Source organism: Paenibacillus sp. FSL H8-0317 (genome assembly GCF_045040685.1).
Classification (GTDB): Bacteria; Bacillota; Bacilli; order Paenibacillales; family Paenibacillaceae; genus Paenibacillus.
This window is the reverse complement of the sequence record NZ_CP150294.1, coordinates 2,076,174-2,191,516: the sequence shown is the minus strand read 5'-3', so window position 1 is coordinate 2,191,516 and position 115,343 is coordinate 2,076,174. Positions and strand designations below refer to the sequence as shown.

At 45.7% G+C, this 115,343-nt stretch carries 132 protein-coding genes (2 of these 132 cut by a window edge); 26 read left to right on the top strand and 106 right to left on the bottom strand.

The features are described 5' to 3' along the window. The 44 genes from MHB43_RS10355 to MHB43_RS10140 all read right to left on the bottom strand — a co-directional run. On the bottom strand, positions 1-49 hold the 5' portion of the coding sequence (locus MHB43_RS10355; protein ID WP_193723776.1) for a phage structural protein. It extends 347 nt beyond the left edge of the window; only the first 49 of its 396 coding nucleotides appear in the window; its start codon is at positions 47-49; its stop codon lies off the left edge, out of view. A gap of 16 nt (positions 50-65) precedes the next feature. Continuing rightward, positions 66-1,070, bottom strand: a complete 1,005-nt coding sequence (locus tag MHB43_RS10350; RefSeq protein WP_405131898.1) for a DUF3383 family protein — start codon at positions 1,068-1,070, stop codon at positions 66-68. Further along, complete coding sequence (locus MHB43_RS10345) at positions 1,063-1,551, bottom strand: LIC_12616 family protein (RefSeq protein WP_405131897.1); 489 nt, start codon at positions 1,549-1,551, stop codon at positions 1,063-1,065. The genes MHB43_RS10350 and MHB43_RS10345 overlap by 8 nt, the downstream gene beginning before the upstream one ends. Continuing rightward, entirely contained in the window at positions 1,538-1,885 is a 348-nt protein-coding gene (locus MHB43_RS10340; protein WP_405131896.1) for a hypothetical protein, read from the bottom strand. The genes MHB43_RS10345 and MHB43_RS10340 overlap by 14 nt, the downstream gene beginning before the upstream one ends. Before the next feature lie 2 nt (positions 1,886-1,887). Further along, complete coding sequence (locus tag MHB43_RS10335; RefSeq protein WP_405131895.1) at positions 1,888-2,361, bottom strand: hypothetical protein; 474 nt, start codon at positions 2,359-2,361, stop codon at positions 1,888-1,890. Then, the gene (locus tag MHB43_RS10330) at positions 2,361-2,882 is read right to left on the bottom strand and encodes a phage gp6-like head-tail connector protein (RefSeq protein WP_405131894.1); all 522 of its coding nucleotides are present in this window, start codon (positions 2,880-2,882) and stop codon (positions 2,361-2,363) included. The genes MHB43_RS10335 and MHB43_RS10330 overlap by 1 nt, the downstream gene beginning before the upstream one ends. Before the next feature lie 34 nt (positions 2,883-2,916). Next, entirely contained in the window at positions 2,917-4,098 is a 1,182-nt protein-coding gene (locus MHB43_RS10325; RefSeq protein ID WP_405131893.1) for a phage major capsid protein, read from the bottom strand. Positions 4,099-4,140: 42 nt separating this feature from the next. Beyond that, a complete protein-coding gene (locus MHB43_RS10320; RefSeq protein ID WP_405131892.1) occupies positions 4,141-4,758 on the bottom strand; it encodes an HK97 family phage prohead protease in 618 nt (205 codons plus the stop codon). A gap of 4 nt (positions 4,759-4,762) precedes the next feature. Next, positions 4,763-6,046, bottom strand: a complete 1,284-nt coding sequence (locus MHB43_RS10315) for a phage portal protein (RefSeq protein ID WP_405131891.1) — start codon at positions 6,044-6,046, stop codon at positions 4,763-4,765. 14 nt (positions 6,047-6,060) lie between these two features. Then, complete coding sequence (locus MHB43_RS10310) at positions 6,061-7,845, bottom strand: terminase large subunit (protein WP_405131890.1); 1,785 nt, start codon at positions 7,843-7,845, stop codon at positions 6,061-6,063. Further along, positions 7,826-8,308 (bottom strand): phage terminase small subunit P27 family, encoded by a 483-nt coding sequence (locus tag MHB43_RS10305; RefSeq protein ID WP_405131889.1) that lies wholly within the window; start codon positions 8,306-8,308, stop codon positions 7,826-7,828. Before MHB43_RS10305 ends, MHB43_RS10310 begins: the two co-directional genes overlap by 20 nt. Before the next feature lie 88 nt (positions 8,309-8,396). Continuing rightward, a complete protein-coding gene (locus MHB43_RS10300) occupies positions 8,397-8,594 on the bottom strand; it encodes a hypothetical protein (RefSeq protein WP_405131888.1) in 198 nt (65 codons plus the stop codon). Next, complete coding sequence (locus MHB43_RS10295; protein WP_405131887.1) at positions 8,572-8,946, bottom strand: HNH endonuclease signature motif containing protein; 375 nt, start codon at positions 8,944-8,946, stop codon at positions 8,572-8,574. Before MHB43_RS10295 ends, MHB43_RS10300 begins: the two co-directional genes overlap by 23 nt. 144 nt (positions 8,947-9,090) lie before the next feature. Further along, positions 9,091-9,636, bottom strand: coding sequence for a site-specific integrase (locus MHB43_RS10290; RefSeq protein WP_124115493.1), 546 nt, complete (start codon positions 9,634-9,636; stop codon positions 9,091-9,093). A gap of 378 nt (positions 9,637-10,014) precedes the next feature. Next, positions 10,015-10,416 (bottom strand): hypothetical protein, encoded by a 402-nt coding sequence (locus MHB43_RS10285; RefSeq protein WP_405131886.1) that lies wholly within the window; start codon positions 10,414-10,416, stop codon positions 10,015-10,017. Positions 10,417-10,430: 14 nt separating this feature from the next. Beyond that, positions 10,431-10,634, bottom strand: a complete 204-nt coding sequence (locus tag MHB43_RS10280; RefSeq protein ID WP_405131885.1) for a hypothetical protein — start codon at positions 10,632-10,634, stop codon at positions 10,431-10,433. Then, positions 10,631-10,864 carry a hypothetical protein gene (locus tag MHB43_RS10275; RefSeq protein ID WP_405131884.1) on the bottom strand — a complete coding sequence of 78 codons (234 nt, stop codon included), beginning with the start codon at positions 10,862-10,864 and terminating at the stop codon, positions 10,631-10,633. Before MHB43_RS10275 ends, MHB43_RS10280 begins: the two co-directional genes overlap by 4 nt. Further along, positions 10,861-11,100, bottom strand: a complete 240-nt coding sequence (locus MHB43_RS10270; RefSeq protein WP_405131883.1) for a hypothetical protein — start codon at positions 11,098-11,100, stop codon at positions 10,861-10,863. Before MHB43_RS10270 ends, MHB43_RS10275 begins: the two co-directional genes overlap by 4 nt. Next, positions 11,097-11,291: a hypothetical protein gene (locus MHB43_RS10265; RefSeq protein WP_405131882.1), complete on the bottom strand. Its 195-nt coding sequence runs from the start codon at positions 11,289-11,291 to the stop codon at positions 11,097-11,099. The genes MHB43_RS10270 and MHB43_RS10265 overlap by 4 nt, the downstream gene beginning before the upstream one ends. Next, positions 11,284-11,577: a hypothetical protein gene (locus MHB43_RS10260; protein WP_405131881.1), complete on the bottom strand. Its 294-nt coding sequence runs from the start codon at positions 11,575-11,577 to the stop codon at positions 11,284-11,286. The genes MHB43_RS10265 and MHB43_RS10260 overlap by 8 nt, the downstream gene beginning before the upstream one ends. Beyond that, positions 11,570-12,007 (bottom strand): YopX family protein, encoded by a 438-nt coding sequence (locus MHB43_RS10255; RefSeq protein WP_405131880.1) that lies wholly within the window; start codon positions 12,005-12,007, stop codon positions 11,570-11,572. The genes MHB43_RS10260 and MHB43_RS10255 overlap by 8 nt, the downstream gene beginning before the upstream one ends. Before the next feature lie 93 nt (positions 12,008-12,100). Continuing rightward, a complete protein-coding gene (locus MHB43_RS10250) occupies positions 12,101-12,481 on the bottom strand; it encodes a spore protein H (RefSeq protein ID WP_405131879.1) in 381 nt (126 codons plus the stop codon). Positions 12,482-12,497: 16 nt separating this feature from the next. Further along, entirely contained in the window at positions 12,498-12,920 is a 423-nt protein-coding gene (locus MHB43_RS10245; RefSeq protein WP_405131878.1) for a hypothetical protein, read from the bottom strand. A gap of 173 nt (positions 12,921-13,093) precedes the next feature. Further along, positions 13,094-13,342 (bottom strand): hypothetical protein, encoded by a 249-nt coding sequence (locus MHB43_RS10240; protein ID WP_405131877.1) that lies wholly within the window; start codon positions 13,340-13,342, stop codon positions 13,094-13,096. Beyond that, positions 13,339-13,674 carry a hypothetical protein gene (locus MHB43_RS10235; protein WP_405131876.1) on the bottom strand — a complete coding sequence of 112 codons (336 nt, stop codon included), beginning with the start codon at positions 13,672-13,674 and terminating at the stop codon, positions 13,339-13,341. The genes MHB43_RS10240 and MHB43_RS10235 overlap by 4 nt, the downstream gene beginning before the upstream one ends. Then, on the bottom strand, positions 13,671-13,949 hold the full coding sequence (locus tag MHB43_RS10230; protein WP_405117877.1) for a hypothetical protein: 279 nt from the start codon (positions 13,947-13,949) through the stop codon (positions 13,671-13,673). Before MHB43_RS10230 ends, MHB43_RS10235 begins: the two co-directional genes overlap by 4 nt. A 13-nt stretch (positions 13,950-13,962) precedes the next feature. Then, positions 13,963-14,151 (bottom strand): hypothetical protein, encoded by a 189-nt coding sequence (locus MHB43_RS10225; RefSeq protein ID WP_405131875.1) that lies wholly within the window; start codon positions 14,149-14,151, stop codon positions 13,963-13,965. A gap of 4 nt (positions 14,152-14,155) precedes the next feature. Further along, entirely contained in the window at positions 14,156-14,476 is a 321-nt protein-coding gene (locus tag MHB43_RS10220; RefSeq protein WP_405131874.1) for a hypothetical protein, read from the bottom strand. Between the two features lie 33 nt (positions 14,477-14,509). Next, positions 14,510-14,698 (bottom strand): hypothetical protein, encoded by a 189-nt coding sequence (locus MHB43_RS10215; RefSeq protein WP_405131873.1) that lies wholly within the window; start codon positions 14,696-14,698, stop codon positions 14,510-14,512. Positions 14,699-14,730: 32 nt separating this feature from the next. Then, positions 14,731-14,901 carry a hypothetical protein gene (locus MHB43_RS10210; RefSeq protein WP_405131872.1) on the bottom strand — a complete coding sequence of 57 codons (171 nt, stop codon included), beginning with the start codon at positions 14,899-14,901 and terminating at the stop codon, positions 14,731-14,733. Positions 14,902-14,950: 49 nt separating this feature from the next. Next, entirely contained in the window at positions 14,951-15,145 is a 195-nt protein-coding gene (locus tag MHB43_RS10205; protein ID WP_405131871.1) for a hypothetical protein, read from the bottom strand. Positions 15,146-15,156: 11 nt separating this feature from the next. Continuing rightward, entirely contained in the window at positions 15,157-15,786 is a 630-nt protein-coding gene (locus MHB43_RS10200; protein ID WP_405131870.1) for a hypothetical protein, read from the bottom strand. A gap of 14 nt (positions 15,787-15,800) precedes the next feature. After that, positions 15,801-15,989 (bottom strand): zinc-finger domain-containing protein, encoded by a 189-nt coding sequence (locus tag MHB43_RS10195; RefSeq protein ID WP_405131869.1) that lies wholly within the window; start codon positions 15,987-15,989, stop codon positions 15,801-15,803. Between the two features lie 32 nt (positions 15,990-16,021). Continuing rightward, on the bottom strand, positions 16,022-16,243 hold the full coding sequence (locus tag MHB43_RS10190) for a zinc-finger domain-containing protein (protein ID WP_405131868.1): 222 nt from the start codon (positions 16,241-16,243) through the stop codon (positions 16,022-16,024). Between the two features lie 5 nt (positions 16,244-16,248). Next, on the bottom strand, positions 16,249-16,629 hold the full coding sequence (locus MHB43_RS10185) for a zinc-finger domain-containing protein (RefSeq protein WP_405131867.1): 381 nt from the start codon (positions 16,627-16,629) through the stop codon (positions 16,249-16,251). Next, the gene (locus tag MHB43_RS10180; RefSeq protein ID WP_405131866.1) at positions 16,626-16,991 is read right to left on the bottom strand and encodes a hypothetical protein; all 366 of its coding nucleotides are present in this window, start codon (positions 16,989-16,991) and stop codon (positions 16,626-16,628) included. The genes MHB43_RS10185 and MHB43_RS10180 overlap by 4 nt, the downstream gene beginning before the upstream one ends. A gap of 29 nt (positions 16,992-17,020) precedes the next feature. Continuing rightward, entirely contained in the window at positions 17,021-17,545 is a 525-nt protein-coding gene (locus MHB43_RS10175; protein WP_405131865.1) for a Holliday junction resolvase RecU, read from the bottom strand. Then, on the bottom strand, positions 17,542-18,585 hold the full coding sequence (locus MHB43_RS10170; protein WP_405131864.1) for a Lin1244/Lin1753 domain-containing protein: 1,044 nt from the start codon (positions 18,583-18,585) through the stop codon (positions 17,542-17,544). The genes MHB43_RS10175 and MHB43_RS10170 overlap by 4 nt, the downstream gene beginning before the upstream one ends. 4 nt (positions 18,586-18,589) lie before the next feature. After that, the gene (locus MHB43_RS10165; RefSeq protein ID WP_405131863.1) at positions 18,590-18,916 is read right to left on the bottom strand and encodes a hypothetical protein; all 327 of its coding nucleotides are present in this window, start codon (positions 18,914-18,916) and stop codon (positions 18,590-18,592) included. Between the two features lie 14 nt (positions 18,917-18,930). Then, positions 18,931-19,353: a hypothetical protein gene (locus tag MHB43_RS10160; RefSeq protein WP_405131862.1), complete on the bottom strand. Its 423-nt coding sequence runs from the start codon at positions 19,351-19,353 to the stop codon at positions 18,931-18,933. After that, positions 19,350-19,508: a hypothetical protein gene (locus MHB43_RS10155; protein WP_167433576.1), complete on the bottom strand. Its 159-nt coding sequence runs from the start codon at positions 19,506-19,508 to the stop codon at positions 19,350-19,352. The genes MHB43_RS10160 and MHB43_RS10155 overlap by 4 nt, the downstream gene beginning before the upstream one ends. 269 nt (positions 19,509-19,777) lie before the next feature. Next, entirely contained in the window at positions 19,778-20,497 is a 720-nt protein-coding gene (locus tag MHB43_RS10150) for an ORF6C domain-containing protein (protein ID WP_405131861.1), read from the bottom strand. Continuing rightward, positions 20,481-20,660 (bottom strand): helix-turn-helix domain-containing protein, encoded by a 180-nt coding sequence (locus MHB43_RS10145; protein ID WP_405132413.1) that lies wholly within the window; start codon positions 20,658-20,660, stop codon positions 20,481-20,483. The genes MHB43_RS10150 and MHB43_RS10145 overlap by 17 nt, the downstream gene beginning before the upstream one ends. Before the next feature lie 45 nt (positions 20,661-20,705). After that, the gene (locus MHB43_RS10140) at positions 20,706-20,939 is read right to left on the bottom strand and encodes a helix-turn-helix transcriptional regulator (protein WP_405131860.1); all 234 of its coding nucleotides are present in this window, start codon (positions 20,937-20,939) and stop codon (positions 20,706-20,708) included. A gap of 155 nt (positions 20,940-21,094) precedes the next feature. Between MHB43_RS10140 and MHB43_RS10135 the strand changes: the two genes are divergently transcribed. The 3 genes from MHB43_RS10135 to ytvI all read left to right on the top strand — a co-directional run bounded on the left by MHB43_RS10135 (position 21,095) and on the right by ytvI (position 24,155). Then, positions 21,095-21,448 (top strand): helix-turn-helix transcriptional regulator, encoded by a 354-nt coding sequence (locus MHB43_RS10135; RefSeq protein ID WP_167433577.1) that lies wholly within the window; start codon positions 21,095-21,097, stop codon positions 21,446-21,448. An 18-nt stretch (positions 21,449-21,466) separates the two neighbouring features. Continuing rightward, the gene (locus MHB43_RS10130; protein WP_405131859.1) at positions 21,467-22,654 is read left to right on the top strand and encodes a tyrosine-type recombinase/integrase; all 1,188 of its coding nucleotides are present in this window, start codon (positions 21,467-21,469) and stop codon (positions 22,652-22,654) included. Between the two features lie 382 nt (positions 22,655-23,036). After that, positions 23,037-24,155 (top strand): sporulation integral membrane protein YtvI, encoded by a 1,119-nt coding sequence (ytvI, locus tag MHB43_RS10125; protein WP_405131858.1) that lies wholly within the window; start codon positions 23,037-23,039, stop codon positions 24,153-24,155. Between the two features lie 98 nt (positions 24,156-24,253). On the opposite strand, the gene MHB43_RS10120 is transcribed toward ytvI, so the two are convergent. From MHB43_RS10120 to MHB43_RS10080, 9 genes are all read right to left on the bottom strand, one after another. Then, positions 24,254-24,652: an FxsA family protein gene (locus MHB43_RS10120; RefSeq protein ID WP_076209101.1), complete on the bottom strand. Its 399-nt coding sequence runs from the start codon at positions 24,650-24,652 to the stop codon at positions 24,254-24,256. Positions 24,653-24,659: 7 nt separating this feature from the next. Then, on the bottom strand, positions 24,660-25,196 hold the full coding sequence (locus MHB43_RS10115) for a thioesterase family protein (RefSeq protein ID WP_237176130.1): 537 nt from the start codon (positions 25,194-25,196) through the stop codon (positions 24,660-24,662). Positions 25,197-25,296: 100 nt separating this feature from the next. Continuing rightward, entirely contained in the window at positions 25,297-26,724 is a 1,428-nt protein-coding gene (gene pyk / locus MHB43_RS10110) for a pyruvate kinase (RefSeq protein ID WP_405131857.1), read from the bottom strand. Between the two features lie 105 nt (positions 26,725-26,829). After that, entirely contained in the window at positions 26,830-27,861 is a 1,032-nt protein-coding gene (locus tag MHB43_RS10105) for an acetyl-CoA carboxylase carboxyltransferase subunit alpha (RefSeq protein WP_405131856.1), read from the bottom strand. Continuing rightward, a complete protein-coding gene (gene accD, locus MHB43_RS10100; RefSeq protein ID WP_237176132.1) occupies positions 27,862-28,755 on the bottom strand; it encodes an acetyl-CoA carboxylase, carboxyltransferase subunit beta in 894 nt (297 codons plus the stop codon). Positions 28,756-28,818: 63 nt separating this feature from the next. Further along, entirely contained in the window at positions 28,819-29,073 is a 255-nt protein-coding gene (locus MHB43_RS10095; protein ID WP_339183663.1) for a hypothetical protein, read from the bottom strand. Between the two features lie 87 nt (positions 29,074-29,160). Beyond that, a complete protein-coding gene (locus MHB43_RS10090; RefSeq protein WP_017689496.1) occupies positions 29,161-29,349 on the bottom strand; it encodes a hypothetical protein in 189 nt (62 codons plus the stop codon). A 284-nt stretch (positions 29,350-29,633) separates the two neighbouring features. Continuing rightward, positions 29,634-30,125 (bottom strand): phosphatidylglycerophosphatase A, encoded by a 492-nt coding sequence (locus tag MHB43_RS10085; protein ID WP_036609851.1) that lies wholly within the window; start codon positions 30,123-30,125, stop codon positions 29,634-29,636. 304 nt (positions 30,126-30,429) lie between these two features. After that, positions 30,430-34,569 (bottom strand): DNA polymerase III subunit alpha, encoded by a 4,140-nt coding sequence (locus MHB43_RS10080; RefSeq protein WP_405131855.1) that lies wholly within the window; start codon positions 34,567-34,569, stop codon positions 30,430-30,432. A gap of 270 nt (positions 34,570-34,839) precedes the next feature. Here MHB43_RS10080 and MHB43_RS10075 point away from each other — a divergent pair, with 270 nt between their 5' ends. From MHB43_RS10075 to MHB43_RS10065, 3 genes are all read left to right on the top strand, one after another. Next, complete coding sequence (locus MHB43_RS10075) at positions 34,840-35,169, top strand: YtrH family sporulation protein (RefSeq protein ID WP_405131854.1); 330 nt, start codon at positions 34,840-34,842, stop codon at positions 35,167-35,169. A 21-nt stretch (positions 35,170-35,190) separates the two neighbouring features. Beyond that, the gene (locus MHB43_RS10070) at positions 35,191-35,679 is read left to right on the top strand and encodes a hypothetical protein (protein WP_017689500.1); all 489 of its coding nucleotides are present in this window, start codon (positions 35,191-35,193) and stop codon (positions 35,677-35,679) included. Positions 35,680-35,761: 82 nt separating this feature from the next. Continuing rightward, the gene (locus MHB43_RS10065) at positions 35,762-36,103 is read left to right on the top strand and encodes a YtpI family protein (protein WP_339307695.1); all 342 of its coding nucleotides are present in this window, start codon (positions 35,762-35,764) and stop codon (positions 36,101-36,103) included. Between the two features lie 144 nt (positions 36,104-36,247). Here the strand turns inward: MHB43_RS10065 and MHB43_RS10060 are convergent, their stop codons facing one another. The 3 genes from MHB43_RS10060 to MHB43_RS10050 all read right to left on the bottom strand — a co-directional run bounded on the left by MHB43_RS10060 (position 36,248) and on the right by MHB43_RS10050 (position 38,574). Then, on the bottom strand, positions 36,248-37,582 hold the full coding sequence (locus MHB43_RS10060) for a DRTGG domain-containing protein (RefSeq protein WP_076209105.1): 1,335 nt from the start codon (positions 37,580-37,582) through the stop codon (positions 36,248-36,250). Between the two features lie 245 nt (positions 37,583-37,827). Continuing rightward, positions 37,828-38,112 carry a hypothetical protein gene (locus tag MHB43_RS10055; RefSeq protein ID WP_085981456.1) on the bottom strand — a complete coding sequence of 95 codons (285 nt, stop codon included), beginning with the start codon at positions 38,110-38,112 and terminating at the stop codon, positions 37,828-37,830. Between the two features lie 114 nt (positions 38,113-38,226). Further along, positions 38,227-38,574 carry a YlbF family regulator gene (locus tag MHB43_RS10050; protein ID WP_036609862.1) on the bottom strand — a complete coding sequence of 116 codons (348 nt, stop codon included), beginning with the start codon at positions 38,572-38,574 and terminating at the stop codon, positions 38,227-38,229. Between the two features lie 237 nt (positions 38,575-38,811). On the opposite strand from MHB43_RS10050, the gene MHB43_RS10045 reads away from it, so the two are divergent. From MHB43_RS10045 to MHB43_RS10025, 5 genes are read left to right on the top strand one after another with little or no spacing between them, the layout of a single operon-like run. Then, a complete protein-coding gene (locus MHB43_RS10045; protein WP_405131853.1) occupies positions 38,812-40,179 on the top strand; it encodes a YheC/YheD family protein in 1,368 nt (455 codons plus the stop codon). Positions 40,180-40,229: 50 nt separating this feature from the next. Continuing rightward, on the top strand, positions 40,230-41,420 hold the full coding sequence (locus MHB43_RS10040; RefSeq protein ID WP_405131852.1) for a YheC/YheD family protein: 1,191 nt from the start codon (positions 40,230-40,232) through the stop codon (positions 41,418-41,420). A 60-nt stretch (positions 41,421-41,480) separates the two neighbouring features. Continuing rightward, complete coding sequence (locus tag MHB43_RS10035; protein WP_310334037.1) at positions 41,481-42,854, top strand: YheC/YheD family protein; 1,374 nt, start codon at positions 41,481-41,483, stop codon at positions 42,852-42,854. After that, a complete protein-coding gene (locus tag MHB43_RS10030) occupies positions 42,854-43,960 on the top strand; it encodes a YheC/YheD family protein (RefSeq protein ID WP_221823121.1) in 1,107 nt (368 codons plus the stop codon). The genes MHB43_RS10035 and MHB43_RS10030 overlap by 1 nt, the downstream gene beginning before the upstream one ends. A 35-nt stretch (positions 43,961-43,995) precedes the next feature. Beyond that, positions 43,996-45,174 carry a YheC/YheD family protein gene (locus tag MHB43_RS10025; protein WP_339183647.1) on the top strand — a complete coding sequence of 393 codons (1,179 nt, stop codon included), beginning with the start codon at positions 43,996-43,998 and terminating at the stop codon, positions 45,172-45,174. A 66-nt stretch (positions 45,175-45,240) separates the two neighbouring features. Here the strand turns inward: MHB43_RS10025 and MHB43_RS10020 are convergent, their stop codons facing one another. From MHB43_RS10020 to MHB43_RS09985, 8 genes are all read right to left on the bottom strand, one after another. After that, on the bottom strand, positions 45,241-47,163 hold the full coding sequence (locus MHB43_RS10020) for an alginate lyase family protein (protein ID WP_405131851.1): 1,923 nt from the start codon (positions 47,161-47,163) through the stop codon (positions 45,241-45,243). After that, positions 47,160-47,495 (bottom strand): cupin domain-containing protein, encoded by a 336-nt coding sequence (locus MHB43_RS10015; protein ID WP_405131850.1) that lies wholly within the window; start codon positions 47,493-47,495, stop codon positions 47,160-47,162. Before MHB43_RS10015 ends, MHB43_RS10020 begins: the two co-directional genes overlap by 4 nt. Before the next feature lie 68 nt (positions 47,496-47,563). Continuing rightward, the gene (locus MHB43_RS10010) at positions 47,564-48,961 is read right to left on the bottom strand and encodes an ABC transporter substrate-binding protein (protein ID WP_405131849.1); all 1,398 of its coding nucleotides are present in this window, start codon (positions 48,959-48,961) and stop codon (positions 47,564-47,566) included. 133 nt (positions 48,962-49,094) lie between these two features. Then, positions 49,095-50,699: a helix-turn-helix domain-containing protein gene (locus tag MHB43_RS10005; protein ID WP_405131848.1), complete on the bottom strand. Its 1,605-nt coding sequence runs from the start codon at positions 50,697-50,699 to the stop codon at positions 49,095-49,097. An 11-nt stretch (positions 50,700-50,710) separates the two neighbouring features. Further along, positions 50,711-52,462, bottom strand: coding sequence for a sensor histidine kinase (locus MHB43_RS10000; protein ID WP_405131847.1), 1,752 nt, complete (start codon positions 52,460-52,462; stop codon positions 50,711-50,713). Positions 52,463-52,566: 104 nt separating this feature from the next. Continuing rightward, a complete protein-coding gene (locus MHB43_RS09995) occupies positions 52,567-53,436 on the bottom strand; it encodes a carbohydrate ABC transporter permease (RefSeq protein WP_076327005.1) in 870 nt (289 codons plus the stop codon). A 52-nt stretch (positions 53,437-53,488) separates the two neighbouring features. After that, positions 53,489-54,379: a carbohydrate ABC transporter permease gene (locus MHB43_RS09990; RefSeq protein ID WP_076209116.1), complete on the bottom strand. Its 891-nt coding sequence runs from the start codon at positions 54,377-54,379 to the stop codon at positions 53,489-53,491. Between the two features lie 205 nt (positions 54,380-54,584). Next, a complete protein-coding gene (locus tag MHB43_RS09985) occupies positions 54,585-55,271 on the bottom strand; it encodes an HAD family hydrolase (RefSeq protein ID WP_047844222.1) in 687 nt (228 codons plus the stop codon). Positions 55,272-55,566: 295 nt separating this feature from the next. On the opposite strand from MHB43_RS09985, the gene MHB43_RS09980 reads away from it, so the two are divergent. Beyond that, positions 55,567-57,285 (top strand): methyl-accepting chemotaxis protein, encoded by a 1,719-nt coding sequence (locus MHB43_RS09980; protein WP_339183632.1) that lies wholly within the window; start codon positions 55,567-55,569, stop codon positions 57,283-57,285. A 186-nt stretch (positions 57,286-57,471) separates the two neighbouring features. Here MHB43_RS09980 and MHB43_RS09975 read toward each other — a convergent pair whose 3' ends face one another. After that, on the bottom strand, positions 57,472-58,443 hold the full coding sequence (locus tag MHB43_RS09975) for a Gfo/Idh/MocA family oxidoreductase (protein ID WP_339183630.1): 972 nt from the start codon (positions 58,441-58,443) through the stop codon (positions 57,472-57,474). Between the two features lie 410 nt (positions 58,444-58,853). Here MHB43_RS09975 and MHB43_RS09970 point away from each other — a divergent pair, with 410 nt between their 5' ends. The 4 genes from MHB43_RS09970 (at position 58,854) to MHB43_RS09955 (ending at position 62,450) form a co-directional block, all read left to right on the top strand. Next, complete coding sequence (locus MHB43_RS09970) at positions 58,854-60,485, top strand: thiamine pyrophosphate-binding protein (RefSeq protein ID WP_405131846.1); 1,632 nt, start codon at positions 58,854-58,856, stop codon at positions 60,483-60,485. Between the two features lie 12 nt (positions 60,486-60,497). Continuing rightward, a complete protein-coding gene (locus MHB43_RS09965; protein ID WP_017689521.1) occupies positions 60,498-60,866 on the top strand; it encodes a carboxymuconolactone decarboxylase family protein in 369 nt (122 codons plus the stop codon). 186 nt (positions 60,867-61,052) lie between these two features. Continuing rightward, entirely contained in the window at positions 61,053-61,403 is a 351-nt protein-coding gene (locus tag MHB43_RS09960; protein ID WP_339183626.1) for a hypothetical protein, read from the top strand. Between the two features lie 54 nt (positions 61,404-61,457). Continuing rightward, complete coding sequence (locus MHB43_RS09955) at positions 61,458-62,450, top strand: 3-oxoacyl-[acyl-carrier-protein] synthase III C-terminal domain-containing protein (protein WP_339183624.1); 993 nt, start codon at positions 61,458-61,460, stop codon at positions 62,448-62,450. A gap of 215 nt (positions 62,451-62,665) precedes the next feature. Here the strand turns inward: MHB43_RS09955 and MHB43_RS09950 are convergent, their stop codons facing one another. The 7 genes from MHB43_RS09950 to MHB43_RS09920 all read right to left on the bottom strand — a co-directional run bounded on the left by MHB43_RS09950 (position 62,666) and on the right by MHB43_RS09920 (position 69,412). Then, positions 62,666-63,235: a manganese catalase family protein gene (locus MHB43_RS09950; protein WP_339183622.1), complete on the bottom strand. Its 570-nt coding sequence runs from the start codon at positions 63,233-63,235 to the stop codon at positions 62,666-62,668. Between the two features lie 22 nt (positions 63,236-63,257). Further along, on the bottom strand, positions 63,258-63,533 hold the full coding sequence (locus MHB43_RS09945; protein ID WP_339307667.1) for a spore coat protein CotJB: 276 nt from the start codon (positions 63,531-63,533) through the stop codon (positions 63,258-63,260). Continuing rightward, positions 63,523-63,762: a spore coat associated protein CotJA gene (locus tag MHB43_RS09940; RefSeq protein ID WP_179088483.1), complete on the bottom strand. Its 240-nt coding sequence runs from the start codon at positions 63,760-63,762 to the stop codon at positions 63,523-63,525. The genes MHB43_RS09945 and MHB43_RS09940 overlap by 11 nt, the downstream gene beginning before the upstream one ends. Positions 63,763-64,029: 267 nt before the next feature. Beyond that, positions 64,030-65,382 carry a hemolysin family protein gene (locus MHB43_RS09935; protein WP_339183617.1) on the bottom strand — a complete coding sequence of 451 codons (1,353 nt, stop codon included), beginning with the start codon at positions 65,380-65,382 and terminating at the stop codon, positions 64,030-64,032. Between the two features lie 46 nt (positions 65,383-65,428). After that, positions 65,429-66,565 carry a radical SAM/CxCxxxxC motif protein YfkAB gene (gene yfkAB / locus MHB43_RS09930; RefSeq protein ID WP_405131845.1) on the bottom strand — a complete coding sequence of 379 codons (1,137 nt, stop codon included), beginning with the start codon at positions 66,563-66,565 and terminating at the stop codon, positions 65,429-65,431. Between the two features lie 221 nt (positions 66,566-66,786). Next, positions 66,787-67,908 carry an HD-GYP domain-containing protein gene (locus tag MHB43_RS09925; protein WP_405131844.1) on the bottom strand — a complete coding sequence of 374 codons (1,122 nt, stop codon included), beginning with the start codon at positions 67,906-67,908 and terminating at the stop codon, positions 66,787-66,789. A gap of 73 nt (positions 67,909-67,981) precedes the next feature. Continuing rightward, complete coding sequence (locus MHB43_RS09920) at positions 67,982-69,412, bottom strand: bifunctional metallophosphatase/5'-nucleotidase (protein WP_405131843.1); 1,431 nt, start codon at positions 69,410-69,412, stop codon at positions 67,982-67,984. A 120-nt stretch (positions 69,413-69,532) separates the two neighbouring features. On the opposite strand from MHB43_RS09920, the gene MHB43_RS09915 reads away from it, so the two are divergent. Together MHB43_RS09915 and MHB43_RS09910 are read left to right on the top strand one after the other, a co-directional pair. Further along, positions 69,533-70,279, top strand: a complete 747-nt coding sequence (locus MHB43_RS09915; protein WP_339183608.1) for a molybdenum cofactor biosynthesis protein MoaE — start codon at positions 69,533-69,535, stop codon at positions 70,277-70,279. 123 nt (positions 70,280-70,402) lie between these two features. Beyond that, the gene (locus tag MHB43_RS09910; RefSeq protein ID WP_221823089.1) at positions 70,403-71,452 is read left to right on the top strand and encodes an HD-GYP domain-containing protein; all 1,050 of its coding nucleotides are present in this window, start codon (positions 70,403-70,405) and stop codon (positions 71,450-71,452) included. A gap of 160 nt (positions 71,453-71,612) precedes the next feature. Here the strand turns inward: MHB43_RS09910 and MHB43_RS09905 are convergent, their stop codons facing one another. The 12 genes from MHB43_RS09905 to MHB43_RS09850 form a co-directional block, all read right to left on the bottom strand. After that, positions 71,613-71,753, bottom strand: a complete 141-nt coding sequence (locus MHB43_RS09905; RefSeq protein ID WP_017689533.1) for a hypothetical protein — start codon at positions 71,751-71,753, stop codon at positions 71,613-71,615. Positions 71,754-71,904: 151 nt separating this feature from the next. After that, the gene (locus MHB43_RS09900; RefSeq protein WP_339183605.1) at positions 71,905-72,624 is read right to left on the bottom strand and encodes a M23 family metallopeptidase; all 720 of its coding nucleotides are present in this window, start codon (positions 72,622-72,624) and stop codon (positions 71,905-71,907) included. A 385-nt stretch (positions 72,625-73,009) separates the two neighbouring features. Continuing rightward, on the bottom strand, positions 73,010-73,609 hold the full coding sequence (locus tag MHB43_RS09895) for a hypothetical protein (RefSeq protein ID WP_405131842.1): 600 nt from the start codon (positions 73,607-73,609) through the stop codon (positions 73,010-73,012). Positions 73,610-73,646: 37 nt separating this feature from the next. After that, positions 73,647-74,561, bottom strand: a complete 915-nt coding sequence (gene rnhC / locus MHB43_RS09890; protein WP_405131841.1) for a ribonuclease HIII — start codon at positions 74,559-74,561, stop codon at positions 73,647-73,649. A 12-nt stretch (positions 74,562-74,573) separates the two neighbouring features. Continuing rightward, positions 74,574-75,686: a hypothetical protein gene (locus MHB43_RS09885; protein WP_405131840.1), complete on the bottom strand. Its 1,113-nt coding sequence runs from the start codon at positions 75,684-75,686 to the stop codon at positions 74,574-74,576. Positions 75,687-76,292: 606 nt separating this feature from the next. Next, positions 76,293-77,690: a Fe-S cluster assembly protein SufB gene (sufB, locus tag MHB43_RS09880; RefSeq protein ID WP_076209130.1), complete on the bottom strand. Its 1,398-nt coding sequence runs from the start codon at positions 77,688-77,690 to the stop codon at positions 76,293-76,295. Positions 77,691-77,710: 20 nt separating this feature from the next. Continuing rightward, a complete protein-coding gene (gene sufU / locus MHB43_RS09875; RefSeq protein ID WP_017689537.1) occupies positions 77,711-78,142 on the bottom strand; it encodes a Fe-S cluster assembly sulfur transfer protein SufU in 432 nt (143 codons plus the stop codon). Next, complete coding sequence (locus tag MHB43_RS09870; protein ID WP_339183602.1) at positions 78,132-79,352, bottom strand: cysteine desulfurase; 1,221 nt, start codon at positions 79,350-79,352, stop codon at positions 78,132-78,134. The genes sufU and MHB43_RS09870 overlap by 11 nt, the downstream gene beginning before the upstream one ends. Beyond that, entirely contained in the window at positions 79,349-80,653 is a 1,305-nt protein-coding gene (gene sufD, locus MHB43_RS09865) for a Fe-S cluster assembly protein SufD (RefSeq protein ID WP_036609929.1), read from the bottom strand. Before sufD ends, MHB43_RS09870 begins: the two co-directional genes overlap by 4 nt. A 25-nt stretch (positions 80,654-80,678) precedes the next feature. After that, the gene (sufC, locus tag MHB43_RS09860) at positions 80,679-81,461 is read right to left on the bottom strand and encodes a Fe-S cluster assembly ATPase SufC (protein ID WP_017689540.1); all 783 of its coding nucleotides are present in this window, start codon (positions 81,459-81,461) and stop codon (positions 80,679-80,681) included. Between the two features lie 379 nt (positions 81,462-81,840). Then, positions 81,841-82,416, bottom strand: a complete 576-nt coding sequence (locus MHB43_RS09855) for a DUF1802 family protein (RefSeq protein ID WP_017689541.1) — start codon at positions 82,414-82,416, stop codon at positions 81,841-81,843. Positions 82,417-82,540: 124 nt separating this feature from the next. Then, positions 82,541-83,002: a Dps family protein gene (locus tag MHB43_RS09850; protein WP_017689542.1), complete on the bottom strand. Its 462-nt coding sequence runs from the start codon at positions 83,000-83,002 to the stop codon at positions 82,541-82,543. A gap of 297 nt (positions 83,003-83,299) precedes the next feature. Here MHB43_RS09850 and mtnK point away from each other — a divergent pair, with 297 nt between their 5' ends. Next, complete coding sequence (gene mtnK / locus MHB43_RS09845; protein WP_339185373.1) at positions 83,300-84,517, top strand: S-methyl-5-thioribose kinase; 1,218 nt, start codon at positions 83,300-83,302, stop codon at positions 84,515-84,517. Between the two features lie 24 nt (positions 84,518-84,541). Continuing rightward, entirely contained in the window at positions 84,542-85,615 is a 1,074-nt protein-coding gene (gene mtnA / locus MHB43_RS09840) for an S-methyl-5-thioribose-1-phosphate isomerase (protein WP_036609936.1), read from the top strand. A gap of 108 nt (positions 85,616-85,723) precedes the next feature. On the opposite strand, the gene MHB43_RS09835 is transcribed toward mtnA, so the two are convergent. The 4 genes from MHB43_RS09835 to MHB43_RS09820 form a co-directional block, all read right to left on the bottom strand. Beyond that, positions 85,724-86,026: a DUF1805 domain-containing protein gene (locus tag MHB43_RS09835; RefSeq protein WP_339183597.1), complete on the bottom strand. Its 303-nt coding sequence runs from the start codon at positions 86,024-86,026 to the stop codon at positions 85,724-85,726. Between the two features lie 420 nt (positions 86,027-86,446). Further along, positions 86,447-87,208: a hypothetical protein gene (locus MHB43_RS09830; protein WP_339183594.1), complete on the bottom strand. Its 762-nt coding sequence runs from the start codon at positions 87,206-87,208 to the stop codon at positions 86,447-86,449. Positions 87,209-87,530: 322 nt separating this feature from the next. Next, positions 87,531-87,737 carry a hypothetical protein gene (locus MHB43_RS09825; protein ID WP_405132412.1) on the bottom strand — a complete coding sequence of 69 codons (207 nt, stop codon included), beginning with the start codon at positions 87,735-87,737 and terminating at the stop codon, positions 87,531-87,533. A gap of 135 nt (positions 87,738-87,872) precedes the next feature. After that, a complete protein-coding gene (locus tag MHB43_RS09820; RefSeq protein ID WP_339183591.1) occupies positions 87,873-88,133 on the bottom strand; it encodes a hypothetical protein in 261 nt (86 codons plus the stop codon). A 588-nt stretch (positions 88,134-88,721) separates the two neighbouring features. On the opposite strand from MHB43_RS09820, the gene MHB43_RS09815 reads away from it, so the two are divergent. Continuing rightward, entirely contained in the window at positions 88,722-89,294 is a 573-nt protein-coding gene (locus tag MHB43_RS09815) for a hypothetical protein (protein ID WP_339183589.1), read from the top strand. Between the two features lie 123 nt (positions 89,295-89,417). On the opposite strand, the gene MHB43_RS09810 is transcribed toward MHB43_RS09815, so the two are convergent. Beyond that, entirely contained in the window at positions 89,418-89,804 is a 387-nt protein-coding gene (locus MHB43_RS09810) for a DUF423 domain-containing protein (RefSeq protein ID WP_017689551.1), read from the bottom strand. A gap of 332 nt (positions 89,805-90,136) precedes the next feature. Here MHB43_RS09810 and MHB43_RS09805 point away from each other — a divergent pair, with 332 nt between their 5' ends. Both MHB43_RS09805 and MHB43_RS09800 read left to right on the top strand, forming a co-directional pair. Further along, positions 90,137-90,607 (top strand): hypothetical protein, encoded by a 471-nt coding sequence (locus tag MHB43_RS09805; protein WP_339183587.1) that lies wholly within the window; start codon positions 90,137-90,139, stop codon positions 90,605-90,607. A 106-nt stretch (positions 90,608-90,713) separates the two neighbouring features. Beyond that, a complete protein-coding gene (locus MHB43_RS09800; protein WP_339183585.1) occupies positions 90,714-91,562 on the top strand; it encodes a DegV family protein in 849 nt (282 codons plus the stop codon). Positions 91,563-91,761: 199 nt separating this feature from the next. Here MHB43_RS09800 and pdaA read toward each other — a convergent pair whose 3' ends face one another. Further along, entirely contained in the window at positions 91,762-92,541 is a 780-nt protein-coding gene (gene pdaA / locus MHB43_RS09795; RefSeq protein ID WP_339183583.1) for a delta-lactam-biosynthetic de-N-acetylase, read from the bottom strand. A 97-nt stretch (positions 92,542-92,638) separates the two neighbouring features. Then, entirely contained in the window at positions 92,639-93,049 is a 411-nt protein-coding gene (locus tag MHB43_RS09790; RefSeq protein WP_339183581.1) for a hypothetical protein, read from the bottom strand. A gap of 207 nt (positions 93,050-93,256) precedes the next feature. Here MHB43_RS09790 and cysC point away from each other — a divergent pair, with 207 nt between their 5' ends. Next, positions 93,257-93,895: an adenylyl-sulfate kinase gene (cysC, locus tag MHB43_RS09785; protein WP_405131839.1), complete on the top strand. Its 639-nt coding sequence runs from the start codon at positions 93,257-93,259 to the stop codon at positions 93,893-93,895. Between the two features lie 167 nt (positions 93,896-94,062). Here cysC and MHB43_RS09780 read toward each other — a convergent pair whose 3' ends face one another. The 9 genes from MHB43_RS09780 to MHB43_RS09740 all read right to left on the bottom strand — a co-directional run bounded on the left by MHB43_RS09780 (position 94,063) and on the right by MHB43_RS09740 (position 104,054). Then, positions 94,063-95,880, bottom strand: coding sequence for an ABC transporter ATP-binding protein (locus tag MHB43_RS09780; protein WP_405132411.1), 1,818 nt, complete (start codon positions 95,878-95,880; stop codon positions 94,063-94,065). Continuing rightward, positions 95,880-97,013, bottom strand: coding sequence for a nucleotidyltransferase family protein (locus tag MHB43_RS09775; protein ID WP_237176441.1), 1,134 nt, complete (start codon positions 97,011-97,013; stop codon positions 95,880-95,882). The genes MHB43_RS09780 and MHB43_RS09775 overlap by 1 nt, the downstream gene beginning before the upstream one ends. 52 nt (positions 97,014-97,065) lie before the next feature. Next, a complete protein-coding gene (locus MHB43_RS09770; protein ID WP_405132410.1) occupies positions 97,066-97,548 on the bottom strand; it encodes a lasso peptide biosynthesis B2 protein in 483 nt (160 codons plus the stop codon). A 4-nt stretch (positions 97,549-97,552) separates the two neighbouring features. Beyond that, positions 97,553-97,852 carry a lasso peptide biosynthesis PqqD family chaperone gene (locus tag MHB43_RS09765; protein ID WP_017689560.1) on the bottom strand — a complete coding sequence of 100 codons (300 nt, stop codon included), beginning with the start codon at positions 97,850-97,852 and terminating at the stop codon, positions 97,553-97,555. Next, the gene (locus MHB43_RS09760) at positions 97,849-98,793 is read right to left on the bottom strand and encodes an aldolase (RefSeq protein WP_339183573.1); all 945 of its coding nucleotides are present in this window, start codon (positions 98,791-98,793) and stop codon (positions 97,849-97,851) included. Before MHB43_RS09760 ends, MHB43_RS09765 begins: the two co-directional genes overlap by 4 nt. Positions 98,794-98,932: 139 nt before the next feature. Next, positions 98,933-99,070 carry a paeninodin family lasso peptide gene (locus MHB43_RS09755; RefSeq protein ID WP_174806426.1) on the bottom strand — a complete coding sequence of 46 codons (138 nt, stop codon included), beginning with the start codon at positions 99,068-99,070 and terminating at the stop codon, positions 98,933-98,935. 29 nt (positions 99,071-99,099) lie between these two features. Continuing rightward, on the bottom strand, positions 99,100-101,031 hold the full coding sequence (locus tag MHB43_RS09750) for an asparagine synthase-related protein (protein ID WP_339183571.1): 1,932 nt from the start codon (positions 101,029-101,031) through the stop codon (positions 99,100-99,102). Then, positions 101,028-102,296, bottom strand: a complete 1,269-nt coding sequence (locus MHB43_RS09745) for a sulfotransferase (protein ID WP_339183569.1) — start codon at positions 102,294-102,296, stop codon at positions 101,028-101,030. Before MHB43_RS09745 ends, MHB43_RS09750 begins: the two co-directional genes overlap by 4 nt. Before the next feature lie 423 nt (positions 102,297-102,719). Continuing rightward, on the bottom strand, positions 102,720-104,054 hold the full coding sequence (locus MHB43_RS09740) for an MFS transporter (RefSeq protein ID WP_339183567.1): 1,335 nt from the start codon (positions 104,052-104,054) through the stop codon (positions 102,720-102,722). Positions 104,055-104,307: 253 nt separating this feature from the next. Between MHB43_RS09740 and yhbH the strand changes: the two genes are divergently transcribed. Then, positions 104,308-105,477: a sporulation protein YhbH gene (yhbH, locus tag MHB43_RS09735; protein WP_339183565.1), complete on the top strand. Its 1,170-nt coding sequence runs from the start codon at positions 104,308-104,310 to the stop codon at positions 105,475-105,477. After that, positions 105,474-106,910, top strand: a complete 1,437-nt coding sequence (locus MHB43_RS09730) for a SpoVR family protein (protein ID WP_221823042.1) — start codon at positions 105,474-105,476, stop codon at positions 106,908-106,910. The genes yhbH and MHB43_RS09730 overlap by 4 nt, the downstream gene beginning before the upstream one ends. A gap of 142 nt (positions 106,911-107,052) precedes the next feature. Here the strand turns inward: MHB43_RS09730 and MHB43_RS09725 are convergent, their stop codons facing one another. From MHB43_RS09725 to MHB43_RS09700, 6 genes are all read right to left on the bottom strand, one after another. Then, the gene (locus MHB43_RS09725; RefSeq protein WP_339183563.1) at positions 107,053-107,778 is read right to left on the bottom strand and encodes an HIRAN domain-containing protein; all 726 of its coding nucleotides are present in this window, start codon (positions 107,776-107,778) and stop codon (positions 107,053-107,055) included. Beyond that, positions 107,775-108,734: a HipA domain-containing protein gene (locus MHB43_RS09720; RefSeq protein WP_339183561.1), complete on the bottom strand. Its 960-nt coding sequence runs from the start codon at positions 108,732-108,734 to the stop codon at positions 107,775-107,777. The genes MHB43_RS09725 and MHB43_RS09720 overlap by 4 nt, the downstream gene beginning before the upstream one ends. A gap of 196 nt (positions 108,735-108,930) precedes the next feature. Next, positions 108,931-109,134 (bottom strand): hypothetical protein, encoded by a 204-nt coding sequence (locus MHB43_RS09715; RefSeq protein ID WP_405131838.1) that lies wholly within the window; start codon positions 109,132-109,134, stop codon positions 108,931-108,933. Positions 109,135-109,415: 281 nt separating this feature from the next. Then, on the bottom strand, positions 109,416-111,890 hold the full coding sequence (locus tag MHB43_RS09710; RefSeq protein ID WP_405131837.1) for an EAL domain-containing protein: 2,475 nt from the start codon (positions 111,888-111,890) through the stop codon (positions 109,416-109,418). A gap of 265 nt (positions 111,891-112,155) precedes the next feature. Then, positions 112,156-114,978 (bottom strand): endo-1,4-beta-xylanase, encoded by a 2,823-nt coding sequence (locus tag MHB43_RS09705; protein ID WP_405131836.1) that lies wholly within the window; start codon positions 114,976-114,978, stop codon positions 112,156-112,158. 252 nt (positions 114,979-115,230) lie between these two features. Further along, positions 115,231-115,343, bottom strand: partial view of a LacI family DNA-binding transcriptional regulator gene (locus MHB43_RS09700; RefSeq protein WP_237176193.1) — the 3' portion only. The gene runs 892 nt beyond the window's last position; the window shows 113 of its 1,005 coding nt (coding positions 893-1,005); its start codon lies beyond the right edge, outside the window — the gene reads right to left on this strand; it ends in the stop codon at positions 115,231-115,233.

The following is a 115,343-nucleotide window of genomic DNA, read 5'->3' as shown; positions in this document are numbered from 1 at the left end:
CGCCAACGATAACGCTGACGGCCTTGGAATCGTATGTTGTTGCTGCCATAGTGGATTATCCCTCCTTACTTGCGGATTAGACCGCGAATGGTAGTTTCATGAATTGCCCCAGCCAGATCGAACCAAAATGACCCGCCGTTGTAAATCCGTTTCGCCCGATCAGCTGGATCAGTTTGGGCGCGGGTTTGAAACGTTGTTCCATACATCGGTTGGCCGTCCTCATCAGCAGCAATGATGCCTTGATTGAAACCTTGTTGAAGGACGGTTCGTGTCTCGCTCTCCAACTGAGCAATACCCGTATCCGTAAAGCTCACTTTGTCCGTGTTGGCAAAAAGCCTCTGAATGGCATACTCGATGTTGAAACGAATGTAATCCTTGGAATGAATGACATCGATCCATTCACCAGACAAAGTTTTGCCTTCGGACGTTTGATTCTGCCCGGCTTTGGTCACATACGTAATAGCGCCAGCGGCATGTATTTCCCGCAAATCCGTATCTGTAATATCAAGAGGAACAATGCCTTGCAAGTATTTGAATTTCCATGTCACTGATCCAACGGGAGCAGAACCCACCCGGCCAACCAATGCCGCCTCTGGGTAATTTGAAATATCAGTATGATAGAAAACTATAGTCCGGCTATAATTCTTGGCCAGCAACAAGGCAACATCCGCAAGAGTAGAAGAACGTGTGAAATACTCTCTTGAGTTGTTCTGTTCAATCGCTGCTGCAAATTCATCCACATCTGCTTGAAGCGTGGTTGTGGTGATCAGGAAATACCAATCTTCCTTCCACAAACGACCCAGAACATCATCAATGCTCTCCGGTTCAGTGCCAGTCTTTTGACAGGCGATAGCAATCTCTGCTGGAGAATCATCACCTTGATTCAACAAAGCGTATGCCGCCTTATATTCCTCAGTCGTTTCCGCATAATCCAGCTTGACACTTGATAATTCTGTGTATGTTTTGTACGGCTTCCCCGCTGCGGATGAACCCAGAATCAATGGCTTACCAAATCCCAGGCGTGGTGTGGGTGTTTCAATCTCAATGATTACATTTACGTCTTTAGCCAAGTGGCTCAACTCCTTCCACATTTACCGATTCAATCGGTATGTAGTTTTCTTCGATTACGTTTTTGGTTCGCAACTCGATTTCAAAACCGTTACGGCGTTCCCATTCCGTCCCTAGCTGAACATCATTGTTGATAGACTCGCCAATCGTCACGACAACAGTGTTAACCTCATCCTTCAGGATCTGATGTCCAGCCGTCAGGAACCAATCCCTTGCCCGGTTCGCCAGAACGACAGCTCCCAGACGATCATGGGCATAGCTTTGAAACATCACGCTCAGCGGCACGTCTCCTGTATGCACCATCTTGTCGTCTTCAAGGGTTACAGCCATGTGTCCGCGCACACTCCCCTCATCGGAAAAACCGTACGACATGAACGGCACTGGAGGAACCTTGTTTACGCCATCAATTTCAATGACTCGCACACCCAGTGCCGCAGCCAGCCCTTCAATCATCGTCTTCCGTATCGATTCAAACTGGATCATGGGTACTCACCCTCTTCAGACGATATTCATTGACATTGCTGTACTGGTTCCAGTCACTATCAGACTCAACCGTGTACTGTTTGCCTTGATGCTCCACAACGTCACCTGCATCATGCTGGAACGTTGTCAGCAACAGCCTGTCGTCCACTGTGTAACGCCCTCCATCCGTCTGGGTTAACTTATCCCCTAATGGCTGTATCGACCCTCCCAGGTCAATTCTCTGCGTCTCAGGAGGTTGATAGACTCCGACAGAGTTCCAGTCCCCCTCACCTTCTCGGATAAGGGTGTATGGACGCTCATACTTGCGCAGGACTCGCGCTTGATCGAATCTCATGGCTACCCTCCTTTACGTCGAACACGGAAGACGATAGAATCTCGCAAATCCATGTCGGACTGTAACAACCGTTTCCCTTTTTTGTAACGGGCATAGATTGCAGATATTCCCGGCTGCTTGATCCGGTCAAAGTTCTTGACCACTCGTTGTTGCCCAACTTCTCCGATCTCCTGCAAGAGAGATTCAACCGTCTTGTTTCCAAGCGCGATTTCGTTCACTCCAGCCCGAACAAGTTTGCCTATAGCAGCCTGCGCTTTTTTCTTCCCGGTACCAATAAAGGAACGAGCCGGAATGTTCATCTTGGCCGATCCAAATTCATGTACAGCCGCAATCATAGCCAACTCCGCATTACCCTGAACACCGATAACCACTTCTTGGTCCATTAATGGCCGGACTCGATCCACCAACACTGACAAGTCCATATCTCCGGTGTACTGCACATTGGCACGCCTTACACTGCGCCTTCTTCCTGCCATTACACCCACCTCCCGACATATGGAGAAACCAAGGCCTTGACCGGACCGGGTAGCCCGTTTTGGTCACCGTATGTAACAGAAATGCTCCCTACCCGTTCAGACTTGATGCCCGGATCTCTCAAGAGAGTCTGACAATACAGAATGCATGCCAATTCAAGCGGCATCGGTAACGTACGCGGTTCTTCCTCGGTTGCATCACTTGGCAACACGTAACCGCCAATGTACTGAACTGAAATGTTGTTTTCTCCCGCTGGCCAACCGGATTGTCTGAACAGTCTTCCTTCTTCCAAAACCGTGTATCCCTCAATGTGCATGCTAGTCACTTCATGGATTGGATAATTTCTAAGGTTCAGATACTTCGAAGGGTTAACGCCGCTCAGAATTTCGGTATATGCCTGCTTTTTAAATGATCGATTGCAATATTCTTCAATTGCCTGGGAAGCCGCCGCAATAATCATTGCCAAATAGTCTGGATCTTCATCGGGCATATTCTTTTGCAGTTTTTCCACTGTCGTTAGCACGCGTCACCCTCCTTTCACAAGGGGAAGAATCCCCTTATGCTCCGGAAGATGTCAGCGTCAATTCACCGTAGACAATAGCTTCATCGTCGAACTTAACTACATCCTCACGTTCAATTGCTCTCACGTCTGTAGAGTTACGACCGAACGCTTTACCACCTACATTTGTCGATGCGATAGAGTATTGTTGACGGTCAAACAAGACAATTGCCTCTTTCATATCACCGATAATCATCGGCGCTTTTTTAGTAGTAGTTCCAGTTGTAGGTAGCCAACGATTCGCGACGACTACAACAGGTTTCCCAGACAACAGTTTTCGCGTTGGTTGCGTTGGGTCGGGTTGTAGAAAATACTTTCCGTCTGAATCTTTCAGTTTATCCAAGAAATTGAATGCATCCTGATTCGTGATGATAATAGTACTCATGGCAATTTCAGGGTCTAGTGTGACATTCAAAATTTCTTTGATCTTATCCACGTCTGCAATCTGAACCTTCGTAAATGTCGCAGCCATGTCCAAAATCAGCTTATTTCTTGTGACCGCCGACTTCTTACCAATCCAACGTGCCAAATACTGCATCAAATTTTGGTCCGTGTCCTGAAGCAAGCTGTTGGACAATGGCAAAATTCCCCCACGATCTTTGATTGTATAGTTCAAAGATTTGAATTTCGGATTGTCCATTTCGTCCAAATCCGTAAGTTCGGTAATCTCGGTGAACGGCGTAATGTCAGCATTCTTTTCGATTACACGGGAACCTGAACGCGTGGAAACGGACTCAACAGTGACGTATTGTTCCAAAGACAGGAACGATCGACGCAATGTATTAATTTGCGTTTGAATGTCTTGCGGAATAATCAACCCGCCATCTTCTTCTGTTGCGCCACTCATTCCAGCGCGTAATTCAGTCTCAGCTTTTTCGATCAAGTCACGCTCTTCTCCTGAAAGACGCTTGCCCCGGAGAGATTTCAGGAACGCACTGCGATATTGATCATTGTCTAAACCTTCATCCTTGCGCTGTTCAGGTGTAACTTCTGCTGGTGTAGTATCGCCGGGAGTATCCATGTTACGCAATTCCTCCATCAGGTCCACTTGCTTCCGAATTTCTTCCGCTTCAGACTTGATCGTATGCGCCTCTTCGAGTTTTCCTTCATTCGTCAGTTTGCGTGCCTCAGTCAAAAGTCCCGCCAACTTCTGGCGCAATTCTCTTTCTTTCGGGTCCATATATCGTTTCCTCGCTTTCGTATTTTGGGAATAAAAAACTCGTTAGCCTAGAGCCAACAAGTCCAGTTCAAGCATTAATTTTTCAGCTTCCAATTTCCTTTGCTCTCGTGTCATTTGGCCCGCCTGACTCAACAAAGATTCTGCGCTGCGCTCATTGACCTCGCTATCCTGATATGCAGGAAAAGGAGTTGGCGAAACTTCAAACAAGTTGACGTCCAAGAGCGTGCGCTCGTATACGTCCTCTTCTTTGAGATACTGCCAAGCATCACTACGGACATAAAACCCAAAACTCACCCCGTCTACATCTCCACGTTGGATCGACTCAAAAGCATCATTCCCCCACGTGTTATTAGGCAGATCCAATTCAAAGGCAAGTCCTGTCCCATCTTCCCATAGCCGCAATGTGCTGTTTTTGGTTGACCCCAAAACAAAATCGCTGCGATGATTCCAGAATGCCTTGATCGTATTTTCTTGCAAGCTGCGCGAAAACGCCCCTGCTGCAACACGTTCATAAAATTCGCCCCAAATTAATTGGCTACGTTGATTAAATTTCACCACGTAACCACCAATAGTCCGGGTATTTGTTTCGTTTTCACCGTCTGCTGTGCTGCGGATCTCAATTTTATCCGCTGGAATATACCTTTTTATCGCTTCTGCCATCGTTTCACTCACCCCCTTTCGGCACTAAGCCAGCTTTCAACATCTGGTACTGGTCCATTTGTTCCAAGCTGACATAATTCAAAGAAACTAAATGACGGTCGCCCATTTCTCCAATTTTGGATCTTTCCTCTAATTCAAGAACATCGTTTATTGAGAATACTCCCATTTCCAACATGCTCTTGTAATAAGCCGAACGACTTGCACTGTCTCCCCGCAGCTCAGTTGCAACATTGAACTTGGTGTAATATCGCTTGCGTTCCTGTTCGGTAAACAGTTTGAAATCGATCTCCTGCTCCCAGTTGGTAATGATAGGCTGCAAGGTGCTTTTGACGTATTCAAGCGATTGATTTTCCATGTTTGAAAACTTCACATCTGAAAGCCCGAGCTTGTAACCTGGAACCTTGTAAATTTTTGCAACTTCCATGATCCCAAATTTGCTTGTCTCAATAAATTGAGCATCATTCAACGGCATGCCGAGATTCTGATATTCCATGCCGGCATCCAATATGGCGATCCTGTGTGCGTTCGTTAAACCGGAGTTGGCTTTCTGCCACTCATCCCGAGCTTTGTCTCGGGCTGGCTTGTCCAAAGTGCCTGAAGGTATTTTCAGAATGCCTCTCGTAGCTGTCCCGTTTGAATAGAAGCTCCCTAAGAACTTTCTTTGGGACTGTTGCACACCGAGTTCCTCCCGAACAACTGCGATAGGCGTCATACCTTTCAATCCGCTTTTGCCTATTGCCCTGAAATGCAACACATCATAATGCCGGATTTTCCGCACTTCTCCGCTCGGAAGCTGAGTAACGTACCAAGGTTCTCCCGTATTGATGTCAACATGAACATCGGTCTTCGACGGATCAAGCGGCCATAAGCCTTTTGGCTTACCAGCGTTCGGCCCTGTGTACTCCCATTCGATGTTGGCGTACCCGTTACCCCATACAGTCATGTGCACTTGCATCAATTCTTTGAAAATGTAAGCACTCATAAATGGATTCGGCCTTGAGCCGAGTAGGCTTGCCACTGGATGCGAAGAATCTCGCTGAATATCCCCGCCTTTGGTCTTGAATACTTGAATTGGCAACTTACCAATATCCCCGCCCAAGATCGACGCGCAAGTATACACGTTGCTGTTCAGCAGCGCATTGTCTGAAGTAATTCGTTCGCCGCTGGCCGTTGTTGCCGCTCCAAACAAATCAAGCAGCCATTGTTTGGGATTCAAGAGATCCGTATCCCATTCCGAACGCCATTCCCTGATTTGCGTACCTAAACGTCGAAATAATCCCTTTTTCATGGTTCACCCCCTCCCTAGAACGAGAAATCATCCTTCATGATGTGACTGTTGAGGTCAACGTCTCGAACCATCGCACGAACCATGGCGTTTATAATGGCAGCAATCAAGTCGATCCGTTGGCTATCATCTTTGTGTTTCTTGGAAAGCTTGATATTTCCGTTGTTGTCCACGACTTCAACTGCATTTGAAAGACACCATGTCAAAAGTGGGCTGCCATCGTGCACCAGTAACCCTCGAAGCACCAATTCTCTGAAAAACTTCGTCGGCTCCGACAGCATTTTCATGACTTGCCCGATCTCCACGCGGATGTATCCTTCCTCTTCCAACTCGCCAGTGAAATGAGTAGCGTTGTAAGGGTCGTAGCATACCTCGTGTATTTTCCAACCTTGTTCTCGCTCTTGCTTCTTTATGTGCTCTTTGATATACCTGTAGTCCGTGACAGCTCCTTTGGTGATCGTACACCAATCATCTGCCGCCCACGAGCGATATGGCACCCTGTCAGAATGCTCATGCGCCTTCACAGAGTCGTTAGGAATGAACCCGTGTGCCGTGACTGCATAACGCCCATCCGGAAGCCTAAAAACGAATCCTGACGCCGTTAAGTCCGTTGTTTTGGACAGGTCAAGCCCGTTCCAAGTCCTAAGACCCTTCACCAACTCCAAAAAAGCCTCTCTGCTAACGCCGAGGGCTTTCCATTTGTCCATAATTCCGGTCATAAACTTGTTTTCGCTGTCATTTTGCCAACGATTGACGCGTTTTGTTAAGAATTCTCGTATTTTTGTTGGATTTCCAGTGTTAAATGCATCATCATGTTCAGCCCGGATTTGTCTTCGTAACTCCTGAGCGTACTCGTTGTCCTCTTGCAATATCGGATTCGCCTTGACCCAAATACTCTCATCATGCGGATCGTCGTCCTTTTCGATTTCCCTAATCATGACAAAATACTCTTCGTTCATTGGAATCTCAGCACGCATCATCTTGCAAAGGTCGTCATACTCCCTTTTACAAGGACTATTCTCAGCATCCTTGCCCGCCGTCGAAATAATCATCATCAATGACTGTAGCCGTTTACCAAAGCCTGAAAACAGAACATCGTGGATCTCACTGGAGTCATGCGCGTGATACTCATCAATTACAACAAGACACGGTGCGCCTGAGTCTTTATTCTTTGTATCCTTGGACAAGGGACGCAGCCATCCACCTCGCTTGGCATGCTCCACGTATGTGCGCTTTATCCGTAATCGTTTCAAGATGTCCGGGCTAGCTTCCCCCATCTTTTGAGCATCCAACCAGACCCGTTTCGCCTGTTGTTTGTCAACTGCCGCGCATTCAACTTCTGGGCTTTCCTCATATCGCTTGCTCCCAGGGTTTGCAGGTGGATAAACGCAATCGCTGCACATCCCATAAAGTGCGAGACCGCTCATTTCGGTTGATTTAACGTTGCCCCGAGCTCTCATGTTGAACGACTTTTTAAACCGGCGCTTTCCTGAGTCCATCTGAACCCAACCGAAGACAACTCCCAAATCGAATTTTTGGAAATCCAAAAGCTCGATCAGCTCACCCGAGAATGGACCGCGAACGTGGCGACAGCACTTTTCAAACCAATCAAAGATCCGATCCGCCCGGCTTTCGTCAAACACAAACGGGAAATCAGCAGTAGCTTGTCGTTCGAGGTCCCGTAAATGTCGTTTGCAAGCCAATTGCTCCAATTCACATGACGGTCGAATGCCCATAACAATTTCAGCAGCGTAACGGTTCGTGGGATGGACGTCTCCCCAATCAATCGAAGAGTCCTGCATTTTCGTCTTCCTCTCCATCCGCTATTTTCTTCGCCAGTCTCGCCCTGGAATCAGCGTTCAGCCCAAGTTTGTTGGAATAGGAAAGGATCAACCTCGCGTAACTCTGTGCCAGTTTCACGTTGGCGCTAACTACAGTGTTTCCTTGAGCGTTTTTCTCGGTATAACCGTTCTTATCAATCAATCGATTCGCATCCTGGAACTTCGCGACTGCATCGCAATATGTTCCCAATACATCCTCGTCCACTTTGTCCAGCACTTCGAACTCTTCCATGTCCTTGATTGTTTTTCGCCAAACTTTTCTCGCCTCGTCACTGAGCCAATCCGGAACCTTCATTTTCCTTTTCTTCTTACGCTGAAATGTCTGGGCCGCAACTTCGCGTTTTTCCACTTCATCCTTCGTCCAATGTTTTCCGCCACCTTTCGCGCCGACTCGCATATGATCGAATTTTACAATTTCAGCCATATCTTCACCTCGCTCCATTCAAAACCTTCACCGGGGACATTTTTTCACACTAGAGGTCGCCGCGGTCTACATGGGATAAATATATTTTCTAGACCCCCGGGGGGATGTCCTGAATCTTGACCTCTTTCCCTTGTTCTACCTCATCAACAATCCATCTTGGCATGCCTACCTTGCTGTTCTCATCATGCACCATCGTTGAGATAACGTAGTGAACATCTAACAACTCCAATGCATCGATCAATTCCAGCAGGCGCTTGCGGTTCCTAGCGTAATGTCTTCTGATCATTACCGAAGCCACCATCTTCCCTGGCTGTCTTGCTGTCATGGTGTGTCTTGCAGAGCGCACGCCATCGTGTGGTATCCCAGAAGATAGCTCGGTCGCCCTTGTGTGGTATCTCATGGTCAACTACCGTAGCGCCTGTCACCTTACCATCTGAGGCACACTCTACACATATCGGATTGCGTACCAGATAATCAGCCCTAGCCTTGCGCCACTCTCTGTCATATCCTCGCTGGGATGATGATTGTCTGTTCCTGTCATATGACCTTGCATCTTGTGAATGGGCACCACAAAACCGACCTCTCGTTAGCTCTGTGCACCCTATCCGATGACATGGTTTTAGTGGTCGTTTATTCATTAATATATCTCCCATTATTTAGGTAAATGAGTTATCTATATCTTAAAAAGAATGGAACTCGTTACACAACGTAATTCCCTTTATGCTGCTTGGCTTCCAAGCTATTTAGCAAAATCAATTCCCGGTATCCTCGATAAAGGTAACTCAACCAATTCTGAATCGTTTTAAGTGAGTGTCCATTGTGTCTTGTTCGATCCCAATATATCGAAGTGTTACCTTCTCGGATGCATGGTTGAAAAGCTGCATTAACATGGCAGGATCTTTATATTGCAAATAGAAAAAGTACCCAAAGGTTTTCCTTAGGGTGTGTGTTCCGATTTCCTCCAACCCAAACTCGTCAGCTATGACACGCATAAGCTTGTATGCCATGCTGGGAGTGATCGGTCTGTTAATGCCTTCTCGACTCCGAATCAGGTATTCATTCGATTGCTTGCCCTCTATATATGGAACGAGCTCGCGTTTCAGCTCTGCTGTAATTAAAATCCGCTTTTGTTTCCTGGTCTTCTTTTCAGTGATTGAAATGTGGCTGCCAATCACGTCACGAACTCTCAATCTGAGAATGTCACTGATACGTAACCCGGTATTGATACCAATTAAGAACATGAGATAATTCCTGTAGTTGGTATCCTTCAAGTGATCCTTGATATCAGATATAATCTCCGGATCACGGATCGGCTGTACATATCTCATTGTTTCACCAACTTTCTCCAAAAGAAAAAGCCACCCGATAACCCTTCGGATGGCTAAAAAAGAGTATGAAGAAAACACCGTAGTTGGCCTTTTGGGACTCGAACCCATCGTTTCCTGAAAGGCCATAAAATAATCCGTATTTATATGCCGCCCGGATGGAGCGACTTCAGGGCATCGAACCCCACCTCACACCATGCCAACGCAGTTAACCCATAAGGGTATCGCTAAGGATCAAGTCCCACAGCACAGCCGAGTCGCCTAGGGATAACGGTTCTAGGCACACCGGAAGGAAGCAATTCCCTTCTTATGTGCCTAGTGTATAACTGATCCACCGTCATTCTGGCGTCATATCACCGTCAACCCAGCGTCACTTTACCGTCACTTTTTGCCAATGATTCCGCAGAGCTTCAGGTGTTCAGCGATTGTGTCTACTCCCACGCCGATTCTGCGGTCTATCGTCTTTTCACTTCTTCCGTTCTCTTTCCAAAACGCATCAAGTGTGCTTGCATATTTCACACCCTTAATGTATCTATGTTCAAATATTCTTTTAACGTCTTCATCTATAATCATGCCGACAGCAACGTTAATTTCGTCTACTTTCGGACCGTCTTCGCTCAGTTTTTTCAATTGGTTAGGAGTGAGTGTTGCCGGATCTCTCCGCCGTAAGTCTTTGACTTGCAAGGCCATTTTTGGATAGCCCATCAAAAGCTTTTTGACCTGGACACGTTCAACCTTCGTCACTCGTTCGAAAATCTCCATTTGTACCACCGCAAGCCCCATATTTGGCCCCTTTCCTAAATATCAAATGCTACTTGTCCCACTGGAAGCAACGGCTTCTTTGCTTCACGAATCAATCCTGCATCCACCCAACGTTTTGGTGCTTTCTTTCTATAATTATCCCAAACTGGTGTTCCCGCCACAATACTTTGGAACTTATTTTCCTCAACTGCTTTTTCTGTCCATTCCCAATGAATCTTTGCTTCGAGCTGTTCGGTCATTTGATTTCACCGCCTGCATGCAAGCGACGTTTTTCATCCATCTGGAATTTAACACATCTTGCCTTGTAATGATCTGCTTCACGCTGCGCCAGGTCCCGTTCAAAGGTAAGCTTCCAGTTAATTTCCGTAATCTCTTTCATTGCCTGGGCTTGTTCCTGCAATGCCAACACCAAATCCTCCGGAGCTACGCCTTCCCACTCATTTATCAAACCAGCTACTCGGTTGTTCATTCCACCACCAACTTCCCTATCTCCCGTAGCTCCGCTTTACTTTTGGCCTTTGTGAACGAGTTGAGATAAGCAATCTTTTTCATTGCTCGTTTGGTCTCGAACACTACCGCCTTTCTTTCAGATGAATTTAGGGCATGGCTGAATACTTGATAAAACCTGTTTTGTACCTTCAGCCCCTCTAATAAAGATGACTGGATAGCTACCGCATCGTCATATGTTAACCCGAACTGTCTCATTCTTTATCCGCTCCTTCCCCACCAGCCAAAAGCCATAATTCGTGTTCCGCTTCGGCCAGTTCTCTATTCGACTCATCCATGATTTCCAATGCCTTGGCAACTACTATCCGCATGACACTATGGTCGATTTGCTCACCTTTTGCATAACGCTCCATAGTGTCTCTGATTGCTTTGATTTCACGTTCATCCATGCTTATCCGCTCCTTCCTCAACCCTCGTCAGAACAACCCGTTCATATGGGATCGTGTAAGTCTCATCTCCACGTCTTAATTTTGCATAAACGCCAAATCTGAACTTCTCAAGACTGTACAACAGAACGTTTTTGAGAAAAGGGAACTGTGTTTCATTTATTGCATCGACCTTATCTCCCGGCTGCGGTGATCCTTTTGTATTCGCGCTCAGGTAAAGTTGCCTTACCAGATCTTCTCTGGACATGTGCTTTACGGATTCTTTGAACTCCTTGAATTGTCTATTCATGTTGTTCCGCTCCTTCCTTGGGAGCCAACAGCTCAGGGTTGTCGTAAATATTCCCTTTTCTTCTCTGGAAATACTTGATGTCAAACCCTGTCCAACTACCATTTCCTGCGTTGATCAGATATGCGCTCAATGGAACTCCTTTATACTTTGCTTGGTGGCTGTCGTAGCAGATTATTTGAAGCTCTTGATTCTGCAAATGTGGATTAGGAGAAAGGACGTCTCCTTCATACCATTCAGCGTTGTTGCTCCCTTCGTTTATGCCGATATACTGACCTACTGTTTCTGGATCAACTGGAACCCATTCCGATTCTTCCTCAGTACCACAATCAATCCACGGTCCGCTTCTCCCCACTGATATATGCCCATGTACCATTTTTCCGTGATATTTCCCTTCGTCAATAGCTCTGCCTCTGAATTTAATAACACGCATCTTGTATATCCTCCTATTTGGGGAGACCAGAAACCCTTATCCGGCCTCCACTTCGTTAAGTATTGCGGTCGTCTCGATGGCCTGACGGCCAATTTAAGCGCCTTTTGGTAGTTTTCCCTTCCACAGTAGGCTAATGTCCGTCTGCTCTCTTCTGGCATCTTGCAGGATGCGTTTAGCCTGTTTTGTAATGGTGGGATCAGATCGGAATATCATATTTTTATATTGCCGTGCATTAGGATTGTCGTTATCCTGGCTTTGGCATCCTTCACGATTCAACTGGTGTTGGAAGTCTTCTTCAGGACACCATTTCAATCCACCCCAGCCGATCCATTTATCTGAGCAGCATGTCACTTGCTCGATTTCACCGATGCTTTTATTCTTCCAGCAGAATTCGTCAAACTGCACACGCCATGGTTTATATGAATCTCCAAACATGATGGTTAGGTCATTGTTGAACTTAACGCATACGATCACGTCTATCCCTCCTATGTTATAAGTCCAGTACAGCCAATAACGCGGCTTTGCATATTGCTTCAGATACATTCTCGCTGGAGTAGTCTTTGCGTCCGATCCGTACATCCACTTCACAGGCTACATTGTGCATCTTCATTTCCCATGCCCATTCTCGTTCCACCTGTTTGATAACCATCCACGCTCTGTATATGTCTGTAGACCAATGACGATTCACAAAGTACGATAAAGGTACGCTTCCTTTTGGCGGCAACATTTGCAGAGCCTCGTTTGTGGGTACAGTTGGAGGTATCAACACCTCTCCATGCTCAACCGCGCCGTCATAGTCATGCGGTGGTCCTTGTATACGCCGCCATCCGAATATGTGTTCAGCCACCAGCACGTCCAAATCGCGTCCAGGATCAACGCCCAACACTTGCTCCCGGGTCAATGTTTGTGTCATCTATATATCCTCCCTAACCTTATTTTTGTTTGAAACTGAAGCTTGCTATCGAAAGGAACATAATTAGCCACATCAGCAGTGCTGTTCCGGGATTTCCGTCCATCCATTCAAAGAATGTCATGTGTTATATCCTCCTTAGTAGGGAGAGGCCCACAGGACCTCATCCCTCTTTTTTAATACAGGATGCGCAGTGCATCAGGATCGTCCTCTTGGAAGTCCTCATACTCCTTGCCAGCCTTGCGTGTTGCACTTAGAGAGTCCAATGCTCTCTCGATATATTGATCAGAGACCGTGTAGATTACAGGTGTTTCACCTGATGCGAGGATTGACTTAACTTTTTCCAAAGACGTCACCTCGCCGTTCAAGTTGATGTATTGCCCGGCGCGCAGGTCGTTGATATGAATCGTCTTGATGCCCTTCATTGGTCCCCCTCTCCTTCCTGGCCCAAAGCCAACTCAATAATCGTTTCAACACGTTCTAGCGCATTTTCTGAGTCTCCCCAGCGCAAAGTGTTGTGTATATCGTTTGTTGCCTTCCGATATATTTTAGCCACCCTCTGTGCCTCTTCAAGCTCCTTGCCCTGCTTGTTTGCCAACTGCTGCAACCGGATCATTTCTTTCCCTTGCTGTTCAATGAGTGTCCCGTATTCCTCCGTCTGGGCCAGCAGATCATTGACTGCCTCCACCACATTCAGCGGAACTGCTCCGCCCTTGTGCAGTAACTCCATCGTTTCTTTCAACTGTTGCATACTCATGACTGTTCTTCCTCCCCGCTTTGTTTGATATAAAAGTCCGGTTGTATTCCGTCATCAATCACATACCATGTAGCCTGCTGGAAGACAGACTGGCAATTCATAGAAGTGAGGTATGTCCCTATCTGTTTGAGAAAAACATGGAATGGCATTGGTTCTCTCAAATCAACACCGTATTTATTCTGGCTGTTGCTCAATAACCAGCATTTGCACTTTATGTCTCCATCACATTTCAACATTATTTCAAAAGGTACTTCCCGCCATTTTATTTCTGTCACCTGTAATCCCTCCCTAATCTTGAATCCACTCATACTCCATAAAAAATTGCTGTGAAAGCATCTTCTCCAACTCGCCCCATCCGTCCATATGCTGGTAGTACACATTCCCGTCCCGGCACTCAGCGATGGCAAACACCTCGTCTCCGTCTTCAAGGTGTCTGTAGAATCGAGCCAGACGTCTCTTGATCGGTATGCCTGCCATCTTGCTAATCCATTTGGCGATACGGCATAATCTCGTATCCTCTTTCATACATCTCTGCTGCAAAAACCGTGACCGACTTTTCCCTAACATAGCCCTGTGCTCCACTAACCGTCACCATGTATCCGTCTCCGATCCAACGCCGTTTGCCTCTGCAATACAATCCAGCTTCCTTTATCGCTTCCAGCACCTTGGTTTCCCGCGCTCTTGGCAACCGGATGAACAACTTATCCAGATTGGCTGTGCCGCCGTCCTGCATGCCCTCTGTCGCTTCCTGTGCCGCCTTGTGTGCGGCTTTCAAATCTTCCGTGAACTTCTTATAGTCCATGTATATCCCTCCTTGGTTAGAGGCCGGCGCCTCTTATTTAATCCGTTCAATCAAGCAATCATCACGCATGAATACTTTTTCACTGATATACATTTGAGGTAGCCAGTTTGCCATGTCTTGCTCATCTACTTCGAAGTGGACATTTGTTTGAACATGGTCAATCACATCTACGTAGTCATCCAATATTCTTTCTTCGCCTTCAACAAGCACGCGATATGTCATGTGTGTTATCTCTCCTTTGGTGGGCCTAAACCCTACTTTTTGAATCCTTTGATCCATTTGTCATCCTTGTATATCTCTACAGCCATGTTTCCCGGCACGGTCAGTAGATCAAGCGCCTTTTTCATGCAGCTCAGCATGCCGTATTCGTGATTGACGCTTTTCGTTACTTTGCCGGCACGGTTGTATATGTCGATCCTGTACACTTCATCCGCTCCTTTGTGTGGTGGGAAGGGAGGGTATTCCCTTCCTCTGTTAAATGTCTTCTGAATCTGGATCAGGGTTATCTGTATACAAGGCTTCCAGTGCAAGGTGTACATCCGAAACTGGTATACCGTGGATCTGTGCGATTTCCTCAGCTCCCGCCTCATCCTTTTCCCATTCAAGGTCTAAAGCGCACAAAGCGTAATAAATGATTCTGTATTCCAATGTTCCAACTGCGTATTCCAATATAATCCCTCCTAGAATAGTGCCATCTGCACAGCCTCACGTGGTCTGTGTGGTACCCATTGTTCTCCGTACTCTTGCATCCATTCCGCTACCGTCTTGCGCCTATTCCATTCAGACCGCGGTATCCAACTCGTGTTATCGCCCTGAAAGGCTTTGCTGTATGGTTCAAACCATTCATGGCGCATCATGCCAAGCAAGTGGACCTGTGCACGTATCGGGTTAAGCAGCAGACTGTCCAGGTACCGCATCCGTTCCTGATCCGTCATACGAACTGTTCCGCCGATAAATACCAGTCCGTCACGTTGTAGCAAGTCCAGGTCACCGCCAGGTTGCAGGATAGGTACCGGGTTATATCCGCGCCGCTTCATGTCCTGCAAATACCACTCTGTGGCCTCCGGGTTGCCGATCTCGTCATATTGCATATACACATGCCGGGATTTTGCGTGACGATCAAGATAAGCCCGATATCCTTGATAACTTATGCAATCCTCGCTGAACGTCCCGGGATCCCATATGACCGTTCTATGCCGCATGTATGGTTCAAGCCAAGATGGATATTTACGAAGCAGTGTTGCGCTGAGGAGCCAGTACGGTACGCCGCTTGCCTGTTCCGCCAGATGCTTACGATTGACACCAGCCACGTATATAATCCGCTTCACGTCCTTGTCAGATGCTTGCTCAACCCCTGAAGCTGCTTGCCTACTGGACATTCGCGGTTGCAATGACCATCTATTTTGCTGTATGTGCTACCGTGTATTTTGTTCAACTCCTGCCGAGTTGGGCAGTCTGCACAATGATTATCCAAAAGTTCGCCTATCTGCTCAGTCGCTTCCGTCCTGGTCATGTGTCTTGTCTCCCTTCCTCTGTTATCCCAAATTATTTATCCCAACCAAACTCGACTGATTTTCTTGGTCTGACTGCAAGTTGTTTGCTCAATTCCTGGAGCTGCTTGCCGACTGGGCACTCTCGATTGCAGTGACCATCAATTTTGCTGAATGTGTTTGTGTATTTCTTGTTCAACTCTTGTCTTGTTTGGCAGCTGCCGCACTGATTGTCCAATATATCTCCGATCTCGAATGCCGCCTGTTGTCTGTTCACATTGACTATCCCCTTCCCGCTCGGGATTTCCGTTCTCGTTTTAGATGTTTGCCTAACTCCTGTAGTTCCTTGCCTATCTGACACTCTTGGAGACAATAAGTGTCCAATCTGTTCCGGAGTCTGCATGGGTTACAGTTGGCATTCACTACTTCATCAATTTTCTTTAATGCAGCTTGTCTACCCATAGGATTCTCAGGCCCTGCCTCTTTAGGCTTTGGAGCCGGACGCTTCACCGTATCTTCCGTGGCGTGCCGGATAAGCGGAGTTTTGCTTGCGGCTTCTTCAGGCGACATGCCTTTATGCAATCTCTTAACATAGGTGCTGTATGGTACGTTGTTAGCCGCCGCCACGCCTTTCATCTTCTGCCATTGCGATACCAGTCTCATGTTGTAACACCACTCTTTCGGTGTGATTTCGGCGCTTTCTTCTGATCCACTTTATCCGTAGCTGCCCGTTCGTGACTCCAGCCACTTTTATACCTTGCGTAGTATGTTGCCTTCGGGATGCCGTTCGCCTCGGCTATATCGGGCCATCTCCCGTGTTTCTCATGTTTTCGAACAGGATCGGTTACCGCCTCTTCGATAGGCCAGTTGTAGCGTTTCACTCGCTCAATAAGTTGCCATTTGCTGATTTTGTTCTTGGATGCCGTTTCAATGTCCGCCTGAGTGATTTCACGAGTCATTGATAACTGGTGTGCCTCAAATCCACAAAACGGGCACTGGAACAAATCCGTCCGGATCTCCTTCATATCCGATGAACACTTAAAACAGGTGATAATCATGACCCTGACGCCTTCCAAAGCTTGTCCACTACTCCGAGGTAGTCCACAGGTACACGTTTCTCGGGCACCAGATAGGCGTGTATCTCGAAATCAGAGATATGGATACTCGAACCCTTCTTCTGCTGATAAGCCGCCCAGTAGTGTCTCAGGGCCGTGTACGGGAGTAAGAATGTCTCGCGTTGCTTTCGAAATTCCACCAGTAGAAACGCAATTCCGCCCATCTTGTGACATTTCAGTAGATATTCGAATTGATGGTCTTTGAGATTGCTCAGAGGGAACCGATCACCCGCAATGGATTTTGCTTCAAAGGCAATCCCTCTGCCGCCTGGAATGATTCCGTCATAGTCTACTGTTGAAGGAGACTCATAAAACCCTTCCAGAACCGTGTTTCCTGCTGATTTCGTTACTTTTACTGGAGTAGGCCGTTTGTTCACTACAGCCAGTCCCAGCGTGTCATATCGCTCATTGGAGAAAGTTATGATTTCTTCGAAGCCCATACCTCTACCACCTAGTCGTGTCAATGTGGCACCCCCTGTTCTTTACTCGCTTGCTGTTCGGCAGCAAACCGCATCATTTCTTCATATTCTTCATCAGATAACTCAGGTTCTGCGCCAGGTTGTACGATTTCGATATCTGGTTTACTCGGTCGTTTGTTGTATTTATTACCTTTGTTTCCGTTACCTTTGTTGTTACTTGGTGGAGCTTCTACGGTCCATGGCTCGTCTATTCCGTCAGCTTTCCAGTTAATTAAGATACCTTCAACATATACAAGCTTCCTTTTGCTGTTTAAAGCCGCTATTTTCATAGCTTCTTGCACCCATCGTGCTCCATATTCCTTTTCCAATGTTTGAATCTTGTCAGAAGTAAACGGGCTTATTGTTCCGAAACCTTCTCCTTCAAAGATTCTAAAGAGATTAATTTCATCAGGAACAGGATCACTACTACTACCAGTACCAAGAGGTTGGAAAAGAGGGTCGCCGTCAGGCAGAACCTCTTTATTTGATTGTTCTTTACTTTCTTCTACTTTACTTTTATTTACTTTACTTTCCTTTACTTTACTTTGTGGTGTTTGTGCTGACACGTTGTTACTTTTATCGGGGTTAATGTAGACATTAACGGTGTTACCGTCTGCATTAACTATTGTGATGCTATGAGACACGTTTTTGCACTCTACTGCTGGGTCTATCAGAAGGTAGTCATCCACGATTGAAATGAGTTTTCGGCGCTTAGCCGCTTCCACATACCGCTTCTGGAACCCTCTAGATGTTAGTACCCCATGTTCTTCGAATACTTTACGGTTGAAGAAACCCCATTTAATGCACTCATTAACGACATCCATTACTAGGTTTATGTCAACATTAATTCTTTGAGCGAATGGATACTGTTGTTGCTCTGTCCACCGATAGAAATAACTGTTCTTATAGACCTCGGCCATAATTTTGATGATGATCCCTAATCCTTGCATGCCATACTTGGCTATAGTTACCGAAAGTTTGTCGTCTTCGCCAAAATCGATATCAATCGGGAAGTAATCCAGGCTTTCTTTCAACGGCCTTGCCATGGTGTCACCTCTCCCTTACAACTTCGTTAATTATGTTGGTTAGCAGCCGCCTCATTCGAAGGCCGGCAACTGTTCCGTCAAACATCTGGTGGCACTCTTTGCAGAGGTGGGCCAGATCGTATACCTGTGTGCGATGATCAATATGAGGTCTTCCGGTGAGGTGGGCACGATCAATAGCTCGTGCCTCTCCGCATGCCTCACATACTCCCTGGGAACGTTCTTTTAACAGCGCATCCACCGGATCGCTTATATCTCCCTTTTGCCGTTGTGTCGGCTTTACCCGCTTACTCTTTACCTGTTGTGATTTAGGGTATGGCCTGAAATCTGTCATGTGCTACGCCTCCCTTACCCCAACTTGATTTGCCGCTGAGTAGTTGGTATAATCGTCCTATACGAATTAAAGAAATGGTTTGACTGGCGGTTGCGTTCTCGAGACGCAGCCGCTTTTCTATGTCCGCATGACTCGTCGTAATGAACACGGCATCCTTCACAGCAGAACATCGATCCGTTGTCCTCTACCTTCAAAATGCTGTACCTCGATATTGAAATCTCACAGTTCATGCAATGCCCCACCGTCATACCTTGAGTTGTGTACTCCCGATTATCTACCGGATTGTCTACTCGCTTTAACAGCTTCTCAAGCCGAAGTATTTTCAGCCGGTAATCAGCCTGTTTGTATACATCCTCTGCATCAGCTAACTGGTGATACGTTTTAAGCAGTTGAGCACGTAGCGCCCGGCGTTGCCGATCCTTTGTATTCTGATTCATGCTTGTCCCTCCCGATTACGTAATTTACCTTCCAGATATTCAATGTCTGTATCGAACCATGTTTCAGTTCCAGGGAATGCCGCTGCCCGCAGACGTCTCAGTGCATTTAGTCGTCTATTCAAAAGCACGCGTTCTTTCAATCTAGCTTCCGTCATGACCATCCCGCCTTGTCCTTGAAATTTTTGTACACATCGTCCAAAACTTGAATGTACTGAAATTTGTTTTCGTTCGCCCAATCAGTGCACATAATCGTATGAGCTTGCGCCCCGTAGAACTCCAAGCAACCCTCTTCTGTAGAGATACTTACAAATGAGTCACCGACAACCTCACGAAAGCGTTGGAGAATTTGGAGTGATACTGCCCCTGGAAAGATCCACGAAACCGCGTTTTCTGTGATTAACTCGTACATTCTGTTCACCCTTTCTTAAAATGACATTTGTCGATTAGCTTCTTCAATTTCGCGCTGCAATTGACCTGGAAGCTTCCATGATTCGATATGTTCTAACGCTCTGTCAAAACTCTTTATTAGAGTGTTGTGATAAGAGTTGATGTTGAAGTAACCTTTGTAATCCCTCCACAGTGCCTTGTATACCCTGCTGCGTAATCCCTTGTTTCGGTAAGCCTCTGAGTTTCTTCCTCCGAGCAATTCAGTTACGACTTTATGAGACGTTGATTGAAGGGAGAGAAGCTGACCATGTTCAATTGTCGTGTTGTTTTCGATACGATGAAGGCGTTGGTCGAATTCCTGCGTTCGTATATCCAACATAATAATTGATTGAAGCTCCTGACTTATTGCCGGATATTTGTTGGCATTATAACTGCCTGTCCGCCGTATCTCTGGCAGTATTTCATCAGCCACTTTCATTTGAAAATCTTCCGCTGCAGCGTTCTTTGCTTTCATAGCTAATCGATAGAAAATATTTTCAGGTATGAACGATTCCTTCGACACTTCTGTCGAAAACCTCAAGTCGTTCAGGTATTGGCGAACGCGATCCCACTTTACGTATTCAACTCCTTTTGACGTGTCCGTAAAACCAAGCCCTCTTGCGGCATCTTCGAGATTAAGCTGCGCAATTCCCTTTTCATCAATGAACCCTCGAACACCACTTACTGTCATCAACTCTTTTCTATCTTGTTGATACATCGAAATCCACCTCTCTATTCATTTCTTCGAACTGCGCTACCCACTCGCGTTTTATCAGTCGTTTTCCTCCGAATTTAAAACTTTTCAGTTCTCCAGAGGAAAGACGACGCATTATTGTTGCTCTGCTTGCTTTAAAGTGAGACATGCAATCTTTGATCGTCATTAGTTCGGATGACAATGTACTCACCCCTTTCAATTACGAGTAATGTTAGACCTGAAGAACTTCACCTAACATAAAGTTAGGATTTCCCTCAAAAAAAATGATCTCACTAATTTGACATTCGAGAGCCTCAGCAAGTTTAACCGCTTCCTCGAACGTGGTTTTCTCAGGATAGTCTTCGATTCGTTTATAAGTGCTGTTATGAATGCCTAATTTCGCCGCCATTGCTGACTTTGTATACTTTCTGTAGGCTCTCCATTCCCTGAGTGTTCGCCTCACCATGGTTGGTCACCCCCTCCGGTGAATTCAATATACCAAACTTAAAGTTAGACTTCAAGCATAATTTTGTTTTTTTTAAGTATAAGTTAGATTTATTGTGGAAATATTAGAATTTTAATGATAGGATGAATACATAATTTCAAAAGAGGAGAATCGACGTGAAGAAAATATCTTTTGCAGAGAATCTTAAGAGGTACCGCGAAAAAAGAGGGCTCACCAAAGAGGAATTAGGTGAACGAATCGGAGTTTCAGGTGTGACGATTGGATATTGGGAATCAGGCAGAAATGAACCTAGAATGGGGAAAGTCGACCTGATAGCTAGGGTGTTGGATATAACAATCGACGACTTATTGTTTGATCTTCCTATGTTTGGTGCTGAATTAGAAATACATAATAAAGAAATTACAGAAGATCAAAAAAGAGCAATCGAACTAATTTTATCCCTGCCTCCAGAGGAAGTAAAAATGTTCAATATATTGATGGAACGTTCATTGGACAAAGAAGACAACTGATTTTTTGAGGTGATCAACATGGCAAAAAAGAAAAAGGTTAATATCCGAGAAACAAAATCAGGCAAATTCACCTATCGTTATGACATGAAGGACCCCATCACTGGGAAAAGGATACAGAAAGAAACGCCTGCATTTGATTCGTATGATGATGCATTTAATGAATCGATCCGAATTGACGCTGAACTAATGTACGGCATGCTTATAGATAAATCAAAAATAACATTCAGATACTGGGCAGCGGAATGGATTGAAGAGTATTCAAAAAGCGGTGTTGGGAAAAGTACTGTTGCTACTCGTAAAAGTATGATCAATTTAGCGGATGACATGTTTGGATCAATGTATATCCAAGAGTTCACCGCATTTTATCTCCAAGACGTTTTTGACAATCTAAAAGAAGATGGGTACGCGAGGAGTTCTCTGGTTAGCTTATACGTTACTTTAAAGATGATCTTCGAGAGAGCTATGAAGCATGATCTTGTAAGAAAAAATGTTGTCCTCCATGTGAAAGTGCCTAAATATAAAAAAACTGTCGAAGAAGTTGAACTGGACAATGATATTCCTCGTTATTTAGAAAAAGATGAGTTGATTCATTTTTTAAAAACCTCTCTAACCGCTTCAAGCAAACAAGCATTTCGTATTTTTTTCGTTTTGGCCTATACCGGCGTCCGGATTGGAGAGCTATGCGCCTTGAAATTGAGCGATTTTTCAGAATTCGGCAAAACACTTTCAATAACAAAAACTTTGTACATCCCTAACTCCCTAAAAAATTATGAGATAGGACCACCTAAGACACCGTCGTCCGTAAGGAAAATAACGATTAGCCAAAGCGTTGTAAATATTCTTAAAGAACAATTGGAATACAAGCAATCATTATTGCGCCAGCATGGGAAATGGTTTGATGACCACAACTTCATTTTTTTTAACGAACACCAATATCTTGGATACCCAATGCCGATGAGTACGATCAGAGGGATTATGTCTGATATTTTGGAGAAAGCTGATTTGCCCGAAAGCATAACGCCCCATCTATTGCGACATACATTCACATCCTTAATGGCCGAAGCGAAAGTGGATCTGCCGACCATTCAAGATATGTTGGGGCACGAAGATGACAGAGTGACAGAAAGAGTCTACCTACACGTGACGCAAGCTAGAAAACTTGATGCTGCGGATAAGTTAGACGCTCTAATTGGGGACATATTTTAGCGTTTGTGGGTGGATCGTGGGTATTGTGGTACAGAAAGCCTTGATACATAAAGGTTTCAAGGCCATACTTCTTTATCGGACCGATAAAGCATTTTTGAAAGCCTTTACAAAAACAAGGTTGACATTTAATGTTTTTTAACCAATCCTGTCGTATGAAGAACTTTCTATTGCTATATTCTGTAATACTAAGGCATACTCTAGGCAAAAGAAAGAATCCCCGCAGATCTTGTTCAAAAACTCCGCTTTTGAACAAGATCTGGTAACATCCCGGCGTTTCAAAACCTTGTAAATGCTCTATATTAATTAAGATAGCCATCTATTTCTAATACTGCTTTATGGATCATACATAGGTCGGCTTAATTGAAATAAGGAGAGTTGATGCTTGGATAGAATCATAATGAAACGCCTGCTCCGCGGCTTATGGGTTATCATTGCGGCCGTTCTGATCGCCGTTGCCATATACTTGCTGTTCCCGCTTTTGTACCCTTTTGCGATTGCCTGGATTATCGCCTATGCCATGAATCCTTTAGTGAAACTGCTTCAGCATCGAGCACGATTCCCCCGCTGGCTGGCTGTGACTCTTTCATTGATCCTTTATTTTGGAGCCATTGCGGTAGTACTGTCTGCGGCGATTACCCGCATGGTAAAAGAAGTCATTTCACTTACGACAAGCTTTGATCTTCATGTTGATGAGATCAAGGACACGTTTGTGCGCTGGACCCAGAATGACACCATTCAAAGTTTGACTGCGCAGATCAATGAATTTTACAAGGAAAATCCCAACTACCAGGAAACCATCAACAGCAATGTTAGTAAAACAACTGAGACGGTGGGTACAGCCGTCACAGATCTGGTCACCGGATTTTTCAACATGATTCTGAGTCTGCTGACCTCCCTGCCGAACATGGGTGCGGTATTAATCGTTGTTCTGTTGTCTACATTCTTCATTAGCAAAAGTTGGACCAGGCACAATATCACCGTATCGGGATGGGTGCCCTCTTCCATTCGCAAGCCGATCTCCGACATATGGACTGACCTTAAGAAGGCACTGTTCGGATACGCAAGAGCACAATTAATCATGATCTCGATTACAGCACTGTTCGTCATGATTGGGCTGCTTATATTGCAAGTCAATTCAGCCTTCACCATCGCTCTGATGATTGGTTTGGTCGATCTGCTTCCTTATCTGGGTGTTGGCCTTGTCATGGTGCCTTGGGCAGCATACCTCTTTATGAATGGGGATCTGTATCTGGGTATTGGCATTAGTATTATCTATCTAATCCTACTGATCGCTCGTCAGATTATTGAACCAAAGGTACTTGCAAGCAGTGTTGGGCTCGACCCACTCGCCACGCTGGTTGGCATGTTTGTGGGTTTGAAGTTGTTCGGTGTTCTGGGCCTGATCATTGGTCCTGTCAGTCTCGTGATTCTCGATGCGTTCAATCGGGCTAACGTATTACGCGACCTTAGAACGTATATCATCAACGGACGTGTCCGATGAGGCATCATCTTATGACACAGGAAAAATAGAAAAGGCTTCGTTCAACAGAAATTATCTGCTGAGCGGAGCCTTTTCCATTATGCATAACAACTGGTGTTTCATTTCGGACGACGATAAAACGTAATTTTTCCACTTTTCATTTTTTTCTCCAGCCACCCCAGGAAGAACAGACGGTAAACCGGACGTGTTAATGGAAATATTAGTGTAAACCCGATCAGATCCGTTACAAAACCTGGAATCAAGAGCAGGAAACCACCGACAAAAATAAAAAGACCATCGACCATTTTTCTTCCAGGTACCTTGCCACGCTCCATCTCGGATTTGGCGTCCACAAGTACTTTTCGCCCTTCAAACTGCAACATTGCTATACCAATCAAGGACGTGAGAATCATGAGAAGCAATGTCTTTCCGGCTCCGATCCAGTCACTCATCAGAATAAAACCAAATAATTCAATTACCGGAATGATTAAGAGTAAAGCCCACATCCATTTTCGCATTGACGTATTACCCCTTTCCCAAAAGCCACACCTTTTCAAGCGCGCTGTATAGCTCAGAGGCTGCCTTATCCAGCCGAACTGGCTTCCAGTCCCCATTCACCCATACATGCTGGGTAGAGCCTGTAACTAGCCGCTCACCGGGAAGTGATTCATCAGCTAACCATACCCGTTCTCCAATCGCCATATGCTCATCAGGTTCTTCAGACATGCGTCTTACGTCATACTCATAATTCAGTCGCAGACCACTAAATGCAGCAATACGGGTGAAAATGATAATCTCATCATCATATCTGGCAGGCTTGTGATACTTCACATCCAGTCCGGTTACGGGAAGCAGTAACCCCTGTTCCTCCATTTTACGATATGTATACCCCATTTGGCGAATCATCTCAGTTCGACCGATTTCAAACCAATTCAAATAGTTCGCGTGGTAGACCACGCCCATCTGGTCACTTTCTTGATAGCGTACACGAAGACGTGCCGCATACCAGCTGCCGTTGCTCTGTTCTCGCACGTTATCGGCCTCCTTCGTTCTGTCATTCATACGTGTTACTTCGTTGTAAAGTGTCAATAAGATGGAAAAAAGCAACGGGACAATAAAGCCCCATTGCTTCTTTCCTGTTGCTTCTCCATCCAAGACGCTATTAAGCGTTGTTTGGAATTTGGCTTACTTTAATCAGGTTGGTAGAACCGGAACGACCCAAAGGTACACCTGCTGTGATCACAACCAGGTCTCCTTCTTTAACAAGTCCGGATTTTACGCCGCCTTCAATTGCGTTTTCGAACAAAGCATCCGTCGAATCAACCAGTCTTCCTTTGACAGGAGTTACACCCCAAGCCAGAGCCAAACGACGGGAAGTTCTATCTTCCGTAGTCACAGCGATGATTGGAGATTCTGGACGATACTTGGAAATCATGCGTGCAGTGTGTCCTGATTCAGTTGAAGTGATGATCGCTTTTGCGTTCAAATCTTGAGCTGAGAGGGCAACCGATTGGCTGATTGCTTCTGTAACTGTTGTTTGTTGAGCAACACGTTGTTTCAGGTACAACTCTTGGTAAGGCAGAGCAGATTCTGCTTTTTCAGCAATACGGGACATGGTCAGAACAGATTCAACTGGGTATTTACCCGCAGCTGTCTCACCAGACAACATGATTGCGTCCGTACCATCGAAGATTGCATTTGCCACGTCACTTGCTTCCGCACGTGTTGGACGTGGGTTACGCTGCATGGAATCCAACATTTGTGTAGCTGTGATAACCGGTTTACCTGCAACGTTACATTTTTGGATCATGCGTTTTTGTACCAAAGGTACTTCTTCCGCAGGAATCTCAACACCCAGGTCTCCACGAGCAACCATCAGGCCGTCAGACACTTCAAGGATTTCGTCGAGGTTATCAACACCTTGTTGGTTTTCGATTTTGGAGATGATTTGGATATGTCCAGCATTGTGTTTTTCAAGCAGTTCACGAATCTCAAGTACGTCACTTGCTTTACGTACAAAAGAAGCTGCGATGAAATCGACACCTTGTTCGATACCAAATACGATATCGTTAGCGTCTTTTTCGGTGATACCCGGCAGAGAAATGGCAACGCCCGGAACGTTAACACCTTTTTTGCTTTTGATCGATCCGCCGTTAACGATACGGCATTTGATCTCGGTGCCTTGTACTTCCACCACGGTCAGTCCGATCAGACCGTCGTCGATCAGAATTGTAGATCCCGGTTCAACATCATTCGGAAGATCTGTATACGTAATGGAAAGACGTTCTTTGGTGCCCAGAATTTCTTCTGTTGTCAAAGTGATGTACTCGTCTTGAACCAATTCGATCGGTTCAACTTCGAGTTTACCTGTCCGAATTTCCGGTCCTTTGGTGTCCAGCAGGATCGCTACTGTTTTGTTCAACTCTTCGCATGCTTGGCGAATCGCAATGATCCGTCCGCCGTGCTCATCGAAATCACCGTGGGAGAAGTTCAGACGGGCCACATTCATACCGGCCATAATCAATTTTTTGGTGTTCTCCAGAGATTCACTGGATGGACCAATGGTACATACAATTTTCGTTTTACGCATTTTGGGTTTCCTCCGATTTTAAAGGTATTACTCTTTATCTATTTTTCTTTTTCCAACTATTAAATTTACTATACTTTTGCTCATTTGTATAGGAAATTCGTCACATTATTCAGCATTTCCCGACAAATTACTCGCAACATCGACTTCTACAAGCTCTTGAGGGGCTTCAATGGAGGCTTGAGGTTCAAACGTGACCGATCCAATTTTACGGAATTTCTCATAACGATCCTGTTTCAGCCGATCCCCGCTCCAACCCTTCATCTCGTCGAGATGACGGACCAAAGCTTCACTGATGAAAGCAGCAGACGCTTCATAATCCCGATGAGCACCGCCGCGTGGCTCAGGGACAATCTCTTCAATGACTTCCATCTCCAGCAAGTCTTTGGCTGTTATTTTCATGGCTTCAGCCGCCTGATCTGCCTTGGATGCATCCTTCCAAAGAATCGAAGCAGCGCCGTTCGGAGAGATTGCAGAATAGATCGCATGTTCCAGCATCAACACACGATTACCCACAGCCATAGCGAGTGCACCGCCGCTTCCACCTTCGCCGATGACCACAACAATAACAGGAACCGATAGCTTCGCCATTTCCATGAGGTTGCGAGCAATCGCTTCCGATTGACCTCTCTCTTCTGCAGTATTACCCGGATATGCCCCTTTAGTATCAATAAACGTAATAATAGGACGACCAAATTTGTTCGCTTGTTTCATCAGACGAAGTCCTTTTCGGAAACCTTCTGGATGAGCGCTGCCGAAAAAGCGGGCGATATTATCCTTCGTGTCTTTCCCCCGCTGTTGTCCGATTACCGTTACTGTCTTTCCATTCAACTTGGCAAGTCCGCCAACAACCGCAAGATCGTCTCCGAACATGCGATCACCGTGCAGCTCAATGAAGTCCGTAAATATCAGCTGGATCAGATCCAGCGCCGTTGGGCGCTGCTGATGCCGGGCCAGATGCATCTTCTGAGCTGCTGTTATGCCAGTGTAGATCTCTTCTTCAAGTCTATGGTAACGTTCTTCCAGGCGGGCAATCTCGTCCGTGAAGTCGATGCCTTTTTCCTGTCCAAACTGTACGAGTTCATCAATCTTTTTGCGCATCTCAACCAGAGGCGCTTCATATGGCAACTCACCCGCCATTTAGACCCCTCCTTTTTCACTATGCATATCCAGAAGCTTGCCAAGAGTGGCCCGAAGCTCTTTCCGGTGCACAACCATGTCCAACTGACCATGTTGCATATTAAATTCAGCGGTCTGGAAATCATCAGGTAACTTCTGACGGATCGTCTGTTCGATAACGATTCTGCCGGCAAAACCAAATACAGCGCCAGGTTCGGCAATATTAATATCGCCCAGGCTCGCAAAACTTGCCGAGACTCCACCTGTCGTTGGGTCCGTAATGACCGAAATGTACAGCCCGCCCTGTTCATCCAAACGGGATAAAGCTGCGCTTGTTTTGGCCATTTGCATGAGGCTGAGAATACTCTCTTGCATCCGGGCACCACCTGATGTAGAGAAAATAATCAATGGTAACCGTTTCTCTGTTGCATGCTCAACGGCACGGGTAATTTTCTCCCCTACAACAGAACCCATGCTTCCTGTGAAGAAATCAAAGCTCATGACTGCCACAACTACAGGCAGGCCATCAATGGTTCCTTCCCCTGTAATTACCGCTTCCTTCAGGCCCGATTTCAGACGCTGTTGTTCCAATTTGTTGCTATATCCAGGAAAGCCAAGTGGATCAACCGATATCATATCAGCGTCAAACTCAACAAATCCTTGATCATCAAGTACCATAGCAATGCGCTCCATAGCGTTAAGACGCATATGGTAACCGCAGGCAGGACATACTTTCAGATTTTTCTCCAATTCCTTGCTATATTGAATGGTGCCGCATTTGCTGCACTTGTTCATAAGCCCTTCAGGTATTTCACGTTTTGGGCGTTCTAGGACTTCCTGGCCTTCACCGGGAAGTGCACGCTCGGAAGGTATGGTAGCGTACTTCCGTTTCTTCTGGAATATATCTTTGAACACAACTACACCTCTCCAGCCGTTGATTTGATGGCCGCAACCTGCAGAGCGCTGCTTGTGGCAGCTTCATCCGAGTGCTACGGTAAACCGCTTACGACCCACACGCTGCCCTGGGCCTTGTCCAGCATTCACAACAAAAAAATCCGCCGGTACAGGGCAAGGATCAGCGGCTTCTGTCAGCACGATTGATGTTACCTGCAAAAACCGAAAGATTGTTGCGCCGATGTTTGAATCTATCTTGGTAGGGTCTCCGGGAGCAACCAGGTCGGTCCTTGTCCTAACAAAAAAAGAAGGAAGGACAGCAGCATACAATACATGCAAGTCGATTCCTCTCTCCGCTTACGCGATTAGTCCCTTATGTACCGATGGTACTTCTTCATCTGCCAAGGCACGTCGATGTCGAACAAATCAGGAATGCAGAATGGAATTCAACACTTCCTGGACCTCTTCCAATTCCCCAGAAGGGACGCGAATCTCAAATTGCTGCTTGGATAAACTGATGGGACGGGTCTGTACCAGAAAGCCTTCTTCCGAAAGCTTGGTCTTGATCTTGTCCGCAACCTTTGCTGTCGGTGCAATGTAAATCACCGTCCACATGCCTTGTCCGCCCCCTAAGCTAATGTTCAGAGCCCGTATATTGGACTAATGATAACATACCTCACTTTTTTTCTGCAAGAAAGGGTTCGGGACCTTTGGGGAGAATTTGGGATCATGAGGGACATTAGTCCCCCACGAATAACTCATATGGTTGACGAAATCTTCTTGTTCTTACCTCTTCCATAAACAGCCACAAGCTTATCAGGGCAGCGTCAGCCGCCCTTGAAGACCTTCATATGAGCCATTAGATAAACCATAACAGGCAAGCATGGAAATACAGGAGGTTAAAGGTCTGAGGGGTATTTTTTGGCTTTAATATTTTTGTGTGCAATCCGGGCAGAAGCCGCAGCGGCCACCCCTGCGACCAGATCATCCAAAAAGACATGAATGGCTGTTGTGTGTTCGTTCAAATCATGAATTACACCTATTTTTTCTTTATCCAGGTAACCAAAGCTGGTTAAACCGATCATACCATACACATGAGTAATGCCGAGGGCCAGAGTCTCGTCCACTCCATACAGGGATTCATCCGCTTCCATAATAGCCTGTAACGGTTGGGGCAAGAGTTTTTTCTCCGCAAGTTCGTCGAGAGCAATACCCGTATAGAGCGTATATTGCACCTCTCGTTTCTGCAGAACGGATTTCACGCTGGTTACACAGTCGTCCAAGGTCAGTTCGGGGTGGTACCCTTTTTGCAGACGGTATACAATTGCTGCGATTGCATCAATCCGTACACCCCGCCGGGCCAGCATGGCTTCTACGATTTCATATGACATATCTCGACCTCCCGCATCAATCCCCCGAGGACCGCGAGGTCCTTCGGTGTTCTCAAGTGTATGCAGCAACCTGTTAAAATGTTCATAAAATGTGCGGATGGTTAAGACCAGTCGCACCCTGGACATGTTGCAGGTTTGTACATTCCGCTCTGGTCTGTAGCTGGCCTATAACAAGTCTGTCATTCATCTGTTTAAACCCTGTCGTCAGGGAACCTCGCTAAAATAATCACAAAAAAACCTGTTCAGCATTGAGCCAAACAGGTTTCATACTATGGATAAGTGCTATCACTTATGGGACAGCCTCTTATTTAATTTTGACTGTGCCTTCACCCAGCATTTTCTCCATCTCGGAGAACAAGGTTGGTGATGGCTTAATCCGGTAGGCATCACTCAGCGCAAGCAGCTTCTGCTGTTGCTCATAGAAGAGCACTGTCGCCACAGGTCCGGGATGCTCCTGAAGCAGCTGCTTCAGACGTGCCAGAAGCTCAGGCTTCTCGGCATGCGGGGCAATCTTCACGAACACCCGCTGCTCCACGGCCCGCGGTTCGCGGCTCTGCGCCTGGCTGCCTGCCGCTTCTGCGGCACCGCCAGGCCGGGAAGCCGCCGCCGTGGCTGCGCCCATGCCCGCCGCATCGCTGCGCGTCGCTGCCGAGCCTTGGCTCCCGCTGCTGCGCGCAGCCGAAGCATCCCCGCCTGCGCTGCTGCGCTGCGCTTCGGCTCCTGCGCCCGCTGGCCGCCGCGGCGAAGCCGACTGCGCCGGGCGCGAAGAGCTGCCGCTGCCGGGCTTGACGCGCCGGTCACGGCTGCGCAGCTGCTGCTCCAGTGTCGCCGGTGACAACGGCACCACTTCCTCAGCCAGCAGCTTAAACCCTTCGTCCTGCTGCTGCACTTTGGCACGCACGATGAGCAGTTCACCTTTCCCGACATGTTGCTGGCTACGCCGCCATACCTCGGGAAAGAGAACCACTTCGCAGCGTTCAATCTGGTCTTCCAGCTCCATGAACGCCATAGCCTTGCCCTGTTTCGTCGTAATCGACTTCACGGACACAACCATACCCGCGGCGACGGTCATCGTGTCGTCTGCCGCCTCGGTCAGCTCCATGATCCGGTCAGCCCCACTCGATTCCAGCACATCTTCATAGTCATCCAGCGGATGCCCGGAGAGATACAAACCTAACAACTCACGCTCCAGCTCCAGTTGCTGCCCTGAGGAATAAGGAGGAATATCCGGATACTCAATCTCCCAGTTTGGCGTCTCAACAAAGTCGAACAATTGAATCTGCAGATCCTCGCGTTCCTTGCGCCATTTCAGAGCCGCTTCAACAGTCTCATCCAGCATCGCGAGCAATTGAGCCCGGTGCCCAGGTAATGTATCAAAAGCTCCGGCCTGGATCAGCGATTCAATCACACGTTTGTTGCATACACGCAGATCCACACGACGACAAAAATCGAGCAAACTGTCGAACGGTCTCTCCTGCCTTACGATCATAATGCTTTCCATTGCCTGGGTACCGACATTTTTCACAGCGGCCAGACCAAATCGTATTGCGCCCGTTAATTTTTCCTCATCCGGATTATCATTAGACACTGCAACGTTCTTCTCTGCTGAGGAGAGTTCCCCTTGCTCCGCGCGCGAGGAAGACGCCTCTTGTCCCTCGTCATTACCATTTTCCATTGAAGAAGCCGTCACCAATCCAGGTTCCTTCCGGTTGTCGGATGTCTCAGGCATGGATGTTGCTGCCTGCCACTCATATTCACCACTGTCCTCTTCGGGTCCAGGACCGGGATCATCCGGCAGAGGTGCTTCACCATATTCGGCTTGTCCCGAATGCCCATCATGCTCATGAACGCGATCTTCCCTGAAGGAACTCACGTTACCGTTCGCGGCATGTTCTTCGATCGGGCTTCCGGTGTCACTCTCTGCATCTGCTCCCGCAGTCTGCTGCGATACATTGCTCTGATCCCCAGCTCCTGCGCTGGCGGACGGCACAAATACAGGTGTGAACAGAATACCACTCTCATTCACATCCGGCGGAAGCACCTCCATGTCCATACGTCGACATTCCACCACGTACTCTGCCACTTTCCGATGACTGCCCATTACGGCTGTTAACATGGATGCCATAAAATGAACCGGATAATGCGCCTTCAGATACGCTGTCTGGAACGCAAGCACACCATATGCCGCGGCATGAGCCCGCGGGAAGCCATAGTTGGCAAACTTGACGATCATATCATAGACCAGGTCTGCCTCTTCTTCGCTATACCCTTGTTTCAGGCTGCCTTGTACAAAGTGTCCACGCTCCAGATCCAGCACTTCCCGTTTCTTCTTGGAGACCGCTCTGCGAAGCAAATCTGCCTCACCCAGCGAGAAACCGGCCATCCGAGAGGCTATCTGCATGATCTGCTCCTGATACACGATGATGCCGTACGTATCTTTCAGGATAGGCTCCAGATCCACATGGGGGTAATCCACTTCAATCTGTCCATGCTTGCCCTGAATGTATTTGGATATGAACTCCATCGGGCCCGGACGGTACAAGGCAAGTACAGAGATTACATCTTCAAAACCACTTGGCTTCATCTCTTTCAGCACACGGCGTACCCCGGCAGACTCCAGTTGGAATATGCCCATCGTGTCCCCTCGCCCAAGCATCTCGTACGTTAACGGATCATCATCGGGAATAAGACGGAAGTCCGGAATTTCTCCATGTTCCCCAATCCAGCGCACACAACGCTCAATGATCGAGAGGGTACGCAGACCAAGAAAGTCCATTTTAAGCAGACCAATAGACTCCAGGTTTTCCATGGAATACTGGGTTAATGCTGTCCCTTCACTGCCCTCCTGAAGTGGCACCACATCGGTTAGCGGGTCACGGGATATAACCACTCCCGCTGCATGCGTCGAAGCATGGCGTGGCATACCTTCTACCTTCATCGCCATATCCAGCAGCTCACGTGTCTTAGGCTTGGTTTCATACAGCGCCTTCAGTTCAGGCGTAGCTTCCATGGCCCGCTCAATGTTAATGCCAAGCTGCGCCGGAATCAGCTTTGCAGCCTTGTCCACTTCACCATAAGGCACATTCAGTGCCCGTCCAACATCACGTACGGCTGCACGGGCAGCCATCGTTCCAAACGTAATAATCTGGGCGACATGGGCTTTGCCATATTTATGCGCGACATAATCAATGACTTCATCTCGCCGTTCATCGCTGAAGTCAATATCAATATCCGGCATGGAGATCCGCTCCGGATTCAGGAATCGTTCGAAGAGCAGGTTGTATTTCATCGGATCAACATCGGTAATATGCAACGTGTACGCTACAAGACTACCTGCCGAGGAGCCACGGCCTGGTCCAGTAACAATGCCTTGTTTATGCGCATAGGCGATAAAATCCCAAACAATCAGGAAATAATCCGAGAATCCCATGCTGTCGATTATACCCAGCTCATACGCTAATCGTTGTTCGAGTTCGGATCGAAGCTCCGCATCTGTCCAACGTGTGGACTGCGCATAACGCTCCTCCATTCCTTCTTCGCACAGCTGACGCAGATACGCCGAAGGGCTGAGTCCATCGGGAAGTGGTCTGTATTCCGGCAAAATCGATTTGCCGAATTCCAGCTTCAACTCACAGGACTCCGCAATGCGGACGGTGTTCGCCAGAGCTTCGGGTACATGAGGAAACAAACGAGCCATCTCTTCTTCACTTTTCAGATAGAGCTGATTGGTTCCAATCCGAAGCCGAGTCTCATCATCCACGGTCTTGCCCGTTCCGATACAGATCAGCACATCCTGAAGCTCAGCATCCTCTTCCGACAGATAATGTGCATCATTGGTCGCTACAAGCGGAATCTCAAGCTCGGCAGCCAGTTTGATCAATTGCGGATTTACCCTTTTTTGCTCGGAAAGCCCGTGATCCTGAAGTTCCAGATAGAAATCGGCACCAAAGATATTTTTGTAGCGTAACGCGGCACGTCTTGCCTCTTCTTCTCGCCCATGCAGCAGATGCTGTGGTACTTCACCACCGAGACATGCGCTTAGACAGATAATGCCCTCGTGATGGGCAGCCAGACTTTCCATATCTACACGGGGTTTGTAATGAAAACCTTCGAGATGTCCAATGGAGCACAATTTCATCAGATTACGGTAACCCGTCATATTTTTGGCCAGCAAAATCAAATGATGAATCGGTTGATCCTTGCGGCTTCCCCGCTCTTTGCGGGACCCTGCTGTCATGTATGCCTCGCACCCTATAATCGGCTTGATGCCTCTCTCCATACATGCTTTATAAAAAGGAATTGCACCATACATCACGCCATGGTCGGTCAGCGCAAGTGTCGTCATTCCGAGATCTGCAGCCTTATTCACGAGATCCGGAATACGCGCAGCGCCGTCCAGCAAACTGTATTCGCTGTGAACGTGCAAATGCACAAAAGAACTCATGTTTTTTTCTTCCTTTCGCCGCAGATAGTCGCAGCATCGATCTTCTGATCCGTCTGCTACCCTATCTATCTCATATATATATGAATTAAATAAATAAAAAAAATGGAATCTCCTATTAAAATTCGTGACAACCTCATAAAAAGGAGACTTTATTATTCTATTTTATCATAACGTTCGGGGGCACGCCCATACAATAGAAGTACAAGCCGCTCCCCCTGTGACAGACCGAAGACAGGAGGTGTGCTGCTAGGTCTGAAAGGGGTGTTGCCAGTGAGCACATTTTTGTCCAAAGCCATTCTTGATTTCTTTATTGCGTTTGGAATCGTGCTGGGCGGCGCGATGATCGGAGGTATTGGAGCAGTGATCTCACTTCAGCCTCCGACACAGACGATGCTCGATATTTCCGGGAAAATAAAGATATGGGCACTCGCAGCCGCTGTCGGCGGCACAATAGATCCCATGCGTGTCATCGAGAGCAATTTCCTGGATGGTAACCTGTCTCCGGCGGTCAAACAAATTCTGTATTTGATCTCTGCTTTTATGGGCGCACATATGGGAACCGAGCTGGTGAAATGGGTGTGCAGCGGAGGCCGGAGCTAATATGAGACAGGAACAGCGTTCATGAGAATTCCGCCATTTTCCCGTTACCGCCCGCTGATGCGAATGACCGCTGTGTTTGTTCTGGGAATGATCGCTGGATGTGTCGTCTACAACGGTGTATTTCACCTGAGTTACAATGCGTTGTGGCTGAACAATCAGGAGCTGCAGCTTCAGCTGCATCAGAATGAGGAGGATATCAAAACGCTGAAAAAATACAGTAAACGCCAAACCGTTATCAAGGAAATCAAGGTCCGTGCAGAAGAATCGGATAAGGGGCCAGACGAAGCTTCTCTGAAAGTGATGTTACAGAAACTCGGAGACGAACTTGAGGTACTTCGGGGCAGAGATGTATTCAACATCGATGAGTATAGCAAAATGACGCGAATCATGCTGAATCAGAAAGTCTACTCGGTCAGGGAAAAGGAGTACACCGTTCAGGTCAAAACGATGCTGGTTATGGAAGGCGTACTGCAAGTTTGGGTACAGATTCGCATGCACGTTCCTGCGTAACAGCAAAAAACTGCCCTTGTCTGCATCTCTGCATGGTACAATAAGGGCAGTAAATGCTTTCCAGAAAAGGAGCTGCGTCTTTGTGTTCATTGATGTACTCAAATATGCTCTAATCGCCATCTTTGCTGTTGCCATGGTTTTTGCAGCGTTGAACAGCATTCGTTCACACAGAAGTTCAGATGCTACCAGCGCCGGTCTGTACCGTTCGTGGACAAATATCTGGATGGGTGGCATGCTTGTCGTGCTTGCACTGATTCTGATGTTTGTCTTCACGGGTTCCACTTTATCCGTGATTGTGGAAGCGCTATTTCTGATTATGGGTGCGTATAATGTATTTGCCGGAATACGTAACCGCAGTTATTATGCGCGGCTTCAACAACGGTCCAATAAGGGATCAGGTAAAACCTCCGGACAATCTGCATGATCCGTTGCAGCGCTATCATTGTGTCTGCAAAAAGAGAGTACTTCCCCTTCGTTAAGCGAAGCCAGAACCGCGCGACAGCGCAACCCGGCAGAGCTTATTGGTCAGGGAGTACTCTCTTTGCTATGCCCGAGGCAACGTACCCTGCTAGGCATGGTCAATCGACTGCAATGTCATTACCGCTTTGCATACCACACTGCCTTCACGGGTAACCACAATGTCCATTTTGCACGTTCGACGGCTGGTTTCCAGAATTAACGGTCGAACCAGGATCTGATCCTCAATCTGTACCGGTCGAACAAAATACGTCGTTACATTATCGACCACATGGTCGTTCCCTGTAACATCCCACGCTGCCCGCCGGCCAGCCTGTGTCATCACATTCAACAGAACACCTTCGGAGATCGTACCCAGATCCGTTGCCATCTGAGGAATGATGAATCCGTGGAATAACAATTCGTTCTGTTCACCGCGCTCCTCAGCAAACCCGTTCCAGATCAGATGATCAAACGTCTCTCCCAGTTGTGGCTGCTTCTGTGCATCCCGCATGGCCTGAAGCACTTCCTTGCGTGTGACGGACGCAATCAGTTTGCGGTTCCGATCCACGATTGGCAGAAAATCGATGCCTTCCCAGGTCATAATCTGGGCAGCAGAAGCAAGAGATGTCTGCAATGAAGCCGTAATCGGGCGGCGTATCACACATTTCTCAATACTTTGATCTTCTTTCAGCTCACTGACATCCTTCAGACTCACAATCCCGATGACCCGGTTCCATTCATCCACCACCGGGAAGCGATGTTCACCCGTCTCCGACACCAGCATATGAAAATCTGCGGCTGAACTGGTCACCTTCAATACCTGCAAGCGAGGTTTCTGACCAATGATATCCTCAACAAGCATAATTTTTTTCTTAATCAGCCGATCGAAGATCGCACGGTTAATCATTGAAGCCACTGTGAATGTATCATGTCTGGAAGAGATAATGGGTAGCCCAAGCTCGTCAGCCATAATTCTTACTTCACGACTTGTCCCAAAACCACCCGTAATCAACACGCCCGCTCCCTGTTCGAGGGCAAGCGAGTGAGCATCTTCACGGTTACCTACAATCAGCAGACTCCCAGCGTCAATATAACGGGCCATTGCCTGTTCTTTCATCGCACCAATCACATACTTGTGCAGCGGTTTGGTGAGACCTTCGTTCCCCCCCAGCACATGGCCCTCCACAATGGTCACAACATCAGCAAAGGTCAACTGTTCCGACATGCCCCGAGGTCTCTTCTCGATCCGCACCGTTCCAATTCGTTCCTTGGTCACGACCAGCCCGAAGTTCTCCGCCTCTTTCACCGCACGATATGCTGTCCCTTCACTTACACCCAGCTCCCGCGCAAGTCCACGTACTGATATTTTGCTGCCAACCTTCAGTTGTTCAATATGTTGAAGTAACTGTTCATGCTTCGTTACGTTCTCTTCCTGTCCGTCCAACTGTACCACCCCCGAAGATGCATCTGTACTATACTGTACCTATTATAACACGACGTCAGGAAAATAACCCCACTTCCTATCCCATTCTTATTGGGAAATGGGCTGCTTGAATTCAATCTTCTGATTATTCCCTGATCCTTGTATATAACAAAAAGACCGGCCCCTTATGTGCAAGGGAATCCGGTCTTGTTCCAGAGGCAGAACCAACGCTGTTGGCCCTGGCATACGGATTGTAATTCTATCCTTTATACAGACTCGCTCCGCTCCTGCTTGTCCAGCAGTTTCATCTCCCACTGCCGCAGCTTCGCCCGACGAACGGCTTCCAGCGCACGCTTCTTCTCTTCATCCACACCAAGAATAAAATGCAGATGTGCGCCAACGATTAATAAGGAGAACAGCACCCATACGATGCCAAAAATATTAACCCAGTCCATTCCTCCAGCAAAGGAAATCCGCGGCAGTGCTATGACCAGCATCGACAACGCAATAAGCAGATAGATTACATGTTTTGCTTTTTTCAACCTTTTCACCATTCACAGCTCCTTCGTTCTTGATCGACTCTATATGTCTAGTCTATGAACGATAAGGAGCCAATATGAAAGGTTCAGGTAAAAAAACAAGACAACCTTTTTGAACTACCTTTTTTACGCTTCAGCGCCACCGTACAGATGACCCAGACTGTCAGCAATAATTTTATTCACGTCTTCAATGATGACACTGAGGCGACGCTCCGCGTCAAACAAGCGACGGATATTCAGATTCAAGCTCAGTACCTCAAACAATTTTTCCATTTTCTCCATCTCATCCGGAGCTGGCATATCCCCGCTCATCATACGTTGTTGCAGTTCCATTTGTTGATCACGGAAGTTATCCAGCATTGCTTTTGCATCCGGATCAGCTTCAATCAGCTTCATCGCGGAAGTAATCTCTTCCACCTCGCTGCTTTCTCTCAGTGCTTTGGCCAAATCATTGGCTTTGTCATAAATGTTCACTATTATTCCTCCTCAGATTGGTTTGTTCATCCGTGTTAATACACGCTTTTCTTCGCTGTCAAACAAGGACGATCTGAAACAGGCCATCCATAACCTGCCTCGAAATCAAATGCATTTAATCCATATGGGTCAATCACCAAGGGTTATATGTCCTCATATGATGAAGCACATGCCATGTTCAGATGCCGTTCAACTTCGAGATCAGACATCAAGTTGCCGCCCGGAAGGAGATCCGTGATGTCCACTAAAAAAGTAACGATTCAGGTTACCGGCTCGGGCATCCTGCAGGACGACGTCATCATGCTGGGCGAAGGGGTGCTTAAGGCACTTAAAATCCCTTCAGGAAGGCCGCTTCAGCTGCAATTTGGCTCTTTCCGTCGCGAAGTCACTGTTATTCCGGTACCAAGGTATGACGGGCTGCGCATCAATCAGACAGTTGCCAGCAAGACCGGTCTCGTTCCACGTTCGGTTCTGAGGGTATCCTATCGTTCAGCCAGCCGTACGCTTCGTCTTGGACCCTACATCAGTGTACTGGTTAGCCAGGATTATCCCGATCAGCCCGATCGGCCCTTTGGCTCCATCACGATGTTCTGTCAAGAACTGGTGAACGCCTGCCGTAAGCAAGGCGCCTATGTATCCTTTTTCACACCGGAGGATATTGGAGCGGTAACGGGTTATATGAAAGGCTGGGTGTATGATGACGGCTGGAAAAAGACTGTTCTGCCTGTAGCAGACGTCGTCAATAACCGGCTAACGTCCCGCAAGCTTGAGAACAAACCTAGCGTACAGCATTTTATGAAAGAAGTAAAATCGCTCTACGGCACGCAAACCTTCAATGAAAAGTTTCTGGACAAAAACGAAGTGTTTGACGCACTCAAGTCCATTTCAACGCTTAAACGAGTTCTTCCCGAGTCTCATTTACTCAAGACATCAGCCCTGCTCAAGACGATGTGCAATCGACATCCGGTTGTATTTCTGAAGCCCGTACGCGGCTCTTTGGGTAAAGGGATCATCCGGGTCTCACGTCAGACGGACGGAAGCTTCCTGACTCTGGCGACTGGCGTCGGGGGCACCCGGAAACAAACGTATACTTCTCTGGATAAACTGTATGCCAGTATGTCTGGGAAAATGAAAACAACGCGTTATCAGATCCAACAAGGGCTGACTCTCATTGACAACAGTGGCAGACCCGTGGATTTCCGTGCGCTCGTGCAAAAGAACCGTACAGGTAAATGGAGTGTAACCTCCATCGTCGCCCGGATTGCAGGCGGGAGTCACTACGTATCCAATCTGGCACGGGGTGGAAGTCTCAGCACCGTCAAGGATGCTGTTGCCAAAACACAGTTGTCTGGATCAGCCAAAGCTTCCGCTTATACAGGATTGCACACCGCAGCACTGGATATCGCAAAGGGGATTGAGAGTGCCATCCCTGCTCATTTTGGTGAACTTGGTATTGATCTGGCTCTGGACACCACTGGGCGCGTATGGCTGCTCGAAGTCAACTCCAAACCATCCAAGAATGATAATACACCACTGAGTGAGAGCAAGATCCGCCCTTCCGTCAAAGCCATGCTTGAATATTCTACGTACCTGGCGGGTTTTTGAAAAGTTATTCCCTACTGGAAACAAATCTGATAGAGGAGAGGTGCAGCGTAATGTTTCCATCATCTCAGACCAAGACACTGGCCATTCTGGTACGTGCAACCGAAGGCTCACCTCCCTTTACAGATGAACTTTTCTGCCGTCGTCTCAGTGTGGGGAGCATGCGATACGCCCTTCAGATTATTGTGATCCCGATATCGAATGATGCAGTCCAACTCCCTCTTCAATGGGGATATGTCTATCATCAAGGGAAGTGGAATTCGGTACCTGTTCCTGCAGTCGATCTCATTATGGATCGTTGTCTTCGCCCTATCTCCAGGTACGTCAGACAACAGCTTAAGAAATGGATACCAACCAACGGCACAGATCAACACCGTTATTGGTCTGCTTCCCTTCCAGGAAAATGGGAGGTACATCGTGTGTTGTCCCGAAATCCTGAATTGAGGTCACAACTTGCTCCCACAACCCGGATCGGATCACATATTCCTTGGGAAACATGGCTGGACCGTTGGCCCAGAGGACTGTTCTTCAAACCGGTATCCGGGACTCATGGCAAAAATACCTTTCGCCTGTCTCGGGGAACGACTCCATCAACATGGATCGTGGAGGGGCGTAACGAGGACAATGAACCCTTTTTTCTTACATTCAACCATACTCAGGCTGTATCTTCCTGGCTAGCATTACATCAGGCTGAGCGTAAGATGATCGTGCAGCCATATCTGGAGCTTAGCCATCATGGAAGAGCATTCGACATACGGGCTCTAATGCAAAAGAATGGGCAAGGTCGCTGGACGCTTACCGGATGTATGGTACGGGAAGGACCCGAAGGTTCACTCACGTCCAATCTTCACGGTGGGGGTAAAGCATATCCTGCCCACGCATATCTGCTCCAGCGATATGGAACGATTCGCACAGAAACTCTGCTGAAGAGCATCCGGCAGACTGCTACTCTTATCCCCACCCTGCTGGAAAGCCGTTTCGGCAGGTTAGCCGAATTGGGGCTTGATTTCGGAGCAGATGCAGAGGGCCAACTCTGGCTAATTGAAGTCAACTCCAAACCAGGCCGCACCTCATTTGCAGAAGCGGGCGACCGACGCATGCATACTCTGACTTATACCCGGCCGCTTGCCTATGCCCGTTATCTGTTGCAACAACATGTTCTCACGGACGTCATTCGTCCAATGAAATTGCCGAATACATCCAGCAAAGCTGGCCTGAAACCCATCCCGATTCACGGCGGCTGAGGCCCGCAGCGCCCGCTTGCCATGGAGCCCAAGGATCTTTTCAGGATAGGAGGATAAATCATGAGTTTGACCTTTTGCAATCTGCATTTCACCAAGCAACCGGATAAAGTGGTTTATGTATCCAACGCTTTAATGAAGAGCCTCAACCTGTCCGGCAAAAAAACGGTGCACCTTCGCTTCGGGCGTGACCGGGTACCTGCAACGATCAAACCAATCAAAAAAGCAGGTAAACATCTGTATCTCGCTTCAGGTATCCGTAATATGATGAACGTTCCGAAACGGGGCAGTATTTATCTCCGGAATTTGCAAAATGATGAGGTCCAGTTAGGTCCACTGATCGGCGTACTCTCTGATGGGCCTGCGACGAGCACGAATCCATTCGGTTCCCGTACTGGTTTCATCAAACAGTTACTCCGTGAAGGCAGCCGAAAATCCTATATTTATGCCTTTACTCCCCGGGATATCAATTGGCAGAATGAGACGGTATCCGGTTTTTTTCTGAATGATAACGGAAGCTTTACCCGCAAAACGGTACCTCTGCCCGATGTCGTCTACAACCGGTTACCAAGCCGTCGTTCAGATTTCTCACCAGCCATTAACCAACTGCGGGAACGATTTATTCGTCGGAAAATTCCGTTCTTCAATTGGAGCTTCTTCAACAAATCAGATATCTATACATTGCTGGAGAACGAACCAACAGCCGGAAGGTATATCCCTGAATCAATTACCAATCCGTCCGTTGAACAGATGAAGGAAATGTTGGAACGCCATCAGTTCGTCTACTATAAACCTACTGCCGGAAGTCTGGGGAACGGGATCTACCGCCTGACTTACTCGCCCAAACGTGGATATTTCGCACGTTATCGCAAAAAAGGCGGTAATGCACTCCTGCGTTTTGGGTCCTTCAACAGTCTGATGCGCATGCTTCAGGGAAGACATGGCAAACAGCTACGCGGATATGTCGTTCAGCAGGGAATACGTCTAATTGAGATTGATGAATGTCCAATTGATTTTCGTTTTCACATGCATAAAAATGGTAACAATCAATGGGTTGTTGTCGGAATTGGAGCCAAAAAGGCAGGACGTGGCAGCGTCACAACACACATCAAAAATGGCGGCTCCCTAATGACTCCTGAGCAGGCGCTCAGTCGCAACTTCGGCGATCGTGCGGGAGAAGTTCTTCAGCATGCCAAATCCGTCGCTATTACACTGGCCCAGGCGATTGAAACCCAGCACCAGCATCTGATTGGTGAGATTGGCTTTGATCTGGGCATTGATCAGGAGGAACATGTATGGATGTTCGAAGCGAACGCCAAACCCGGGCGCTCCATTTTCCGTCACCCTTCACTCCGGGTGGAGGGCAAATCGTCGGTGGAGCACATCTTGGAACACTGCCTGTATTTGAGCAAGTTCCGGAAGAAGGAAGAAATTTGATGAGCCTTCATGATGATTTCAAACCTGTCATTGCTGTTTTGACCATGCATGATAAACAGCGCATGTTCAGGGGAAATCATCAAAATTTTCAGGATATCTTACAGACAGGCGAAAGCATGGGATACGTGGTGTACATTGTAACTGTTCGGGATCTGAACGTGAGTGGTCCCACCGTGAAAGGATATACGTACAACAAGGGGAGTGGAAAGTGGGTTTCACAACCTTTCCCCCTTCCCCATGTTCTGTACAATCGTATTCCCAACCGGGAAGACGAAGGAAAACCTTCCGTACAGCGTAAAATTGACGAATGCATGCAATCCGGAATCGAACTGTATAACCCATTCTTTTTCAACAAATGGGATCTGTTCGAATGGCTGAAGAAGTCCAAATCGACTCAGCAACTGATCCCTTATACTCGGCGGATGCGAAGTGCTTCTTCTCTGGGTGCCGTTCTACGGGCGTATCCCTACCTGTACCTTAAGCCCGAGAGCGGCAAAGCTGGCAAAGGAATCATGATGCTTAAATTTCAGGAAAAAGAACGACTTCCCTACCGACTCAAAATACAAACCACACGTAAAAGCACGACCTATAAAGCAGCTACACTTGCCAAGTTATGGGCACGAATTCGCAAAGAAACCGGACTTACGCCCTATATCATGCAACAAGGCATTGAATTGGCATCCTCTCGTAAACGCCCCTTCGATTTGCGTGTTCTTGTACAAAAGAACACCAAGGGCCAATGGAGCGTAACCGGTGTAGGAGCGAGACTTGCTGGCTCCCGCAGCATTACAACGCATGTGCCGCGCGGCGGGAGCGTAGAAGACCCTGAGAAGCTGCTGACCGAGCTTTTTGGCGAAGAAATGTCAACAACCCTGATGAAACGTGTGAAATCCACTTCATTAATGATCGCAAGACAGGTAGAACGGGGATCTGGTTTCACACTCGGAGAAATGTCCATGGATCTGGGCATTGATGACCTGGGGGAACTCTGGTTCTTCGAAGCCAATGCAAAGCCCATGAAGTTTGATGAACCACAGATCAGACGGCGGTCATTGGAACGTATATTTCACTACAGCGCTTATCTTGCCCGTCAGTCCAAACGATGATAGACAGGAATACTGCAAAAAGAAGGTGATTGTTTGTGTCCTCACCTGTTCTGGGCATTATGACGTTGTACTTAAATGAACATCGCGCTCTTGAAGAACGAAGCGTCTATCGTAGAATGATTCTTGAAGGGCGCAAGCGGGGACTCGATATCTATGTATTCACACCAGCCGACGTACACCCCGGGGGCAAACAAATTGAAGCCATGGTTTTTCATGAGGGAAAAGGCTGGTCCAGGGAGTGGCGATCATTCCCGGACCTGATCTTTGATCGCTGCCGGATTCAACGTAACCGAAGGTTCCAGCAATTGCTTGCTTTTCGTGAGAAATATGGGCATCTGCTCTTTCTGAACAGGCCACTGCGCAATAAATGGACCATCCACCAGACCCTTTTACAAAAAGCCAACTTTCGTGAACACCTGCCGGAAACCGCTCTATTTCAGGATATGTCCGATGTAAACCGGATGCTCAAAGTTTCTTCCCTGGTCTATCTCAAACCCATTAATGGAACAGGCGGACGTGGTATTCTGCGCATTGAACGCAGCAGTAGCGAGGCTAATACGGTGCTTGTTCAGGGGCGGGATCAGAAACGTCGTATCATCACTCCACGTAAAGTTCATTTCTCACGACTTGGCGCGTTGCTCCAGCACTGGAACATGAAAGACAAGTATCTTGTACAAAAGGGGATTCAACTTCAGCTTCCGAATGGACGTGTGCATGATTATCGCATGCTCGTTCAGAAGAATGGTGAAGGACAATGGGAGCTTACTGGATGTGCTGGACGCATGGGTGCAGAAAAAAGCGTGACCTCCAATCTGCATGGCGGCGGTCAGGCAATAGCGATGAACCGACTCATGAAGCAATGGATCGAAGATGACGACCTCCGGGCAGAAATTAACACAACTGCAGAGAAATTCGGCATTGATGTTGCTTCGTTTCTGGAAGATACGTATGGCGACCTGTGTGAGCTGGCACTGGATTTGGCGATTGACAGAAGCGGACGTATCTACCTGCTTGAAGTTAATCCCAAACCTGCGCGTGAAGTATTCGCTCGCATCGGGGAGCGGGATATCTATTATAAAGCCATCACTCAACCGCTGGAGTATGCCTTATATGTATATCGCAACAGACCTCCCGGAACGTCCAGAAAACCAGCCACTCCCAGGCCCGTTTCGCAAAAATCCACCAGAGTAAAAAGAAAAAGGAAAGTCAAGTGAATGGATTAGATAAAGCAGGAGTCTATGTTCGCCAAGTGCGAGCATAGACTCCTGCTTTACTGTTTTTTATTTCTGTTCTTTCGTCCATTGCAGCGTATCGTTGTCAATCACAATATACCCTTTTTCCTCACCTTGCACATAAGATAATGCCAATCTCATCAGGTCAGGTTCTAGTTGGCATGTGGTAACACATGTAACCTGGTCAATATGATCCGCAGGCAGGCACAACGTCAGAATACCCACTTTTCCCGAGAAATCAGTCTTGCCCTGGATGACCGATGTTTCCGACTTGGAACCATACACCTCAGATACCCAGCCGGGCTGCTCCGTCAACGCGAAGGCTCCCTTCCCGATGCCTGCCGTAACCCATTGCATCGTCAGCGTTATGGAAGATGCCTCATAGCTCATATCCGCCGTCATTTCTCCAGCTTCATTCATCCTCAACGCAATATCCGCTTGCGGATGCAGGTGAAAACGTTGCTCCAGAGTATGCTCTGCTTCTGCCTCCAGCCAATCCACAATTAGTAGTATAGGAATCTCCACCCCTGCCAGCATCCACCGGCGATGTGTAACTGGATCTGGCAAATGTGTATATCCATCCTGCGAAGCATCAATGAAGTGATAGCTGTCATTGCTCTCCCAACGTAACGTTGTGGCCTGAGCCTCCGGTTCACCCCATTGCTGTGTGGAGAGATAAGGTGTCTGATTCAGACCATCCACCGTGACGGTATTGTGCGCCCGCGTACTTTTGAAATACCGACGCCATTCCCCTTCTTCATACGTGTAACGTCCGGTGTCCGTGAAGAAAAGCTGGTTCTTCCACATCCACTCCACATTCAGCGCATCTGCATGTCCATGTGCTCCGCCCATGGCAGCCGCATCAAAAAAAAGATATTGATACTTGTCCCTCATAACATAATATCCTGTCTGCGGAAAAGCCCGGCTCGACAAAGCTGGAGAAGAAGAAGCCTGTAGACGGAGGCACCGCTCATATTTCTCCACACCCAGCAACCAGAGACACTCCGAGCTATCCGTTCCGCGAGCCATCAAATCATCATCGTCCAGGATCGCTCCAAGCAGGGTCAGTCGTTGTCGTCCATCGCCAACCCAATCCGAATCACCAATACCGGTAGACTGGTGATCTGGTCGAATCAGCGCCTCAGTAAATGCTGCCATTTGGCGTAGACAGCTGGCATACCATTTCGAGAAAGGATGTCCTGAAATCTCACCCAACCGATAAGGCGTGCCACACATCTCGATGCTGGCATTGTGGTAATGTGTTGTCAGTTCAACCTGTATTCCCTCTTCACCCAACTGATGCAGCAAACACAGCTCAAGACGTTCCATCGCCACTTGACGCCAGTGTGGACTTCGCGGGTGCTGGTGGTAGAACGTAGCAATCATGAACAAGCCTTGCATATGCATAATGGCATGATTGATTTCCGTGCTGCCGAGGTAACGGGTCAAAAACTCGGCGTGCTCTTCCAGACCTTGTCGGAACTCCGCCTGAAAACCTTCGTCTATCAGTGAACTCGCTTCCATATATTTATATGCCGATATCCAGGACTGCACACGTAGTCCCGTCTCCAGCAGGCGCCACGGACCGGGTTTTTGAAAGAACACAGCCTCGTCATAAACCAGATTTACAGAAACCGGGTTTTGCTGTCTCCAGCTACGGAAGTGGTCAATAAATGCTGTTACATATAGCGGATTGCCCTTCATCAGATACGCCTTGCCCAGATCGAGCATATGCCAGTGTCGATTGATGCCCCATGTGAACTCCAGATCATTGGTCGGGTTGTCGAGCCAGTCCACAGGTGTCCCCATCGGAATCCAGCGATTCAGATCGTTGGTATAAGGAACAATAAATTCATTCAGGATGGCACGATTGGCAATCGTGAGCGAATTTCGGGCTTCTTCCGGAAAATGTTTTTCATAATATTGGGCAGCCCGTTGCAGATCCGTTGCCGAAAGGTAAAAATCGCTCATTGGGACGCCTCGAGGAAATCCTGACGGAATGGGGTAAACACATCCAGAATGACGGAGTCCTCCATGGCCTTGACCCCATGCGGAACGTTAAAACCGGCATAAAAGCTGTCCCCTGCTTTTAAGATACGAGTTTCTTCACCGACCTGTACCTCAAAGCTGCCTTTGACGATATAGCTGACTTGCTCGTGCGCATCATGAGAGTGAACTTCTCCAATACCACCTTTAGCAAAGGTAACCTCCACCATCATTAATGTACCGCCCATGCCCAAGATCTTGCGGGAACTCGTTTCGTTTATGATATATGCATCGGTAGACGCATGATTAATAATCATTTTGCTTTTCCCCTTTCCTTGTGAATAAGCGACCGAAGTAGTTAAACCACGGCCGCTATGAACGTTTATTAGTCTTCTGTGGACAATTTACCCTGAAGCTTGGAAGAATCGAACGATGGATCAGCAGTTATGTTGGTCAGCCCTGCCGCTTTGGTTTTCTCCAGAGCTGCATTGTACCTTGTATCCAGATCCTTGATCACAGCATCGAGATCGCCACCCGTGAATACAAAGATTGAAAAAGCCTCACCCCATTTGGTGCCTTCCAGTGAACTCTCGGTCACCACACTTGGATTTGCCGGGAAAATGGCATCATATCGTTTGGGCAGGAAACCTTCAATGCCCGGAATGCTTGGTTTTTTGTCAGAGCTTAGTACAGCAGGAATCAGTGAGATTCCGTATCCCTTTTCGTAATACTCACTCTGAAGATCTGTGCTGTACACATACTCCATAAACTTCCATGCCGCTTCCTTATTGGCAGAATCTGCATTGATGCCGATGTAGGAGCCCCCGATGACTTGCGAAGCGCCCTTGATCGTTCCATCATTTGTTGGCACAGGAGCCGCTGCCCAATTTTCTTTGGTAGGAAACTGATCTTTATATACCCCTGGTTCGCCGGAGTGATTAATGTACATTCCAATTTTTCCTTGTGCAAACTGGGCTCTGAGTGGATCGATGTCCAGACTTTCTACCCCTGGCAGCATACTGCCATCCTGATTCATCTGACGGAGTGCCATTGCGATATCCTTGTACATCCCAAAATCAAATTGGCCAGTCTTGTAGTTGTAACCATCAATACCAACATTACTGCTTGCACCTGCGATCGTATTGGCCGCTCTCCAGAAGCCGCTGCTGCTCTTGAACGGGCTGGCAAAACCATAGATTCCTTCACCTTTACCAACTTCGGTAATTTTTTTGGCATCCGCAACCATCTCAGCCAACGTTTTTGGCGGACTCTCGATCCCTGCTTTTTTGAAAATATCCTTGTTATACACAAGCCGCCAGACCTGCCCTGTATTGGGGAGGGAATATATTTTTCCATCAATCGTGTTTTTATTTTCAATCAAGCTGTCTTTAAACACGGCCTTCATCTCATCACTCATGTATCCATCGATCGGGGCGAGATACCCCTTCTGATAATACGTCTGAAAATCATTAACTTGCAGCACATCGGGTGCCTGCTTGCTGGCAAAAGCAATATCGACCGCCTGTGGGTAGTTGTCCCCCATCACGGTCATCTCCACTTCAATGTTGTCCTTGTTCGTCTGGTTGAACTCATCGATCTTGGATTTCATAAAATCAGCATCATGGCGGTCCGGTGTCCAATATATGATTTTGGTTTTCCCTCCGGCATTCTCCCCGCTGGTCCCCGATTCGCTATTTGCCGAAGTACCACTGTCAGCAGAACAACCTGCCAAACTTAGCGCCAGCAATGCACTTAGCGTAGTCACCATCCACTTTTTAACCATTGATATGCCCCCTTATGCTTGTCTGGACAACCCGTTTGGTTATCCGTTAACGTAATGATAATCGCTACGCTTTCATGCAAGTGAGGGACATTCTGACTTTGCATGGTGGGAAAAATGACGATCCGTATCGGTTTCAATTCTCATACATTTGCCGGAAGCAGGTTGGCGTCATGCCGCAATATTTCTTGAACAAACCGCTGAAATAAGGCCTGTCCTCATAACCCAGCCTCTGGCAGATCTCTTGCACTTGTACACCTGCAACCAGCAACTCTTTTGCTTTTTCCATCCTCATCTTAGTAATATATTGAATCGGCGTTATGCCCGTTTCCTTTTTGAAGGCATTGGCAAAATAACTCGGACTTAAATGCACGGATTGGGCACAGGCATGCAGCGTCAGATTTTCTGCAAGATTCAGACTGATATATTCCTGTGCTTTGCTAATCGCCTGTTTGACATCGGTGAGTCGCTTTTTGTCCATAATTTCGCATCCCATACTGCTAAAATGCTTGATATATCCCCTCCAGCCCTCAAACGTCAAGGAGCGCATCGCCTCAAGCACTGTCAGGTCGGCCTCCAGACGCAAGCGTTCCTCTGCTGTAATCTCATCACAAAAGGCACGGTAGATGGCAAAGGCCAGTCCAGACAACAAACGAATCATCGTGAGCGGCTCGGGAAAACCTTCGGAAACCTGCCATTCTTCGAGAATTTCATCAATGATCCGGTGACAGGTGCTCTCATTACCACATTTCAGTGCGTAAAAAAGCTCTTTTTCCTTCTCCAAAGGATATACCGGGGCCACACAGGCCTGATTCTCCAGTTCAGCATACTTGAGGATGCAATTTCCTTCACTGTAAAAACGATAGGATATCGCCTGATCTGCATGTGCGTAGGACGTCCAGATTTCCTGTGGTCTGTGGGCAATCGTACCCACACCAATCGAGACTGTTTTTTTGCTGAATCGCTCCACATTTTGGCGGCATTGCTCCAGGAGCTCGGAGACATCGATCTGACTTGGTGTGTTAAATATGGCGGCAAGCCGGTATCGGTTTTCCCGTAAAACAACGCCCTTGGTATAGCGGTTCAAGGTTTCTCCCACAATATTTTGGACCGCAAAAGGAACGATTTCGGCATCCAGATGCATCGTGTATCCATATCGCGTATAACCATCCACCTCAATGACCATCACGAGAAGATTGGAGGAATCGAGATCAATATGCAGCTCGTTCCAGCGACTTTCATTCAGGAAGCCCCCGATTTCATGACGCAACAAGCCCAGGAGATAGTTGTGACGCTCGTACTGGCTACTGCTCTCCACCTTCTGCTCCAACTGTTCCAACTGTTTGCACTGTGCCTGCTCTTCCTTAATCACCTGTCTTACCTTCAACACCGCACCGAGTATTTCTTCAGGGGTAAACGGTTTGAGCAAATAGTCGGATGCCCCCAGCTTGATGGCTACCTGTGCATATTGGAAATCCGAATAACCACTGATGAAAATAAATTTGGCTCGCAGTCCGGCATCCAATGCCCGCTTCATTAGGTCCAGTCCGCTCAGCTTGGGCATCCTGATATCACTAATCACGATGTCGGGTTGCTGCTCCAGCAACAAGGACCAACCGCGCTCTCCATTGCCTGCCGTGCCTACAATCCGAACCTGATGATCTTCCCACGGAATAGTTGAGGATATGCCCTTTACAACTGCCTGGATATCATCCATAACACACATCGTCAATTGGCCCATACTGCCCCTCCTCAGGTGATCGGAATCGTGATAACAACTGTTGTTCCTACATCTGTACTGCTATGAAACACAATCGAGGCCACATCCCCGTAGTGCAGGCTTAGTCTGCCATGGAGATTGGATAGGGCATAACCTTTGCGTCCCCCGTCAGGAGCGTCCTCAGCATAGATGCTGGCTACATCCATCCCACATCCATTGTCAGCCACCTCCAGCCGTAGTGTGTCACCCTGACGATCAATGCGGATCAGGATAACGCCCAAATCTTCTTTGTCATTGAATCCATGCAGGATGGAATTCTCGACCAAGGGCTGAAGCAATATTTTTAAAATATCAACAGCGTAACAAGAGGGGTCCCCCACCTCAATTCGATAAACGAACAGATCCTCATAACATTTTTGCTGAAGCTGCATGTATTGTTCGACATGTTTGATCTCCTGCCCCACACTGGTGATGTCTTTCCCATCATTCAGTCCCAGACGGAATAACAAGGATAAGGAGACGATCATCTCACTTACATCCTTCTTCTCTCCGCTCTCACTTTTCCAGAACATTGTATTCAGCGTATTGTAGAGGAAATGAGGATCAACCTGCGCCTGAAGCGCCTTGACTTCAAACCGCCGTTTGTCTTGCTCTGTTGTCCGTACTTCTTCAAACAGAACCTGAATCTGGTCCAACATCCGATTGAAACGATGCCCTACAGCGCTGACTTCATCGTCATACTTGCTGCGAAACCGTACATCCAGATCATTGGACTCCACCTCAACCATCAGGCGTCGCAGTTTGTTCAGTGGCTTCAGCAGAGCGGATGCCAGCAGCCTGGACAACCCAAGTGCAAGCAAAATGCAAAACAACATGATCAGGATGATCAGCCAGCGTATCTTTTGGAGGGGGGACAACAAGTCAGCCTTGGACTGTACACTTACCATGACCCAATCCTCGTTCATCGACAATGCCGAATAGTTAACAAGCATGTCCTCCCCCTGATCGTTCCTATAGGTAAAATCTCCAGCATCGCCACGGCTAAACTGTTGGGTAAAGTCCGGCTCCATAATGAAATCGTAATTTCGGGACCTGGGTCGAATGACTTCATTTCCGTTTTTGTGCAGCAAAAACAGTTGAATCTGGTTATTCATGAGATCCTGCGTCAGAATGTCTCGCATCGCCTCTTCCTTCATATTGACGACCATATATACATTCGAATAGGTATGATTATCGATCACAATGGGTTTGAGCAACAGAGATAACACATTTCCTTGGGATTGGAACAATTCACTCTGATGTGAACCAAACCACATCGTATTCCAGCCTTGCAGCTTCACGTAGCGTCCGTATTCCCTGTCGAACGGGTTATTGCGATTCGGAAAATCTTTGGTCGAGAAAAAATCACCGATGGGTGTTGTCAGATATGCGGTATCAATCAGTGGCTCTACGAGCTTCAATTGAGCAAACGATGTTTGCAGCAGCGAGAGATTCTGATAATAATGAGATGTGTTATTTTTCCCCACGTCCTTCATGACCTGGGTGAATGCTTCATTGAGCATAAAAGAAAAAGAGGATACAACAATATGCCTTAGATGTTCATCCATAACCTGCACTGATTTGTTCAGAATGCTTTGTTTCAGTTCAAGTGCATTCTGCTCAATGCTTCGTGCAGCAAAGAGATAAGAGCATATCCCGGTCACACTGATGCACAGGACAACGAGAAAAATGTACAGCAGCTGTATTCTTTTTTTCAGGGACATTTTATAAAAGTCGAATATCATCGGCGCTCGCTCCTTGAACACGGCTTGGCCCGTCCGCTGTGAATTAAAATGAGTATAGCACAGTGGAATAACCCGTAAAACCGTTTCCATGATTGTGCTCACGCCTATCCTTTCACAGCTCCCAAGGTCACCTGCATGAATGATTTGTTGGCAAAAATATAAACGATGAGCAGCGGCAAAATGGACAGACAGGCTCCGGCCATCATCAGTTGGACCTCAGCCGCAGCTCCGATGCCATATCGCAGATTAGCCAGCCCAACCGGCAAAGTCTGCAAATCCGGATTGCTCATGGTGAATACAAAAGGAAGAATATATTCATTCCATGAACTCTGGAATACCCCTAAACCTGCAACGGCGAGTCCGGGCCGCAGGAGCGGAAGAATAATTCGCCAGTATGTGGTGAAGAAATTACAGCCATCAATCATCGCCGCTTCATCCAGTTCGCGCGGGATGCTCTTGAAGAAACCAATGAGAATAAAGTATGTGGCAGCGTGTGCGCTGATCAGTATAATAATAACGCCCCACAACGTGGTATTCAGCCCCAGCTTAACCATGAGGTCAAATTGCGGACGCAGCACAACCGCGCCAATGGAGATAAACAGAGTGGATGCCATGAGCAAGGTGTACCCCTTTTTCCCTTTGAAATTCACTCGATCCACAGCATAGGCTGACATCGAAGCTACCAGCAACGTGCCAACTGTGGTACTGATGCTAACAAACACGCTGTTCATCGTAAAACCTGAAAAATTGGCGGTTTTCCAGGCCTGAGCATAGTTGGAGAACTGCCAAATCTTCGGCCAGATGGTAGCCCCTCCGGTCAATTCCTGGTTTGTTTTGAAGGAACCGAGCAATACAAGTATGATGGGGAACAACGACAGCAGAGCAATTGCGATCAAAAACAGCCAAAGTACCGTTCGTTTGGTCCAGCGAATGAGTTGGGGAGACCCTGAGGGCGCAAGCACATTTTGAGTCATCATCGTTTCCTCCTGATTAATTTATACGTGTTCAAAAAGTCTGTTTTTCATTTTAATAGACATCATTGAGCTTTTTGGATATACGGAAATAAATGAGCGTCACAGCCCCTACGATGAGAGCCGTTGTGAAACCAACCGCACTGCCATAACCGAGCTGCTGGAGTGATTGGGTGTCAGCCGACACGGGAAACAACAGTTTAAACAAATACAGATACATCACCTCTGTTTTGCCATACGGCCCTCCTTCGGTAAGCACCATAATACTCTCGTAACCTTTCAGCGCCGTGGTAATTGCCAGCATGATGATCATCTGCAAGACTGGACCCAGCAATGGAATTGTTACATTCCGCAGTTTCTGAAACTCACTCGCTCCATCCAGCGATGCCGCCTCATAAAGCTCTTCGGGAATGCTCTGAAGACCCGCAATGAACAACAACATATAGTTGCCCACAGCCCCCCAGATGGCGATGATGATGGTTGTTAGCATGGCATGTTCAGCCCCCAGCCAGCTAATGGATTCGGAGATCACATGATACTTGAGCAGCAATTGGTTCAATATTCCGTTATAAGAGTTGAAAATAATAAAGAATACAATCGCCATGACCGAAGCACTAAAAATAGTGGGGAGATAATAGATCGCCCTAAAGAGGGATCGCCCTCTCCATTTGCGATTCAGAATAATCGCCAGAGTTAACGACAGTGGAATTGTAACAACGAGTTTGCCCAGGGCGTACACACCCGTGTTGCCTACAGAATCCCAGAATTGCCCGTCACGCAAAATGCGTCCAAAATTATCAAGCCCGATAAAGACAGGCGTCCCGATGCCTTGATAATCATAGAACATGTAACGCAGCGCCCATAACAGCGGATAGATCCCAAATACAAGGGTTAAAAAAAGACTTGGAAAGATGAACATATAGGCATGTATTTTGGATGGTTTCACCAGAATCGGACCCCCTATAGCTTTTGAATGAAGTATAGAGGGAATATGGAGGTAGGCGGGATAGGGAAATCAACTTTTTACAGGGGAGAATGTGACTGCATGACCATACAAAAAAACCTGTATTCAACGAATTTCCGTTGAGTCTACAGGTTCATATCATGCGGTTCGTAATCTTAAATCTCAGTATACGTATGTAGCGTATAGGCTACTCTGCTTCATCATACAGACGCAGCAGTTCTGTAAAATCAGAGATGAGCACATCTGAGCCCGCAAGCTCCTCATCACGGCCAAACCCGGCATAAGCACAGCCGATGACCGCCTGACCGTTCATTTTACCAGCTTCCACATCAGAAGAGCGATCCCCTACCATCCATGCGTCCTGAATACGATGTTTCTCAAGCAGGATCTGCACCAGATTAATCTTGGAAGGAGTCTTGTACTGGCCTGCACTGTATACCCCTTCAAAGAAAGGCATAATCTCGTGTGCAAACGCCACACCCTTCACATAGTCCTCCAGCCCGTTACTTGCGACAAAAAGACGCACTCCTTGTTGTTTTAATGCTTGCAGTGTTTCTTTCACCCCAGGATACAATTGGGAACTTCCTTGATCAAGCCCCTCAATCTCCAGTTGAAGCAACAGTTCGTCTGCACGGCGATGTGCCGCTTCCGATGCCTCAGGCATAACCACTTTCCATATATCTTCGAGCAACATGCCCAAACTTCCCAGCATCCGTTCCTCGGGTGGAGTTTCTCCTTCAAAATGCCCTTCGGCACGCAATGTATCAAATAGTTGCTGGTAAGCTGGCAACAACAGGGTCTCTGTCTGGAACAGCGTACCATCCATGTCAAAAATCATCGCTTCCGGTTTGAGCAATACCTTCTCTTTATTCATGTCCAATGTTCCTTTCGGATTGGGATATTGTATATGTAATTGGAATCGTTCCCTTCCCATGATAAACATAACGTTCAGACGTGTAAACCAACGATTGTAAAAGATCATCAACCCCAACCTTACACAACATCAACCAAACGTTATATTATAGTTAAACAAACTATGTACAAAATAAATTTCTTTGCGTATAATACTAAAAAAATAGTTCTTCAGACACCTGATCTAAAGACCTACATTTATCACATTTTCGGTTTTTTCGACAACTACATATACCCCAGAGAGAGGAATAACAAACATGAAAAAGCGAAAGACCTTTAAGATTTTTTATAAGATCGGATTAGGATATTTACTCGTACTGGCTGTACTGGCTGGTTGCATCCTGCTGATTCAGAACAACACAAGTCAGCTTCAACGGGAACTGGATTTTCTGGTCGATCACGATATGAGGGTACACGCCCTCACCTATGAACTCGAAAGAAACATGGTAGATATGGAAACAGGTCAACGCGGTTACATCATCACGGGTCAGGACAATTATCTCGATCCCTACACCCAAGGAAAAGCGCAACTTATTACACTCAAAGATGAACTTGCTGCTTTAATTTCGGATAATCCGGCTCAACTTGCACTTTTGGAAGACATACATACTAATATGGAGAACTGGGTCCAGGTCGCTGGTGAACCTATGGTCGCCCTTCGCCAAGTAAATAATACGCAGGCCATTCGAGATTTTTTCGCAGATGATCCAGGTAAAAGAGACATGGACCAGATTCGGACTGCTCTCGATACGTTTCGAACCAACGAGCATACGTTAACCGATAACCGTACAGAAGCACTGAAGCAAAAAAACACACTACTGAACCTGGAACTGTATGGGGCACTTATCGTTGTGGCCATTATCTCGTTCATCACTGCATTGGTCCTGTCACGTGCCATTGTTAGAAACATCCGTACCGTGAAGCAGGCATTAAATGACATCGGTTCTTCCAATGGTGACCTGACACTGAGAATCGCTACGCCAATGAAAGACGAAACTCGTGAACTCGCGGAGGCAGCCAATACAATGCTCACTGGTTTGCAGCAAATGATGCTGGACGTTCAGAGCAATGCCATGATTCTGAGTAAAGCTTCGGATCGATTGGATAAAGGGGTTGCCGATAGCCATCTTGCAGGAAAAGAAGTTGCCACTGCCATGGAACGTGTAGCTGAAGGCGCTGATGAACAGGTTGCTCTTACGCAAACCATGGTAGCTGCGATGCAGCAATCCCTCCACGGCCTTAATCGTGTCGCCTCCTCGGCAAGTGACGTGGCAGGCCGTGCAGTTCGTACCGAATCCATTGCCGTGGATGGGCAACAGCGCATTGATAATGCTGTAGGTAAAATGAGTTCCATTGAGCAATCCTTCCTCTCTGTACAGGAAGCCATTAATGAAATTTCGAAGATGTCTGATCAAGTGATCAACATTGCAGATTCAATGTCAGGTATTGCGAGACAAACCAATCTGCTTGCACTTAACGCCGGAATCGAAGCTGCCCGCGCTGGGGAAAATGGACGCGGCTTCGCTGTTGTTGCTGCGGAAATTCGTAATCTTGCAGACCAAAGTGCAACATCAGCCAAAGAGATTACAAGTATATTGGAAACCGTGGTAGCAGGTGTTCAGAGTACGGTGCAGGTGGTTGATGAGAGTACTCTACATGTGAATGAAGGGTTGCGGACCATTGAGGATGCAGGTAATGCTTTTTCAACCATTACTCAGCATATTCATAACCTCAGCGGTGAAGTTTTGGAGGTATCTGCTGTTGTCGAGGAGTTAACTTCCGGTAGTGAGGCTGTGATGAAGTCCATCAATGAAGTATCGGCTGTTGTGGAAGATACTGCATCAGCCACGGAAGAAGTATCTGCGATGACGGAGGAGCAACTTGCTTCCCTGCAGGAAATGTCTGACACGTCCAAGCAGTTGAATGAAATGTCGGATACACTTGATCAGCTGGTTAAGCGATTCAAGCTGGCGTGACCTGAATCAACATACAACATAACGATAGAATGTCTATGTAGCTCTATTTTGCGCCAAAACACAGGAAAGAAGCATCGCAGACAGGCACACCTGGGCCACTGCGATGCTTCTTGGTGTTACGGAGAGCTGATACATTTTAAAGGTACAGCAGGCACTTCGAAATGAAAAAACCTGACACTCCTTTTCTTATCCTGATTGTTCCGTGTTCCGTAACGCTTCCAGTATCAATTGTGCCTGATACCCATCGTTAAAGTCATATATCTTAGCTGGTTTGCCTTGTATACGTGCAATCACATGTTTAAGAACCGGCAATTCACTGGCGGACTCAAGCACTTCCACAGGAGAAAGTGGCTGCCCCACCATGCCAGTCTTCAATTCTTCCCAATTTTCCAGCGCAATCGTGCCTTTTGTGCCATACACCACCATGGATACACGTTCTTCCCCCGCAAATTGAGAGATGCCGTTCAGCTGAATTCGGATTCCGTCTTCCAGTTCCATTGCAGCCTGTACTTCTAGTTCACAGTCTCCATTCTCAGGATATTGAACCTGAGTGCTCACTACCCGGATGGCACCAAACACCTTTTGAATCATATGAATCCAGTGAATCCCCACTTCAAGAATAAATCCACCCTGTTCCCGGCTTGTAATCCATGCATTCTGTTGCCATGATCGTGGCCACTGCGGGAATTGCAAAATGAGATCTATTTTGCGAATGGCCCCCACAGTATCCTGCTCAATCATCTCTTGCAACTTCAGCACGGAAGGTTCATGCGGCATCGAGAAATGGATGGCATGAACAACGCCCGCTTTTTGCGCTGCATCCAGCATCTTTTTGGCTTCTTCTATACTATTGGCAAGCGGTTTCTCGCAGAATACATGAATTTTGCGCTCCAGCGCCTCCATGACAACCGGATAATGAAATTTCGGCGGAACTGCAATATACAACAGATCAATCTGATGTTCATTCATCAATTGCTTGTAATCCGTATACGTCCTAACTCCCCGATGAGAAGCTGCAAAAGACGCCAAACTTTCCTCATTCGCATCACACACCGCAACAATCTCAATCTCCGTGTCCATCTTTGTATTCTCGATGAGATGAACCATATGTAATCCCATTTTACCCAGCCCAATTAGAGCCATCTTGATGACTGTCATTCCATCCCCCTCCAATTCCTTTCCAGTATAGCAGAAAGCAAAGAATTGCGAATGCGATGCGTTGATACGAAAAAAGATAAATCCCTAGCTTTCAAGTCGCTATTAGAGACTGAAATTCATCATTGTCAGTCATATTTTTACATTATTTGAACTTCGCAACTACTGGGTAATTCGTTCCAGGGATATATAATCAATTGTTTTCACTTTATCCAGCAACACTTAAAGCGTTACCAACTTAAGAATCAGGAATTTAGACTCACAAATACAGGTTGACAAAAAACCACAAAAAAAGATACTCTTCCTAATAACAATGAATATTTCCTCTTACAACCTTAGATAGTAACTTGCATTCAACAAATGGAATATGCGTATGGTTCTAATAACCTATTTCATGAAGCGAGGTGTCCCGCATGAGAACAGTTGCGGACTATTTGGCAGAAACTCTGCGTAATCTAGGCGTTACTCATGTCTTTGGTATTATTGGTAAATCCATCTGCCCTGCTGTACTGAAAATGGTGGATTACGGATTAGAGTTCATTCCAGGCCGTCATGAATCCAGCTCAGGTTTTGCCGCATCCGGTTATGCATTACAGACGGGTAAACTCGGCGTTGCCTTTGCCACATCCGGTCCAGGCGGAACCAATCTGCTTACTGCAGCAGCCCATGCAAAGGCCAACAATCTGCCCGTTCTATTTATTACGGGTCATCAATCCATCCAGGAACTGGGGCTACCTCAGTGCCAGGATTCCTCTTCCTATCTGGCTGATCTAGCCGAGATGTTCCGGCCTGCCACATTATTCAGTAAACTCGTTGAGCGTGGAGATCACTTCGGCACCCTACTGAATCATGCCTTATCCATTGCCCTTGGTCCGAATAAAGGCCCTGTTCACCTCTGTCTTCCTTTTGACGTACAGACTGAATTGTTATCGGAATGCCGGATTATCATTCCCGAACCGGAACCTCTTTTTAGTATATCTAACCTGAATCGTATTTTCCCTCTCATTCAACAATCCAACCGCCCTTTAATTATTGCTGGTAAAGGTGTAAGTCGTGCCAGAGCCCATGATGAATTGCTTCAATTGGCCGAATCGTTCAACATTCCTGTCATTACTACGCCTGGTGGAAAAGGAGCGATTGCGTGGGACCATCCCCTGTACCATGGACCTTGTGGTGTTGGAGGATTTCCACATGCAGACGACATGTTGAACCAAAGTGACCTTTATATTGTACTCGGTTCACGTCTGAGTGATATGACCCTATGCAATCTGAAACCTGAGAACCACCCGGCACACCTCATTCAATTTGATACTGATCCTACATTTGTGGGTAAGATTATGAGCGCTCAAACCTTACATATCACCGGTGATTTGAAGGACAACCTGCAATATTTGCTGGGCACATTAGAAGAACTTCCTACTCCTGTGAGAACCACGGCACCCATCGATTACACTGTCCCTTTACCAGATCTCCCCCAACTGTCTCTGGCTTCTGTGTTAGACGGAATGAGCGATCTGCTTCCGTACGATCATAAGCTTTTTGTTGATGATGGCAGCCACGGATTTCATGCGGTCCAGCGATATAAAGTCAAGAAACCAGGCAGCTTTGTGTTTGACGCTTACTTTGCCTGCATGGGTAATGCCATTGGTATGGCGATAGGTGCAAAGACCGCTTCACCTGAAGAGACCGTCGTATGTATCACCGGGGATGGATGTTTCATGATGCTGGGGACGGAGATCCATACCGCGGTATGCAACAATCTGAACGTCATCTTCATTGTCGTTAACAACAAACAACTGGATATGGCTCTCAAAGGAATGAAAAAAACAACAGGCAGGATCGATGGCACCTTATTTGAGGTTCCCATGGATGCAGCCAAATTCGCCGAATCTCTGGGAGCTGTCGCTTTCCGGGCAGAGACACATGAAGAATTCTCATCTGCGCTGAGCACAGCCCAAACGTTGAATCAGGTGACTGTCATTGAGCTTCTGACTGATCGAGATGAAATTCCACCTACGGCTCACCGCACCGTAACTTTGAATTAGGAGGAGCATATCATGAGCGAACATGTAGCTCAGGGACTGGACCGTTTTGCTAAACTTTCTGGTGAGTACGGCGCAAGAGCCCTTGCACCAATCAAGGAGCATTTTCCCGAATTATCTGAATTTATTATGGGGACAGCATATGGGGATATTTTTCAGCGCACCACCATTACGGATCAATGGAAGGAAGTCGCTATCATATCTTCGTTGATCACCCAAGGACAGTATGAACAACTAGGCGTGCATTACACGATGGCTCTGAGTGTCGGGGTAACTGTAGATCAACTCAAGGGGATATTGCTACATTTGGCTCCGTGTGTGGGTGCTCCGCGGATCATAAGTGCGTTTAATATTTTGCTTGCCACCTTGGATGAAATACAGTAATTCACTTTTCTACATTTTTATACATGATTCGACTTTTTTATTGATCTTTTTACATTCCTACCTTTATAATATGGTTAAATTATCCTTCGAACCAGCTCGCATCTTAGAAGCCTTTAGTAGAGGCCCAATGGGCTGTGTATCCATTAACAGGATAGCCTTAACTCATTTAAAGGAGAGAGATCAAGCATGGGAAATTTCATTCTGAAGACTGACGTACCGAACAAGGTGTTAAACATTGAACTGGAGGGTTCTTTCTCCCAAGAAGACGGTTTGCGTTCCATCTCGGCCTATCAGGATACGATCGCTCCTATTAATACCAAGGAGTATAACCTGAACATCGATTGCAAAAAGTTGAATGTTACGGCTCCGGAGATTGTGCCTCTTCTGGAAGGCTGCCTTCAAATGTTCAAAAAAGATGAATATAAAAAAATCGTGTTGACCCTCGAGAACAACGCGATTCTAAAAATGCAGTTGTCCCGGCTCGGACGGTCAGTCGGTCTGGACAATCTCGAAATCATCTCTACCGTTACCACTTAATAAACCAGGCGGACAAGCTGAGAATTCACCCTTCCGCTCAAGAGGAGAATGAAGATGGCCGGAATTCGTATTGTAGATATCGATATCTATCATCCAGCAACCAAGGTGCACAATGATTTTTATATTGAACATTTTGATGCAAGAGGTGTAGATATTCGTGGATTGTTACAGGCACTTGGTCGTGATACACGTTATAAAATTGACAACGATGACGAAAATTCACTAAGCATGGCCTTTGAGGCAGCCAGTAACCTACTGGAGAAAACCGGACTCACCGGTGCAGATATTGATCTGATTGCTTATGCAAGCCAAACGCCAGAATACATCTTTCCTACGAATTCCCTGATGATTCACCGCCTGATTAACGGCGCTTCTCACACGATCTGCATTGACAGCAACGCCAACTGCGCAGGCATGACAGCAGCTTTCGAACAGGTTAGCCGGCAGATGCTGGGCAATCCTCGCATTCGTCGTGCCTTAATCATCGGCTCGGATTACGTGGCTCCTCACGCCAGCCCGGACGATCCCGTATACTTCGCCAATTTCGGTGATGCAGCAGCGGCGGTTATTGTGGAGCGGGATGAACATGCTGTCGGTTTCATTGATTCAATCTATCAGACGGATACGTGTGTGTATGGTAATTCGCTCTTTCCTGCAGAAGGCCTGGCTAAACTGGGCAAAACGGGTGTAGATGCGGGTGCTTTTCATGTGAAATTCATACCATTCGATGATTCCATCTGCGTGGATGCCGCTTCGGAGTCCATCCGTACCCTGTTAACACGCAACGAGATTACACCAGACGAGATCAAAGCCGCCTGCTTCTCTCAACTATCCATTAGTAATATTCGGGCTGTATCCGAGAATGTCGGCATTGCTGATGATATTGCCGTCTACATTGGCGATGAATTCGGATATACCTCAACCAGCAGTCCATTCATTGCATTGCATCGGGCGGTTACAAGCGGTCAGATTCAGCGTGGTGACAAAGTGTTGTTCTGGACGGTTGGAGCCGGGTGGCAAAATGTAGCCATGGTGGTAGAATACTAGGCTAGCCTTTTTCGCCATCATATCTTTATTCAGCAGAATAATAACTAGGACGATCCCTTTTATTTTAATTCAAAAAGGATCGTCTTTTTATTTGAACGGAATCCTCACTCCACCACGTATACTGCTTCTGGCTTTATTAACTAACTCATAGTAATTAACTCAAAGCAAAAAGCAGCCCTATCGGACTGCCAGACTTCTGCTTCTATACCAAACGTTCAGAAAATCTTCTTTGTCTCGCGATCGTCTTTCAGGATCTCTACAGCCTCCCGGAAACGCAAGGAATGCACGATCTCCCGTTCCCTCAGGAATTTCAGACTGTCCTGCAGATCCACGTCATCCGTCATGTCGATCAACCATTGGTATGTAGCCCGGGCCTTCTCTTCCGCTGCAATGTCTTCGTACAGATCCGCAATCGGATCACCCTTGGCTTGAATATACGTAGCGGTAAACGGTACACCTGCTGCATTGCTGTAAAAAAGGGCCTTATCATGATTAACGTAGTGAGCAGCCAGCCCGGCTTGCTCCAGCTGTTCAACTGTAGCATCTTTAGTCAGCTTATAGATCATGGTTGCAATCATCTCGAGGTGGGCAAATTCTTCTGTTCCAATGTCGTTTAACAGGCCGATAATTTTGTCTGGAATCGTATAACGCTGGTTCAGATACCGCAGAGCAGCTGCCAATTCCCCGTCTGCTCCACCATACTGCTCCATCAGTAATTTGGCCATATGAGGGTCACATTTACTCACTCGAACGGGATATTGTAGCTTTTTCTCGTATACCCACATTGCAAGACTCCTCCTTTAACGTTTATACCTGCCAAGGCCATGGTGTCTGGGACCACTCCCACGGATATTTCGAGAAGGCGTGACCAAAATTCATCAGCGGTCCATACAGCTGTTGAAACTCATGAGCTACCCGCATTCGCTCCTGGCTGAACTTGTTGTACTGCTCAATGCTTTGGAAGTCACCTGGATGGGTATCCAGGTACAGATTCAGTTCCACTAACACGAAGCCCAGCGCCTGAAGTTCTTCCAGCAACTCGTAGTATTTTGCATCACAGGCTTTCGGTGCTTCAGGTTCCATCTGCCTCCACCTTCCTCTCCTTTGATTTCTTGGATGTGTAAGGGCTATATAATGCAGGCCATAATGTTCCCAGTCTTAACGCTTCTGCCGGACTGTATTGCGGCCAACCCATGGGCTGGAAAGGTATAAACAACTGCGGTGGAACAAGATACGTGCGGATTTCCATCGGTTTGCAAGGATCAAACGGCCCCACAAAAGGAGCATAGGCTCGAAGCTGTGGATCCTTCACTCGAAACGCCTCCTTCAACGATGTTTACGTGCATTCCCCATACCATTCAAACCATTGCTTCCCGTCTCTACATGTATATGTTTCAGTTCTACAGGTTAATCCCCATTTATCCAAACTTCATAAAGGAATTTCTCATGCCAACTTCACTCTCAATCAAAAAAGACCTTTGGAAGCACCTCTTACGGCACTTCCAAAGGTCTGTATTTCGTAATATGAGTAACATGTTCACACTTGCTCATCTCACTCATCATCAGATTACTACAAAATCTATTCTACTGGTTTTTCTTCCGAATTCATGTCTTGAGGAACAGATTGTTTGTACACTCGAACCCGGGTAATTCGCAAACGAGTGGACTCCTCCACTTCAAAGACGTATCCATTCAGCTCCCGAGTTTTTCCCTTGGCTGGACTACCTCCAAGCTCTTTAAACAGCCATCCGCCAATGGTATCCACTTCTTCATCCTCAATGATGGCTCCGGTCCACTTATGAACTTCTTCAATAAGCGAACGACCATCAATGGAAAACGAATCACCACTGCGTTCCATATGTGGACGCTCATCCTCAAATTCGTCATACAAATCTCCAACGATCTCTTCCAGAATTTCTTCCGCAGTCAGCAATCCAGCTGTGCCGCCATATTCATCCACAACCAGCGTCATCTGAGAATGTTTCTTCTGCATCAGACGCAGCACATGGCTGATTTCCATAGATTCAGGAACGTTTAAGATTGGACGAACAAGTGAAGCCAGATCATGTTGTTGCTCCGGTTTAGCCAGCAACAGATCAGTGATGTGTATGAATCCGATGATCTCATCCTTGTCTTCTACTGCAACAGGATACCGGGAATGTTTGGTTGCATTAATGATCTCCAGATTCTCTTCCAAAGACATATGCGTGTACAGACAATCCATGTCTGTACGTGGCAGCATCACTTCACGTGCCAGCATATCGGAGAAATCAAAGATGTTGTCCATCAGTTTGATCTCATCTTTATCGATGACACCACTTTTGGCACTCTGCTTCATCAGAATTCGAAGTTCATCTTCCGAGTGAGCTTCTCCTTCACTGGCAGGTTCGATACCTGCCAAACGCAGCAATGCATTGGCCGATACATTCAGTACCCAGATGAACGGGAAGAAGATTTTGTAGAACAACAGCAAGGGTGCAGATAAGAACAATGCCACTCCGTCTGTTTTTTGAATTGCCAACGATTTAGGCGCAAGCTCACCGAGCACAATATGCAGAAACGTAATGATACAGAAACCGATAATGACCGACACGGTCGAAATAAGCCCTGTATCTCCTACACCGAGCTTAAACATGAGAGGCTCAACGAGCAATTCAGAGATGGCTGGTTCTCCCAGCCACCCGAGTCCAAGTGATGTTAATGTAATCCCGAACTGAGTTGCCGATAGATAGGAATCCAGTTTACTATTCACCTTCAGTGCATAACCAGCCAAACGGTTTCCTTCACTCTGCAATTGAGTTAAGCGTGTCTGCCTTACTTTCACAAGGGAAAATTCCGCTGCAACAAATACGCCATTCAAAAATACGAGCAAAAAGACACAGACCAGATTAAATACCAGCTGTCCAAGATGAAATTCAGTATGAATATCCAAGTTGAAACTCCCCTTTTCTATCTATTTCAGGAATACACCTGGAATATCAACGTGTGATTGCCTTTCTCGATTTGAAATCCACACCCTTGTAATACATATCTGCCACTAGCAGGTTTGGTCCGCAACAGGATGCAATATCGCAATGGCAATTGACCGTTTGATTCAACGGATGTTCAGCTGACCATTCATGGAACACATCATCCAGTTTCCGATCACGAATGTTTCCAAACGCCGGGATATCCGCAAAATCCGTCACATACACATTACCCGTGAACATGTTGACGTTAACGCGGTTACGTCCGTCCGGATCGTTACGTACCGTCACATTTGGTTCGCTGTATAAACGGTTGATCAGTTCCCGATCCTGCTCTGCTGCACTGCACGCGAAGAATGGCAGGGTCCCGAATAACATCCACATATCTTTGTCACGCACATCAAGCAAACGATGAATCGCTGCTCTCATATGATCCAGTGATAACACAGGCAGTGACGAAGCAAAGTTCGAATTATACATCGGATGCACTTCATGACGGACACAGCCCATCTCACGAATCAATTGGTGAATACCATCCAGCTTGTCGTGCGTACGGAAATTAATCATCGATTCCGCAGAGATAAACATGCCTGCTTCACTCAGTTTGCGTGAATTTACAATCATTTTCTCATACATTTTCACCGCTACTTCACGTTTCACAGGTCTGCCACTATTCGCAAATCCAACTTGATGGAAATCGTCAGCATTCAGATAGTTGAATGAGATATGCATAACGTCCAGATAAGGTAAAATTTGCTCATACCGGCTGATATCCAGCGTTAAATTCGAATTGATCTGGGAACGAATTCCACGTTCCTTGGCATATTTGAGCAGCGGGATAATCATCTCATCCACTGTTTTCTGGCTAAAGCTTGGCTCGCCACCCGTCAGACTAATCGTCTGCAGATGCTCCACTTCATCCAATCGTTTCAGCATCAGAGGGAGCGGAAGAGCCGGCGCCTCACGCATCGTAAGCATATCTCCCACGGCACAATGCTCACACCTCATATTGCACAGATGTGTCACGGTCATTTCTACACTGGTCAGCACATGGCGTCCATATGTACGCAGAGAACCGATCGGATCCCACGGATCATTCGTTGGCGATAAAGGCATCGGTTGTACCGATCCTGAGTTTAGCATGGTCATTGTTCTTCACCTTATTCCTTTTATTAACCTAAAAAGTTTTATTTACATCATACCTTGTGTTTCTCTTTTTGGAGTTATCTTTTATCATAGCACAATTTTGAATGCTTCGGCATACGTAGACCCTGTCCATTACATGACAAAAAAACGCTCAGGCAACTCTGGACCGAATTACGAAACGGCCCGGATATTGCGACATGAGCGCTAATCAACTTTCAAGTAGTTCAGCTTTCCACCTGTTCACTTTGAGCCACTGATGGTGTATCTTCCACACCCTCTACACCTGTGATCATCACAGACAGTGCTGTAGACAAGTTAATTTCATAAGGCGAAGATAAAGTCTGGCCGTCCGCATCTTTTAGAACACGGATAAGTGGACGTTGAGGAACACGTGAATGAATTGATGCAACTACCCCGACCTCTCCCGTACTGAGCTTGACTGAAATACCTACTGGGTATATCGCGACGCAATCCCTGAACTTCTCCAGCATCCGTTGTTCATAGAGGGTTCCTGAACCTGTATACAACACCTCTACTGCCTGATGCGGCAGCAAGGCTTGCTTGTACACCCGATTCGTTGTCATGGCATCATACGAATCAGCAAGCGCAATCCATTTGGCATATTCATGAATTTCCTTGTCTTTCAAACCAAAGGGATATCCACTTCCATCAATTCGTTCATGGTGCTGCAATGCACAATGCGCGGATAGAAGCGGTATACCTGGTTCGTCTTTGAGAATACGGTGTCCATATGTAGTGTGCTGCTGAATGATTTTGAATTCCTCATCACTCAATCTGGAGGGTTTATGCAAAATTTCTGGTGTAATCTGTGTTTTGCCGATATCATGCAACAAAGCGCCCAGACCAATCTCCATTAACTGCTGGCGTGTGTAACCCGAAGCGACACCAAGAACCAGCGTGTACACACATACATTCAGAGAATGGTTATACAGGTCAAAATCGCTGGAGTTCATGTCCATCAGCATAATCATGGCTTCCTTTTGACTGCCGATGTCTTCCAGAATCGCATTCATCACACCACTAAGCGCTTTACCGAAATGAGGAATCCGATTTTTGGTTTTCAATCCTGACATACTCTGAAATTGCTGTTTGATCTCGACCAGTGCCTTCCTTCGGGTCTCTTCCTGCAACATTTCAGGAACGATGATGTCCTCTGTCGCAGCATCTTTAATATACACATAACCGACCCCGAGATCCTTAAGGCGTCCAATCAATCGACTGTTCAGCTCTACATCCTCACTAAGTAATACAAGGCCTTCTTCACTATAAATACGTTTCCCCAGCTTCATGCCAGGCTGCAATAAGTTTATATGTACTAAACGCACAGCCTATCCTCTCCCGCTCCGTAGATGTAATTACCACTAGCCGCCGCTTCAGCAGAAGGCAAGTACTTTAAATTTAGCTTTGATGCCAGCGGGCTCGCAGGCTGTCGTCCAGAGCCCCTGGTCGTTTTATTTCCGTTTCTAGCAAATCGCGTATGAATTCCGGAAGATGATAGAGCGTACGGGTTCCATGAGCAAGAGGAGGATACCCCACATTGAACGTAAACATGTCCAGTGTCCCAACGATATACTCACATTGTTCGTCCATAGGCTCCCCATTGATGTATATGGTCTGGATCTTCTCATAGGCTGGCGCATGTGGATTGTATTGAACTTCCATTCCGTCCATACATAACGTGCCTAGAATATGACCACGAAAACCAAATCCCACAATGGGCTTACCTGAAAACTCGTCCAACAAGGACTGCTCAAGTGCTTCACGAATATGACTTCCACTCAAGCATATTGTACAAGCATTTATAGGAGATGGACATAGGGAATGCAACATTCCTTTTGTAATATTCCCTTGTGGAAGCTCTCCGAGAAGCTGACCTGCATTCACCAGAGACAGCTGTGCCCCCGTGAAATGACGGACAGCTTGTGCAAGCAATGTTGCAAACGGGGATTCCCGATCATACGTGATAGGCAGCACCCGATCCGTTATCACTGCCGTCTGATTGAGTGTTCTTTCGGCTTCCGTACGATTCGCAGCGATTGCCAGCGCAACCTGATCATCCAGTAACATACTCTTGGCAGCCATACAACCGCTACTTACCAGTTGGAGAGGTTCTCCCACATTTGTTCGTTCCAGAACCACTTTCCCAAGCCATTGGCCAAATTTTCCAGCCCCGCCCAACACGGTCTGACAAATGACTAAAGGCTCTTCGAGAACATGATGGGTATGCCCACCGAGAATAACATCAATTCCAGTAATCTGCTCCGCCAGTCTCCGATCTGTCGAAAGTCCCAGATGTGAAAGAATAACCACCACATCCACTTCATTACGTAATGCTTCCACTTGAACTTTTAATGATTCCACAGGGTCCAGAACATCCCACCCGAGCAGTTCGTAAAACGTGGTAAAAGGGGCCGTTGCCCCCAGCAGACCAACGCGAAATGGACCTTTCTCCACAATCAGAGAAGGTTTCATCCACACTGGTGCAAGTCCAGTATCTTGCTCCACAACATTGCCGCATACCACAGGACACAGAAGTCCAGCGTAGGACTGCGAGAGCTGATCTGGCGTAAAGGTTAGACCTTCGTTGTTACCGATTGTAATGGCATCGTAGCCCGTCAGGTTAATAACATCAACATTAGCCGTACCCAGTGTTCCTTCTGTGTCAACGGCCATCCGGTCCATATGATCGCCAATATCCAGTACTAGAAAGTTGCCACCTTGGTCACGTTCTTCATTAATCATAGCGGCGATGGTGCTCATGGAGCCGAAGTGGCTATGGATGTCATTGGTGTGCAGAATCGTTAACGTTTGCTTCTCCCTGGTGCTCATCACACCGCCTCCCCTGCTCTTCAATAAACGTTCATTCTTCTAATGGATAAGCATAACATTTTCCGCGTCGTTATGATATATTTAAAGGGTTTAGAGATCAAAAAGAGGTGAGTCATATCCATGAAATTGACAATTCAACTATTTGCAGGCATTGCAGAACGTTTAAATACATCCCTTCTGGAGTTTGAGTACATTGGAGACCTTCCAACCGCTGCCGATTTAAAAGAAAAATTGAGTCTGGCCTATCCAGAGGCAGCTTCTCAGATAAGGACATCTTTTTTGGCAGTTAACCAGCAGTACGCTCCTGCCGATACTATACTTAGCTCAGAAGATGAACTTGCGTTAATCCCTCCCGTCTCTGGAGGTGATGGTACGGATATATCCGATGAAAAGCTTCGCTCTACCGTTCCAGAACATCGGACTGAAGATGGCTTATTTCTGATCACAGAGTCCACCTTGTCCGTGGAAGCAACAACGGCGCTAGTGATTACCCCGAATCACGGGGCAGCTCTTACTTTTGTAGGTACGACTCGTGAAATGACTGGTGAACAGCGCACCGTTCATCTTGAATACGAAGCCTATGTGCCGATGGCTCTTTCTCAGATGGCTGCCATTGGTGTGGAAATCTCCGATCGCTGGCCTGGTGTGTTATGTGCAATCAGTCACCGAATTGGCAAAGTGGATGTGGCAGAGATTAGTGTAGTCATTGCCGTTTCCTCGCCTCATCGCAACGACTGTTATGATGCAAGCCGTTACGCCATAGAGAGACTCAAACAGACCGTTCCCATCTGGAAAAAGGAAATTTGGGAAGATGGATCTGAATGGAAGGGACATCAATTAGGACCATGGAACCCCATGGAGAACTAAATAATGAGCCTTTACACCTTTTAGATTGAGTGGGTTAATAGTAAATAAGTCGTTGTCAACCCATTTTTTTCTTGTTATTATAATTATATGTGTCGATATTAGTCGAGAAAAGGTGGTTTATACGTGAGAGTGCATGTTACTGATCTTAAACCGGGTGACCTGTTAAAAAATGATGTATACAACAGTTCGGGTCTCCACATGCTGATGAAAGGTTCCACCCTCAGTGAAGATGACCTATCCAAACTGTTGCAACATGGAATCGAGTACGCAGATGTAGAACACACACCATCCGACCTACACTCTGATGCACAAACCTTACCTTCCGATCAGACCCGTCTGTTAACTAACTTGTTTAACGATACGATCAAAGGTACTGAATCTCTATTTCAACAAGCGATGGAGAAGGGTTTTATTGATGAGACACAGGTCGATGAGATTTTGTTTACCCTAACAGAACAGTTGGAAAAACAAAAAGATGTTGTCTCCTTGTTGCTTATGCTGGACGGGGAAAGCGATTATACGTACAACCATTCATTGCAAGTCGGAATGCTCGCTTTTTATATCGCCGGCTGGATGGGTTACAACCCCGAGGAATGTCTAACGGTAGCCAAAGCAGGATATCTTCATGATATCGGCAAGTCCAAGATTCCTTCTGAGATTTTACATAAACCTGGTAAATTGACCACGGAAGAATTTGACGAAATGAAGAAACACACATTCTATGGGTACGATATCATTAAAGAATCCACGCAGGATGAAATTCTGGCAATGGTTGCACTTCAGCATCATGAGCGCGAGGATGGAAGTGGTTATCCTCATGGACTGCGAGGAGACGAGATCCACCCATATGCGCGTATAACTGCTGTAGCAGACGTTTACAGCGCGATGACGACAAATCGGGTGTACCAGACCAAACAGGAACTGATCTCTGTTCTGTGTGAACTGTACAGTCTCAGCTTTGGTCAGTTAAACGGTGAAGCAACGCAGGAACTGATCAAGCATATGCTACCTAATTTTATCGGTAAAAGGGTTCTGCTCACCACGGGTCAGACGGGACTCATTGTCATGAATAATCCTGCGGATTATTTCCGACCACTCGTTCAGACCTCTACGGCCTTTATCGATTTAGCGAAAGAAAGAGATATTGCTATCGTTGAGATTTATGTACAGTAATGGTGTAACAAGCCTATCTGTTCATTGTACACAACACACAGGATGGATACGAAGCAACAAACAGGAATTAGCTTGAATAACCAACTCATAGGTTGTCATATGACAAAAGGGAAGCCGATTACGGCTTCCCTTTTGTCTATTCCGATTCAATCATGTTGGATTACACGCAGAATGCTTTTGTGATGATAACCAACAGAATGAACAGTACCAAGATTGCACCAGTGTTTGTGAACATATTGTATCCGCCAACGCCGCCTACTCCGCCTACGTTGCCACCACAGCCATATCCTACTTCGCTCATGTGATTGCCTCCTCTTCATCAGGTATACCCTAACATATGACGTTTCCGGTGGAATGAACCGGGCGAACAGGCAACATTCGATAAATGGTTGTCTGTCTGCATCTACCTGAGTGGATCAGCCTTTTACTACTCCCTGTTTCTTTGCAGGGATTTATATGTCGGAATCCGAATGAACCTGGATGCCTTTTTCCTTGCGGTACATGATAACAAGTAATCTCCAAAATTCATAACTGCCTTTGTCGTTCATAATAAACGGTCGATAATAATCAAACGCTTGCTGCGCCCATGCGGGACAATCCATATTGGAAAGTTGCTCCTGTTGCTGAATCCATCCCCCTTGAATCTCCAGCGTTTTCTGCATGGCTTCAAACATTTTCTTCTGCTCAGTGGTCATCGGCGGAGCCTCCTGTTCCTGAGATCCAGTTCCGTATTCGGCCTGTAGATACGCACCCGGTTCCGTCACACCCTCTTCGCTGGCTGTATACCCATAAGATGGTGCACTTGTTTTACGAATCTCATAATGTACATGCGGACCAGTACTCTGACCTGTGCTCCCCTGATTACCGACAAGCTGGCCTCGCTTCACCTGCTGTCCAACGCTTACAGCAATACGTGAAAGGTGCGCATAACAATGCAAGTAGCCACGATGATCCTGAAGGGCAACTGTAAGCCCGTAACCGCCGAATCCGGAGCCTGTAACTCCTTCGGAAGCAAAACGTACCCTACCTTCCATAAAGGCATAGACGGGGCCATTCCAGGGCTCTGTCACGAGATCGATTCCGCGGTGAAATGTCTGTCCACCATGAATAGGATGAATTCGATAGCCGAATGAACTTGTAATCCGATAGCCCTCGAAAGGGTTTACGCTCATACACTCACATCCTTTTCTATCATTAAATGCTTAAATCTATGAAATGGCTTGTGCTATTGGTCTTATTTTATTCCACAAAAATACCGCTCAGAATATCATTAAGGAAACCTTATGGTCTCTCCAACGGTATATTCCAAGCGGTGCTGTGCTAATGTGTTAAATACATTAAAGAATCTTTTAATTATTTAGATAAATCTTTATAGAAGGATTAGTCAAACAAAAAATTCATCTCATTATTATAAAACCATATATCTCTCAATTAATGCGCATTAAAATTTTGCTAAAGAAAATTACATTTGATTTAGTCAGTTTTCATTACTTAAACAATAAAATATTGACTTACACTATAAGCAAAAATAAGGTGTCCTGTATCTATAAGAACACCTCAAAAGTTTTTTGTTAATGCCGTCTTTAAATCTTCTCTATTCTGAACTGCTTTACTCAAGATAATTTTAAAATTCTTCAAGATATTGTCTACTGAGTAAGCATCATAACATTTTTCTGCAATAGCATAGGCTACTATTTCTGCTTTTTGTTTATTATTTAAAGCTGAATTAGTAAAAAGCGATAAATAATAATGGTAATAATTCTGGAATAACACTCTATCCTCATCTGAATTAAATTGCATTTTCAATATTTCTTCTTGTACTTCGCCGTCTCTTTCATGAAAAGCCCAATCAAATAAATGTTTTTTTTCAATCCCTGTAATCTCTAATAAATCTAGAACTATTTTAATTTCAGTTTTATCAATATTAAACTTTGATGCAATATTCATTATAGATTTATAGATCTCTGTCGCTTTTGATCTTGGATTAACTGTACCTATTGGATTTATTATAAAAAGACTTTTCGAGTTTAAACTTGTTTTATCAGGTAATTTCAAAACAATTTTATACCCATTTTGTTGACCTATCTCACCATAATATTTAAATGTAAATGTAATCATGCTTAACACACTCTGGTCGTCTTCTGTTTGTTTAAACATTTATCATCACCTCTTCCAAGATAGACTAATTCCGATCTTATCCCGAGATAACCTTATCATATGTTTTAAAATGTGTTTTTGCAATCTCACTAAGTTTTTCCTTTCCATACTTATCAACATACATCTTACCCTGTGTTACTACAGAAGAAGAAGCACCTTTGGGCAGGCGAACACCAAATTTTTCTTCAAGAATTTTAAGTTGTGAAACAAACGTATCACGAGCGATAATTGAAGCTGCTGCAACAGCCAAATCAGCTTCTGCTTTGTGCATCTGAACCAAGTTTATTGACTTCCCCTTTTCTTGTAAAACAGATAATATTAGTGACTCATCCCCAAACTGATCTGAAATTGCTAATTGTGTTTCAGATTTATTAAGCAGATTTTCTAAAGATTTCGCATGAGACCATGCTAAAATTTTATTGACATTACCCATACTCCCCCACAATTGATTGTACTTTGAGGGATTAATCTTTATTATCTCATACCTACCCAATAGTTTAAGTTCTTTAGCAATCTGACTGATTTTCTTATCAGTTATTCTCTTTGAATCCTTAACTCCCAATTCTTGAATTTTATATTCTTGATATTTACTTTCAATGTAGAACGCCACAGTAACTAAAGGACCGAAAAAATCTCCTTTGCCCGATTCGTCAATTCCGATACGTGGAAGACCTGAATATTGAATAATATTCAAATTCGAGTCATTCTCTATTTCAGTCTCTCTAGAAAAATTTGCAATATTATTCAATCCAAGTTCCTGAGCTACTTTCATGTACCATGCTGTTGCAGCTTTCCCTTGAAACAAAAGTTTTCCAGAATTATAAAGTGTAATGGAAACTTCATCAGTTTTCCAAACCATACTACCATTATTTTGAGAGCTAGCTATGTATTTGTTTAAGTAATAAAATAGCTTCTCTTTCTGTTCACCATTAACTTGAATAACCTCATTCATATTTGCAACTCCTTAGAACAATTCTTTGTAAGTATATTCAATCATACCTATGACTTCATTAATGATACTTTCAGCATCCTCATAAGTATTAACAGTACTTTGTTCGGGTGGCCCATTATGATAGTAAGGATTTCTAGTATCTCTATAAATTTTGTAAACTACTAGTAAAGCTTTCTCCATTTTATCCTGCTCATCTTGATTATTTGAAAGTTTTCCTTTCATACCAGATAAAACATTTACTTCACCATTGAAAACTAAACCAAAATGGAATTTCGGTCTGCCATTAGAATCAACGGCCAATATTTCGGTTTCACTAAACAAGTCTAACTCTATAATGATTTTTTTCAGATATCCTTCTACAACTCTAAGACATGGAGCAACGTAACAATAGTAGTCACCATAATCAACTTTAGATAGCAACATGCTCTGAGCAGATATTACTAGCTTTTTATCATGATCATAAAGAAAATCAAATGACTCTTCTAATAATGATTTAACTTCTTTTTCAGCGTCTTTAGTTAAGCTTGACGTGATAACATTAGTTATCTCATCTCCTTCTTTCAAACCCATCATACGTAAAGTCATTTCAGTAACAGGAGTATCTAATGTCAGTTCAATTGCATTACAAATTTCTTCCCAAACTTCCCATCCTTTTCCTTGAATCATAAGATTACCAGTATTATATTGAGTAACCATTATTTTATCTATATTGACAGGATGTTTTATTTGAAATGCATAATAACAGTGAGAAGAATCTGCCGACTTATCCTCGATAAAATATTCACTCTTCGCAGCTGTTGCAATAATGATGTTTTTAATGGTATCCCATTGCTCTGTTTTTAATTTGTAAATAGAGTACGTAGCTTCTATTCGCCCACCTTCGTTTAAAAAAAGATTCAAAACTTCATCATTTATTATTGTATTATTCATTGATCCATCTAAAGTTCTTCCTTTCTTTGAATCATATATGCGAATTGTTCCTGGGTTTTCCTCGTCCCTTAATAACTTCAATACGATATGATCTGATTTCTCATTAATTTCAACTTCAATCTCTAAATCATTACAAATAGAATTAATTTTTTGGATACATTGTTCCGAAGTTAGCTTAAGTTTTTGAATTTTCATTGAGATTCACCTTACTTTCATTAGATTGCCCAAATAAATAGAATAAATTCGACTTATTGTATTTATTCTATTGGATTCTTAATCTTCCACAAATGGTATCATAGTACAATTAAATTTTCATCAATAATAAATCCTAAGACTCTAAAAATTATCTCTTGTTCGAAAAACTGGAACTATTGGATCCATTTCATAAGAATTAAACCAACTTGATAGCCCTCACAACCATAATCATTTAAGGAGTGTATTCTCCTAATGAATTGCGCAGCCAATCTGATAAACCAGTTACAGTTTGATAGGTTATATGTGGTGATCATAAATGGTTTGTCCACAGTTTGACCAGGACTTTAATATTATAGAAGATTACGTATAGTGACTACGATCAGCCTCCTCTATAACATTTGTCATTTACCTTTAATTTGATTACGGTCAATTATGTATAAAAGTATGCGCCCACACTATTACTTCTAAATCACAACTATTCAAGCAGATATTAACAAAACAATTGTTGCTTTCATTTACATCACAGCTAACATAATTAAAACGGTATTGAAGCTGGTAATTATACCACCTTCAATACCGTTTAGCCGGTTTTACTTCTGAATTTATTTAACCAATGGAGCCTTCCATTTCGAACTTGATCAATCTATTCATCTCAACGGCGTATTCCATTGGCAATTCCTTCGTGAATGGCTCAATGAAGCCCATGATAATCATCTGTGTTGCTTCTGCATCAGTCAGACCGCGGCTCATCAGGTAGAAGAGCTGATCCTCAGACACTTTGGATACTGTAGCTTCATGCTCCAGCATGATGTTATCATTCATGATTTCATTGTAAGGAATTGTATCCGATGTGGACTCATTATCGAGAATGAGTGTATCACATTTGATGTTGGATTTCGCGCCCTCAGCTTGACGTCCAAAGGAAGCCAAACCACGATACGTTACTTTACCACCATGTTTACTGATGGACTTGGATACAATCGTAGATGTTGTATCCGGAGCCAAGTGGATCATTTTCGCACCTGCATCCTGATGCTGGTTTTTACCAGCTACAGCGATGGAGAGTACGGAACCTTTAGCTCCACGGCCTTTCAGTACAACCGCTGGATATTTCATTGTCAGTTTGGAACCGATGTTACCATCGACCCATTCCATCGTTGCATTTTCTTCTGCAACCGCACGTTTCGTAACGAGGTTGTAGATGTTTGGTGCCCAGTTTTGAATCGTTGTGTAACGAACACGAGCATTTTTCTTACAGATGATCTCAACGACCGCACTATGCAGTGAGTTCGTGCTGTAGATTGGAGCTGTACAGCCCTCAACATAGTGAACGAAGCTATCTTCGTCAGCAATGATGAGTGTACGCTCGAATTGTCCCATATTCTCGGAGTTGATCCGGAAGTAGGCTTGCAGAGGCACTTCACATTTAACGCCCTTAGGCACGTAGATGAAGCTTCCTCCGGACCAAACCGCACTATTCAATGCAGCAAATTTGTTATCTGCTGGTGGAATAACCGTTGCAAAATATTCACGCAGGATTTCTGGATGCTCTCTAAGAGCCGTATCCGTATCCATGAAGATTACACCTTGGTCTTCCAATTCCTTTTGCATGTTGTGATATACAACCTCGGACTCATACTGAGCCGATACACCTGCAAGGAACTTTTGCTCTGCTTCAGGGATACCCAATTTATCAAAGGTTTCCTTGATTTCGGAAGGAACTTCCTCCCATGTTTTACCTTGTTTTTCAGAAGCACGCACATAATATTGAATTTCATTGAAATCCAATCCGTCGAGATCTCCGCCCCATTTTGGCATTGGCATCTTTTCGAATTGTTTCAAGGATTTCAAACGGAATTCCAACATCCAATCCGGTTCATTCTTAATCTTGGAAATCTCGGTAACTACTTCTGCAGTCAGACCTTTACCGGTTTGAAAGATGGATTTGTGCTCGTCGCGAAAACCATATTTGTACTCTTCCATTTCTGGTGCTTTTTTAGCCATCTTGCTCTACCTCCCTATCGTTATTGTACTTTGTTCTCTTCGTCAATCCCTTTGCGTAATGCATTCCAGGCCAGAGTGGCACATTTGATGCGTGCAGGGAACTTGTTCACACCGGATAGGGCTTCGAGATCTTCATAATCGTCGAAATCGACTTCTTCACCTTTCATCAGTGAGGAAAAACGGTTAGCGATATCGAGTGCCTGCTCCATCGTTTTGCCTTTGACAGCCTCTGTCATCATCGATGCAGAGGACATGCTGATGGAGCAGCCTTCACCCGTATATTTGGCTTCCTGAACGATTCCGTCTTTCAGCAAAATTTGCAGTGAAATCCGGTCGCCGCACGTTGGATTGTTCAAATTCACCGTGACAGCGTCATTATCAAATGTTCCGCGGTTACGCGGGTTTTTGTAGTGGTCCATTATAACACGTCTGTACAGATCATCAAGTTGCATCGCCAAAATACTCCTTTGTCTGGATTAAGGCGCTGACAAGCCGATCTACATCTTGTTCGTTATTGTATAGATAGAAGCTGGCACGAGCTGTTGAGCTAACTTCAAGCCAGCGCATTAGCGGTTGACAGCAATGATGTCCGGCACGAATGGCTACGCCACTCGCATCCAGCACAGTTGCCACATCATGCGGATGAACATCCTCCAGATTAAAGGTAACGACACCCACATGCCGCTTGGCTGGGCCATAGATGGTTAACCCATCGATCTCAGCCAGTCGTTCTGTTGCATAAGCTGCCAGCACACTCTCATGATGTGCAATCTCATCCATACCAATCTGCTCCAGAAAATCAATGGCAGCTCCCAACCCTACCGCGCCTGCGATAATTGGGGTTCCGCCTTCGAACTTCCAGGGAAGCTCTTTCCAGTTGGATTCGTACAGACCCACATCATCAATCATTTCACCACCGAACTCAATGGGTTCCATGGACTCCAGCAGCGCCTTTTTGCCGTAGAGTGCACCGATTCCGGTTGGTCCGCACATTTTATGTCCGGATAATGCATAGAAATCACAGTCCAGATCCTGAACGTCCACCTTCATGTGAGGTGTGCTTTGTGCGCCATCAACAACGATGACAGCACCATTGCGGTGTGCAATTTCAGCAATTTGTTTCACCGGATGGATCAGACCCATAACATTGGATACATAAGCGATTGCTACAATTTTAGTATTGTTCGTAATCGTCTTCTCGACATCAGCCAATTCAATATGACCGTCAGGCTGAAGCGGAATGTATTTCAATGTTGCACCTGTCTCCTTGGCAACTTGCTGCCAAGGAATCAGATTACTATGGTGCTCCATTTGCGTGATAACAATTTCATCGCCTTCTTTGCAATTGGCGCGGGCATATGATGAAGCCACCAGATTCAGGGCTGTCGTTGTCCCGCGGGTAAAGATAATCTCCTGTGTACGGCGGGCATTGATAAACTTGGCTACCTTCTCACGTGCGCCTTCGTAGGCGTCCGTTGCACGGCTTCCAAGGGTATGAACACCGCGGTGTACGTTGGAGTTCTCATACTCATAATAATGTTTGACTGCTTCAATCACAGCATGAGGCTTCTGTGAAGTTGCAGCACTATCTAAATATACGAGCGGGTGTCCGTTAATTTCCTGGTGGAGGATCGGGAACTGCTCGCGAATGGATGGGTTCATTGTCCCAGCTTCTTCTCAATCAGAGACTGCAATTGGGTGCGCAGTGCTTCCAAAGGAATATCCGCCACCACCGGAGCCAGGAAGCCATAGATGATCAGGCGTTCGGCATCCGTACGGTTAATTCCGCGCGACATCAAGTAATGAATCTGCTCGGCATTGACTTGACCAACAGAAGCCGCGTGACCTGCTGTTACATCATCCTCATCAATAAGGAGGATTGGGTTGGCGTCTCCACGTGCTTTAGGGCTCAGCATCAACACTTTCTCTGTCTGCTGTCCATCGGCTTTGGTAGCGCCTTTCTCAATCTTCGTGATCCCGTTGATGATTGCAGAAGCTTCTTCACGCATAACTGCACGTGTAATCATCTGACTTGGTGTATTCTTGCCGAAGTGACGGGCTTCTGTGGTGTAGTTGATTTTCTGCGAACCGGAACCTACAGCGATGACTTTGGAATCAGAACTTGATCCATTGCCTTTCAGCACGGTCATCGTGTTACTCGCTGTATCGCCGTTATTCATTTCGCCTACAATCCACTCGATGGAAGCATCATTCTCCAATACTGCACGACGGAATGAAACATCAGTTACATTCACACTCAGTTGATGAACCGATGCGAAACGTACTTTAGCACCGGATTTTGCGAATACTTCCACAACACCATTATGGAAAACAGGTGCGGACAATTCGCCAGATACATAGTTATCAACATAAGTTACTGAACTGTTTGCTTCTGCAACCACAAGCACGTGAGGTGCAAACGTTGCAGATGCGTCATCCGTAAGCAACACTGCTTGCAGTGGTACTTCGATTTCGACATTTTTCGGAACATACAGGAAGACCCCGCCATTCCAAAGTGCCGCATGCAGTGCAGCGAGGGAATGCTCATCGGCTTTCACCGCTGTGTTCAGATATTGTTTTACCAGATCGCCATGTTCGCGAACCGCTGTAGCCAGATCCGTAAAGATAACTCCTTTTGCTGCCAGATCAGCAGACACTTTAGAGTATACCGTACCGGAATTGCGTTGGATAACCAGACTGCCTTCAGCTTGATCCTGAACCAGATCTTTGATAGAAGCAGGTACTTCTGTCAAAGAAGAAATGGCTTCACTTGTTTTATATGTTCCGTACTCGCTGACATTCCAGCGTTCGATTTTTTGTTTTTCCAGTTTAGGAAGCGCAAGCCCGCTCGCAAGCTTTAAAGCTTCAAGCCGCTGTTCGGTCAACCAGCCGGGTTCATTGTTGCTTTCCGACAAGGCGCGAAGCGCTTCAGATTCAACCGGAAGAATTGTTTGTGTAGTCATTAATTAATCCTCCTCCGTTTTGTCTTTACGCTTCTTGGCCTACAGTTTCGTCTGTAATTCCCAGCTCTGCCTTTACCCAGTCATACCCTTCCGCTTCCAGACGGTGAGCCAATTCAGGTCCGCCGGATTTCACGATACGACCTTGCATCATTACGTGAACATAGTCAGGCGTAATGTAGTTCAACAGACGTTGGTAGTGAGTGATGATCAGGAAGCCACGGTCTTCGCTCTTCATAGCGTTCACACCGTCAGCCACGATTTTCAAAGCATCGATGTCCAGACCGGAGTCAATTTCATCAAGTACTACGATTTTCGGATCAAGCAGCATCATTTGCAGAATCTCGTTACGTTTTTTCTCACCACCGGAGAAACCTTCATTCAGGTAACGGTGAGCGAACTCAGGATTCATGTCGAGTTCTTTCATTTTACCTTCCATTTGACGAATGAACTTGATCAGGGAGATCTCGTTACCTTCGCCACGACGTGCGTTAATTGCACTACGCAAGAAGTCGGAGTTTGTAACACCTGCAATTTCACTTGGGTATTGCATAGCCAGGAAAAGACCTGCACGTGCACGCTCATCTACTGCCATATCCAATACATCTTCACCATCAAGTGTAATTGTACCGTCTGTTACTTCATATTTAGGGTGGCCCATCAATGCAGAAGCCAGAGTGGATTTACCTGTTCCGTTTGGTCCCATGATTGCGTGGATTTCTCCACCTTTCATTTCCAGGTTGATGCCTTTCAGGATTTCCTTACCTTCGATCGTCGCTTTCAGACCTTCAATGACGAAATTCGTAGCCATGTGTATTGTTTCCCTCCATTGATTAAATTGATGTTGTTGTCGAAAAAGAAAAAGCGCCTATTATATCTGAACAGGGCTTCCCCTGAATTTCTCCTGTACTTGAATCTTTCAAAGCAAGAACACTTTAGAATAATTCTAAACTGATTCTCAATGATAATCAAGTCATTTCCTAAGAACGTTTGTCCCTTGCAGGAAACATTATTCTTTCTGATTCTATATTAAAAGACAAATTGAATCAAATTAGAAAACATCTTACTCACAAATGTACAGTGAGAAAAATCACAGCAATTCAAGCTTTTATGTCATCTGTTGTACACTAATCTAAAAAAAGGACTTATCCATATCATGGACAAGTCCCTCCGTTAAATAACGTTATTATTTACAATTTGAGCATCTCGTTAATCTTCTGTACCTGTTCGTCAAAATCCGCAACGTCCACCACCGGCGTCATTTCGCGCGGCACCGGACCATTCGGAATAGAAATCCATGAACGACAACCGTTATATTCAGGCAGTACGGGGATTTCCATCGGTTCTTTCAAAAGGTACACACGTAAAATCAATACATGGAGCGGATCTTTCCGTTTCCATTTCAAACGGTCTTCGGCAAAATCCGCTGTCCACATATGAAAGTCAAGAAGTCGATCCAGCATCTCCTGATCTCGTATCTCCAGATCCTGCGTTACTTCGGCATATGCAGTAATACGGATTGTCGAAGCTTCGGGCACCCATTCGGCCAGTGATTCTTCAACATAGGATTGATCCGAGGACTTAATCAGTTCTTTACGCTGATGTTCATAAGTCGGATACAGGTAAAACGCCGGACTTTTCAGCTCAAAATGTCGGGTTTCCTCTACAATTCCACCTTTGCGCATCACCATAATCTGGCGACCCGTTTCCAGTGCTTTGATTGCAGAAGCCCATTCTTTTAAAGCCGGTATCGTTGGTTCTAACATAAGCGGTTCCCTCCCCAATCGTTCTTGTCAGCAGTATAGACGCTTAGGACGTTTCTGACAACATGATCCGGGCTCAGAAAGCTTACGTAAGAGACCATTTGTATTAGGCAAAATCTTGGTAATATTAACCAAGGAAAGAGCGAAGCATCCACATGTGTTTCTCCAGGTCAGCCTTAAAGCCTGTCAGCATATCGGATGTTGGTTGATCTTCAGCTGCATCTGCAACTTCGATACCTTCCTGATATTCATTCGAAAGTGTTGCGAAGTCCTCGATCAGGTTTTGCACCATTGTTTTTGCATCTTCTCCGCCTGCTGCTTCCTGGATAGAGGAAAGCTCCAGATACTCTTTCATTGTAGCCGCTGGGCTTCCTTTCAGCGTAAGGATACGCTCTGCGATTTCATCCATTTGTACTGTAACTTCGTTGTAGAACTCTTCGAATTTCACATGCAACGTGAAGAAGTTAGGTCCTTTAACATACCAGTGATAGTTATGGATTTTAACATACAATACGTTCAGGTTTGCTACCTGACGATTAAGTACTTGTTCCACCGATTTTGCTTGATCTGTTTTGTTTTTTGTAGCCATATTAATCCCATCCTTTTATTTAAAATTAGTCTGTCATGTCATGATAAGCAGGTTGTCCCGCAATGCATAACAGAGAGTTAATAGTGTGTCACCACATGTAGTGGAGAGGCTTGTTAACGGTGTTTCTCTCAACCGTCCGGCCTATTTGTTTTTACCCTTGAACCGGAAGTTCGAATCAGGATCGACTTGACTTGTCTCAAAAAAAAGTTCAAAAACCGCGTTATTTCCGATATACTGACATATACCAAGCAAAGAAGTGGGTTTTCCTGTTTCTTCATATATATGGAGGTGGCACCCTTGTCCCAATATCGCCCGTTTACCCCCCAAGATGCAATTGAACTGGCCAGAACATTACCGGGTCCATTTGCGGCAGATGCAAATCTGGATTGTCACGAGATCGGCGACGGCAATCTGAATTTGGTATTCCACATCACGGATCAGAACTCCGATAAAAGTATCATTATCAAACAGGCGCTTCCTTATGCGAAAGTGGTTGGAGAATCATGGCCGCTCTCTCTGGTACGTGCCCGCATTGAACGTGAGATTCTTCAGGAAGAGTATCGACTGTGTCCAGGGATGGTACCCGAAGTGTATCATTACGATGATGACCTTGCGTTAACAGTTATGGAAGATCTGAGTGATCATGTGATCATGCGCAAAGGCCTGATCGAAGGTGTTTCCTATCCTCTTTTTGCACAGCATATTGGGGAATTCATGGCAAGAACGCTGTTCTTCACATCCGACTTGGGCATGGATCAGCAATTGAAGAAGGAACAACAGGGCAGATTCATTAATCCGGACCAATGTAAAATAACGGAGGATCTGATCTTTGATGAACCCTACCGGATCGCCGAGAAAAATAATTATGATGTTTCCATTGAAGACGAGGCTGAAGCCCTTCGTACAGATGGAGAGCTTCACCTTGAAGTGGCCTTGCTGCGGGAAAAATTCCTGACACACGGACAGGCACTGCTTCATGGAGATCTGCATACAGGCAGTATTTTTGTTACACCTGAAACAACCAAGGTCATCGATCCCGAATTTGCATATTACGGCCCCATGGGATTCGATGTTGGTGCAGTCCTTGCGAACCTGCTCTTGAATTACGCATCCCTGCCAGGATGGATTCAGGATGAGACTGCTTTGCGTGAGCGTGAGACGCTTTTGCTGAATATGGTTCGTGATGTATGGACTGAATTCGAATCTCGTTTCCGTGCCCTCTGGGTTAATGACCTCGTTGATCCGATGGCAAAAACACCAGGCTATCAAGATCTGTATGTGCAACAATTGTTCAGAGATTCGATCGGCTTTGCAGGTGCCAAAATGGTTCGTCGTATCGTGGGACTCGCTCACGTGGCGGATATAGATACGATTCCAAATGCGACTGAACGTGAACATGCTCAGCGTAAAGCGTTGTCGATTGGTAAAGCATTGATCAAGAACAATCGTCGCTTGAATACCATCGGCGAAGTACTGGATATTGTATCCACAGCTGTTACTACTACTAAGGCTTAACATAAGGAACGGAGGGAACCCCCTATGACAACCCCTGAATATCAGCCTCTGTCCTCTCTTATCTGGAAAAAGGACAAGCTTGAGATGCTTGACCAGCGTCTGTTGCCCGAAACGATCCTCATGTTGAAACTGTATACACCCGAGGAAGTATGGGAATCCATCCACTCCATGAAAGTACGCGGTGCTCCGGCGATTGGTATTGCTGCTGCATTTGGTGTTGTATTGGGTGCCAAATCATATGACGGAACAACCGTTCAAGGTTGGTTGGATCACGTAAAATCCATATGTGCTCATCTGGCTACTTCCCGACCAACAGCGGTGAACCTTTTCTGGGCACTGGATCGCATGATGCAAAAAGCAAATGAGGTCGTTGAATCCGGCCTGAGCCTGGATGAGGGCAATGATGCTCTTGAAGTAGAAGCTCTGTTGATTCAGAAGGAAGACGAAGAAGTATGCCGCATGATCGGCGAGAATGCACTGCCATTGTTCGAAGATGGTATGGGTGTACTCACTCACTGTAATGCAGGTGGACTGGCTACTGCGAAATATGGTACGGCAACCGCTCCAATGTATCTCGCACAGGAACGTGGTATTCACCTGAAAGTATTTGCAGATGAAACTCGTCCCGTACTTCAGGGTGCACGCCTGACTGCATTTGAGTTACAACAAGCCGGCATTGATGTTACGCTGCTCTGTGATAACATGGCAGGTATGGTCATGTCCAAAGGTTGGATTCAAGCGGTTATCGTCGGAACAGATCGCGTTGCAGCGAATGGTGACGTAGCTAACAAAATCGGAACATACAGTGTGGCTGTGCTTGCCAAGGCTCACAATATTCCGTTCTATGTAGCAAGTCCATTGTCGACTATCGACTTGTCCACTCCATCCGGCGACCTGATTCCAATTGAGGAACGTGCTGCGGAGGAAGTGACCGAAGGATTTGGCAAACGTACAGCACCGCAAGGTGTCAAAGTATACAATCCAGCATTTGACGTAACGCCTAACGAATATGTAACAGCTATTATCACGGAAAAAGGCGTTGTTCGCGCACCTTTCCAAGAAAACCTGGCTGCCTTGTTCGCGAAGGAAGAAGCTTAATTTAATGAAAAGCGTTCGTTTGTATAGAGGTAGGAGCTACGATGTGCCAGGCTCTGCATTACGACGTTAAAGAAGGGCTTCCCACATGGGGAGCCCTTTTGTTAGTAATTAGACCATTTTCAACAAAGCCTCTACACCCGTCATGCCAACCGTAATGCCCATGGCCTCGGCTTCTGTTGTCACCGATTCCATAGGTGCATGCAACAATTGCTCCAGTGTACGCACTCCAACCGCCCGAGCCGCAATAATTTTGCGATCCCCGAGCTTCTCATTAAGTAATCCCACGTCGAGTGCTCCGCACATGATATATCCTTTGGATGTGTTAATCGTCAGTAATGTCGTTTTGGGCAGCTTGACTTCCACCCCAACCAATACATGCTCTCCAACTACAATGGGCTCCATCGTCACCATAATTTCCCGATCCACCTCCTCTTCCACAGGTCACGATAATTGTATGCCTCATTCTGGATTGTCGTGTGGACACCTGCCGTGTTTGAGAAAATGTGGGTACTTACAGTTCAAATATACTGTTGGTAAATCTTTTCGCAGACTTAGATAGTAGAAATATTCTTTAATAGTATTAATTCACTTAATGTCCAATATGCGTTTTTTTGTTTGCGCGTTTCACGTACTCACTGGCTAACGTTAAAATAGACGCAATTATAAGCGCCTTCACTGTATGTACTTATAGGGTAACAAGGCAGTTGCAATTTATCATCTTAAATTTATTCAGTTTATTTTACATGTTACTTTTTAAATTTTTTTCTGTAATTTAACAAGGGGATCAATAATCCCCTTGCATTTATCACAATGCCATTTTAAAAAATAGTATTAAAACGCTACCCAACCATTGGTAGGTGTCATATTAGAATGACTGGTAGTGAAAGAATAATATCTATGCGATGGAGTTGAAGCTTTAATATTTATTCCTAATGTATCGCTTAAAAAGCCAGCAGCCCCTGTTGCTCTCATAGTCCAAGTGCCCGATGCATTGAAGTAGCCCTCAGAAATGAAACCCGGACTATTGTTTGATGTTTCGCTCAAAAAATATAATGGATTTTTATTCGTATGACCTTGTATAACTTGAAGAGGTTTTACTGCCACGCTTCCATTGTGCTCCCAACTGACTGTCAGAGTGATAGTAGTTGTATCAATGCCAAAAGCTGCTAATTTAACAGAGCGGCTAACTGATGCATGTTGATTGGCTTGTGCGGCTAAAGCATTCGTTGAAAATTGATTTGCTTGACTATCTTCTATTGTGGTAGTCTCTACTTCAATAAAAATTTCCTTATACTTGTCTTCATATAATGAACCCTCCTTACCAGATAACATATCACCTATCGCATTTACATAATCTTCTGAAGCGATAAAGTTCAGGAAAGCATTTTGCTTGGAAGGCACTAAGTTGGTAAACTGTTCCAAAGTCTCAATAGCTTCTGTATCTCCCTCACTAATAAGTTGATTTAAATAATTCACATATTCCTCAGCAGTATATTCTACTGGTTCAGATGAAGCATTTGCTAATGCCGTAGATGCAAATAACGTTGTTACTAGAACTAGTAAGAGCGAAACTTTTGATAATTTCCTTAACATTGAATCAATTCCCTTCAATTGGTTATATAGTAGTATAGGCAAGGTGATATTAATATGTTACCATTAATTAGGAAATTTGAAACAGTTATTCTAAATATTCTCAAAAGGTGATGATAACTTGAAAAAAAATGGATTTATGTGGATTGTAATAGTTATAGTAGCTATAATGGTCGTTATGGGAATTTTATATTTCTTCGTTGAATCTGCATAAAGAATAAGGGAGATCTCTGAGATAATTATCTCTGGTCTCCCTTTCGATTTTATAGTCTAAAGATAGTTTTTCTTACTTTCACCCAAAGGTATGTTTTTTATAAATACACATCTATGAACACAAAATACCGAAGTAGATAAAAGTTAGTTGAATGCTTCTTTTACTTACCTTTGCCTTCTTGAGAGAAATTATTGAAGTGACTATACTACCCATCAATCCCTTTTTCCGGGCACGTCTGCAAACCTCCGTAAAGATATCTTGGATTACAACTTCAATCTTCCATACTTCTGTATAGTCTCTTGGGAGCGTCATTACCATTCCAATATCCTTCTGCACACTTTGAGTATTTATGTTACTGGAGATTATCCTCCATTCCATTTGCGACTCCTTAAGCAGGGAATAAACACCAATAAAAAAGACCCCTCACCTAAGGTGAGTCAAAGTGGCCCTACCTTAAAACGTATGCTCATCATTCTTTAATCGCCTTATCTCCGTTAACTCTCTTCTAATTCCCAGTACACGTCTATGAAGTACACTTCGATCTATTGATTTAGCTACAGACTTTTTAAACTGGACATCCAATTCACTTAATGGCTGCTGAGCTAGTTTCTTTTTATGTATTGGTTTAACTTGAACTTTTGTAGTTTCAGGCTTGACAGGCTTCAATCTTTTCTGCTTCATAATATGTTCAAATACACTGTCCTCTTGATGCATGGTCTTCATTCCTTAATGTGTGATGAACACATTGTATCATAACGAGAAGACGACTGTTACACAATAAAGTACAGATGCTTAGGGATGGACATGAGCTTATTGGAGATCAACATAATAAAGGGAAGTTAAGCAAAAGCACAGCCTTTAAGGGGTTCGTCATAAAATACAGTCAAAATTGATTTCTTTTAGCATTCTCAACTCCCTTTAAGCACTTTTGAAAACTAATGAATGTTGTCTCATACAGTTTATTATTTACATGTACCACACTTTACGACTCTACTCCAAAATGAGATACGATAAGTTGCTCCGCACATGCCAATACGCGCTCTCCAACAATAATAGACTGCATCGGTCAACAAATTTCCCGATCCACCTCCTGTTCCACTGGTCACGAATGTTGTTTCCTCATTCTGGATTGTCTTGTGGACAACTTCGAAAAGACGTGAATAATAAGGTTTAATTGTGATATTTCCCCATTCTAATCAGCATATTTCTGCGTCTCTAGCACTATGATAATTTCCTTTTTAATGATATAGTGAATTGAAGCGTTTTTTTGAGCTGACATACTTTTTAACGGGGCTGGGATGAATGAAAGAAACCTTATCCAATCAAGAGGACATCGGCTTTTTATTTAATGTCGATATACTTATTAAGAGCCGCTCAAATGCATTGGCACTGCAGTCCCTGTTGGAGTTCATAAACAATGAAGAACAAATTGCGGACTTTCGGATTCAATCCGGCATAGAGCTAGGCAAAATTATTGAAGCGACACTCCAGTCCAAGAAGGACTCTTTCGTCACACTTCACAACGAACGCAAAAAAGCCAACGCAGCACAGAAGGCGTCCACTGCAGCTCAGACACCTGCCTCACCTGCTCCAGTCAAAACACAGAATCAACAAGAAAAACTGGTTAGCGAGAAAAAGCCTGCCACCCAAACATCCAATGTATCCGATGGAAACTCGTTTGACGCGTGGATTGACACACTCATTAAAGAGAATAAACTCACCCGTATTGTTGTCAATAACAAGAACGGTAAACATCAGAGCATTCCTTGCCGTATTCTGAATTTTGATCGAGATACCAGTATTGTGAGCATATACCATGTTGATGAAAAACAGGTGTATACATTCCGAACCAATGAAATCGATGAGTTTCTGTAACTAACTTCATCGGATTAAAACAAAAAGCAACTTGCGTTAGAATGACAGGACATTCTAACGCAAGTTGCTTTTTAGTTCTATGGTTCATGTAGGATTGAACCCTCCGAGATTTGTTTGGACCGTTCAGGAGCGATCCTTACCTCGCTGCCATACATCTAATGCCAATAACAACCATCCGGCAATGAAGGCTACCCCACCAATCGGTGTGATGGCACCCAGAATCTTGATGCCAGAAATACTAAGCACATACAAGCTGCCCGAGAACACAATAATTCCGATAAACAACAGACGCGCTGCCCACTTCAGTTTTGTCGATGCCCCAAGTTGACCAGCCGTCAAGCCAATAATGAGCAAAGCCAATGCATGAATCATGTGATATTGCACACCTGTCTCATATGTAGCTATGGCCGCCGGCCCAATCGTATCCTTGAGCATGTGAGCACCAAACGCTCCAATCGCCACCGATAACATGGTCATTACAGCTCCAAGCATCATCCATCTTCGTTGCATATAAGTTCTCTCCCTTAATTCAACTACAATTCACTCCTATTATTGTAGCGAATCCACTCCTCCTTTACCAGTCGGGACGGAGCTTCAAAGATCATATGTCTCTTTATACTTAACAATTCTATCCCTGCCCTATAAATTGTAGGAAACAAGCGTAAATCCTTGATTTTTACCGATATTTATGGAAAAGTAAACAGGTATGTAATCGTTGTATTTTAAGTGCAAGTTCAAAAAGATTGGTTTTCAGTATCGAGAAGATGGGATGAAGCTAATCATTACTCATCGATTAGGTTAATAACACTCAGTACGATGATTAAGGGAGGCAAGTCAACATTATGGATAATCGCGATTCCTATAATTCAGGTTATAACAACACGGATCAGAATTCTGGGCAGGCAGATCCATACAATAACAATGGGTATGAAGCATACCCGCCAGATCATGACAGGCAACCAATGCCACCACTGAAACATTCCGGACCTGGGATCGCCAGCTTTGTCATTGGATTGGTTGCAATCTTGGGTTATATCCTGATATTCTTTATTGCCACCATGGCTGTAAACGAGTCCATCGGAGTTCTCACCCCGTTGCAGACAGAAGAGATCGCCTTGCATCCAGCAGTGGTTCTGGCTTCATTAGCCATTCTGGTCTGCCTGATTCTCAATCTGGCCGGAGTCATCGTCGGAATTATTGGTCTTGTCCTCAAGAATCGAAAGAAAGTTTTTGCCATTATCGGAACCCTATTAAATGGGATCATGATTCTGTTATTCGTTGGACTTATCTTGGTAGGCATGACGCTGATGTAACGCTTTGCATCAGCGTCATGTTTCCTTATAATTAAAATGAATGGGTTTACACATAAGTATAATCTATATTTTTTTGCCAAAATCATTGTTTTCAAAGGAGATTGACATGTCACGAATCAAAATTTTTGCGGACAGCACAAGTGATCTGGCTCCAGAATGGATCCAGCAGCACGATATCGGTATCATTCCCTTATATGTCGTGTTCGGTGAAGAATCACTGAAAGACGGTGCTGAGATTAAGCCTGAACAGCTATATGAACGTGTCAGCCAAGATGGGCATCTTCCCAAAACAGCTGCACCTTCCCCCGCTGATTTCATAACGGCATTTCAACCTTACATAGATCAAGGGGATGAGATTTTATATATCAGCTTATCTTCTGAACTTTCCTCTACCTATCAAAATGCACGACTAGCGAGTTCCGAGTTCCCGGAAGGTCGAATATCGGTCATTGACTCACAGAATCTCTCATCAGGAATTGCACTCATGGTGATGAAAGCTGTACATGCTGCTGATAAAGGGCAAAACCTGACTCAGATTACACACCTGATTGAGGCGATGAAAACAAATGTACGCACGGAGTTTGTCATCGATACACTAGAGTATCTGCATAAAGGTGGACGCTGTTCGGGCATGCAGAACCTGATTGGAAGCCTGTTGAAAATTCGTCCTGTCATCCGGGTAACGGATGGCAAGATGGCACCTGCCTATAAAGTGCGCGGCAAACGGGAGAAAGCTCTGGAACAAATGCTGAATAATACGCTCAGCCAGAAGGATCAGATCGATCCAGACCTGCTGATTGTTGTGCACACTATGGCTGAAGAGGATGCGCTTGACTTGCAGAAGTCTTTGCAGGAACAAACGGGTGCCCGTGTGGAACTAACCACTGCTGGTTGTGTAGTATGCAGTCACTGCGGCCCAAAAACAATTGGAATCATCTATAGTACTGTTTTATAGTATTACACGCTACATCGTATCATATTACCCAATCCAATCCTTTCTTCTAGATCTGTATTTGGTACATCCAATACTTGGACTGACATACCGTTATAACTAAAAAGGGCAGTCCGAGCTTAATCGCTCAGGATGCCCTTTAATATTATTGCTAAACTTTTGAATGACCTACATTTGGTCCATTGCTCATTATGATAATGGATCAATAACTTTTGGTCCGCAGATCATCCAGACTTTTGAATACATATCCTTGCTTGCGAGCCTCATCAATGATGGAACCCAGAGCTTCCGTGTTATCTTTGGATACCGAATGAAGCAAAATGACAGCGCCTGGATGGAGTTGTTTCAACACCTGTTGATGAGCATATTGTGCGCCACGCTGCACATTGGTATCCCAATCTTTATAAGCAACAGACCAGAACACGTTCACATACCCTTGGGCATGGCTCTCTGCAAGCGTACGATTGTTAAAAATCCCCCGCGGTGGCCGTAAAAAGGTCGCTTGTTGACCCGTCAGCCGATTGACCTCCGACTTGACCTTATCGAGTTCCTCTCTAAGCTTTTCATTGGAGATGCGGGTCATATCCGGATGACTCCATGAATGATTACCGACAATATGACCTTCTGCCGCCATACGTTTGACCAACTCAGGCTGATCTTTCAGATAATGACCTGTCACAAAGAAAGCAGCTGGTACCTTCTTGGTACGCAAAACATCCAGTATGGCAGGTGTAAATCCATTCTCATACCCGTTATCAAACGTGAGATACAATTCCTTCTGTTTTGTATCCCCCAGGAAAATGGCATCGTTATGTTGTAAGATCGACTTAAAGCCTTCCTGATCAATGGAGGGCAGTTGACCGTTTTGACTTTTTTTGAATCCAAAGTGATACGCTCCGGTAACCGGTGATGCTTCAGTCTGTGCCGGTACCATACTGATGGACAACAGTCCCAACAGTATATATAGAACCATTCGCTTCATTCTATCCGCTCCTGTTCCTGAAAAATTCGGTTAGTCGTTTGCACACACGAATACCTTCAGATAATATGCCACAGGAACGGCTAATGTATGTAAATCATCAACGATCGAAATGTTTATTTTCAGCTTGTGGCGGAGATTGATGGAACAATTCAAGTAAGGTCTGAGGTTTGCCACTGGAAGCAAGCCATTCCCTCACGGTCTGTATGGCACGGGTCTGTCCATCTCCCCGATCACGCCATGTAAGCAACTCGATAACTTTGATAATCAAGGCCGACATATTGTGATTATCCAGTTCAGACCGCTCTGCCCTCAGCTTGTGATACAAAGCCTCCTGTTCCCAATCCAGTAGAATCTCATCACCAATGGTTGGCTTCAGAAGTGTATACGCTCTGTCACAACCTTTACAACGAACCGTGCTGACCTGTTCATCTATAAATTCCGCTCGGATATCCTGCTGGCAATCCGGGCATTTGAACCCAACTTGTATGTTTTGTATGTTTTCGTTCATGACATTGTTCCTCCTGCGATGTGAGCATTTTGCATCATTCGATTCAAAATACTCCTTGGATATATGCATAATGCTTATGTATGTACTACATCTATACCCGATATTTTGTCGATTCACGCTTATTTTGAAGAAATCTGTAAGGTGCTATAATCTTGTAAATATGTTAAAATATTATACATATCATGGTAGGGAAAAGGCGGGATACTCATGTCGAAGGAAGAGCGCAATATAACCTGGCAATCATCCAGCATCAACAGACAAGACCGGGAGAAGCATAATGGGCACCGTAGTCGTGCCATATGGTTTACCGGATTATCAGGTGCAGGAAAGTCATCCCTTGCATTTGCCCTGGAGCAATATCTCTATGAACAAGGCGTAAGCTGTTATGTTCTGGATGGGGATAATGTACGTCATGGACTGAACCGCGATCTTGGTTTTACAGCTGCGGATCGTCAAGAAAATCTGCGCCGAATTGGGGAAGTATCGAAGTTAATGGTGGATGCCGGGTTGTTTGTACTTTCGGCCTTTATCTCTCCTCATGAACAGGATCGGGAGACGGTTAGACAATTATTCGAACCGGATGATTTCATTGAAATCTATGTGCGTTGTTCAATTGAAGAATGTGAGCGTCGTGATCCCAAGGGTCTGTACAAAAAAGCCCGCAACGGTGACATCCCGCATTTTACAGGCATTTCCGCCCCCTATGATGTACCCAAATCACCTTCAGTCATCATCGATACGGAACAATCGTCCATTGAGGAAGCTGTACAAGAGATCATACAGCATTTGGAGCAGAACGGTGCTCTACAGCTGCCGCTTCCTACGAAAACAGCCGTTGTTCATTAATCCATGCTCAATATACGAACCACCTACATAAAAGGCGCGCCCATCGTGGCGCGCCTCTTTACGTGTGTCGTGCCTGATTATTCAATAAATATATGAATGAACAGAAGCAGATACATATGTCCCATACTCGGCTTTTAATTTTGGAATGGATTCTGCTATCTACCCTCTTACTGTCCCACAACACCCGCTTGCATGTTCAAAAGCTTGCTGAACGTCCCTACCGGATCAGTAGATAACTGTTGATATCCACCCTCTTGAATCACCCGACCTTCATCGAGCACAATTACACGATCTGCCGTCCGAATTGTGGACAATCGGTGCGCAATCACGATAATGGTCACATGTCCTTTTAACCGTTCTAAGGCCTCATGAATGTACTGTTCATTCTCACTGTCCAGCGCACTTGTTGCTTCGTCCAGTACCAATACAGAAGGATTACGCAACATGGCCCGGGCAAGCACCAATCGCTGACGTTCGCCCCCGGATAACCGAATACCCCGATCACCAATGATCGTATCCAGACCCTGAGGCAACTTTCTCACAAAAGCCGCAGAAGAGGAAAACTGTAAAGCCTGCCACATCTGTTCTTCACTTGCATTTGGATCAACCAGACGCAGATTCTCACGAATACTCGTATGAAACAGGAATGGGTCCTGGGAGACATATCCGATGGAACTTCGCCAGCTTAATAAGCGATCTTCTGACAGAGGCACACCGTCAATCAGAATACGACCAGTTTCAGGTCTCACAAGGCCCATAATCAGATCTATCAGCGTGCTCTTGCCTGCTCCAGATTTACCTACAATTGCGGTCATACCCCTTGCTGGAATCGAAGCTTGCACATTTCTCAATGAGTAAGCATCACTTCCCTCATAGCGATAGCAGACATCCTCACACGTGATAGATTCCTTCAGTTCCATAGGTTGAATCCCATCAGTTCCAACGTCTCCTGCCGAAGCAATCTCTGCACTAATCTCACGACTCTTCGCCGTCTGCGCTTGCAGTTCTCTGACTACCCGAAACGCAGGCAGCATGGAGCTGATGTACTCCAGATTGGACTGAATCGCCGTAAATCTTGGCCATAAGCGGGAAAAGATAAGGATGATGAGCAGCAGACTTGCTGGAGGCACCGTCATTACACGGAGAGAAAGATAGATGAATGCCGCAATAATGATTGCCGCGGACATCCGGTGAATCAACTGTGTTCCACTGTTCAATTGACTAAATTGAATGACATTGCGTTCTATCTGTCTGCACATGCGCTCAAACCAGTTCATGTGTGAGCGCTCAAGCATGTTGCTTTTAATATCCTTAATGCCGTTAAAATGCTCGGTAATGCCGTTATAATAACTTTGCGAATATTCAGAGGTCTGGTCTCCGATCTGCTTGGCCCGCTTGACGAATTTTCTCAAGACAAAAAATAATAACAATCCACAGAACAGCACAAGTGCCGTCAACTTGGCGGATAACCAGAAAGCGAGACCGATCTGAATGCCCGTAAAGATCAGAGAGGCTGCCATTTGCAGCATAATGCTCGTTCCCTGACTCACACGTGCAAGTTCAGTCGTTAATATATGGTTAAAATCGGATTTTCGTTTTTGGAGAAAAAATGACCATTGCGCCATAATAATGGCACCATAGGTTTCCATGCGCAGCGTGCGTACAAATTGCTGCTGGATTCGCGTATTACGGATCGTCTGGAGACGCTGCATCCAGGCCTGTCCGGAGACAATCAATACAAAGGTGAACAATACGAGTAACAATTGGCTATTTTCAGAAAAACGATTCAATACGTCTCCAAGCCAGGGAATGTTTAAGCCTGTGGAGCCCATCTCAAATATGCCAATCAGACTCAGCATCGGAACAAGCATGTAGATACCGATCCCTTCCATGAGACTGATACAGATCATCCCTAGCAGATTCCAATATAAAATGGGCCCCGTGACATGATGCAACTTTCGCATGAAATATCTTAATTCCGAGATCATACTTTACCCCTTTCCGTCACCGTATACCTTTTAATTCGCCGCCAGAACCAGAGAAACGGACGTAACGGAAAGTACAGAAAAAACAAAGAACGCGGAAGCGGCAATTGATCCACATCCCATGTACTTGGATATAAACGTTCGATAAAGAAAAACCATTTCTGTTTGGTACTTCGAAGTTTAAACAGATATGATTGATAAGACTTCATATCAGCCGGACTTTCCAGCATGTCGTTCATGAACTTTGCGCCTTCATTGGCTAATCGCTTGCCTGTACGGTCACTCAAGGACATTAAGGACCTGTACTCTACATCCAGCGGCGTATTCAGCAGCTCCGAGGCCAGATAAAGAGCCTGTGAACCGATGGATAAACGCCCCTCCGCTTTCAGACGTCTTTCCACTTTCTTCACATCAAGTGGCATGCTGCGGATCATCTGGTCGATATCCAGTAACCAGCGCAGTCTGAACCAGCCGTGTCGTGCACCATGGGTTACGAGATAAGCCCACAGGTCTTCTTGTTCAAGCATACGGACAGGTGTCTGTGTGTATGAACTGAATCGGCTGCGTTTCCACAGCAATTCAAAATCGGTTTCTTTGCCCGAATCCGGGTTGAGACGCCAATGAATCTCTACTTGAGTCTTTTTGACCGGATGGGTATAACAGATATGATGTTCCCGCCATTTCCAGCTGCGCACCGTAGGTGCTCGCTCCCCTTCCTTGGATACGTATCCGAGAGTAGCCAGAATTCCTTCAGCCGCTTCCACATCATCGAACGGAATCAGGATATCCAGGTCTTTGGAGGTTCGCATGGATACATCGCCATAGAGATCATGGGCGAGCGCTGGTCCCTTGAGTGTAATATTGCGGATGCCGCGTTCACGAAAAGCGCCACACACCTGCTCCATCTCAGCTGTCAGATGTAACATGCGGAACGTATTGACCGTATATTGTTGTCTCAGACTCTCCATAACATCTGCAGGAATAATTGCAGAGTTCAATTCTTTCATTTTCAAATAAAGGACAGAGTATAAGCGGTGATGATAGACAAGCCGCAGAAAGAGCTGCCAATCCGTTCCTTGCAAACCTGCCTTGAGTTCTTCAGGGGATAGAGCCGTCAGATCACCTCTAATCATGCTCAAAATCAGCTTAAGCTCCTTCGGAAACCCTGATGAATAGAGTTCACTTTCATGTATCATAGACAATCTCCCCAGATCCCTTCTCCGGACACCGTTTGCCAAACACACCGACAACCGTATATTGGTCCATAGTATCAGCTCCGGTCACGATCAATTTACCACTTCGCAGCCAGGCATGAGCCATCATATGTCCTTGCTTATTCCGTGCAGTCCCCATGTATAACGTACTCTCTATCTTGCGTCGCTCAAGCATCTTCATCCCGGCAATCGCCATTACAAGGCAGCGGCTTTCCCATAACGTATATTTACTGACGAGCGAAATTGCTTTGGAAATATTCCGTATAGTGATGACCTCGCTGCGTTCGAGTCCTGTCATCGGTGTTTCTACCATAGGCGTACCCAGCCCTGGCGCGATTTTGGCAAATGGCATAGCCTTCTGTATGCGTGCCCAGCCAAGGAGCATATAGGCCTCCCATACCAGTCGACGCATCGACCGCGGGAGCGCGAGATAAGCCTTTATTTTTCGCAACATCATTCTACACTCCGCGAGTAACGTCGATTAAACCTTCACGGGACAGATGTTCCAGGAATTGCACCACCTGCTCACGACATACATCTGGCTCAATCTCGTACTCCGCAGCAAGTACCTCAACAACTTCACCCAGCGTGCGTTCTTCTGCGATCAGATCCCAGATTCGTCCACCGGTACTCCCGAGGTTATAGTATTTTCCAGAGCTAATGCTCATCATAACTTTCTCACTGCCCATATCACTGACCAGATTGCCTTCCTTCCGGGTTACCCGGTCTTCCACATTCATCGGTGTAGTCGCTGTCATTGTCCTGTATGCACTCCTTTACGTATATGATCTGTGATCCGATCCACCATCTCAAATGCTGTAAACTCAGCACCCGTTCTGACCAATCTGCCAATCTCCACACTTGCTGAAAGTCTTGAAGCCGTCTCGAACAGCCACTGTGCCAGCCCCTGTCTTGCAACGAGTCCACCGCGGAACGTATGCGAGCATAACAGATGCAATCGTTCTAGCCCCGTCACTTCAACCAGTTGAACAGAAGTATGGTTTTCCTCCGGTTGTGGAGCAAGTTCGAATATTCCACCTAGTGGTACGGCCATCTCATGAAAATAGTGCTGAACAGGTATCGCATACTTTGTAATCTCCGCATGAACCGTTGCATAATCCTGCTCCTTCATACCGAAACCGTCCAGACTGGGCTGCCATAACTTCTGTTGCGGGTAACCAGGTGATACAATAGCTCTTCCTCCGGCATCCCAGGTCAGTGCAACAACATCATCGGTGAGAAGTGGATATCCGCGTGATGCCAGTGCAGCCGACAACGTCGATTTACCTGCCCCCGAATGTCCGACAAATGCGTAAGCCCAGCCATCAATAACAACTGCACTGCCATGCAATGGAAGAATGCCACGCTGCATCATAATGACCGCCATACATGTGCCCAGGATGAACAATCTGACCTTTCTCTCATCTGCACCCGGTATGGGGGATACAACAATGCGCTTTCCTTGTTCCATTAGAAACAGACCTGTATCTTCGATTTTGAAAAAAAGACTGCCCTCTCGTGCCACAAAGTTGTCGTTGCCTACATTCCAATCCTCCCACAATGGGATCAGATCTGAAGACTCGATGTGCACATCCACGTCAAAATCACTCTCCGCATCCTTGGGTGCGATCTGTAGTTCAGGCATTCGAGTTTGGCTCGACCAGCGCAGACCATACGCCACATAGTGCACAGGCAACAATGAACGACGCCTCCTTCGTAATAAAATGTAAAAAAAAGCCCTTATATTCATGTTGCTCAATATAAGGGCGGAGGCGAAAATCTGGATTTGTTGCATTTCCGCCCTTTAAGTATGATGACACTTCATAAAACTAAACAACTTAGGAAGTTGGATCGTACAGATCCGCATCGTGAACCGTGATCCAGTCAATTTGTCTGTAGCCAGTACCGGCCATAGTTTGATTGACTTCCAACACTTCAAGAGCTGGTGCTTGCCATTCCTTTTTTTCCATTTGCATCGTATTCACCTCCTTTCATGTGCCCTCATTCAGAATTTTCGAATGAACCGATAGACGATCAGACTATGCATCATCAATCGCAGATCTGGATGCGAAGCAAGTTCAGGTCTTGGACTGGGGAAATTGGCCAGGGCAGACTTGATACGCTCCGTGTTTAATATGCCAGCAACCTTGCTATCAGAACACAAGGCACGCAACTCGGCAGTAAAAGCATCCCAATTCGGAATGATGCGATGCAGCCAATCCGCCGGTTGTACCCCCCGTACCCGTTGATTCAGTCTGACCTTGTCAGGCAACTCCGGTGAGGTAGCCCGGCGAATCAATGAACGATCCGTCCCTTGTTTCACATATTGTTCAATCGGAACGGACAGACAGAACCGGATGACTCTGGCATCACTTGTCGGATCACGTTCCCAAGCGCGGTAACGCAGAGAACATTTTGTAGCTACAGCACCGTTTTTGTTCGCAATGGCCAGGTTATTGAATTTCTCGGCACGTACTTTGAGTGCATCAGCCTGGGCACCGCCCTGCAGAACAATAATGGATTTGAGTCTTTCCAGTACACCTGTTCTTTGAGCAAAATCAGGATGGATCAACTGTACAGAAGCGGCCTGGCTGGCTCCTTTGGACTGAGCCTTGAACCAATCCGGATATGCCTTTTTCCCGGTGATCTTGGCTATACGGGAGAAAGGCATGCCGGTGCGTTCACTGTACTGCTGCATCTCACGGAACCAGCGGTACCAGCGGCCACTTTTCAGTAGACTGGCGTAATAATCCAGAGCCGGTCCCCAGGAGATGGTGAAATTACCACGTGCGCCTGTGAGCAGGACGCCTGCATCTTGCTGGCTCGCTTTTTCATAGAATCCGCGAATCCAGAATGAATTTTCAAAGTATTTATAAGGCATTTCCATAATGTCGAGCCAGGTATCTACTTCACTGAGTGGACTTCTGCCTTCAAAATCAAGGTAGTTCTCTGTGATATTGCCGACATGATTAATGGTTGAACGTATGAAGGGTCGTTCGTCTGCGAGCAACGTTTTCGACGTATAATCTGTGAAATCCGGTACGGGAACATAACTATAGGCCTGTAGCCGTTTGCCCTGACTTCTCAGTGTTCCGGAAGCAAAACCAACCACGGCTCCCGAGTCCAGTCCGCCACTTAAAGCAGCAGCCACCTGCCTGTGCGTTCGCAATCGTGATCCAACCGCCTGCCCAAAGACCTCCCGAAACGCTTCTACATACTCACCATCGGATTTCAGCCTTAGAGGTTCGACTTCATTCCAGCGATGATATTGCTTCAGCTCCAGTCTCCCATCCCGGAAAACAAGTGTATGTGCGGAAGGCAGCTGGCTTATTCCCCGATATACGGTTGAATTGATATCTGCTGAATCATGCATGTCAGGAATGGCAAGGAATTCGGACAGCCAGGTCTCATCAAGTTCTTTATGTACCCCTTCAAGCCCAAGCAACGGATTCATGAGTGTGCAGAAAGCAAAACGTGAGCCATCATGTCGGTAATAAAAAGCTCTCATGCCTGTAATGTCTCTCGCTGCATACAGTTTTCGATTCCGCTCATCCCATATCGCGAATACAAAATCCCCCAGCAATCGGACAGCTACATCTTCCCCCCAGCGCTGATAGGCACGCAAGATCAATTCACTATCCGATAACATCGCCAGCTCAGCTCTGGATATCTGTAATTGATCTGCCAGTTGTTCCCGGTTATCCAGAATGGCATCTGCCGTGATGGTCAGACCACTTTCCTCATCATATAGAGGCAACTTCTCGCTAACCGATTCCGGTGTAATCCATTGGGCGTGACAGCTAAGGAACGCCTCATTGCCTTTCCACACCCCTGTTGTATCCGCAGGGACATGCCCCAGGCTTGCGTACAGACGCCAGCTGTCTTCCCATAGCGCCTGCTGACCATCGTTGTGTACAATTCCTGCTATGGCGCTCATGACTTGCCTCCCCGTAGAATCTTGCGCTGTGAAGCCCAAGCGCTGATCTGGTGACCAAATGGTACCCATGATTTGATACGCTGTATTTTGCTTTGAGCAGAAGCCAGCTGGACTTTCAAACGTTCTCGCTCACTGTATCCTCGTTCCAGACGATGATCTGCCGCCCGTAGTGCGGCCTGCAGCTGTCTGATCGTTGCCAGTGCAGCCAGTGTGGGATCTATCTTTTCCGGTTCTTCGAGAGCTGAATCATTCCGATTTTCATGGGAATCATGGACGAGAGAATCAGCTGGCTGCATCCGATAGTGCTGCTGCCAGTCGCAACCGGTCGCTGTAATCAACTGATGCGTAATTCGCTCGATGACCTCTTGATCCGGACTTGCTTCATAACGAACACCCGTCCATTGTTCGGCTTCTGCCAACTGGTCACTGTACCCCATCCGATGGAACAGATCCGCTCCCATCACACGACAATACAGTTCAACTTCATGTGGTTCTAATATGTTTTTCCAGTTGTTAACAGAACCCTGATGTGCCTCTTGATGGGAAGAAAGGAATGGATCACCCACGCCCATACTGTAGAACATGTCAGACTTGGCACTGTCCAGAAACTGTCCATACTGCTCCATACCCTGTTCATATGGAATTCCCAGAAACGCGCATAGTTTTTCAAGTTCTTCCTTGGGATTGGAAACCATTCGTTCATATTGCAATTCATACGCATTGGAATGTGGTTCGGCAAAATAATCATTCAAGCGGAGCATACCCAGTGTGAGATCTACAGATTTCATATTTAATTTGGAGCTCTGCAAACTATGAGTCAGGTCGAATCCTTCACCTGTATGACGGTTTACCTTTTTGAATGATGCTGCTATGGCCAGAGGATTACGCTGGAGATGAATGCGCTTGGACTGTGGGAACAGACGATCCAGCCATTCTAGCATATAATAATAACGCGGAGATTTATCAACGACGAAGTCTGCTCCGCTCCCTTCCAGGAATCCATTGTAGATCTCAAGAGCAAAACTTCTGCACGCCTTTTCGAAGACATCCTCGGATACCATGGCATTGTAGAACTGACGCATGATGGAGCTGCCACCATAAGCGCGTGAATCGGTTTTTGGCAGATCGACAAGACTCATCAGAAACCACATTTCCTGGGTGGCGAATATACGACTGTGATTTTGCAGCATGACTGTGGATAATGAACTACCACTGCGGGGAACACATAGTAAGAAAACAAGTCCGTTACCTTGAGCGTCGATCAATGGCAGCCTCTCCTCTGTTCAATAAATTAAGCATGCAGCCGGGATAGACCAGACTCTACTTTTGTGTTTGGCAAAACGAATACTACGCAAACTATTAGGTCAGTATTTTGCAACATTCCGTCGGAACCTTACCCGAGAGTGATGCAAATACACATATTCTTTCGACAACTCTCAGATACAATATGTATTTATAGTTTTACTCTATGATACAAAATGTATCATGTCAATCTTTTATTTTCACCTTTTCATAAATTCTTACTCTTTCACTGTATTCTGCTGTCTGTCGTTTAAGCACTTATTCATGATCAACTATGTTCTGATTGCACAAACGCGAATAAGCTCCAGACATGTTCTGTGAGGAACAATGCCTGAAGCCATGCGTAATCGGTTGAGAAGCTTACTATGAAAACCGTTGAACAATCATCAGGTGAACCTTACATTTGAACTCTTCCCAGGAGCTCCGAAGCTCCCATTACGCCCTTCTTCCTGATCTGCCAATGCAGCATCCTGCATCCCCTTTTGTATCTTCACGGTTAACAATACAGCAATGCCCGCGACGAAGAAGAAAATCAGTGACAGAATGCCCCAACGCGTGGAACCCGTGATCTGTCCGACATAACCGAACACAAATGGACCGAAGATCGAAGAGAATTTGCCTGTAATATTCACAAAACCAAAATACTCTCCTGTTCTGCCTGCCGGCATCAGATTGCTAAACAGGGAACGAGCTGTGGACTGACTCACACCCTGCACAACACCAACCAGCCCGGCGAGCACGTAGAAGTGGATCGCTTGTGTCATGAAATAACCAAGAATCACAATACATATGTAGACCGATAAGCTAACAATTAATACATGCTTTGCTCCCCAACGCTGTGCCCATGCTCCCAATAACAATGTACACGGGAACCCGATGAACTGGGTTAACAGTAGCGCGAGCATCAGGTCGGTTGTGCCGATACCTATACTTGTCCCATAGATTGTAGCCATCAGAATGATGGTATTAATGCCGTCATTAAAAAACCAAAAAGCCACCAACATGCGGATTAACTGGGGAAAACGCCGCATCTGACGAAAGGTCTGCCGCAGTCTGCGCACGCCCACCGCAGCATACCCTGTCCACGAGCCGGGCATGTCCGGTGATGCAGGACGTCTCGGAGCATGACGAAAGATCGGTATTGAGAACAGCAACCACCACAACGAGACGGAGATAAAAGCAAGTCTTGTGCCTGCCAGTGTACCGGTCATCCCGAACCAGCCCGGTTGCTGAATCATCAGCAGGTTCACCGCAAGCAGCAAACCTCCTCCAATATAACCATAGGCATATCCTTTGGAGGATATCATGTCTCTTCGTTCAACAGGTACCAGATCCGGCAGCATTGCATCGTAAAAGGTGTTACCACCCGCAAAACCGATTGTAGATATGACCAGCAAAGCGGAAGCAAGTAACCAGTCCCCTTCACCGATTGCACTGAATCCCAATGTGGCAAGGACGCCTATGATTGCAAATACACGCAGGAAGTCGCCTTTTCGTCCTGACAAATCAGCCAATGTGCCAAGCAGCGGTGTTAGCAGAGCTACACACAACATGCCAATGGAGTGTGTATAGGCCAGGTAGGATGCCGCGGTATCCGTATCCAGCGTTGCTGCAGCCACCGAAGCATAGAATACAGGCAGTACTGCCGCCAGTACTGTTGTTGCATAAGCTGAATTGGCCCAATCATACATAATCCAAGCCTTGATCGCCTTTTTATTCACATAATCCTTCCTTTACATGCAACTATTATAATGATTGATGTCTTTCTCCTATTGTAAAGGAAGGATATCACACTTGTTCACTGTTTCTGTAAAAAATGGTGCAGTTCTGTTCTTGCGACTCACCTTACCTCCAAGGTGAACTTGCGTAATTGTATCATTTTATATCCACTCTCATCACATATCGTCCTCGCCCGTGAATATACTTAATTACCGACAGGCCAAACTGTGCCGCGTAATCAATGGGGGTGCCTACATGTCAAATTCACACCAGCCTTACTCGTTCGTCGTGTCGAAGGAAGATTGGTCGCTTCACCGCAAAGGGTACCAGGACCAGCAGCGCCATCAGCAAAAGGTGAAAAATGTCATCAAGCAGAATCTGCCTGATCTGATTACGGAAGAAAACATCATCATGTCTGATGGAAAACAAATCATCAAGGTACCAATCCGCAGTCTGGATGAGTACCGTTTTGTGTATAACTACCAGAAGCAAAAACATGTCGGTCAAGGAGACGGTGACAGTCAGGTCGGAGACGTCATCGGTCGTGACCCCGCTGCTTCGCAGAAACCCGGCAAAGGCGAAAAAGCTGGCGATCAGCCTGGTCATGATATTGTGGAAGCCGAAGTGAGTATTGAGGAATTGGAAGATATGCTCTTCGCTGAGCTGGAATTACCCGATCTGAAGCAGAAAGACAAGGATCTGATTGAGACACATACGGTAGTTTTCAACGATATTCGCAAAAAAGGCATGCAGTCCAATATTGACAAGAAACGTACCATTCTGGAAAATCTGCGTCGCAATGCTACGACTGGCACGCCAGGCATCCATCATATCAGTCCGGATGACCTGCGCTACAAGACATGGGAAGACAAAATCATTCCACAATCCAATGCCGTTATTATTGCCATGATGGATACATCCGGGTCCATGGGTTCGTTTGAAAAATACTGCGCGCGCAGCTTTTTCTTCTGGATGACCCGTTTTCTACGCCGTCAGTATGAGAAAGTTGAGATTGTTTTCCTCGCCCATCATACGGAAGCCAAGGAAGTAACCGAAGAAGAGTTCTTTACCCGTGGCGAGAGCGGAGGCACCATCTGCTCCTCTGTATATATGAAGGCGCTGGATATTATTGACAGCCGTTATCCACCTTCCAGCTACAACATCTACCCTTTCCACTTCTCTGACGGGGATAATCTGACCTCGGATAACGAACGGTGTGTGAAGCTGATCGGGGAGTTAATGAAGCGTAGCAATATGTTTGGATACGGCGAGGTGAATCAGTATAACCGCAGCAGCACACTGATGTCGGCTTATCGTCATATCAAGATGGATCAGTTCATGTATTATGTGATCAAAGAAAAAGGCGAAGTGTACAAAGCTTTGCGCAGCTTTTTCCAGAAACGGGAAGGAGGCAGCGTTAGATGACAGATGAGATCCGCGACCTAGAATACGCTATTGCCGAGATTATGGAGATTGCCAATGGTTTTGGTCTGGACTATTACCCCATGCGGTACGAAATCTGCCCATCGGATATTATTTATACATTTGGAGCCTACGGCATGCCGACCAGATTCAGTCACTGGAGCTTTGGCAAAACATTTCATAAGATGAAAATGCAATACGATTTTGGACTCAGCAAAATTTATGAGCTTGTCATCAACTCCAACCCTTGTTATGCCTTCCTGCTGGATGGCAATTCCCTGATTCAGAACAAATTGATCGTAGCCCACGTATTGGCACACTGTGATTTTTTCAAAAACAATGCCCGTTTCTCCAAATCCAACCGTAATATGGTCGAAAGCATGGCTGCTACGGCGGATCGCATCAGCAATTATGAGATGGAGTACGGAACGGAAGCGGTTGAAGCATTTATCGATGCCGTCATCGCAATTCAGGAACATGTGGACCCACAGCTGATTAAACCCCGCCATTTGGACAAACAACGTTACATGGAGATGAAAATGCGGGAGCAGCGCGGTGAGAAAGCACCCAAACCGGAAGGTCGCTATGATGATTTATGGTCGCTTGATGATGTGAAGACCGAAGATACACCAGCCGAAGGCATTCAGGTCCATCACTTTCCGCCTGAACCGGAGAAGGATGTCATGTGGTTTATTCAGGAATTCTCGGAAGTGTTGACGGACTGGCAGCGGGATATCATGAGTATGATGCGTGAAGAGATGCTTTATTTCTGGCCACAGATGGAGACGAAAATCATGAACGAAGGCTGGGCTTCTTACTGGCATCAACGCATTATCCGTGAACTCGATCTCAACAGTGAGGATACGATCGAATTCGCGAAGCTCAACTCCTCCGTGGTGCAGCCATCCAAACAAAGTCTGAATCCGTATTATCTGGGACTGAAGATTTTCGAGGATATTGAACGCCGCTGGGATAACCCAACCCGGGAAGAACAGGATCGTTGGGGCCGTAAACCAGGCCAGGGTCGTGCGAAAATGTTCGAGGTGCGTGAATTCGATTCCGATACCTCCTTTATTCGGAATTACATGACTAAACAATTAACCGAGGACCTCGACCTTTACGTCTTTGAGAAAAAAGGCCCGGACTGGAAAATTACCGACAAGTCCTGGGAAAACATACGGGATCAGCTCGTATTCTCACGTGTCAACGGAGGTTCCCCTTATCTGGTTGTGCAAGATGCCGACTATATGCGGACCGGGGAACTCGTGCTGAAACATCAATATGAAGGCATTGAGTTGGATCTGAAATATATGGAGCGCACCATGCCTTATCTGTATCGCCTCTGGGGGCGTACAGTACATGTAGAGACACGTGTCGAGGATAAACCGATCTGGTTTACGTATGACGGCAAGAAGCACCACCGTAAATTTATGTAAGGTTTTCGATTATCATTATAGGAAACGAAAATATAAATACTCTTATCATGGATGAGTTTAATGTTTAATAAAAAATAAGACATAAAAAAGCGGCAAGTCCCCGACATACACGGGAACTTGCCGCTTGGCTTTTTTGTGGATATTATCGATATTCAATCAAATATTGAAATTCTTTCTCTTTTTCAAGTGTCTCTCTCGTAATTTGAGGACAATAAATTAACAAACTTGGTCTTCCATCTTCTTTATTAAAGATATAAATTGTGGGGATTAATGAGAATCCATTCTCCATTAAACAATAATATAATTTATTGAAAGGCTTCATGATATATCCGACTTTTTCATTATTCTCGAAATTCAGAACCTGAATAGCCCTTTCATCGTTTGGATTTTCATTGTCGTATTGCAAAGCTAACCTAGTATCCTTTGATAATTGTTTATTATTTTTTTTTGTATATGACCATCCCGCAATTTCGATATCTAATAATAACGATTGATTTTCATACACAACAGGAGCGATAAGTGAAAGCGAATCTGTTGCTAATCTGCCTTTAGTCAAACATAAGTAGTCCCATACTAGATCTTCTCCATTGCTGAGATTATGTTCTTGCAGTAACTTCTTGAAAACAGCTCTGTTAACACCTGGAGTTCTTCGCTCAAAAATTGAGAATAATTTATCACTTTTATACACTTTAATTTCGTCACTAAAGCCGATGAAAGGCGAAAAACCATGTTCTTTAGCGGCATTTAGAGAGTTATTTTCGTATTGAAAAATGTATACTTTGTTCTTTTTTTCAAGAATTCCCACTAAAAAGTTTTCCCCTTGAGGACCTTTCCAAAATACCAAAAGTTTATTATAAATATATTTCATTTCAATAACTCCTCTAACATTAAGTCACGCCGTACAACTAAAAACCTGTTAACAAATTCCTTTTGAATATCACTCATTACAACAGAAGGAATTTCATTAATACACTGATAAATTTTAGTATCAGTTAATTGTAAAAGCGCTGAAGCGTATTTTTTAATCTCAGGAGATATTTGAATCACCTTTTGTAAAAATTCAAAAAAATTCATTTTCCTATTATCTTCAATATTCCCCCAACGTATCTGGGGAGATGCTTTCTTATTAAATAGATAGGAATGGAACATTTGTTTGTCCTTAAACATCAGTTCTATTCTACGTTCAGGTAACTCTCTACCAAGAGACGATGAGTTATCGTAGAATGGCGCAAAACTGATTCTCGAAGAAACTTCATCTCTGACTATCCCAAAGTTATCCTGATGTCTATCTGTGTTCCCGATAAGTGTGTCAAATATAATCATTTTATATAAGTCATCCAACATATTTCTCTGAGCAAACAACTTTAATAATAATTGATAACTATATATTTCTTTGTTTCCTTTTAAACGCTGGCGGTCATAACTATCATCGAATTCCATGATCATGTCAGCGCCCTCAATAAGACTCTCCAAGTCTTCCTCTATAAATGAATGACACAATGCACCATATATTAACGAAACACCTTGAAATCTTGCTTCATCTAAATAATAATCTCGGAAAAAAACAGGACTCGCCTCAACACAGCCTATATCAACTTTATGAACATTAAACCCTAATACTGTTCCTATGTCAGAAGCTAATTTCTCGGACCACATCTCTCCCGTTACTTCCTCGATGATTTTGTTTCCACTTGTCAAAGAAACGGGCAATTTAAATAAAACTAATTTATTATTTTCTGGATGCCGATACCATCTTTTCTCTTTGGAGCCAGATACACTTAATGTTTCGCTTTTCCAATTGCTAATATCCAGGATAGTATACATAGACTGTTCGGCTCCTATTTGCAGGATTTCTTACTTAAATGTATTGGAGAATTACCCTCGTTTTATTAAATTATATGTTGTGTACATGTAAGGATCAACTAAATAAGCCTGATGATGTTAGGGGCTTTTGTTTGTTCCCATACTCGCTAGTATGGGACATTTTGTACCTATTTCAATCACTCTTACTTCAACCCAATCAAGTCATCTGTTTAATACAGCTTGCCTTGTTTAATGTCTTTCTGGAAGCTTCAATCATTTGCCGTATATCCGGATCGGAGTCTGGCTCATCCCCCAGGTTATAAACTTCATATTCCAGACCGGCAATACGAATGAATTCCTTATGATCCTTCTCATAGGATTCAATGATAGTGCCATCAGGAGCTTTAAGACTAAAATTCATCCCTCACAACCTCCTTCAATGATATTGCTAAACTGCTAAATAGAACTTTCACCTGAATTATAGCATACAACCATGTTACATCTCAGCCATCAATCTTAGGATTACCAATAATATCAATCATATAAAATACAGCAGGTCCTAACTCTCTCTTTTCTAATCATTCCCCTTACAAACTGTTCTAAAAACTAAAACGGCAAGTTCCCTACACGTGATTGGGGACTTGCCGTTTAAGATATAGTTCAGCTAAACTGTAAGATCCTTTAATTGAAATGTTCAAACGATTATACTGGCGGGATACCATTACCTTGCAACCGCAGCGGTACAAAAAAATCATGCTCCACTTCACTTGCTGGCAGCGGACGACTGAAATAATACCCCTGAATCTCGCGGCAATCATTCTGCATCAGAATATCCAGTTGACCTTTCGTCTCAATGCCTTCCGCAATGACTTCCATCTTGAGATTCTGTGCCATTGATATAATGGTCGCCACAATGGCTTGATCACTGTGACTCTCAGTAATGTCCGTCACAAACGAACGATCAATCTTGAGCTTGTGAATCGGGAAATGCTTCAGATAACTGAGTGAACTGTATCCCGTACCGAAATCATCCAGGCTGATTTTTACCCCCAGTGCCGTGAGTTCTTTCAGGATTGCCGTGGACACTGTTGCATCCATCATCATGCTCTCTGTAATCTCCAGCTCCAGATAACGGGCCTCCAGCCCTGTCTCATGTAGGGCATTCTTGACCTGTTCCACTAAGTTGGATTGGTGAAACTGCTGGCTGGACAAGTTAACCGATACCGGAATGAGTGGTCCGCCACTGGCATGCCAGAGTTTCATCTGCCTGCATGCCTCCCGCAGCGTCCAATTGCCAATCTCATAGATCATGCCTGTCTCTTCTGCAAGCGGGATGAATACATTGGGTGCGAGCAGACCTTTGAGTGGATGGTTCCAACGTATAAGAGCCTCCACACCAATCATGCGGCTATCCTCGGTACGAATCTGTGGCTGATAGTACAGGACCAGCTCATCGCGTTCCAAAGCTTTACGAAGATAACCCTCCAGCTCAATGCGTTCATAAAGTTCCGAATCCAGTTGAGCAGTGTAGAATTGGAAACCATTTTTGCCGTTTTTCTTCACTTCATACATGGCGGAGTCCGCATGTTTCAGCAAAGCATCCACGCCAACTCCATGATCCGGGTACATCGCAATTCCAATGCTGGCGGTTACGTAAAAGTCATTCTCCTTCAGTCGATAAGGTAACTGAATGGCTTCAACAATCTGTTTTGCAAGTTCTGCCACTTGTACTTCTGTCGCTTGATCCTGGGTCACAACGAGTGTGAACTCGTCACCACCCATCCGGGCCAGCATGACATTCTCCATAGCCAAGGGATCAGAAGCTTCTATGGCTTTCATGATCCGGTTGCTGACTTCTCTTAGAAATACATCTCCAATGGAATGTCCCAGCGAGTCATTAATCATCTTGAAACGATCTATATCCATCACCATAACGGCAAAAGAATTCCCTTTTTCTTCTGAATCGTGAATCGTACAAGCCAGTACATCATCCAGCTTGCGCCGATTGGGCAACCCCGTCAACGGATCATGCAAAGCTTGGTGACGAATCTTCTCCTGAGCCTGTTTCTCCTCTGTAACGTCTTTGATCAAAATGTGACTTCCCACATGTCTGCCATCAATGACAACAGGAACTACAACAATACTAAGGTCCAGAAGTTCACCCTGTATGTCTCTCATTTTGGCCATGTAGTGCGCCTGCTCCAGCCCATGATCATCCCAATCGATGGAATCAAATTCACTTATCCACTCGATATCGATCTGCTGAGCGATATCATCAATGGAACGATCCATGACCTCTTTTTCAGGATATCCGGTGATTGTTGTTACAGCAGCATTAATACCTTTGACAATCCCTTCCTTGTTCACTGAAATAATGGCATCCGAATGGTTATGATACAAGGCCTGATACCATTGCTCGTTCTCATGAATCCGTTGATCTTTCTGTGACATTCGCTGATTGATAAATATGCCAAACAACGTCAAGCCCAAAGCAATAAATGTGCCCGATGCGATCAAGTAGGCGAGAATGCCTGGCTCAATCTGCATACCTGAACTTACCATCGAGCCATGTGAATGATGGAAATGCGCGGCTGACATCCCGGTATAATGCATGCCAGAGATTCCAATCCCCATTATGAGACCGCTGCCCATCTTGTAAACCCAGGTATGTCTTGATTGATGATAACGGAAGAAAAACATGAGCCACAATGCCGCAAAGGAAGCAAGCGCTGCAATCAGAATGGATAACACCACTCTGCCTGGTTCATACGTAACCGGAGTTGACATCGCTGCCATTCCCACATAATGCATCGAGCTGATCCCCGCTGTCATCAGCACTCCAGCAATCATAAGCTGGCTTATCCTGCCCGATTGTCTACCCGCAATGTTCAAGGCCACCCCTGATGCGACAATAGCAAGTAGAACAGATAAAATAACCTTACCGGTGGAATAGGAGACTTGCGTAGGCAGAACAAAAGCCAGCATACCTACGAAATGCATGGACCAAATTCCCAGCCCCATCGAGACTGCACCGCAGGTAAGCCATACATTCCGCGCCATCCCGCTAGCCTGACTTACACGGCCTGCAAGGTCAAGGGCTGCGTATGAAGCTAACGATGCAATAATATAGGATAAAATAACAAGTTCTAAGTTGTACGTACCATGTAGGTGCTCCACTCACTCTTTCCTTTCGACCGGGAAATGCCTTGTATGTATGCAAAAATGTAAAAAAGAAGCGAGTGCGCTGTCTGGATGACAGGCACTCCCTCCGCATCATTTGACTCGTGACCACAGACTTAGTTGAAGCCGTTGTCATACATTGGAACCCGTTTATTTGAATGTATATAGTCTAAACGTCCCAGCCCTTAAAATCAACACTTATTTCCAGATATACGATGTTGATTAGCTAACTTTTTCATATTCTAATTCACAACAAAATATTCTATTTGCGAGTCAATAACAGACTGCCAAAACCGGAAGTATCTTGATAAGAGTTACCTGATGAATCACTCCAGATGGACACACTGCTTCGCTTGCCATCCCCCGCGCCATCATCATTAACTTGCAGATCAAATCCAATCCATCTTTGCCCTTCAGCACGAACGCTATCTAGTGGGATTGCCACTTCAACTGTATACCCTCCGCTTGTTAATCGGGTAGCTGATTTGAAACTTTCTTTCCGTGCATTTCCTCCAAAAGAAGCCTCATTATCAAAATTGACCCGGTACTGGGCGTCATCCTCCTGATAGAATGTTGTCTGATCTTTGCTCGGGTCGATAAAAATCTCGATCGAATCCTGCTCATGTGCATTAGAACTTAATTTGCTTCGCAAAGGATCTTTCACATCTGCCAATACGTACAGGTATTTCTCATCCCATAACAGCTGTGCAGTCGCCGTTGCACCGGAGTTTCCGACCACCCAGACATCCGTTTTAACAGATGCAGCCTTTTTCCAGACGTTATCCTTTTTTGCATCAATTACAGGTTTGCCATAAGTGACCTTGGTTTGTTTCAAGACAGAACCGAGCTTCAGTTTGCCCCGGTTGGCTGGTTTGTCGGGCTGTTGATTGGAAATATCATTCCAAACGATGGTCGCTGTCTTTCCAGCAGCATATTCATCCGTAATCCGATAATCCAGAGACAAGACCTGGCCTTCAGTAAGTAAAGCAGCTGACATAGGCAGTGATGCGTATACAACATAACCGGTTTTTGTCTCCTGTACATTGTAAGTATTTTTATCTTTGCCTTTACCACCATCCCGTTTAAATGTATATTGACCATTGGCAGACGGCGGATTTTTCTTCTTGGCAGACAGATCAGCTTCAGAAGTTGCAGCACCTGTCCCCTTGACTTCTTCCGCGAGGAAAACCTGCACCTGATCCCCTTTGCGACGTGTGGTATCCTTCACTTCCACTCGTAAATTCACCTTTTTGGCATCCCACATCATACGAGCCTCACCCGTAACCGCAGATGTACCATCTGCCAGATGATTAATTTCCAGTCCTTTCACAGCACCCCAAAGAATATCTTCCTGTCCTTTATGATTCGGGAAAGAAGGGCTGGCCTTCAATGCTGTCCATTCATTACGATAGATCGGAAGGGTGGCAGGGTCCACCAGTGCCCAAAATGCCGGTTTTGCTTTTAATTTACGATCAAACAGCAACGGTGCATCTTTGCGTCCTTTGACCGGATGATTGTCAAGCCATGTACCATCATCTGCAAGTCCCCAGACCGTAACACTGTCCATCACGCCGCGTTTCCCCAAATCTTCGAACAGGTCAAACAGTTCACGATAACGATAAGCTTGTTGCAGCATTAATTCATCTGTGACAGGCATCTCCAGTTCAGAATTACTTGAATAGATCGAAACGTCCAGCTCTGTAACCTGTACATTCACACCAAGAGCGATCACTTTCTCAAAAGCCTCACGAATGAGCTTTACATCCGGTCCGTACATCGACACATGCATCTGGAATCCAACCGCATCAATGGGTGTTCCTTTGGCAAGCAGCTTCTCTACAAGCTTCACCATATCATTTACCTTGTTTCCATTGCCCTCCATTCCATAGTCATTAATCACCAATACCGCATCGGGGTCAGCCTCACGTGCATAACGGAAAGCCAGTTCAATGTAATCACTGTCATCTCCGTCGCTATCCACATCCCCAATAATATCTCTCCACTTGGAATTACTGGCCTCATTCCGCAAGCCGCCTCCGTCTGAGATGACTTCATTGACGACATCCCATGTATGAACCTTTCCTTTGTACCGACTCACGATGGTTTGAATATGCGTTTTCATCCGTGCAAGCAACTGTTCCCGCGTGGCAGGTTTCGAAGCATCATCCGGATCCGTAAAGAACCAATCCGGCACCTGACTATGCCATAACAGCGTATGACCTCTGATTTCCATGTCATTTGCTTCGGCAAACTTCACCAGGCGATCTGTCTCTGACCAGACAAACTGTCCTTCCTGAGGCTGCATCGCATCCATTTTCATAAAGTTTCCAGCTGTAATACTATTAAAATGTTTCGTCAACAGCTGGGAATGCGGATCTTCCGCGTCCAGTGCAGACTGGTCGATTGCCGCTCCCATTGCATAGTGTTGTCCCACAACATCCACTAGATTCGGAATGTTCGGCTCTATTTCAATTTTTTCGGCTTCCGTAATCAGTACATCATCCACGTAAAAAGTAATCGTATCCGCCGACGTCACTTCCGCTGACGTCTTCCAAGGTGTCTCTGCATACATGCGGAATCCGGTGATGCCGCTATTTTCTCCAGGGATCACCACATCTGCCTCGATTTTTTTCCACTGTCCCTTGTTCAGAGTTGCAGAGGCAAACGTAGCATATTCTCGACTTGAAGCGTCGTTATTGTACTCTTTCTCCAGTGAACCGTTAATGACCTGACTGTCCGGCCCTTCATCGTACATGGCCCAAAATGAAATATGAACCGTGCTGCCCTTCTGTACATGGTCTATTACTTCAATTAAGGGTCCATGGAACGTTTCGGTACGGGAAGAGGTTCTCAGGCTCCGTGTACTGTCGTGACCTACTTGCGTGACAATATCGAGTTTCTCATTCGCACGTGGACGCCATTGTCCCAACACACCATCTTCAAAATTAGCCTCAAACAGTACTTCATCATCGCCAGTCTTAACGTCCGCAGCCGCAGCACGTGTCCCTCCTGTTCCCACACTTGGGAACAAACTGAAGATCAATACAGCCGACAAGCACAAGCTCCACCATTTTCTCAAATGCATCCGATCTCCTCCTTGGTTGGTTGTTTGTGAAGAGTAACCTTTGTTCTGTCATGCGCCAGCCCTTTACAAGATCGTTGTGCAGGATTGGATAGTCGTTATTGAACAGAAATTGTAAGCACTTTCATTATACGATTGCCAGCGAACTTTGTTTACCCGTTAAACTATAGGACTTATTTTAAAAACTTCACAATAAGATAAAACGACAAAAAGCACAGCTTGTTAGCTGTGCTCCATGTCACCGTCATTACATATTTACACTTTTAAAGGTGCTGTGGTCTGACGGACAACCAGATTGGAAGGTTCCGTCACCACGGGAGGAGAATAAGATGGATTCTCGATCATGGCAATCAGATATTCGATGGACT

Bases quoted from the DNA above. Each gene is read 5' to 3' on its own strand.
- MHB43_RS10265 (WP_405131882.1), bottom strand. From the start codon at position 11,291: ATGGATGAACGTGAAATCAAAGCAATCAGAGACACTATGGAGCGTTAT.
- MHB43_RS09965 (WP_017689521.1), top strand. From the start codon at position 60,498: ATGAGCGAACATGTAGCTCAGGGACTGGACCGTTTTGCTAAACTTTCT.
- MHB43_RS10070 (WP_017689500.1), top strand. From the start codon at position 35,191: ATGAGAATTCCGCCATTTTCCCGTTACCGCCCGCTGATGCGAATGACC.
- MHB43_RS10220 (WP_405131874.1), bottom strand. From the start codon at position 14,476: ATGGACTATAAGAAGTTCACGGAAGATTTGAAAGCCGCACACAAGGCG.
- MHB43_RS09725 (WP_339183563.1), bottom strand. From the start codon at position 107,778: ATGAAATATATTTATAATAAACTTTTGGTATTTTGGAAAGGTCCTCAA.
- MHB43_RS10105 (WP_405131856.1), bottom strand. From the start codon at position 27,861: ATGGCGGGTGAGTTGCCATATGAAGCGCCTCTGGTTGAGATGCGCAAA.
- MHB43_RS10170 (WP_405131864.1), bottom strand. From the start codon at position 18,585: ATGGCAAGGCCGTTGAAAGAAAGCCTGGATTACTTCCCGATTGATATC.
- MHB43_RS09800 (WP_339183585.1), top strand. From the start codon at position 90,714: ATGTCACGAATCAAAATTTTTGCGGACAGCACAAGTGATCTGGCTCCA.
- MHB43_RS10335 (WP_405131895.1), bottom strand. From the start codon at position 2,361: ATGGCAGGAAGAAGGCGCAGTGTAAGGCGTGCCAATGTGCAGTACACC.
- sufU (WP_017689537.1), bottom strand. From the start codon at position 78,142: ATGCAACTTGATGATCTGTACAGACGTGTTATAATGGACCACTACAAA.
- MHB43_RS10160 (WP_405131862.1), bottom strand. From the start codon at position 19,353: ATGAATCAGAATACAAAGGATCGGCAACGCCGGGCGCTACGTGCTCAA.
- MHB43_RS10260 (WP_405131881.1), bottom strand. From the start codon at position 11,577: ATGAATAGACAATTCAAGGAGTTCAAAGAATCCGTAAAGCACATGTCC.
- mtnA (WP_036609936.1), top strand. From the start codon at position 84,542: ATGACAACCCCTGAATATCAGCCTCTGTCCTCTCTTATCTGGAAAAAG.
- MHB43_RS09820 (WP_339183591.1), bottom strand. From the start codon at position 88,133: ATGCATCAAGAGGACAGTGTATTTGAACATATTATGAAGCAGAAAAGA.
- MHB43_RS10195 (WP_405131869.1), bottom strand. From the start codon at position 15,989: ATGACCAGGACGGAAGCGACTGAGCAGATAGGCGAACTTTTGGATAAT.
- MHB43_RS10015 (WP_405131850.1), bottom strand. From the start codon at position 47,495: ATGATTATTAATCATGCGTCTACCGATGCATATATCATAAACGAAACG.
- sufD (WP_036609929.1), bottom strand. From the start codon at position 80,653: ATGACTACACAAACAATTCTTCCGGTTGAATCTGAAGCGCTTCGCGCC.
- MHB43_RS09975 (WP_339183630.1), bottom strand. From the start codon at position 58,443: ATGACAGTCATCAAGATGGCTCTAATTGGGCTGGGTAAAATGGGATTA.
- MHB43_RS10155 (WP_167433576.1), bottom strand. From the start codon at position 19,508: ATGACGGAAGCTAGATTGAAAGAACGCGTGCTTTTGAATAGACGACTA.
- pyk (WP_405131857.1), bottom strand. From the start codon at position 26,724: ATGCGTAAAACGAAAATTGTATGTACCATTGGTCCATCCAGTGAATCT.
- MHB43_RS09905 (WP_017689533.1), bottom strand. From the start codon at position 71,753: ATGAGCGAAGTAGGATATGGCTGTGGTGGCAACGTAGGCGGAGTAGGC.
- pdaA (WP_339183583.1), bottom strand. From the start codon at position 92,541: ATGAAGCGAATGGTTCTATATATACTGTTGGGACTGTTGTCCATCAGT.
- MHB43_RS10005 (WP_405131848.1), bottom strand. From the start codon at position 50,699: ATGGGCCAATTGACGATGTGTGTTATGGATGATATCCAGGCAGTTGTA.
- sufC (WP_017689540.1), bottom strand. From the start codon at position 81,461: ATGGCTACGAATTTCGTCATTGAAGGTCTGAAAGCGACGATCGAAGGT.
- MHB43_RS09830 (WP_339183594.1), bottom strand. From the start codon at position 87,208: ATGTTAAGGAAATTATCAAAAGTTTCGCTCTTACTAGTTCTAGTAACA.
- MHB43_RS10300 (WP_405131888.1), bottom strand. From the start codon at position 8,594: ATGATCAGAAGACATTACGCTAGGAACCGCAAGCGCCTGCTGGAATTG.
- MHB43_RS09755 (WP_174806426.1), bottom strand. From the start codon at position 99,070: ATGCAAATGGAAAAAAAGGAATGGCAAGCACCAGCTCTTGAAGTGTTG.
- MHB43_RS10085 (WP_036609851.1), bottom strand. From the start codon at position 30,125: ATGTCATATGAAATCGTAGAAGCCATGCTGGCCCGGCGGGGTGTACGG.
- MHB43_RS10285 (WP_405131886.1), bottom strand. From the start codon at position 10,416: ATGGGGCTTGCGGTGGTACAAATGGAGATTTTCGAACGAGTGACGAAG.
- MHB43_RS09705 (WP_405131836.1), bottom strand. From the start codon at position 114,978: ATGCATTTGAGAAAATGGTGGAGCTTGTGCTTGTCGGCTGTATTGATC.
- MHB43_RS10090 (WP_017689496.1), bottom strand. From the start codon at position 29,349: ATGTGGACGGTGATTTACATTGCACCGACAGCAAAGGTTGCGGACAAG.
- MHB43_RS10320 (WP_405131892.1), bottom strand. From the start codon at position 4,758: ATGGCAGAAGCGATAAAAAGGTATATTCCAGCGGATAAAATTGAGATC.
- MHB43_RS10325 (WP_405131893.1), bottom strand. From the start codon at position 4,098: ATGGACCCGAAAGAAAGAGAATTGCGCCAGAAGTTGGCGGGACTTTTG.
- MHB43_RS10130 (WP_405131859.1), top strand. From the start codon at position 21,467: ATGGCAAAAAAGAAAAAGGTTAATATCCGAGAAACAAAATCAGGCAAA.
- MHB43_RS10340 (WP_405131896.1), bottom strand. From the start codon at position 1,885: ATGAGATTCGATCAAGCGCGAGTCCTGCGCAAGTATGAGCGTCCATAC.
- MHB43_RS09955 (WP_339183624.1), top strand. From the start codon at position 61,458: ATGGCCGGAATTCGTATTGTAGATATCGATATCTATCATCCAGCAACC.
- MHB43_RS09950 (WP_339183622.1), bottom strand. From the start codon at position 63,235: ATGTGGGTATACGAGAAAAAGCTACAATATCCCGTTCGAGTGAGTAAA.
- MHB43_RS10185 (WP_405131867.1), bottom strand. From the start codon at position 16,629: ATGAGACTGGTATCGCAATGGCAGAAGATGAAAGGCGTGGCGGCGGCT.
- MHB43_RS09730 (WP_221823042.1), top strand. From the start codon at position 105,474: ATGACAGATGAGATCCGCGACCTAGAATACGCTATTGCCGAGATTATG.
- MHB43_RS10255 (WP_405131880.1), bottom strand. From the start codon at position 12,007: ATGCGTGTTATTAAATTCAGAGGCAGAGCTATTGACGAAGGGAAATAT.
- MHB43_RS09895 (WP_405131842.1), bottom strand. From the start codon at position 73,609: ATGTTTAAACAAACAGAAGACGACCAGAGTGTGTTAAGCATGATTACA.
- MHB43_RS09980 (WP_339183632.1), top strand. From the start codon at position 55,567: ATGAAAAAGCGAAAGACCTTTAAGATTTTTTATAAGATCGGATTAGGA.
- MHB43_RS10275 (WP_405131884.1), bottom strand. From the start codon at position 10,864: ATGAACAACCGAGTAGCTGGTTTGATAAATGAGTGGGAAGGCGTAGCT.
- yfkAB (WP_405131845.1), bottom strand. From the start codon at position 66,565: ATGACCATGCTAAACTCAGGATCGGTACAACCGATGCCTTTATCGCCA.
- MHB43_RS10180 (WP_405131866.1), bottom strand. From the start codon at position 16,991: ATGAAGGAGATCCGGACGGATTTGTTCCAGTGCCCGTTTTGTGGATTT.
- MHB43_RS10240 (WP_405131877.1), bottom strand. From the start codon at position 13,342: ATGAAGGGCATCAAGACGATTCATATCAACGACCTGCGCGCCGGGCAA.
- MHB43_RS10305 (WP_405131889.1), bottom strand. From the start codon at position 8,308: ATGGCTGAAATTGTAAAATTCGATCATATGCGAGTCGGCGCGAAAGGT.
- MHB43_RS10280 (WP_405131885.1), bottom strand. From the start codon at position 10,634: ATGACCGAACAGCTCGAAGCAAAGATTCATTGGGAATGGACAGAAAAA.
- MHB43_RS10270 (WP_405131883.1), bottom strand. From the start codon at position 11,100: ATGAGACAGTTCGGGTTAACATATGACGATGCGGTAGCTATCCAGTCA.
- MHB43_RS09985 (WP_047844222.1), bottom strand. From the start codon at position 55,271: ATGAATAAAGAGAAGGTATTGCTCAAACCGGAAGCGATGATTTTTGAC.
- MHB43_RS09765 (WP_017689560.1), bottom strand. From the start codon at position 97,852: ATGACAGCGACTACACCGATGAATGTGGAAGACCGGGTAACCCGGAAG.
- MHB43_RS10045 (WP_405131853.1), top strand. From the start codon at position 38,812: ATGTCCACTAAAAAAGTAACGATTCAGGTTACCGGCTCGGGCATCCTG.
- MHB43_RS10295 (WP_405131887.1), bottom strand. From the start codon at position 8,946: ATGAATAAACGACCACTAAAACCATGTCATCGGATAGGGTGCACAGAG.
- MHB43_RS09920 (WP_405131843.1), bottom strand. From the start codon at position 69,412: ATGAGCACCAGGGAGAAGCAAACGTTAACGATTCTGCACACCAATGAC.
- MHB43_RS09915 (WP_339183608.1), top strand. From the start codon at position 69,533: ATGAAATTGACAATTCAACTATTTGCAGGCATTGCAGAACGTTTAAAT.
- MHB43_RS10030 (WP_221823121.1), top strand. From the start codon at position 42,854: ATGAGCCTTCATGATGATTTCAAACCTGTCATTGCTGTTTTGACCATG.
- MHB43_RS09770 (WP_405132410.1), bottom strand. From the start codon at position 97,548: ATGTTGCGAAAAATAAAGGCTTATCTCGCGCTCCCGCGGTCGATGCGT.
- MHB43_RS09945 (WP_339307667.1), bottom strand. From the start codon at position 63,533: ATGGAACCTGAAGCACCGAAAGCCTGTGATGCAAAATACTACGAGTTG.
- MHB43_RS10115 (WP_237176130.1), bottom strand. From the start codon at position 25,196: ATGAATGACAGAACGAAGGAGGCCGATAACGTGCGAGAACAGAGCAAC.
- MHB43_RS10245 (WP_405131878.1), bottom strand. From the start codon at position 12,920: ATGACACAAACATTGACCCGGGAGCAAGTGTTGGGCGTTGATCCTGGA.
- cysC (WP_405131839.1), top strand. From the start codon at position 93,257: ATGTCGAAGGAAGAGCGCAATATAACCTGGCAATCATCCAGCATCAAC.
- MHB43_RS10140 (WP_405131860.1), bottom strand. From the start codon at position 20,939: ATGGTGAGGCGAACACTCAGGGAATGGAGAGCCTACAGAAAGTATACA.
- MHB43_RS09835 (WP_339183597.1), bottom strand. From the start codon at position 86,026: ATGGTGACGATGGAGCCCATTGTAGTTGGAGAGCATGTATTGGTTGGG.
- MHB43_RS09750 (WP_339183571.1), bottom strand. From the start codon at position 101,031: ATGAGCGCCATAGCAGGAATTGTACACAACGATGGTCAGCAGGCGCTA.
- MHB43_RS09810 (WP_017689551.1), bottom strand. From the start codon at position 89,804: ATGCAACGAAGATGGATGATGCTTGGAGCTGTAATGACCATGTTATCG.
- MHB43_RS09775 (WP_237176441.1), bottom strand. From the start codon at position 97,013: ATGATTAGAGGTGATCTGACGGCTCTATCCCCTGAAGAACTCAAGGCA.
- MHB43_RS10035 (WP_310334037.1), top strand. From the start codon at position 41,481: ATGAGTTTGACCTTTTGCAATCTGCATTTCACCAAGCAACCGGATAAA.
- MHB43_RS09825 (WP_405132412.1), bottom strand. From the start codon at position 87,737: ATGGTAATGACGCTCCCAAGAGACTATACAGAAGTATGGAAGATTGAA.
- MHB43_RS10225 (WP_405131875.1), bottom strand. From the start codon at position 14,151: ATGGCAGGCATACCGATCAAGAGACGTCTGGCTCGATTCTACAGACAC.
- MHB43_RS10235 (WP_405131876.1), bottom strand. From the start codon at position 13,674: ATGAGTATGCAACAGTTGAAAGAAACGATGGAGTTACTGCACAAGGGC.
- MHB43_RS09995 (WP_076327005.1), bottom strand. From the start codon at position 53,436: ATGACTCAAAATGTGCTTGCGCCCTCAGGGTCTCCCCAACTCATTCGC.
- MHB43_RS10215 (WP_405131873.1), bottom strand. From the start codon at position 14,698: ATGACATATCGCGTGCTTGTTGAAGGCGAAGAAAGAATATTGGATGAC.
- MHB43_RS10290 (WP_124115493.1), bottom strand. From the start codon at position 9,636: ATGAGATATGTACAGCCGATCCGTGATCCGGAGATTATATCTGATATC.
- MHB43_RS09805 (WP_339183587.1), top strand. From the start codon at position 90,137: ATGGATAATCGCGATTCCTATAATTCAGGTTATAACAACACGGATCAG.
- rnhC (WP_405131841.1), bottom strand. From the start codon at position 74,561: ATGAATGAGGTTATTCAAGTTAATGGTGAACAGAAAGAGAAGCTATTT.
- MHB43_RS09855 (WP_017689541.1), bottom strand. From the start codon at position 82,416: ATGTTAGAACCAACGATACCGGCTTTAAAAGAATGGGCTTCTGCAATC.
- MHB43_RS09815 (WP_339183589.1), top strand. From the start codon at position 88,722: ATGAAAGAAACCTTATCCAATCAAGAGGACATCGGCTTTTTATTTAAT.
- MHB43_RS10000 (WP_405131847.1), bottom strand. From the start codon at position 52,462: ATGATATTCGACTTTTATAAAATGTCCCTGAAAAAAAGAATACAGCTG.
- MHB43_RS09715 (WP_405131838.1), bottom strand. From the start codon at position 109,134: ATGAATTTTAGTCTTAAAGCTCCTGATGGCACTATCATTGAATCCTAT.
- MHB43_RS10020 (WP_405131851.1), bottom strand. From the start codon at position 47,163: ATGAGCGATTTTTACCTTTCGGCAACGGATCTGCAACGGGCTGCCCAA.
- MHB43_RS10145 (WP_405132413.1), bottom strand. From the start codon at position 20,660: ATGACGATCAAAGATTGCATGTCTCACTTTAAAGCAAGCAGAGCAACA.
- MHB43_RS10345 (WP_405131897.1), bottom strand. From the start codon at position 1,551: ATGATCCAGTTTGAATCGATACGGAAGACGATGATTGAAGGGCTGGCT.
- yhbH (WP_339183565.1), top strand. From the start codon at position 104,308: ATGTCAAATTCACACCAGCCTTACTCGTTCGTCGTGTCGAAGGAAGAT.
- MHB43_RS10080 (WP_405131855.1), bottom strand. From the start codon at position 34,569: ATGAGTTCTTTTGTGCATTTGCACGTTCACAGCGAATACAGTTTGCTG.
- MHB43_RS10150 (WP_405131861.1), bottom strand. From the start codon at position 20,497: ATGTATCAACAAGATAGAAAAGAGTTGATGACAGTAAGTGGTGTTCGA.
- MHB43_RS10010 (WP_405131849.1), bottom strand. From the start codon at position 48,961: ATGGTTAAAAAGTGGATGGTGACTACGCTAAGTGCATTGCTGGCGCTA.
- MHB43_RS10310 (WP_405131890.1), bottom strand. From the start codon at position 7,845: ATGCAGGACTCTTCGATTGATTGGGGAGACGTCCATCCCACGAACCGT.
- MHB43_RS09900 (WP_339183605.1), bottom strand. From the start codon at position 72,624: ATGAGCGTAAACCCTTTCGAGGGCTATCGGATTACAAGTTCATTCGGC.
- MHB43_RS09720 (WP_339183561.1), bottom strand. From the start codon at position 108,734: ATGTATACTATCCTGGATATTAGCAATTGGAAAAGCGAAACATTAAGT.
- MHB43_RS10315 (WP_405131891.1), bottom strand. From the start codon at position 6,046: ATGAAAAAGGGATTATTTCGACGTTTAGGTACGCAAATCAGGGAATGG.
- MHB43_RS09970 (WP_405131846.1), top strand. From the start codon at position 58,854: ATGAGAACAGTTGCGGACTATTTGGCAGAAACTCTGCGTAATCTAGGC.
- MHB43_RS09960 (WP_339183626.1), top strand. From the start codon at position 61,053: ATGGGAAATTTCATTCTGAAGACTGACGTACCGAACAAGGTGTTAAAC.
- sufB (WP_076209130.1), bottom strand. From the start codon at position 77,690: ATGGCTAAAAAAGCACCAGAAATGGAAGAGTACAAATATGGTTTTCGC.
- MHB43_RS10040 (WP_405131852.1), top strand. From the start codon at position 40,230: ATGTTTCCATCATCTCAGACCAAGACACTGGCCATTCTGGTACGTGCA.
- MHB43_RS09870 (WP_339183602.1), bottom strand. From the start codon at position 79,352: ATGAACCCATCCATTCGCGAGCAGTTCCCGATCCTCCACCAGGAAATT.
- MHB43_RS09885 (WP_405131840.1), bottom strand. From the start codon at position 75,686: ATGAAAATTCAAAAACTTAAGCTAACTTCGGAACAATGTATCCAAAAA.
- MHB43_RS10120 (WP_076209101.1), bottom strand. From the start codon at position 24,652: ATGCGAAAATGGATGTGGGCTTTACTCTTAATCATTCCGGTAATTGAA.
- MHB43_RS09850 (WP_017689542.1), bottom strand. From the start codon at position 83,002: ATGGCTACAAAAAACAAAACAGATCAAGCAAAATCGGTGGAACAAGTA.
- MHB43_RS10165 (WP_405131863.1), bottom strand. From the start codon at position 18,916: ATGACAGATTTCAGGCCATACCCTAAATCACAACAGGTAAAGAGTAAG.
- MHB43_RS09790 (WP_339183581.1), bottom strand. From the start codon at position 93,049: ATGAACGAAAACATACAAAACATACAAGTTGGGTTCAAATGCCCGGAT.